Here is a 111,854-nt window from a genome sequence, read left to right as displayed (position 1 = left end):
GCGGCGGTCCTGCGCATGCGGCGATTCTGTCGCAGCCGCCAGGCTCGGTGGCCGGGCGTTTTCGCACCACCGAGCAGGGCGAGATGATCCGTTTCAAGTTCGGCCTGCCGGGCATTGCCGAACAGAACCTCAACCTTTATCTGGCCGCGGTGCTGGAAGCGACCCTGCTGCCGCCGCCGCTGCCGGAACCGGCCTGGCGGCAGATGATGGACCGCCTGGCCGGCGACGGGGTCAAGGCCTACCGCGCCGTGGTGCGTGAGCACCCCGAGTTCGTCGAGTATTTCCGCCAGGCCACGCCCGAGCAGGAGCTGGGGCGCCTGCCGCTGGGCAGCCGTCCGGCCAAGCGTCGCGAAGGCGGGGTCGAAAGCCTGCGAGCCATCCCGTGGATCTTCGCCTGGACCCAGACGCGCCTGATGCTGCCGGCCTGGCTGGGCTGGGAGGCGGCACTGAGCCAGGCGCTGGCGCGCGGTGAAGGGCCGTTGCTGGCGCAGATGCGTGAGCAGTGGCCATTCTTCCGCACCCGCATCGACATGCTGGAAATGGTCCTGGCCAAGGCCGACAGCGACATCGCCCGGCTCTACGACGAGCGTCTGGTCAGTCCGAAGTTGCAGCATTTGGGGTCGCATTTACGCGACCTATTGTCGCAGGCGTGCGAGGTGGTGCTGGGCCTGACCGGCCAGCAGCGGTTGCTGGCGCACAGTCCCGAGACGCTGGAGTTCATCAGCCTGCGCAATACCTACCTGGACCCGCTGCACCTGCTCCAGGCCGAGCTGCTGGCGCGTGCCCGCGAGCGTGAAGCCCGTCTGGACAGCCCGCTGGAGCGGGCCCTGCTGGTATCGGTGGCCGGTATCGCGGCCGGTTTGCGCAATACTGGTTGACGATCGACGCTGCCTGCGCAAGGCCTGCCGCCGTCACCTGGCGGCGGGCCTTGTCCATTCACTCAGCCCACCACTGTAAGGCTTGCCGGGCGCGGCGTAGCTGCGACCTTGGGCGGCTTGTGCGCCCTGTGTGGGCTGTGTATCTTGATCAACCTTTTGGCCTTTGGCCGTCTATTTAGTTTTCGATTGGCCCAAGAGGCGAATCCGATGATTTCCATATAAAAATTTGAGGAGCATGACGATGCGCGTGATTCTGCTGGGAGCTCCGGGCGCCGGAAAAGGTACTCAGGCAAAGTTCATCACTGAAAAGTTCGGCATTCCCCAGGTCTCTACCGGCGACATGCTGCGCGCGGCCGTCAAGGCGGGCACCGAGCTGGGCCTCAAGGCCAAGAGCGTCATGGACGCCGGCGGCCTGGTGTCCGATGACCTGATCATCGGCCTGATCAAGGACCGCCTGGCTCAGCCGGACTGCGAAGGCGGCGTGCTGTTCGACGGCTTCCCGCGCACCATCCCCCAGGCTGAAGCCCTGAAGGACGCCGGTGTCGAGATCGACCACGTGCTCGAGATTGCCGTGGACGACGAAGAAATCGTCCAGCGTATCTCCGGTCGTCGTGTGCACGAGGCCTCAGGGCGCGTGTATCACACGATCCACAATCCGCCCAAGGTCGAAGGCCTGGACGATGCCACCGGCGAGCCGCTGATCCAGCGCAAGGACGACACCGAAGACACCGTGCGTCATCGCCTGTCGGTCTACCACTCGCAGACCAAGCCGCTGGTCGAGTTCTACAGCACGCTGGGTGCCGAGCAGGGCAAGCCCAAGTGCAGCCACATTCCTGGTGTGGGTTCGGTCGACGAGATCACCACCAAGGTGCTGGCAGCTCTGAGCTGATCCACACTGTTTGACATGACAATGGCCCGCTTGCGGGCCATTTGTCATTTATACTGCGCCACTTTTATTTTGCGACGGATACCTCGATGACCACCTTGCTGGCCCTGGACACTGCCACTGAAGCCTGCTCGGTTGCCTTGCTGCATGACGGCAAGGTGCTGAGCCACTACGAGGTGATCCCGCGCCTGCACGCCCAGAAGCTGTTGCCGATGATTCAGGACCTGCTGGCCCAGGCCGGGATTGCCCGTTCGGCGCTGGATGCGATTGCCTTCGGTCGCGGGCCGGGGGCCTTTACCGGGGTGCGTATTGCCATCGGTGTGGTGCAGGGCCTGGCCTTTGCGCTGGACCGTCCGGTGCTGCCGGTGTCGAACCTGGCGGTGCTGGCCCAGCGTGCACAACGCGAACAGGGCGCGACCCAGGTAGCCGCCGCCATTGATGCGCGCATGGACGAGGTCTACTGGGGTTGCTACCGCGCCACGGCCGGTGAGATGCGCCTGGTGGGCGTCGAGGCGGTACTGCCGCCCGAGCAGGCGCTGTTGCCAGGCGATGCCAGCGGCGACTGGTTCGGGGCCGGCACCGGTTGGGGCTACGCGCCACGCCTGCCGGTCAGCCTGGTCGGGATGGATGCCAGCCTGCTGCCGCATGCCCAGGACCTGCTGAGCCTTGCCACCTTTGCCTGGCAACGCGGCGAAGCCCTGCCGGCCGATGATGCGCAACCGGTTTACCTGCGTGACAAGGTGGCCACGCCCAAGGGGCAGTAAGGCTCAAGATCGCTGCAGAACGGACGATACCCTCGTAACGGCCTTTTTCGAGTGTCTGGTCACGAGGCAGGTACCCTTCACTCAGGTCAGTGAACGGACATGTCTGACAATAAAGGATATCAATCGGCCATCTACCATTTATCGGCCAACGCTATCGAGGCGACTTATGGTTCAAATAAATGGCAATAAGTGTGGTCTGTTTGGCATTCGGATGTTTGCCAAAGCGCCTATCCGTGACGTTAAATTGCCACTACAAGACGCCGAGTAATCATCGATGCGCATAGACGGTCCTTCATCACGCTCGTACCCCATCAAGCGTCAGCCTCGCAAGAGTGCCGCCACGCTTGAGGGTTCGTTCGAGCAACTCGACAGCGAAGTCGAACTGCCCCCGCAGCCGGCCAGGACGGCCCGTAATGAGGCCAGCGACACGCCCACTGCCAATGTCCCTGCTCGCCCGCAAGACATCATTTTTCCGCGTTCCATGAGCTCCCGCGTAGCCAACGCCCTGGCCAGCTACCTGACCACCGCCACCTTTGTCGGCGATTGGGACATGGAAGGTGCAGAACTCGACCTTTACGTGTGATGGCCCGCCTGCCGTATTTTCTCGGTTGCCCGTCCTGGAGCGAAAACGCCTGGCGTGACGGGTTCTACCCTGACGACGCGCGCAGCACCGATTTTCTGGGGCTGTATACGCAGGTGTTCAATACGGTCGAAGGCAATACCACCTTCTATGCCCGCCCGGCGGCGGCCACGGTGCAGCGCTGGGCCGAGATCATGCCGGCGGACTTTCGCTTCACGGCCAAATTCCATCGTGACATCAGCCATGATGGCGACCTGCGCCTGCAGATCGACGCTGCGCAGGCGTTCGCCAGCCTGCTGGCGCCACTGGGCGAGCGGGTCACGCCGTTCTGGCTGCAACTGGCGGCCAGTTTCACCCCACAACGCCTGGCGGAACTGGCCACGTTCCTGGATGAGGTCAAGCTGCCCATCGCCGTAGAGGTCAGGCACCTGGCGTTTTTCCAGAAGGGCGATGAAGAGCGCGTGCTCAATCGCCTGTTGCTCGACCGTGGCATAGAGCGCATCTGCCTGGATTCGCGGGCGCTGTTCAGTTGCGTGTCCAGCGACCCTGCGGTGCTGCATGCACAATCGAAGAAACCCAAGGTGCCGGTGCGCCCGGCAGCGCTGACGCAAAGTCCGCAAGTGCGCTTTATCGGCCGCCCGGAGCTTGAGGCCAATGACCCGTTCATGGCCCAGTGGGTCGAAAAGGTCGCGGTGTGGATCGAAGAGGGCCGCACGCCCTATGTGTACCTGCACACGCCCGACAATCACAATGCGCCGCAACTGGCGCAGCGCTTTCATGAGCAATTGATGGCCCGCGTGCCGGGCCTGGCACCGTTGCCGCAGATTGATCGTGGCCCGCAGGTGGAGCAGTTGGGCCTGTTATGAGGTCAATGCTGTAACTGATCTCTGACAAGGGCTGCCTGATGCGTGTATTGCTGCTGATCCTGCTGGTGTGCGCCTTGCCGGTGCTGGGGGTGTGGCGTGGCTGGATCGACGTACCGCCGCGCTGGGATCCCTGGGCGCCGCTGGATGTGCGTGCCGAGCCCAACCTGCTGACCTCGTTCAAACTCTCGCGACTGGAGAATGACCCGGCGCTGTGTGACCAGGCGCTGGCTTCATCGACCCTGCGCTATAGCCGCCAGGCTGACAGCCCGGCGTCGGCGCGTTGTCCGCTGAGCAATACCTTGCGCATCCAGGGCGGTGACGTGGCGCTGAGCAGCAGTTTCCTGGCCAGTTGCCCGCTGGCCGTGGCTTACGCCCTGTTCGAATACCACAGCCTGCAACCCACCGCCGAGGCGGTGCTGGGCCAGCGCGTGACGCGCATCGATCATCTGGGCAGTTTTGCCTGCCGCAATATGTATAACCGCAGCGAAGGCCGTCTCAGCCAGCATGCCAGCGCCAATGCCCTGGACATCGCCGGCTTTCGCCTGGCCAATGGGCAGCGCATCGACCTGCTCAAGGACTGGAATGACCCGGGCGAAAAGGGGCGGTTTCTCAAGGCGGTGCAGCAGGCGGCCTGCAAGCATTTCAATACGGTGCTGGGACCGGAGTACAACGCCGCGCACCGCAATCACTTTCATCTGGACATGGGGTTGTGGCGGGTGTGTCGTTGATGCGCGGTGCTCAGGCGACCTGACGCAGGTTTTGCAGGATCAGCGGCCGGGCCCAGCCATTGTCGTAATCCAGCTGGCGCTGTTGGGCAGCCATCGTGGATTCGTCGAACGGCAGGGCAGGCTTGTCGGCCAGGTCCCATTCCAGCTCGGCGATAGGCAGGTTCAGCGGACGGGGTTGCGGGGCCTGGCCAGGTTCGGCGCGATCATCATAGGCGTGGAATACGGTAGGACGGACCCACTGGGTGTCGAATTCCAGGCCGCGTTGCTGCTCGATCAGTGCCAGGGCGTCGAAGGGTTCGGCCGCCGGTGGCAACAAATCGGTTTCGAACTCGGCAATGGGCAGGAACAGCGGCTCGGGCGGGCGCACGACGGTGTCGGTGACCGGCAGGTTGCGCTGTGCAACGATCTGGCCCAGGGTCTGGGCGCCGGCGATCGGCTCGCCTTCAGGGCTGTAGACTTCAGGCTGGGCGACGGTGGCCGGAAACTGAGTGCCATCGCCAATCTGTTCAGCCATCGCCCGGGCGAACGCATCGGACCAGAGCTGGGTGACACCACCCAATGCTCGGTTGTTGCGCAGGCTATAGTCGCCGGAATGCGACAAGTAGCCTATGGATTGAACATTCTCTGACATAGCGATCAGTACTGGCCGTGGCTCTGGCAAAATGCCGGATACCCAGCTTATCGGCTGTTCTGGCCGATCCTTAATTTATTTTTCAAGTGTGTGGACATCATGAGCGAGCAGCAAGCAGGCAGTCGTATCCGGGTTGAAGCCCTGGCGCCGAGCGAGCAGGAGCAGGCCGGTTACTGGGCGCAACGCCTCGGCTTGCCAGTGCAGGACATCGAGGCAGAGTTTGCCCTGCAAGTGACCGCCGATGGCCTGCAATTGCAGCAACTGGGCAAGGATGCACCGGGCGCGGTGCGGGTGGATTTCGTCGAAGGTGCCACGGCGCATCGGCGGCTGTTCGGCGGTGGCAGCGGGCAAATGATCGCCAAGGCGGTCGGTGTGCAGCCGGGCGTGCGTCCGCGGGTGCTGGATGCCACGGCAGGGCTGGGCAAGGACGCCTTCGTGCTGGCCAGCCTGGGCTGCGACATGCACCTGATCGAGCGCCAGCCGATCATCGCCGCCTTGCTTGAGGACGGGCTGGCGCGTGCCCGGCAGCATCTGGACGTCAGCGATATCGTCCAGCGCATGCAACTGCTGGCCGGCAACGCCATCGAGCTGATCCGCCAGTGGCAGGGCGAGCCGCCGCAGGTCATCTACCTGGACCCGATGTTCCCGCACCGTGACAAGAGTGCCCTGGTGAAAAAGGAAATGCGCCTGTTCCGCCCGCTGGTGGGCGACGACCTCGACGCCCCGGCCCTGCTGCAGGCGGCCCTGGCGCTGGCCAGCCACCGCGTGGTGGTCAAGCGCCCGCGCAAGGCGCCGTGTATCGATGCCACCAAGCCCGGTTATACGCTGGAGGGCAAGTCCAGCCGCTACGACATCTACCCGAAAAAGGCGCTCAAATAGGGGCGGCTGGAGAATGTTGTAGGAGCGCGCTTGCCCGCGACCGAGTGCGCAGCGCTCGCAAAATCTGCGAAACGCTACAAATTTACGGCTGTAAATCTGCGAAACGCTGAAAGTTTACGGCTGTAAATCTGCGAAACGCTACAAATTTACGGCTGTAAATCTGCGAAACGCCACAATTTTACGACTGCTACGCAGCCGGTCGCGGGCAGAGCGCGCTCCTACAGATCAGGCCGGATCAGGGGGCGTAGGCGCGCATGAACAGCCGTACCACGTCTTGCACATGCGCCTCGATTTCGGCCTCGTCCAGTGTCTCGCAACAGCCCACCAGCAAGCGGAAGTGGTCGACACCCTTGACCAGGCTGAAAAAATGCCCGGCCGCATGGGCCGGCGAGTCGATGCGCAACTGGCCACTGGCGTCGACCTGGGCCAGAAAGCGCTGCATGCTGTCGAGCAGCCGCTGAGGGCCGGCGGCAAAGAAGGTCTTCGACAGCTGCGGGTCCTGCAGGCCGAGGTCGGACATCAGGCGGTGCAGTTGCAAAGACTCCGGGCTGTTGACCAGATGCTCGAACGCCCGGCCGATGGCCAGCAGCACCGGCTCCAGCGGCTGCCGGGGGTCGAAGGCGAAATACAGGTCAGGCAACTGATCTTCGCAGCGCGCCATGACGGCGGCAGTGAACAGGGTTTCTTTGTCGGTGAAGTGGCTGTAGACCGTGAGCTTGGAAACCCCGGCTTCGCCGGCAATGGCATCCATGCTGGTGCCCGCATAGCCGTGGCGCACGAACAGGTTCTTGGCGGCCTCGAGAATGGCATTACGTTTTTCCAGGTCTTTAGGGCGACCCGGACCGCTGTTTGCAAGGAGATCAGGCATTTTGGTTCTAATAATGTACTGGTGAGTTTTATAATTTTTAATATACTCGCCAGTACAATTATTCCAAGCCTCCTGCATAGAAGACTCTTCACACCATGTTGCGCAAACTCCCGATTTTTTGCCTGATCGCGCTGCTGGCCGCCTGTGGCCAGGAGGCCCCGGCGCCCGTGACCGTCCGTCCGGTGATGGTGGTCCAGCCGCTGCCCTCATCGCAGGCACAGGACAATTTCCCCGGTGAGGTCCGTGCCCGTTTCGAGCCCGAGCTGGCCTTCCGGATTGCTGGCAAGGTCAGTCGTCGACTGGTCGAGGAGGGGCAACGGGTCAAGGCCAATCAGCCGCTGGCCGAACTGGATGCCCAGGATGTGCGCTTGCAGCGCGACGCCATGCGCGCCCAGGTGACGGCGGCCGAAGCCAATCTGCAGCTGGTCCGCCTGGAGCGTGAGCGCTACAAGACCCTGCTGGGCAAGCAGATGGTGAGTCAGTCGCAGTACGACACCTCGGATAACAATTACCGTGCCGCCGAGGCGCGCTTGAAGCAACTGCGTGCCGAACTGACGGTGGCCGACAATCAGGCCGACTACACCGTCTTGCGTGCGCCGCAGGATGGCGTGATCGCCCGGCGCTCGGTCGAGGTCGGACAAGTGGTTGCCGCCGGGCAGACGGTGTTCAGCCTGGCGGTCGAGGGTGAGCGTGAAGTCGCCATCAGCCTGCCCGAGCAGAACATTGCCCGCTTCAAGGTCGGCCAGCCGGTGACGGTGGAGCTGTGGACCCAGCGTGACCTGCGCTTGCCAGGGCGCATTCGTGAGCTGTCGCCGGCTGCTGATCCACGTTCGCGCACTTTTGCCGCCCGCATTGCGTTTGACGCCGGCAAGGTGCCGGCCGAACTGGGCCAGAGCGCCCGGGTGTACATCGCCACCGGACAGACCGTGTCACTGGCGCTGCCCTTGTCAGCTATCAGCGCCTATGACGGCGTCAGCTATGCCTGGCGGGTCGAGCCGGACAGCACCCTGAAGCGGGTGCCGGTGCAGCTAGGCGCCTGGGGGCAGGAAAGCGTGCCGGTGCTCGACGGGCTGCGCGCCAGCGACTGGGTGGTGGCCGCCGGCGTGCATGTGCTGCGCGAGGGCGAACGGGTGCGTCCCGTGGATCGCAGCAATCGGGTCGTCAAGCTGACCGGCCAGGAGTAGACCCGCATGCATTTCAACCTTTCCGAATGGGCGTTGCGCCATCGTCAGGTCGTGCTGTACCTGATGATCGTCCTGGCCGTGGTTGGCGCGTTGTCCTACAGCAAGCTGGGGCAAAGCGAAGACCCGCCGTTTACCTTCAAGGTCATGGTCATCCGCACGCTATGGCCGGGTGCCAGCGCCGAAGAAGTGGCGCGTCAGGTCACCGATCGCATCGAAAAGAAGCTGATGGAGACCGGCGAGTACGAGCGGCTGTCGTCGTTTTCGCGGCCGGGTGAGTCGACAGTGATTTTCGTGGCCCGTGACTCGCTGGTCTCGGCCTTGTTGCCCGAGCTGTGGTACCAGGTGCGCAAGAAGGTCGGCGACATCCGCCAGACCTTGCCAGCCGGCGTGCAAGGCCCGTTTTTCGACGACGAGTTTGGCACCACGTTCGGCAATATCTACGCGCTCACCGGCCCCGGCTTCGACTATGCAGTGCTCAAGGACTATGCCGAGCGGGTCCAGGTGCGCCTGCAGCGGGTCAAGGACGTCGGCAAGGTCGAGCTGATCGGCCTGCAGGCCGAGAAAGTCTGGATCGAGTTGTCCAACGTCAAGCTGGCGACCCTGGGCATTGCCCTGCCGGACGTGCAGCAGGCGCTGGAAGAACAGAACGTGGTGGCCTCGTCGAGTTTCTTTGAAACGTCCCAGGAGCGTATTCACCTGCGGGTCAGCGGCCGCTTTGTCTCGGTGGATGAAATCCGCAACTTCCCGATCCGTGTGCAGGGTCGCACCTTGCGCATCAGCGACCTGGCCGAGGTGCACCGCAGCTTCAACGAGCCGCCGGCACCGGGCATGCGCTTCATGGACCAGGACGCGATTGGCGTGGCGGTGGCGATGAAGGCCGGTGGCGACATCCTGATCCTGGGGCGCGCCCTGGAAGCCGAATTCATCCGTTTGCAGAACAACCTGCCGGCCGGCATGCAGCTGCGCAAGGTGTCCGATCAGCCGGCAGCGGTCAAGACCGGTGTCGGCGAGTTCGTCCAGGTGCTGGCCGAGGCCTTGATCATCGTCTTGCTGGTCAGCTTCTTCTCGCTGGGCATGCGCACCGGCATGGTGGTGGCATTGGCGATTCCACTGGTGCTGGCCATGACCTTTGCCAGCATGTATCTGCTCGGCATCGGCCTGCACAAGATCTCGCTCGGGGCACTGGTGCTGGCGCTGGGCCTTTTGGTGGATGACGCGATCATTGCCGTGGAGATGATGGCGATCAAGATGGAACAGGGTTATGACCGCCTGAAAGCGGCCAGTTTCGCCTGGACCAGCACGGCGTTTCCGATGCTCACCGGCACGCTGATCACGGCGGCGGGCTTCTTGCCGATTGCCACGGCGCAGTCGAGCACCGGCGAATACACCCGCTCGATCTTTCAGGTGGTCACCCTGGCGTTGCTCGCCTCATGGGTGGCGGCGGTGATGTTCGTGCCGTACCTGGGCGACCGCCTGTTGCCAGACCTGGCCAGGCGGCATGCACTCAAGCACGGCGACAGCCACGGCCCTGACCCTTATGCCACGCCGATGTACCAGCGGGTGCGCCGGGTGGTGGCCTGGTGCGTGCGGCGGCGCAAGACGGTGATCGTCGCCACCGTAGCGCTGTTCGTGCTGTCGGTGGTGATGTTCCGCTTTGTGCCCCAGCAGTTTTTCCCGGCTTCCGGGCGCCTGGAATTGATGGTCGACCTGAAACTGGCCGAAGGCGCCTCGCTGAGCAACACCACCGAGCAGGTCAAGCGCCTGGAGCAGATGCTCAAGGATCACACTGGCATCGACAATTATGTGGCTTACGTGGGCACCGGCTCGCCGCGTTTTTACCTGCCACTGGACCAGCAGTTACCGGCGGCCAGCTTTGCCCAGTTTGTGGTCCTGGCCAAGAGCATCGAAGATCGCGAGGCCCTGCGTACCTGGTTGATCACCGCGCTGAACGAAAACTTCCCGGCCCTGCGCTCGCGGGTGACCCGCCTGGAGAACGGGCCGCCTGTAGGCTACCCGGTGCAGTTTCGGGTCACCGGCGAGCACATCGAAGTGGTCAGGGCCCTGGCGCGTCAGGTGCAGGAAAAAGTGCGTGAGAATCCACACGTGGTCAACGTGCACCTGGACTGGGAAGAGCCGAGCAAGGTCGTGCACCTGAACATCGATCAGGATCGGGCCCGGGCCCTGGGGGTCAGCAGCCGCGATGTGGCGGCGTTCCTGCAGTCGTCGCTGACCGGCGCCAGCGTCAGCCAGTTTCGTGAAGACGACGAGTTGATCGACATCGTGTTGCGCGGCACCCGCAGCGAGCGCGAGCGCCTGCAGGACCTGTCGAGCCTGGCGGTGCCGACGAGCAACGGTGCCAGCATCGCGCTGGCGCAGATTGCGACGCTGGAATATGGTTTTGAAGAGGGCGTGATCTGGCATCGTAACCGTCTGCCCAGTGTGACTGTGCGTGCCGATATCTACGGGCGCGAGCAACCGGCGACCCTGGTCAATCAGATCCTGCCCAACCTGGAGGCGATCCGCGCCGAACTGCCCGATGGCTACCTGCTGGAAGTGGGCGGCACGGTGGAAGACTCGGCCCGCGGGCAGAACTCGGTGAACGCCGGGGTGCCGCTGTTCATCGTGGTGGTGCTGACCCTGCTGATGATCCAGCTGCGCAGTTTCTCGCTGATGTTCATGGTGTTCATCACCGCGCCTCTTGGGCTGATCGGCGTGACCCTGTTCCTGCTGCTGTTCAACCAGCCGTTCGGCTTTGTCGCCATGCTTGGCACCATCGCGCTGTCGGGGATGATCATGCGCAACTCGGTGATTCTGGTGGACCAGATCGAACAGGACATCGCTTCGGGGCTGGACACTTGGCAAGCGATCATCGAGGCCACGGTGAGGCGCTTCCGGCCCATCGTGCTCACCGCCCTGGCGGCGGTGCTGGCGATGATCCCGCTGTCACGCAGCCTGTTCTTCGGACCGATGGCGGTGGCGATCATGGGCGGGCTGATCGTGGCCACCGCGTTGACGCTGCTGTTCCTGCCGGCGCTGTATGCAGCGTGGTTCAGGGTCAAAAAGCCGATGTGAGGCTGAGCGGCTTCAGTCGCGAAGGGCCGCACCCTCAATTGGTGTGTCTGGTTCCCGGCTGAAACGGATCGCCGCCCGGCCGCCGCATTCGCCAGCAAGCTGCCTCCCACAGTCCGGTGTCAGGCCCGATATTCTGGGCGACATCAATCCTGTGGGAGGCGGCTTTGCTGCGGGTGGCGATCCGACGATGAAGCCAGGACAGCCGGCAGACAGGCAGCGCTTGTAAACCCGTCATTGCCAGACAGGTTCTGCCTCCCACAAGTCCGAGTCGAGGCCTGACGGATCTGCATGAGTCCTAGAGCGCGCCAAACACCTTCTTGGCCAGGCTGGTGGCGGCCGCTGCCGGGTTGGCGCGGATGCTTTCTTCCTGTTTGGCGATCATCTCGAACAGGCCGTTAAGTGCCTGTTCGGCGACATAGTTCTCGACGTTGGCGTTCTTGGTGTCCAGCACCCCCAAGGCCGCGGCCTGACCGGCAAAGGCGTTGTATTTCTGCGCCACGCCGACCTGATCAGTGGCCTGCTTGACGATCGGCAGGAATTTGGCGCGGATGGCTTCGCGGCTGCTCTTGTCCAGATACTGGGTGGCCGAGTCCTTGCCGCCGCTGAGGATCGACTTGGCATCGGCCACGGTCATTTTCTTCACAGCATCGACCAGCAGCGCCTGGGCTTGCGGCACGGCAGCCTCGGCGGCCTGGTTCATGCTGGTTTCCAGCTGGTCGACCTGGGCGCCCATGCCGAACTGGCGCATTTTCTTGGCGACCTTGCCCAGGTTGCCTGGCAGCTCGATGCGCACTGCTTCGTTATTGCTGAAGCCGCCCGGGGTGCCCAGTTGCTTGACCGCGATCTGTGCGCCCTGGGTCAGGGCATCCTTGAGCCCGCCGCTGGCGTCCGATTGCGACAGGTCGCTTAACGACAGAGCGAACACGTTGGCCGACAGCAGCAGGCCTGCACACAGGCCGGCAAGGGTAAACGAAGGGCGGAGCATGGCAGTTTCCTTTTGCAATGGAGGGCTGGACGCAGAGTATCAGGGATGCACCGGGTTGACCCGGATGCGCAGCGGTTGCGGGTCGCTGCCGTCAAGGCTGACGCTGTGCTGTTCGGTGTTGATGAACAACAGACGGCCTTCGGACTCGATACGGGCGCTGATGGCATAGCGATGGCCGGGTTGTAGCTGGTCCACCGGGTACCTGAGGGTGAACGGCAGGGGCACCTGGCCCTGGACCGGGCCGCTTTGTTGCGCCAGCACGACGGCCGGGGCATCGGCGCGCGAAACATCCTGGAGGCTGACATTCAGCGTGGCCGAGGGCGGCAGGGCCATGCGCTGCAGGTAGAACACTTCGCCGTCGAGGCGGCCCATCGGTGTCGGCAGGGTCGAGCAGGCGGCCAGCAGGCCGGCCAGGGCGATCACGGGAAGGGTTTTCATGCAGGAGTCTCCTGGGTGGGGGCGGCAGGCTCGTCGCCATTGCTCTGCAAGGTCACCTGGCGGATCGACAGGCGGATCTCGGCGGTCAGCACGCGCTTGGCCGCGCCTTCGGCCAGTTCGCCCAGCAGCGGGTGGTAGCTGAGCTTGCCGTTGCCATCCTTGCGCAGCACGCCAAGGTCGAGCAGGGTCTGGATGAAGTGGCGGAACAGGCTCTTGTCGAAAAACTCCGGGGCATTGAGGCCATGCAGGATCGACAGGCGCTGGGCCATGACGGTGCACAGGTCTTCCAGCTCTTCGGCGCTCAGGCTGTGCTGGCCGTTATTGAGCAGCAGGGCAATGGCCATGTAGAAGCGCTGCAGGGTCTGGGTAATGGCCTTGGACAGCAGGCTCAGTTGCACGAATTCGCGCGAGCTGGGCTCGGGGCGCAGGTAGACGTCGTTTTCCAGGCGCAGCAGGCCCTGGTCGACGAACGTGGCCAGCCACTGTTCGATGACCTCGTCCAGTGCTTCCAGCGGCCAGCGGATGAACAGCTCTGCCTGCAGGAACGGGTACAGGGCGCGCACGTAGCGGAAGATCAGTTCGCGGCTCATGCGCGACCAGCTCTGGAAAAAGCACGCCAGCAGCGAGGGCAGGGCAAAGATGTGCAGCACGTTGTTGCGGTAGTAGGTCATCAGGACGGCGTTCTGCTCGTCCAGATAATAAATGCGCCCCAGCGCGTCTTTCTGCTCGGCCAGCAGCTCCATGCCTTTGACATGGGCGATCAGTGCCTTGCCATCGCCTTCGGGCAGGGTGATGTGCGGCGAGTAGGGCACCTGGCGCAACAGGCTCAGGAACAGATCCAGCGTGCGTTCCAGCGCCAGGTCATCCAGGGCCAGGCGCGGGGTCGAGAGCAGCGCCAGGGCCACCAGGTTGACCGGGTTGATGGCGGCGGCCGCGTTGAGCCGCTGGGCCACCTGGTCGGCCAGGCGGTGGGTGGTTGCATTGAGCCATTCGGGGCGGTCCTGCGGCGCCAGCGCCTGGGCGCGCCAGTCGGGTTGTTCCTGGTCAAGGAAGGCGTCCAGGTGCAGCGGCTCGCCAAAGTTGACCGCGACCTCGCCGAAACGCTTTTTCAGGGCGCTGAACACCTTGAACAGGTCGAAGACCGACTCTTTTTTCTTGGTCGCGCCGCGCAGCTCGCCCAGGTAAGTACGGCCTTCGAGTACCCGCTCATAGCCGATGTACACCGGGATGAAGACAATGGGCATGCGCGAGTTGCGCAAAAAACTGCGCAGGGTGATGGCCAGCATGCCGGTCTTGGGTTGCAGCATGCGCCCGGTGCGCGAACGCCCGCCCTCGACGAAATACTCGACCGGGAAGCCTTTGCTGAACAGGGTGTGCATGTACTCGTTGAACACGGCGGTGTACAGCGGGTTGCCCTTGAACGTGCGACGCATGAAGAATGCTCCGCCACGGCGTAGCAGGCCGCCGACCACGGGCATGTTGAGGTTGATGCCGGCGGCGATGTGCGGCGGGGTCAGGCCGTTGCGAAACAGCAGGTACGACAGCAGCAGGTAGTCGATATGGCTGCGGTGGCAGGGCACGTAGACGACTTCGTGGCCCGGCGCGACCTTTTGCACGTTCTCGATGTGGCTGACCTTGATGCCGTCGTAGATCTTGTTCCAGAACCAGCTCAGCACCACTTCCATGAAGCGGATTACCGTGTAGGTGTAGTCCGAGGCGATCTCGTTGGCGTAGCTCAGCGCCTGCTCGCGGGCTTTATCCCTGGAAATGTTGTCGCGTTCGGCCGCTTCGTTGATGGCTTCGATGACCTGCGGTTCCTGCAGCAGGTCCTTGACCAGGTTGCGTCGGTGCGAGACGTCGGGACCGATGACGGCACTCTTGAGGTGGCGAAAGTGCACGCGCAACAGGCGCTGGGTCATGCGCAGGGTCAGGGCCGGGCCTTTGTCCTGCTTGAGCAGGTCGCGCAAATGGATCGGGGCGGAAAACTGCACCCGGGTCTTGCGGCCCAGGATCAGGATCGTGACCAGCCGGCGCAGGCGACCAGTGACGGCCCAGCTGTCGGCGAACAGCAGTTTCCAGGCGCTGGACTCACGGTCCGGCGACTGGCCCCAGAACACGCTGACCGGAATGATCTGGGCGTCGAGCCCCGGATGCTCGCCGAGTGTTGCCACCAGCCGCTCCAGGGTCGGCGGTGCACCGCGCTTGTCGTGCCGGCCCAGCCAGTCGGGCTCGGGGGTCAGGTAGAAAAACGCCGCCGGCTCCATGAGTTCGCCCACCGCCACCGACAGCACCGGGCGTGGTAGCCCGACCTTGGTGCATTCGCGATCGACCACCGCCAGGTCGCTCAGGGAGGGGGACTGCAAGGCGTAGAACACCGGCTTGCTGCGGTCCAGGTCCAGCCCCAGGGACGACTGATTGATGGTTTCGGAACGAACCCAGAGGTACAACAAGCGGCGCAGGGCGCCGAACACAAGGCGACGCAGGGGTGAACGAGTCATACGCTTCTGCTGAATAAAGGACGTGAGCGGCCGGGGCGCCAGTGTGCCGGATCTGCCAGAGAACGGCAAAAAGGCCGGTGTGGTCTATTGGTGTCGCGTTTTGTGGGAATGTTCCCCAGGCCCGGCCACTCCTGAACGGATTACGAGGTCCGCCAGACAATCTCCTGCTCGCCATCGGCACTGACACGGATCCAGCGGTCGGCGTCTTCTTCGCCTTCTTCTTCCACCCAGGTGCCCGGTGCGCAGCGCACCTCGACAGCCAGCGCAGCAAAGGCAGCGCGGGCGCAGGCAATGTCGTCGTCCCACGGCGTCTGCTCGCTTTCCAGGTACAGGCTGTTCCACTTGCCTACGGCCTTGGGCAGCCAGGTCACCGGCACGGCGCCTGCGGTGCATTTCCAGGTCTGGCCGCGTTGCGTCCACTCGCTGCACGGGCCCAGCGCCACGCTCAGCCAGGCGGTGATGGCCTTGTGGTCGACGTCTTCGTCCTTGAGGTAAATCTCGATATCGGGTTGGCGCATGGTGACCTCGAATAAGTGCTTAGCGCAGGACGAAATAATCGTAGCGCATGGAAACGGTGACCTTGAACGGTCCGGGGTACTCGATGACCGCTGCACGCCGCTCGGCGCTGGCGCGCCAGCCATGGGGTGTCATTGCCAGCAGGTCGGCGCGGGACTGGTTGTCGATCAGCTTGAGGCTGTACGTCAGGGTTTCACTGTGGGCCAGCGCCATGCCCGGCGGCACCAGGGCCAGGTGCTTATCGTCGGCATAATCGCGCACCTCGTCATACAGTTTCTCGCGCATTTCCATCAGGTGGCCGCGGGTCGGGCCGACCCGCATCAGGCCGCCGCCGGGTGTCAGCAGGCGCCTGGCTTCAAGCCAGTCCAGCGGGCTGAACACGCTGGCCAGAAACTGGCAACTGGCGTCGGGCAACGGAATGCGCGCCATACTGGCGACCAGCCAGGTCAGCGCCGGGTCGCGCTTGCAGGCGCGCTTGACGGCCTCGCGGGAGATGTCCAGGGCATAACCGTCGGCCCTGGGCAGCGCCTGGGCCAGTTGCGCGGTGTAGTAACCCTCGCCACAACCGATGTCCAGCCAGCGTGCCGGGGTGCGCTCGGCCGCCAGTTCCGCCAGGCGCCGGGCCACCGGGGCGTAGTGCCCGCCGTCGAGAAAGCGTCGCCGCGCCTCGACCATGGCCTGGTTGTCACCCGGGTCGCGGCTGTTCTTGTGCTGCACCGGCAGCAGGTTCAGGTAGCCCTGGCGTGCGCGGTCGAAGCGGTGATTGACCGGGCAGGCGACGCCATGCTCGACGGCGCTCAAGGGCGCCGAACAGATTGGACAGGTCAGCATCAGGCGAGCAACTTGACCAGGGTCTGGTAGTAGATCTCGGTCAGCACGTCCAGATCACTGGCCAGGATGCGTTCGTCGACCTGGTGGATGGTGGCGTTGACCGGCCCCAGCTCGACCACCTGGGTGCCGAGCGTGGCAATGAAACGCCCGTCGGAGGTGCCGCCGCTGGTCGAGGCCTGGGTTTCACGGCCGGTAACCTGGCGGATGCTGGCCGATACCGCGTCGAGCAGGGCGCCCGGCTCGGTGAGAAACGGCAGGCCCGACAGCGCCCAGTCGATGTGCCAGTCCAGGCCATGCTTGTCGAGAATGACCGCGACCCGCTGCTTGAGGCCTTCGACCGTCGACTCGGTAGAGAAGCGGAAATTGAACACCGCCACCAGGTCGCCGGGAATCACGTTGGTCGCGCCGGTGCCGGAGTTGAGGTTGGAAATCTGGAAGCTGGTCGGCGGGAAGAAGGCATTGCCTTCATCCCAGTGCTCGGCGGCCAGCTCGGCCAGGGCCGGGGCGGCCAGGTGGATCGGGTTGCGGGCCAGGTGCGGGTAGGCCACATGGCCTTGCTTGCCGCGCACCGTGAGGGTCGCGCCCAGCGAGCCGCGCCGACCGTTCTTGACCACATCCCCCACCAGCGTGGTGCTCGACGGCTCGCCGACGATGCACCAGTCCAGGCGCTCCTGGCGTGCGGCCAGGCGCTCGACCACCGCCTTGGTGCCGTGGTGCGCCGGGCCTTCTTCATCACTGGTGATCAGAAAGGCCACCGAGCCCTTGTGATCCGGGTAATCGCCGACAAAACGCTCGACCGCCACCACCATCGACGCCAGGCTGCCCTTCATGTCGGCCGCGCCGCGCCCGCAGAGCATGCCCTGTTCGTCGATCAAGGCGTCGAACGGGTCGTTCTGCCAGGCCTGTACAGGGCCGGTCGGCACCACGTCGGTGTGCCCGGCAAAACACAGCACCGGGCCGTCGCCGTTGCCATGGGTGGCCCAGAAGTTGTCCACGTCTTCGATGCGCATCGGCTCCAGCTTGAAGCCGGCCGCGCCCAGGCGACGCATCATCACGGCCTGGCAATCGGCGTCCAGCGGCGTGACCGACGGCCGGCGAATGAGGTCGCAGGCCAGTTGAAGAGTGGGCGAAAGGTCGGCTGGGGCCGTCATGAACAGGACTCCGGTACAGGGCGTGGGGCGAAAAGGCGGTTATCTTAAAGCAAAAAGCGCGGTGCGATGGTTGCCATCTTCCTGTACGCAGGTTTTGCCTGGCAGGATTTCCGACTGCCCGCACGGTGTGACAGGTGCCGTGTGGCTCGTCACGGCCTATACTGCGCGCCGGTTTTCGAGGTCAGGCCCAATGAGCGCAATAGATCCACGGTTCGCCGGTATCGCAAAGTTGTATGGCAATGAAGGGCTGGCACGCCTGCAAGCGGCCCATGTGGCGGTGGTCGGCATTGGCGGCGTGGGTTCGTGGGCCGTCGAGGCGCTGGCGCGTTCGGGGGTGGGCGAGATCTCTCTGTTCGACCTGGACGATGTCTGTGTCAGCAACGTCAATCGCCAGTTGCACGCGCTGGATGGCACTGTGGGCCGGGCCAAGGTCGAGGTCATGGCCGAGCGCATCCACGCCATCAATCCGGCGTGCGTGGTGCATGCAGTGGCTGACTTTGTCACGGTCGAGACCCTGGCCGAACACATTACGCCGGAACTGGATTTCGTCGTCGATTGCATCGACAGCGTCAAGTCCAAGGCCGCGCTGATCGCCTGGTGCAAGCGGCGCAAGATCCAGGTGGTGACCACCGGCGGTGCCGGCGGGCAGATCGATCCGACGCAGATCCAGGTCATTGATTTGAACCGCACCTTCAACGACCCGCTGGCCGCCAAGGTGCGCTCGACCCTGCGCCGTGATTACGGCTTTTCACGCACACCCAATCGCACCTACAGCGTGCCGTGCGTGTTTTCCAGTGAACAACTGCGCTATCCGATGCCCGACGGCAGCGTGTGCCAGAGCAAGACCTTTGTCGGCGACGGCGTGCGGCTGGACTGCGCCGGTGGCTTTGGCGCGGTGATGATGGTCACCGCGACCTTTGGCATGGTCGCGGCCAGTCGCGCGGTCGACAAACTGGTCGCTGGTGCGCGCAGGCCTTCGGAGCGGGTCAAGGCCGAGCCTGCGCCGGTTGATCCGGCTCAGGCCTGAGCCCGTTCACGCATGCGTTGCAGCACGGCGTTAAGGCCATTGCTGCGTGACGGCGAGAGCTGGCGACCCAGCCCCAGGCGGTCGAACCAGTGGTGCAGGTCGACCTGATGCAAGGCCTGCGCCGGCAGGTCGTTGACCCGCACCAGCAACACCGCCAGCAGGCCGCGTAACAGCCGCGCATCGCTGCCGGCACGAAACTGCCAGCGGCCGTCGCGTTCTTCGGCCACCAGCCAGACCTGGCTTTCGCAACCGTGCACTCGATACTCGTCGGATTTTTCCGCTTCACTCAACGGTGCCAGGCGCTCGCCCCACTGCATCAGCAGGCGGGCGCGTTGCTCCCAGCCCTGGGCCTGGGCGAAAGCCTCCAGTGCCGCCTGAGCCTCGACGGTCAAGTCGTCAGGCAGGCTCATGCCAGCAACTCCAGACCCTGGTCCAGGGCGCTGAAGAAGCGCAGCAAGTCGTCGGAATCGTTGTAAAGCCCCAGCGAAACACGGATGGCGCCCGGCAGGCCCAGGCTCTTGAGCAACGGCATGGCGCAATGGTGACCGGCGCGCACGGCGATGCCCTGTTCGGTCAGCAGGTGAGCGAGGTCGGCGTTGTGCACACCGTCGACGACAAAGCTGACCAGCGCCAGCTCCGGCGCCCCCAGCACACGTACCTGCTCGCGCTGCTGCAAACCTTCGAGCAGGCGCCGGTGCAGGCGTGCTTCGTGATCGACTACGGCCTTCTGGTCGAGGCCGTCGAGGTATTCAAGGGTCGCGCCCAGGCCGATGACGCTGGCAATGGGCGGCGTACCGGCTTCGAAACCCAAGGGGGCCGGGCGAAATTCGGCGCGGTGGTAATCGACGTCCAGGACCATTTCACCGCCAAACTGCCAGTGGTCGAGGTGCGCCAGCGCGGCATGGCGGCCATAGAGCACGCCCAGCCCTTCGGGGCCGTACAGCTTATGACTGGAAAATACATAGAAGTCGCAGCCCAGTGCCTGCACGTCGTGGCGGCCATGCACCACACCCTGGGCGCCATCGACCACGGTCAGCGCGCCTTGCGCCTGTGCCAGCGCCAGCAGGCGGGTCAGCGGCTGCCAGGCGCCGAGCACGTTGGAGAACTGGCTGACCGCCAGCAGGCGCGTGCGCGGGCCGATCAGCGTGGCGGCGGCCTCCAGGTCGATCAGGCCGTGGCCGTCCAGCGGCAGCACCACCAGGCGCAGGTTGCGTCGGCGGGCCAGTTGTTGCCAGGGCAGCAGGTTGGCGTGGTGCTCCAGGGCACTGATGACTATCTCGTCGCCTTCGGCAAAATGCGCTTGCAATCCATAGGCCAGCAGGTTGAGGGCCGAGGTTGCGCCGTGGGTGAAAATGATCTGCCCGGATTCGCCGGCATTGAGCCATTGCCCGACCTTGTGCCGCGAAGCTTCGAAGGCCTGGGTGGCGTGCGCGCCGGGCAAGTGCTGGGCACGGTGCACGTTGGCGGCGCCGCTGGTGTAGTAGTGGTTCAGGGCATCGAGCAATGCCTGGGGCTTTTGCGTGGTGGCGGCGCTGTCCAGGTAGGTCTGGCCTTGCCGTTGCAGGGCGTCGAGGGCTGGAAAGTCCGCGCGCCAGGGAGAAATGAGGGGCATTGGTCCATCCGGCTCGGTCGGTCGCGGCGACCCCTGCGGTAATGCCGCCGGGACCGCCGCGCCGATAACATCAGTTGTGAGCGTGCAGTGCTTCGTTCAGCTCGATGGCCGACTTGTGGGTCTTGCATTCCACGGCGCCGGTCTGCGAGTTGCGACGGAACAGCAGGTCGGCCTGGCCGGCCAGGTCACGGGCCTTGACCACTTTGACCAGTTCGTTGTGTTCGTCGAGCAGCGCAACCTTGGTGCCGGCGGTGATGTACAGGCCGGCCTCGACGGTGTTGCGGTCGCCCAGCGGAATGCCGATACCGGCGTTGGCGCCGATCAGGCAGCCTTCACCGACCTTGATGACGATATTGCCGCCGCCGGACAGGGTGCCCATGGTCGAGCAGCCGCCGCCCAGGTCCGAGCCCTTGCCGACGAACACACCGGCCGAAACACGGCCTTCGATCATGCCCGGGCCTTCGGTGCCGCCGTTGAAGTTGACGAAACCTTCGTGCATCACGGTGGTGCCTTCACCGATGTAGGCGCCCAGGCGCACACGGGCGCTGTCGGCGATGCGCACACCGCTCGGCACGACGTAGTCGGTCATTTTCGGGAATTTGTCGACCGAGAACACTTCCAGCAGCTCGCCTTTCAGGCGTGCTTCGAGCTGACGCTCGGCCAGTTCGGCCAGATCGATGGCGCCCTGGCTGGTCCAGGCCACGTTCGGCAGCAGCGGGAAGATGCCGGCCAGGCTCAGGCCGTGCGGCTTGGCCAGGCGGTGCGACAGCAGGTGCAGCTTCAGGTAGGCCTCAGGGGTCGAGGTCAGGGCGGCGTCTTCAGCCAGGACGGTGGCAACCAGCGGCTTGTGGCTTTCGGCCAGACGGGTCAGCAGTGCGGCCTGGGCGGCATCGACCGGCTTGAGCGCGTCGGCCAGTTTCGAGGCCAGGTCGGTGTTGAAGGTGATGGCCTGGTTGCCGCCGGTATAGCCCAGCAGCGGGGTGACGGCCGCGACCAGTTCGGCCGACGGATTGATCAGGGGTTGGGCGTAGAAGACTTCCAGCCAGGTGCCTTGACGGTTTTGAGTGCCGACGCCGAAGGCCAGGCTGAACAGGGTGGTGGACATGCACATTCCTCTTGAGTGATCGGGGGTTGTCAGCAGCGCTCGGGCTTACTGCAACGCCGCCGCATACAATTGCGGTTTGAAACCAATCAGGGTTCGGTTGCCGAGATCGAGCACGGGACGCTTGATCATCGACGGTTGTGCCAGCATCAGTTCAATTGCGCGGGCCTGGTCGAGGTCGTTCTTCTGCGCCTCGTCGAGCTTGCGAAACGTCGTGCCGGCACGGTTGAGGACCACTTGCCAACCGTGTTCGTCACACCACTGCGTCAGGTGTTCACGGTCGATGCCCTCTTTCTTGTAGTCATGAAAATCATGGCCCACGGCATGTTCTTCGAGCCAGGTACGGGCTTTTTTCATGGTGTCGCAGGCTTTAATGCCGTAGAGAGTGTAAGCCATTGATTCCTATAGGGTAGTCGGCCTTTCCCGAAACGTCCCCCATTGCCTCCGCAAAATTCAGCCCGTGATTATGCCACGTCGCTCGATTGCGCGCTCAGGCTGTCAGGGGGCAGATCGTGTCCGGACATCACGCAGGACGGCCCGGCCATGGCAGCAGGGTCCGGGCGTGGAGGGGCGTGATTTAGCCGGCGTGGCTCAAGGCTTCTATGAGCTGCGCCTTGGTCATGCGCGAGCGGCCACGAATGTCCTGGCTGCGTGCCTCTTTCATCAGGCTCTCGCGGGTCTGGCTTTGCAGTGACTCCGGGGAGGTGCGCGCATGCCCCTTGCGCGTCTGGGCGGCGCGTTTGGCCGAGTCCGAGCGGGCGGTCTGTTTTTCTCGGCCGGAGGTATCTGTGCCGGACCCGCCGGCCTTTTCACCACCGCCCGACTGTTTGTTCACCGTGGCCCAGGCCCGCGCCTGGGCCTGATCCTCCGGCATTCCCTTGTGCTCGTAGCTTTCTTCGATGTGTTGGGCCTTGCGCTTCTGCTTGGCCGTGTATTTATCCTTGCTTGCGACTGGCATGGCGATCACCTTGAGTCTGATTACAGGAAACAAGCCCTCTTGGGCCGTTCACGTGTGAAATGCCAGGCGCCTTGCAAGTGCAATCGGGCAGACGAATGGTTGCCGGTCATGCGCCGCCATATTTCGAACTGCTACGGTCCGGGTACACGGACCTCATCATCTGGATGTCGCCGGCGCTCAGGGTCTTGCCGATGTTGAGGACTTCAAAGTCGCCCAGGGTCAGGCCATTGGGGATGTCGAAGTGCATGACCGAGTCGCGGTCATAGGCGGCATGCTTGAAGTCGGCTGCCTCGTAGTGCTCGAGGAAATTCTTCTGGATCAAGGCTTCGCTGTAGCCCACCTGCTTGAGCAGGGCGGTGAGCAGCGGGATGTTCCAGGGAATGTTGGCCCTGGGGTGCTGGTGCTCATGGACGGCACCCAGCGCGTGGCCGAATTCGTGCAGCACGATGCGCGGCAGTTCCGGCAGGGGCTGGATTTTATCGTCGAACAGCTCCCGGACGTTGAGTTCCATGGTCGGCTGGTCCTGAGCAATCAACAATGCATCGGTGCCCAGTTCGCTCCAGTTCAAGTGTTCGTTAAAGCCGATGCGGATATCGCTAGGCCCGTGGGCTACGAAATCGAATTTCAGGTTGGCGTGCGCCAGCCATTGATTGGCTGCGGCAATGATCGGTCCGGTGATGAAGTCCGGCGGGTCTTGCAGGAAGCGGATGGTCAGGGTGCGCCCGCGAGCCCAGTATTTATTGAAGGCAATCAGCAGGCGAGGCTGGCCAGGCGCCTGGGTTGCGTCGGCTTCATCGGTGGGGTCAATGGCGCCATTGTCCGGGTTTTCCTTGATCGCTGTTGCATGGGAGGCGTGGTAATCCTCGGCTTCGCGCAGGGCGCAGCGCAGCAACAAACGGGGGTCGAGCGGTGGTGAGTCGGTCATGCAGGCCTCTTGAACCCTGGAGGGTTCCGCGTTGTGGTCAAGGGCGCGCTGCCCGGTGAAGAGGGCAGCGCGACGAACGACAACGGTAAGGCCGACCGGCCTGATGCCGGCGGTATATAAAGCTATGGCTCAGCGGTTATTGATGAAGGCGCGAATCCGCTCGGCGGCTTCGACGCACTCGGCCAGTGGCGCGACCAGGGCCAGGCGCACGCGGCCGGCGCCAGGGTTGAAGCCGTCGACGTCACGCGACAGGTATGAGCCCGGTACTACGGTCACATGCTGCTCCAGGTAAAGGTCGCGGCAGAAGGCGGCGTCATCGCCACCGACGTTCGGCCACAGGTAGAAGCTGCCGTCGGGCCGCTGCACGTCGAGCACCGGGCTGAGGATGTCCAGCACCGCATCGAACTTCTCGCGGTACAGGTCACGGTTGGCGAGCACATGGGCTTCGTCGTTCCAGGCGGCCACGCTGGCCAGTTGGGTCTGCACCGGCATGGCGCAGCCGTGGTAGGTGCGGTACAGCAAAAAGGCCTTGAGGATCTCGGCATCGCCGGCCACGAAGCCCGAACGCAGGCCCGGCAGGTTGGAGCGTTTGGACAGGCTGTGGAACACCACACACCGCTTGAAGTCCTGGCGGCCCAGCTCGGCGCAGGCGCTGAGCAGGCCTGGTGGCGGGGTGGCTTCGTCGAAGTACAGCTCGCTGTAGCACTCGTCGCTGGCGATCACGAAGTCGTACTGGTCGGCCAGGGCGATCAGCTTTTTCAGGGTGTCGACCGGAATCAAGGCGCCGGTCGGGTTGCCCGGCGAGCACAGGAACAGAATCTGGCAGCGCTGCCAGATCTCGGCCGGCACGGCGTCGAAATCAGGATTGAAGCCATGTTCGCTCAGGCAGGGCAGGTAGTGCGGCTGGGCACCGGCCAGCAGGGCGGCGCCCTCGTAGATCTGGTAGAACGGATTGGGGCTGACCACCAGGCCGTTGGCTTCGCGGTTGACTACGGTCTGGGTAAAGGCGAACAGCGCCTCGCGGGTGCCATTGACCGGCAGCACATGACGGGCCGGGTCGATCCAGCCCTCGGGTACGCCAAAGCGCCGCTCGCACCAGTGGCCTATCGCTTCGCGCAAGGCCGGGACGCCGAGTGTAGTGGGGTAGACGGCCATCTTGTCGAGGTTATCGACCAGGGCCTGGGCCACGAACGCCGGTGAGGTGTGCTTGGGTTCGCCAATGGACAGGGCGATCGGGCGCTTGTCCGGGTTGGGCGTCACGCTGCCGAGCAGGGCGCGCAGTTTCTCGAACGGGTAGGGCTGAAGCAGTTGCATGGCGTTGTTCATGTTTCGGCTCTCAAGGCGCAGAAAACTCAAGGTGCATGGCGCCCGGCAGGCGGGCGCCCTCGATCAGATGCTCAGGCGAAACCCCACTTCGGGCTCGCGGGTGACGCTCAGCTGTTCGGTAATGGCTTCCTGCAGGCGCAGGCACAACTGCGGGTCCGACAGTGGCTGGTTGTTGGCGTCGGTGATAAAGAACACGTCCTCGACCCGTTCGCCCAGCGTGGCAATCTTGGCGTTCTGCAGCGACAGGTCGAACTCCAGGAAGATCTTGCCGATCCGTGCCAGCAGGCCCGGGCGGTCGGGCGCCAGCAATTCCAGCACCGTGACCGGACGCTGGGCATCGTTGTGGATGGTGACTTGTGGGGCAAAGGCAAAGTGCTTGAGCTGGCGCGGCACCCGGCGCTTGATGATGGTCGGGTAGTCGTCGGGGTTGTGCAGGGCTTCGGTCAGGCCGTGGCGGATCTGTTCGATGCGCTCGGGGTTGTTGCCGATCGAGCCGCCGTCGCTGTCGAGCACCACGTAGGTGTCCAGGGTGAAGCGGCTGCTGGAGGTGATGATGCGTGCATCATGGATGTTGAGGTTCAACTGGTCCATGGCTGCCACGGTCACGGCGAAGAAGTCGTGCTGGTCCGGCGCATAGATGAAGATCTGCGTGGCCCCTTCGAATTCGCGCTGGGTGGTTTCCTTGATCAGCACCAGCGGGCCGCCGTCGGTCGGTTGCTGGAGGATCGCGTCGCTGTGCCAGGCCACGTCGCCTGCGGTGTGGCGCAGGAAATAGTCATCGCCCAGGCCCGACCACAATTGCTCGACATCGTCCGGGTCGGTGCCGTTGCGCACCAGGATGTCCAGCGCGGCCGTCTGGGTGCGTCGGATCTGCTCTTCGCGGTCGACCGGGTTTTCCAGGCCGCGACGCAGGGCGCGCTTGGTCTCGGTGTAAAGCTGGCGCAGCAGGCTGGCGCGCCAGGAGTTCCACAACGTCGGGTTGGTCGCGTTGATGTCGGCCACGGTCAGCACGTACAGGTAGTCCAGGTGCACTTCGTCGCCGACGAACAGGGCAAAATCGTGGATCACCTGCGGGTCGGAAAGGTCCTTGCGCTGCGCCGTGGTGGACATCACCAGGTGATGGCTGACCAGCCAGACGATGAGTCGCGTATCCCAGACCGGCAACTGGTGGCGCACGCCGAATGCCTCGGCATCCACCGCGCCCAGTTCCGAGTGGTCGCCGCCGCGGCCCTTGCCGATGTCGTGGTACAGCCCGGCCAGGTAGATCAGTTCGGGCTTGGGCAGTCGCCCCATGATCTTGCTGGCCAGCGGGAATTTCTCGGAAACCTCGGTGTACTGCAGCTTGCGCAGGTGCTTGATGAGGTTGAGGGTGTGGGCGTCCACCGTATAGATGTGGAACAGGTCATGCTGCATCTGCCCCACGATGTGCCCGAACTCCGGCAGGTACAGGCCCAGGATGCCATAGCGGTTCATGCGCCGCAGGTTGCGGTGGATGCCGGTCTCGCACTTGAACAGCTCGATGAACAGGCTGGTGTTGCGAATGTCGTTGCGGAAATCGTCGTTGATCAGGTGCCGGTGTTCGCGCAGCAGGCGGATGGTGTTGGCGCGCACGCCCTTGATGTCCGGACGCTGGGCCATCAATACAAAGATTTCGATGATGGCAAACGGGGTGCGCTTGAAGACGTTGGCGTGGGTGGCCTCGATGTAGCCATCATGCAACTGGAAGCGCGAGTTGACCGGCTGGGTGCTGCCGTCATCCTCGCTGAGGATCACTTCTTCGAAATGCTGGATGATCAGGTCGCTCAACTGGGCGATGCTCATGACCACCCGGTAGTACTTTTGCATGAAGCGTTCGATGGCACGCTTGCCGTCGTTGTCCTGATAGCCCAGCAAGGCGGCGATGGTGCGCTGGTGATCGAACAACAGGCGGTCTTCGGCGCGACCGGCCAGCATGTGCAGGGCATAGCGCACCTTCCAGATGAATTCCTGGGAAGAGGCCAGCAGGTTGTTTTCGCTTTCAAGCAAAAAGCCTTCGCCAGCCAGGGCGTGCAGGTTCAGGGTGCCGTACTGGCGCCGGGCGACCCAGAGGATGGTCTGGATATCGCGCAGGCCGCCCGGGGAGCCCTTGACGTTGGGCTCCAGGTTGTATTCGGTGTCGTTGTACTTGTGGTGCCGGGCGCGCTGTTCGGCGCGCTTGGCCAGGAAGAAGTCCTTGCTCGGCCACATGTGTGTGGTGCTGGTGACTTCGAGCATGCGCTGGCGCAGTGGCTCGGGGCCGGAAATGGTACGGCTTTCCATCAGGTTGGTGATTACCGTCAGATCGGCCCGGGCCTCGACGGCGCACTCATTGACCGAACGCACGCTTTGCCCGACTTCCAGGCCAATGTCCCACAGCAGGGTCAGAAAGCGCTCGATGGAGTCGCGAAACAGCTCGTGGTCATCGTTGTCCAGCAGGATCAGCAGGTCGATGTCCGAGTAGGGGTGCAGTTCGCCACGCCCGTAGCCGCCGACCGCCAGCAGGGCGATCTCGGCCTGCCGGCTCCAGTCGAACTGGCCCCAGGCCTGCTGCAGGATGTTGTCGACGAACCAGGCGCGGTCCTCGATCAGGCGGCGAATGTCCCGGCCGGAGCGAAAGCGCTCATCGAGCACCTCGCGTGCATGGCGGATGGCTTTCTTGAAGGCGGCGATGGGGCTGGCCTTCAGGGCCAGTTCGGCCTGGAACTGGCCGCGATCGAACAAATCAGGATCCACCTGCGGCATGGCAACTGCTTTCCTTCTGGGTTATCGGCAAATGCTGCAAGGCATCGAGCGGCCTGCCTTAGCGGGCGTTGGTGCGCGGAAAGGTTTCGTCGCTGCGCAACGTGAAGATTTCGTAGCCGTCGGCGGTGACCAGCAGGGTGTGCTCCCATTGGGCCGACAGCTTGTGGTCCTTGGTCACGGCGGTCCAGCCATCGGCCAGCAAGTGGGTATCGGCGCGGCCCTGGTTGATCATCGGCTCGATGGTGAAGGTCATGCCTTCAACCAGTTCAAGGCCGGTGCCGGCCTCGCCATAATGCATCACCTGCGGTTCCTCATGAAAGATCTTGCCGATGCCATGGCCGCAGTATTCCGTCACCACGGAAAAGCCGTTCTTCTCGGCATGCTGCTGGATCACCGCGCCAATGTCGCCCAGGTGTGCACCGGGCCGTACGACTTCGATGCCTTTATAGAGGCATTCCTGGGTGATGCGCGACAGGCGTTCGACCCATTGGGCAACCGGGCCGACGTGGAACATCTTGCTGGTGTCGCCGAAGTAGCCGTCCTTGATGACGGTGACGTCAATGTTCAGCGCATCGCCTTTCTTGAGTCGCTTGCTGCCGGGGATGCCGTGGCACACCACGTGGTTGATCGAGGTGCAGATCGACTTCGGGAAACCCTTGTAGTTGAGCGGCGCAGGGATGGCCTGCTGGACGTTGACGATGTAGTCGTGACACAGGGTGTTGAGCTCATCGGTGGTAACGCCCGGCTTTACGTAAGGCTCGATCATCTCCAGTACATCGGCGGCCAGGCGGCCGGCAATCCGCATCTTTTCGATGTCTTCGTGGTTTTTGATGCTGACAGTCATACACGCTCTCTCAGGAAGCCGCATGCGGCTTGAAAATACGGAAAACAGTGATTCTAACAGACCGTCGTGCGGGCAGTGGCGATGGGCTTGCGGTGGCGGCGCTGGCGCCGGCTGAAAGGCCGGAAAAATGTGCGGTTTTGTTTGTCAGGCTTTTGTGATATAAAGTGCGCCGCTTTGCAGGGGTCACCCGCAGGGCACTAACCCACACACGTATCGACACGATGACCTGGGTGCCTTGGGCAATGCCTCTGGTTGGTCATTGGGATGCGTGGAGGCCTAACCCGACTTATCAAGGAACTATCATGTCCCAAGTCAATATGCGCGATATGCTGAAGGCCGGTGTGCACTTCGGCCACCAGACCCGTTACTGGAACCCGAAAATGGGCAAGTACATTTTCGGCGCGCGCAACAAGATCCACATCATCAACCTCGAAAAAACCCTGCCACTGTTCAACGAAGCCCTGGCTTTCGTAGAGCGTCTGGCCTCGGGCAAGAACAAGATCCTGTTCGTCGGCACCAAGCGTTCCGTCGGCAAGATCGTTTCCGAGGAAGCAGCACGTTGCGGTTCGCCGTACGTCGACCATCGCTGGTTGGGCGGCATGCTGACCAACTTCAAGACCATCCGTCAGTCGATCAAGCGTCTGCGCGACCTGGAAATCCAGGCCGAAGATGGCACCTTCGCCAAGCTGACCAAGAAAGAAGCGCTGATGCGCACCCGTGATCTGGAAAAACTGGATCGCAGCCTGGGTGGTATCAAGGACATGGGCGGCCTGCCTGATGCCCTGTTCGTCATCGACGTTGATCACGAGCGCATCGCAATCACCGAAGCCAACAAGCTGGGCATTCCTGTTATCGGCATCGTCGATACCAACAGCAGCCCGGAAGGCGTTGATTTCGTGATTCCAGGTAACGACGACGCCATTCGCGCCGTTCAGCTGTACATGGGTTCGATGGCTGACGCCGTCATCCGTGGCCGCAACAACGTTGCCGGCGGCACCGAAGTCTACGTTGAAGAAGCGCAGACTGCTGCTGTAGAAGGCTGAGTAGCCAACGCCAGGCGTTGACTCAGTGCGCAAAAAGGGGGCTAGGCCCCCTTTTTGCCACCTCGGAAAACATCCAGTGACCAGGTCACGGTCTGCTTGTCATCTGTGACTGTCACGATGGTTTTCCAAGAATTTGAACACCCGCACGTTCGGGTGGTTTGGTTTAAGACCTTTCCAAGAGGATTTTGAAATGGCAGAGATTACTGCGGCGCTGGTCAAAGAACTGCGCGAGCGTACCGGCGAAGGCATGATGGATTGCAAAAAAGCCTTGACCAAGGCTGGCGGCGACATCGAGAAAGCAATCGACGACATGCGTGCTTCCGGCGCCATCAAGGCTGCCAAGAAAGCCGGCAACGTCGCTGCTGAAGGCGCGATCGCCATCAAGGACGACGGTAAAGCCGCTGTCCTGCTGGAAGTCAACTCGCAGACCGACTTCCTGGCCCTGCAAGACGACTTCAAGGCATTCGTTGCTGCCAGCGTCGAAAAAGCCTTTGCCGAGAAGCTGACCACTGTCGAGCCGCTGATCGCCGCACAGGAAGAAGCGCGTCTGGTCCTGGTCGGCAAGACTGGCGAGAACGTCAACATCCGCCGTCTGGCCCGTGTTGAAGGCGACGTGCTGGGTTCGTACCTGCACGGCAACAAGATCGGCGTGGTTGTCGTCCTCAAGGGCGGCGACAGCGAGCTGGCCAAGGACATCGCCATGCACGTGGCGGCGACCAACCCTGAGTTCCTGCTGCCGTCGGAAGTTTCGGCTGAAGCGATCGAGCGCGAGAAGGGCGTTTTCCTGCAGCTGAACGCTGACAAGATCGCCGGCAAGCCGGAAAACATCGTCGAGAACATGGTGAAGGGTCGTATCACCAAGTTCCTGGCCGAAGCCAGCCTGGTCGAGCAAGCGTTCGTCAAGAACCCGGAAATCAAGGTCGGTGAACTGGCCAAGAAAGCCGGCGCCGAAATCGTTTCCTTCACCTACTTCAAAGTGGGCGAAGGCATCGAGAAGCCAGTCGACAACTTCGCTGAAGAAGTGGCTGCTCAAGTCGCTGCCAGCAAGAAGTAAGACGGTTTCACACGTCGCAAGAGAGGCTGCCCGCACATGCGCGCGGCCTCTTTTTCAAAGAAGAAAAGGGAATTTTTTCTCGCAGAAACAGTCTGCAAGGCAGCATTTTCTGGCGCCTTCAGGGTGCCGGACTAGAGTTGACGCAGGCCCTGGTGCCTGCACGGATTTCATTATCAAGTAACGCCGCAGGAGAGATTCGCAATGGCTCAGCAGAGCAGTGGTCATCAGGCTCGCTATAAACGCATTCTACTCAAGCTTAGCGGCGAGGCCCTGATGGGCTCCGAGGAATTCGGAATCGACCCCAAAGTGCTTGATCGCATGGCGCTTGAAGTGGGTCAGCTGGTAGGTATCGGTGTACAGGTCGGGCTGGTCATCGGCGGTGGCAACCTGTTCCGTGGTGCGGCCCTCAGTGCGGCCGGCATGGACCGGGTCACCGGCGATCACATGGGCATGCTGGCCACCGTGATGAACGCACTGGCCATGCGCGATGCGCTGGAGCGTGCCAATATCACAGCCATCGTGATGTCCGCCATTTCCATGGTCGGGGTGACCGATCATTACGATCGTCGCAAGGCCATGCGCCACCTGAGCGCCAAGGAAGTGGTCATCTTCGCCGCCGGCACCGGCAACCCGTTCTTCACCACCGATTCGGCCGCCTGCCTGCGGGCCATCGAAATCGATGCCGACGTCGTGCTCAAGGCGACCAAGGTCGATGGTGTCTACACTGCCGATCCGTTCAAGGACCCCAATGCCGAGAAGTTCGATCATCTGACTTACGATGAAGTGCTGGATCGCAAGCTGGGTGTCATGGACCTGACCGCCATCTGCCTGTGCCGCGACCACAAGATGCCGTTGCGCGTCTTCAACATGAACAAACCTGGCGCCCTGCTCAATATTGTGCACGGTGGCGCTGAAGGCACCCTGATCGAGGAAGTTCAATAATGATCAACGAAATCAAGAAGGACGCCCAGGAGCGCATGCAGAAAAGCCTGGAGTCCCTGGGCCATGCATTCGGCCGTATCCGTACCGGCAAGGCTCACCCCAGCATCCTGGAAGGGGTAATGGTGCCTTACTACGGCAACGATACGCCAATCAAGCAGGTTGCCAATATCACGGTCAAGGATGCACGCACCCTGCAAGTGGTGGCGTTCGAGCGCAACATGCTGGGCGCGGTCGACAAGGCCATCGGCAGTGCCGGCTTGAACCTGAACCCGACCAACCTGGGTGAGCTGCTGCTGATTTCGATGCCGGCCCTGACCGAAGAAACCCGCAAGGGTTTCACCAAACAGGCGCGTGATGCGGCTGAAGATGCCCGTGTAGCGGTGCGCAACATTCGCCGTGATGCGTTGAGCCAGTACAAGGATCTGGTCAAGGAAAAGGAAATCAGCGAAGACGAAGAGCGTCGTGCGGCTGAAGAGATCCAGAAGCTGACTGACAAGTTCGTCGCCGAGATCGAAGTGGCCGTCAAGCAGAAAGAAGCCGACCTGATGGCCGTATAGGGCTCGGTGCGTTTTAATGGAAAAGACCAAGCAAGCGGCACTGTCTTCGGTGCCGCGACACGTCGCGATCATCATGGATGGTAACAATCGCTGGGCGAAGAAACGCCTGCTGCCCGGTGTCGCCGGGCACAAGGCCGGTGTGGATGCCGTGCGTGCGGTCATTGAGGTGTGTGCCGAGGCCAAGGTCGAGGTGCTCACCCTGTTTGCGTTCTCCAGCGAGAACTGGCAGCGGCCGGCCGATGAGGTCGGGGCATTGATGGAACTGTTTCTAACTGCCTTGAGGCGCGAAACGCGGCGCCTGAACGACAACGCCATCTCCTTGCGCATCATCGGTGACCGCTCGCGCTTTCATCCTGAATTGCAGGCGGCCATGCGCGATGCCGAGCAGGGTACCGCCGGCAATGACCGCTTTATCCTGCAGGTTGCGGCCAATTACGGTGGTCAGTGGGATATTGCCCAGGCTGCCCAGCGTCTGGCGCGCGAAGTACAGGCAGGGCATCTGCAGCCCGAGGACATTACGCCGGGGCTGTTGCAGGCCTGCCTGTCCACCGGTGATCTGCCGTTGCCTGACCTGTGCATTCGTACCGGCGGCGAGCGGCGCGTCAGCAATTTCCTGCTCTGGCAGCTGGCGTATGCCGAGCTGTATTTCTCCGACCTTTTCTGGCCGGACTTCAAACACGACGCCATGCGCGCAGCGCTGGCCGATTTCGCTTCACGCCAACGTCGCTTCGGTAAGACCAGCGAACAGGTTGAAGCCGGAGCCCGCGCCTGATGCTCAAACAACGGATTATCACTGCCCTCATCCTGTTGCCGATTGCCTTGTGCGGCTTCTTCCTGCTCAAGGGGGCAAGCTTTGCCCTGTTCATTGGCCTGGTCGTCGTGCTGGGTGGCTGGGAGTGGGCACGACTGGCCGGTTTTGCCAGCCAGTCGATGCGTATTGCCTACGCTGCAACCGTCGCGGTGCTGCTGTTTCTGTTGTACCTGCTGCCGGGGCTTGCGCCGTGGGTACTGACTGCTGCGGTCATCTGGTGGCTGCTGGCGACCTGGCTGGTGCTGACCTTTCCCGCGTCCAGCGATCATTGGGCCAGTGCGGTGTGCAAGCTGGCGATCGGCCTGCTGATCCTGCTGCCGGCCTGGCAAGGCCTGGTGCTGCTCAAGCAATGGCCGCTGGGCAACTGGCTGATCCTGTCGGTGATGGTGCTGGTCTGGGCCGCCGACATCGGGGCGTATTTCACCGGCAAGGCGCTGGGCAAGCGCAAGCTGGCGCCCAAGGTCAGTCCGGGCAAGAGCTGGGAAGGGGTGTATGGCGGGCTGGCGGTCACACTGGCGATCACCTTTGTGGTCGGTGTGATGCGCGACTGGTCGTTCGGCCAGTTCATCGCCGGGCTGTTGGCGACCGCCATCATCGTCCTGATTTCCGTGGTGGGCGACCTCACCGAAAGCATGTTCAAGCGCCAGTCCGGGGTCAAGGACAGCAGTAACTTGCTGCCCGGCCATGGCGGCGTGCTGGACCGTATCGACAGCCTGACGGCGGCGATTCCGGTGTTTGCCGTGCTGCTGTGGGCGGCTGACTGGGGTGTGATGTGAGCATGCCGCAACAGATTACCGTGCTGGGTGCGACCGGCTCCATCGGCTTGAGTACGCTGGATGTCATTGCGCGCCATCGCGATCGTTACCAGGTGTTTGCCCTGACCGGCTTTGCACGGCTCGATGAGCTGCTGCAGTTGTGTATCGTGCACCGGCCACGTTTTGCCGTGGTGCCGACGCCTGAGGCGGCCAGTCGCCTGCAGGCGCAGTTGCGTGATGCCGGCCTTGAAACCGGCGTGCTGGTGGGGGAGGGCGGTCTGTGCGACGTGGCCGCCCACCCTGATGTCGATGCGGTGATGGCCGCCATCGTGGGCGCGGCCGGGCTGCGTCCGACCCTGGCTGCGGTCGAGGCGGGCAAGAAGGTGTTGCTGGCCAACAAGGAGGCCCTGGTGATGTCCGGGGCGCTGTTCATGCAGGCGGTGCGGCGCAGTGGCGCTGTACTGCTGCCGATCGACAGCGAGCACAACGCGATCTTCCAGTGTCTGCCACAGGACTTTGCCCGTGGCCTGGGCGCGATCGGTGTGCGTCGTATTCTTCTGACCGCTTCCGGTGGGCCGTTTCGCCAGACGCCGCTGGAGCAGTTGCAGGCGGTCACGCCGGAGCAGGCCTGTGCGCATCCGGTCTGGTCGATGGGGCGCAAGATTTCCGTCGATTCGGCCACCATGATGAACAAGGGCCTGGAGCTGATCGAAGCCTGCTGGCTGTTCGATGCGCGCCCCGATCAGGTCGAGGTGGTCATCCATCCGCAAAGTGTGATCCACTCGCTGGTGGATTATGTCGATGGTTCGGTACTGGCCCAGCTCGGCAACCCCGACATGCGTACGCCCATTGCCAATGCCCTGGCGTGGCCGGCGCGTATCGATTCGGGCGTGGCACCGCTGGACCTGTTTCGTATCGGTCAACTGGATTTCCAGGCGCCGGACGAGCAGCGGTTCCCTTGCCTGCGCCTGGCGCGTCAGGCCGCAGAAGCGGGCGGCAGTGCGCCGGCCATGCTCAATGCGGCCAATGAGGTGGCGGTGGCGGCCTTTCTCGAGGGGCGCATCGGCTATCTGCAGATTGCCGGCGTCATCGAGTCGGTATTGTCATGCGAGCCGGTGGTCGCGCTCAATGAGCTGGAAACGGTATTCGCGATGGATGCGCGGGCGCGGGTGCTGGCCACGCAATGGCTCGAGCGCCATGCGCAATGAAGTCATGCGCGATCAATCCATGGACGGTCGGGTGATGCGTCAGGGGCGGCTTTACAGGCCTTCAATGATTGATGCCGGCTGGCAAGCCGGTCCCCGGAGAAACTGAATGAGTGCGTTATATATGATCCTCGGGACCCTGGTGGCCCTGGGTGTGCTGGTGACGTTCCATGAGTTCGGCCACTTCTGGGTGGCACGTCGCTGTGGCGTGAAGGTCTTGCGGTTTTCGGTGGGCTTCGGCATGCCGCTGGTGCGCTGGCATGACCGGCAGGGCACCGAGTTCGTCGTGGCGGCCATCCCGCTGGGTGGCTACGTCAAGATGCTCGACGAGCGCGAAGGGCATGTGCCGGCCGAGATGGCCGAACAGTCGTTCAATCGCAAGACGGTCTATCAGCGTATCGCCATTGTCGCGGCAGGTCCGATTGCCAATTTCCTGCTGGCCATCGTGTTCTTCTGGGCGCTGGCCATGCTGGGCAGTCAGCAGGTCAAGCCGGTCATCGGCACCGTGGCCCCTGACAGCATTGCGCAACTGGCCGGCCTGAATGCCGGCCAGGAAATCGTGGCCGTCGACGGCAAGCCGACCGTCGGCTGGTCGGCTGTCAACCTGCAGCTGGTTCGTCGTCTGGGTGAGAGCGGGACCATCAATGTCACGGTGCGCGAGCCAGGCGCGAGCAGCGACAGCGCACATCAACTGGTACTCAAGGACTGGCTCAAAGGCTCTGAAGAGCCTGATCCGATTCGCTCGCTGGGCATCCAGCCCTGGCGCCCGGCCTTGCCGCCGGTGCTTGCCGAGCTTGATGGCAAGGGCCCCGCGCAGGCCGCCGGCCTGAAGACCGGTGATCGACTGGTGGCGCTGGACGAGCAGCCGGTGAGCGAGTGGCAACAGGTGGTCGACTGGGTGCGCGAGCGGCCCGATGCGCGTATCGCCGTGACCGTCGAGCGTGATGGCGCCACGGTTGTCGTGCCCCTGACCCTGGCGGCGCGCGGCGAAGGCGAGGCGGCCACCGGTTACCTTGGGGCTGGCGTCAAGGGTGGCGAGTGGCCGGCCGAGATGCTGCGTGAAGTCAGCTATGGACCACTGGAAGCGGTGGCAGAAGGCTTCAGGCGCACCTGGACCATGAGCGTGCTGACGCTTGAATCGTTGAAGAAAATGTTGTTCGGGGAGCTGTCTGTAAAAAACTTGAGCGGACCGATAACCATTGCTAAAGTGGCGGGCGCTTCGGCCCAGTCGGGCGTGGGTGACTTCCTGAACTTCCTGGCTTATCTGAGCATAAGCCTGGGGGTTCTCAATTTGCTGCCTATTCCAGTACTGGATGGGGGGCATTTGCTGTTTTATCTGATCGAATGGGCCCGCGGGCGTCCTCTTTCGGAAAAGGTACAGGGTTGGGGTGTTCAGATTGGTATCAGTCTGGTAGTGGGCGTCATGTTGCTCGCACTGGTCAACGATCTGGGTCGACTCTGAAAGTTTCGCTCCATTGCGAATCTGCCGCCTGAGGCGGCAGTTTGTTTATTGCCAGTTGGAATAAAGGACTTCATGAAACGTCTGCTGCTAACTGCGGCTCTTGCCGCACTGATGATCGCTGAAGTTCACGCCGAGTCCTTCACCATCTCCGATATCCGTGTCAATGGCCTGCAGCGGGTTTCCGCCGGCAGCGTCTTTGGCGCCTTGCCGCTTAACGTGGGCGAGAATGCGGACGATGGCCGTCTGGTCGAAGCCACTCGTGCGCTGTTCAAAACCGGGTTCTTCCAGGACATCCAGCTGGGGCGTGAAGGTAACGTTCTGGTCATCACTGTCGTCGAGCGCCCGTCGGTCGCGAGCATCGAGATCGAAGGCAACAAGGCGATCTCCACCGAAGACCTGATGAAGGGGCTGAAACAGTCCGGTCTGGCCGAAGGCGAAATCTTCCAGCGCGCGACCCTCGAAGGCGTGCGCAACGAGCTGCAGCGCCAGTACGTGGCTCAGGGCCGCTACTCTGCCGAGGTCAAGGCCGAAGTCGTTCCCCAGCCACGCAACCGTGTCGGCCTGAAGATCGACATCAACGAAGGCACCGTGGCCGCCATCCAGCACATCAACGTGGTGGGCAACACCGTCTTCCCCGAGCAGGAACTGGTTGACCTGTTCGAGCTCAAGACCACCAACTGGCTATCGTTCTTCAAGAACGATGACAAGTACGCCCGGGAAAAACTCTCCGGCGACCTGGAACGCCTGCGCTCCTTCTACCTGGACCGCGGCTACATCAACATGGACATCGCCTCCACCCAGGTCTCGATCACCCCTGACAAGAAGAGCGTGTACATCACGGTCAACGTCAACGAGGGCGAGAAATACAGCGTCAAGTCGGTCAAGCTCAGTGGCGACCTGAAGGTGCCTGAAGACCAGGTCGATTCCCTGTTGCTGGTACAGCCCGGCCAGGTGTTCTCGCGCAAGGTCATGACCACCACGTCCGAACTGATCACCCGCCGCCTGGGCAACGAAGGCTATACCTTCGCCAACGTCAACGGCGTGCCGACCCCGAACAATGAAGACCGTACCGTCGACATCACCTTCGTGGTCGATCCGGGCAAGCGTGCCTACGTCAACCGCATCAATTTCCGTGGCAACACCAAGTCGGCCGATGAAGTGCTGCGCCGCGAAATGCGCCAGATGGAAGGCGGCTGGGCTTCGACCTACCTGATCGACCAGTCGAAGGTGCGCCTCGATCGCCTGGGCTTCTTCAAGGAAGTCAACGTCGAAACGCCGGCCGTGCCGGGTACCGACGACCAGGTCGACGTCAACTACGCCGTGGAAGAGCAGGCTTCGGGTTCGATCACCGCCAGTGTCGGTTTCGCCCAGAGCGCCGGTCTGATCCTGGGTGGTTCGATCAGCCAGAACAACTTCCTGGGTACAGGTAACAAGGTCAGCATCGGCCTGACCCGCAGCGAATACCAGACCCGCTACAACTTCAGCTATGTCGACCCGTACTACACGCCGGACGGCGTCAGCCTGGGCTACAACGCGTTCTACCGCACCACCGACTACGACGACCTTGACGTCGACGTGGCCAGCTACGCCGTGGACAGCATGGGCGCAGGCATCAGCCTGGGCTACCCGATCAGCGAGACGGCGCGCCTGACCTACGGTCTTAACGTGCAGCAGGACAAGATCAAGACCGGTACCTACACCGTCGAGGAGATCTTCGATTTCATCGACAAGGAAGGCGACAACTTCCTGAACTTCAAGGGCTCGATCGGCTGGTCCGAGTCGACCCTGAACAAAGGTGTGCTGGCGACCCGTGGTCACTCGCAAAGCCTGGTGGCCGAAGCGACCCTGCCGGGCAGCGACCTGTCGTTCTTCAAGGTTGACTACCGCGGGCAGTACTTCTATCCGATCAATGACACCTACACCTTGCGCCTGCACACCGAGCTGGGCTTTGGCGACGGCTACGGTTCGACCAGTGGCCTGCCGTTCTACGAGAACTACTATGCCGGTGGCTTCAACTCGGTACGTGGCTTCAAGGACAGCACGCTGGGCCCGCGCAGTACGCCTAGCAGGGGTGAAGCTGACGGTGGTCGACCAGGTACTATTGCCGACCCGGATCAGGATCCGCTGCCGTTTGGTGGCAACGCCCTGGTGCAAGGCGGTGTAGAACTGATGTTCCCGCTGCCGTTCATCAAGGACCAGCGTTCCCTGCGCACCTCCGTATTCTGGGATGTGGGTAACGTTTTCGACACTAATTGCGACAGCAGCAGAACCAAGAACGGTCAGAAGGTCGAATGTAATGGTGTCGACTTCTCCGGCATGGCCAGTTCTGTCGGTGTCGGCGTCACCTGGATCACTGCTCTGGGCCCGTTGAGCTTCGCGCTGGCCATGCCGATCAAGAAACCGGATGACGACTCGGAAACCCAAGTGTTCCAGTTCTCCCTGGGCCAGACCTTCTAAGGGTCTGACTCCAAGCAACGACCAACGAATTCTGTAGGAGTGTATTTGTGCGTAAGTTGACCCAATTGGTACTGCTGGCCACTGTTCTGGTCGCAACCCCGGCCTTCGCCGACCTGAAAATCGCCGTGCTGAACTATCAGATGGCTCTGCTGGAATCCGACGCTGCCAAGCGTTATGCCGTGGATGCCGAGAAAAAATTCGGCCCGCAAGTCACCAAGCTCAAGAGCCTGGAAACCAGCGCCAAGGGCATCCAGGACCGTCTGGTCAGTGGTGGCGACAAGATGGCCCAGCCAGAGCGCGAGCGTCTTGAGCTGGAATTCAAGCAGAAGGCCCGTGACTACCAGTTCCAGTCCAAGGAATTGAACGAAGCCAAGGCCACGGCCGACCGCGAAATGCTCAAGCAACTCAAGCCAAAGCTGGACCAGGCTGTTGAAGAAGTCATCAAGCGTGGTGCCTACGACCTGGTGTTCGAGCGTGGCGCAGTGATCGACGTCAAGCCTCAGTATGACGTCACTCGCCAGGTCATCGAGCGCATGAACCAGCTGAAGTAAATCATGAGCGCACCCATCAAGCTCGGCCAGTTGGCCGAGTTCCTGGGCGCCACCCTGCGTGGCGACAAGGACAAGGACATTACCGGGCTGGCCACCTTGCAAGAGGCGGGGCCCGGCCAGGTCAGTTTTCTGGCCAATCCGCAGTATCGAAAATTTCTCGCCGAAACCCATGCGGCTGCCGTCCTGCTCAAGCCGGCCGACATCGACAGCTATGACGGCGATGCGCTTCTGGTGCCCGATCCCTATCTGGCCTATGCGCGGGTGTCGCATCTGTTCGACCCCAAGCCCAAGGCGGCAACCGGCATTCATCCGACCGCTATCGTGGCCGACGATGCCCATGTCGACCCGAGCGCAAGCGTAGGTCCTTATGCGGTGATCGAAAGCGGTGCGCGCATCGCGGCCGGCGTCACCGTAGGCGCGCATTGCTTCATTGGTGCCCGCAGCGAAATCGGTGAGGGCGGCTGGCTGGCCTCGCGCGTCACGCTGTACCACGATGTGCGCATCGGTCAGCGGGTCGTGATTCAGTCGGGTGCCGTGCTGGGGGGCGAAGGATTCGGTTTTGCCAATGAAAAAGGCGTCTGGCAGAAAATCGCCCAGATCGGCGGTGTGATCATTGGTGATGATGTAGAAATCGGTGTCAACACGGCCATCGACCGCGGAGCACTGGCGGATACCCGGATCGGCAACGGTGTGAAACTGGACAACCAGATCCAGATTGCACACAACGTGCAGATCGGCGATCACACGGCCATGGCCGCCTGTGTCGGTATTTCCGGCAGTACCCGAATCGGCAAGCACTGCATGCTGGCCGGCGGCGTCGGGCTGGTGGGGCATATCGACATCTGCGACGGGGTGTTCATCACCGGCATGACCATGGTGACCCATTCGATCACCGAGCCGGGTTCCTATTCGTCCGGCACGGCCATGCAGCCTGCCGCCGAATGGCGCAAGAGCGCTGCACGGTTGCGCAAGATCGATGACATGGCCCGACGGCTGCAAAAGCTGGAAAAAGTCGTCGAGACCGTGACCCGCGCTCCCAATGATTCATCTGATGGCTGAAATCTCTTTCATATCGGGTCGGTAGGGTCGCCAGGCCGCCTGCCCGATTTGCAGAAGAGTGCGCGCAGTCGTTGCGCACTCTCATTCTTTACTACAGGCTTTCCCTCGAAATGATGGACATCAACGAAATACGCGAATACTTGCCTCATCGTTACCCTTTCCTGTTGGTGGATCGTGTCGTAGAGCTGGATATCGAGGGCAAGACAATTCGTGCCTACAAGAATGTCAGCGTCAACGAACCGTTCTTCAATGGCCATTTTCCCCAGCACCCGATCATGCCGGGCGTTCTGATCATCGAAGCGATGGCCCAGGCCGCCGGGATCCTGGGTTTCAAAATGCTTGACGCCAAGCCTGCCGATGGCACTCTCTATTACTTCGTCGGTTCGGACAAACTGCGTTTTCGTCAGCCCGTGGTGCCGGGCGACCAGTTGCTGCTTGAAGCCCGGTTCGTCAGCTGCAAGCGCCAGATCTGGAAGTTCGAGTGCAAGGCGTCGGTTGACGGCAAGTCGGTTTGTTCCGCTGAAATCATCTGTGCGGAACGCAAGCTATGAGTTTGATTGACCCTCGCGCAATCATCGATCCGACGGCCGTCCTGGCCGACAGCGTTGAGGTCGGCCCCTGGTCGATCATCGGAGCCGGTGTGGAAATTGGCGAGGGTACAGTGATAGGCCCCCATGTGATCGTGCGCGGGCCGACGTCCATCGGTCGTCATAACCGTATCTACCAGTTTTCCTCGGTGGGTGAAGACACCCCTGACCTCAAGTACAAGGGTGAAGAAACACGCCTGGTGATCGGTGATCACAATGTGATTCGCGAAGGGGTGACCATCCACCGCGGTACCGTCCAGGACCGCGCCGAAACCACGCTGGGCGATCATAATCTGATCATGGCCTATGCCCATATCGGTCATGACAGCGTGATCGGCAATCACTGCATTCTGGTCAACAACACCGCACTGGCCGGTCATGTGCATGTCGATGACTGGGCAATCCTGTCCGGCTACACCCTCGTGCACCAGCATTGCCATATCGGCGCCCACAGCTTTTCCGGCATGGGCACGGCGATCGGCAAGGACGTACCGGCCTTCGTTACCGTATTCGGCAACCCTGCCGAGGCGCGCAGCATGAATTTTGAAGGCATGCGCCGTCGCGGCTTTTCCGAAAAGGCGATTCAGGCCCTGCGCAGGGCCTACAAGACGGTCTATCGCCAGGGACTGACCGTTGATCAGGCCATTGTCGAGCTGGCCGAGCCGGCTTGCGCCTTTCCTGAAGTGGCCGTTTTCCTTCAGTCGATCCAGTCTTCGACCCGCGGCATTACCCGCTGATCATGGGCGGCTCATTGCGTATCGCTCTGGTGGCCGGCGAAGCGTCCGGCGATATTCTCGGCGCCGGCCTGATGCGCGCCATCAAGGCGCGTCATCCGGATGCCACGTTCATTGGTGTCGGCGGCCCGCTCATGGAGGCCGAAGGCATGGTCTCGTACTTCCCCATGGAGCGCCTGTCGGTCATGGGCCTGGTCGAAGTGCTGGGCCGCCTGCGTGAATTGCTGGGGCGACGCAAGGAATTGATTGCGACCCTGATTGCCGAGCGCCCGGATGTGTTCATTGGCATCGATGCGCCGGACTTTACCCTCAATATCGAACTGCAGCTGCGCCGTGCCGGGATCAAGACCGTGCACTACGTCAGCCCGTCGGTTTGGGCCTGGCGGCAGAAACGGGTATTGAAAATCCGCGAAGGCTGCGACCTGATGCTGACCCTGCTGCCCTTCGAAGCGCGTTTCTATGAAGAGAAGGGTGTTCCGGTGCGCTTCGTCGGTCATCCGTTGGCCGATACCATTGCACTGACATCCGACCGTGCAGCCGCTCGTGCCGAACTGGGCCTGGGCGAGGGACCGTTGGTCGCCTTGATGCCCGGTAGCCGCGGGGGTGAAGTCGGACGCCTGGGTGCGCTGTTTTTCGATGCTGCCCAACGCCTGCTGGCCGAACGGCCCGGATTGCGCTTCGTGTTGCCTTGCGCCAGCCCGCAACGGCGGGTGCAGATCGAACAACTGCTGCAAGGCCGCGACCTGCCGGTGACGTTGCTCGACGGTGGCTCGCACCTGGCCCTGGCGGCCTGTAATGCGGTATTGATCGCTTCCGGGACGGCTACACTGGAGGCGCTGTTGTACAAGCGCCCGATGGTGGTGGCTTACCGCATGGCACCGTTGACCTTCTGGATTCTCAGGCGGCTGGTCAAGAGCCCTTACGTGTCGTTGCCCAACCTGCTGGCCGGTCGCGCCTTGGTGCCCGAATTGCTTCAGGAGGCGGCGACACCCGAATCGCTGGCTGCCGAAATCGGGCCGCTGATCGATAGCGGCCAGGCGCAGACCGAAGGGTTCGATGCGATTCACCGCACGCTGCGTCGCGATGCCTCCAACCAGGCCGCTGATGCCGTGCTGGCCCTGATCGGCCGTCCTTCTTCACTGTGAGCGTAAAAACAATGCAAATGGGCCTGGATTTCACCCTCGTCGAAGAACTGGTGGCCGGTGTCGATGAGGTCGGGCGTGGCCCGTTGTGCGGTCCGGTGGTGACCGCTGCGGTGATTCTCGACCCGGCCCGGCCGATTCTTGGCCTGAACGACTCCAAGAAACTGACCGAGACGCGGCGCGAAAAGCTGTTCGATGAAATCCGTGAAAAAGCCCTGTGCTGGTGCATTGCCCGCGCTGAGGTCGACGAGATCGATCATCTGAACATCCTGCATGCCACCATGCTGGCCATGCAGCGGGCAGTCGAAGGCTTGAGTATCACGCCCAGGCTGGCCCTGATCGACGGCAATCGCTGCCCCAAACTGGCAGTGCCCTCGGCACCCGTGGTGCAGGGCGATGCCAAGGTGCCGGCCATTGCCGCCGCCTCCATTCTGGCCAAGGTCAGCCGTGACCGGGAAATGGCGGCGTTCGAGCTGATCTATCCAGGCTATGGCATGGGTGGACACAAGGGCTATCCGACGCCCGTTCATCTGGAAGCCTTGGCACGTCTTGGCCCCACGCCGATCCACCGGCGCTCCTTTGCCCCGGTGCGTGCGGCCTGGGAGGCACGTGCAGTGATCGCCCAGGCCGTGTCGGGCCGTCTGCTTCAGGACTGACGTTTCAGGTCTGGCTGGGTACAATCACGCTCTTCGTTTTTCGTGTTCCAGCGTTATAGGATCTTCATGTCGGCTTCTTTCGTTCATCTGCGCCTGCACACCGAGTACTCCCTGGTCGACGGGCTGGTCCGGGTCAAGCCACTGGTCAAGGCGCTGACAGCCATGAACATGCCTGCCGTGGCGGTCACCGACCAGGGCAACATGTGTTCGCTGGTCAAGTTCTACAAGGCGGCTCAAGGTGCGGGCATCAAGCCGATCTGCGGTGCCGACCTGTGGCTGGCCGGCAAGAATGCCGACGCGCCGCTGAGCCGCCTCAGCCTGCTGGTCATGAACCCGCAAGGCTATCGCAACCTGACCGAACTGATCTCCCGCGGCTTCACTGAAGGCCAGCGCAATGGCTTTGTCGTGATCCAGCGCGAGTGGGTGGCCCAGGCCAGTGAAGGCCTGATTGCATTATCGGCGGCCAAGGAGGGTGAGATCGGCGTGGCCCTGCTCGGCGGCAATGTCGATGAAGCCGGTCAGTTGCTGCGTGAATGGATGGCGGTGTTTCCCGACCGCTTCTACATCGAGCTGCAGCGCACCAACCGGGTCAATGATGAAGAGCATGTGCATGCGGCTGTAGCTCTGGCCGATCGCCACGGTGCGCCGCTGGTGGCCACCAACGATGTGCGCTTTATCCACGAAGAGGATTTTGCCGCCCACGAAACCCGGGTATGCATCGGTGAAGGCCGGGCACTGGACGATCCGCGTCGTTCGCGCAACTACAGTGACCAGCAGTACCTCAAGAGCCCGGCAGAAATGGCCGAGCTGTTCAGCGACCTGCCCGAGGCGCTGGAGAACACCGTCGAGATCGCCAAGCGCTGCAACATCGACGTCAAGCTGGGCACGCACTTTCTGCCCAACTTCCCGATTCCCGATGGCATGACCATTGACGAGTATTTCCGCAAGGTGTCCTTCGACGGGCTTGAAGAGCGTCTTGCGGTGCTGCTGCCCAAAAGCTCGGAAAACTATGAAGAACGCCGCCAGGTATACGTCGACCGGCTGAATTTCGAGCTGGATATCATCATCCAGATGGGCTTCCCCGGTTACTTCCTGATCGTGATGGACTTTATCCAGTGGGCCAAGAGCAACGGCGTGCCGGTGGGGCCGGGCCGGGGCTCGGGTGCCGGATCGCTGGTGGCCTATGTGCAGAAGATCACCGACCTGGACCCGCTGGAATACGACCTGCTGTTCGAGCGCTTCCTCAATCCCGAGCGGGTATCGATGCCCGACTTCGACGTCGACTTCTGCATGGACGGTCGTGACCGGGTCATCGAGTACGTGGCGGAAAAATACGGGCGCAACGCGGTCAGCCAGATCATCACCTTCGGTTCCATGGCGGCCAAGGCGGTGGTGCGCGACGTGGCGCGGGTGCAGGGCAAGTCCTACGGCCTGGCCGATCGCCTGTCGAAGATGATCCCCTTCGAAGTGGGCATGACCCTGGCGAAGGCCTACGAGCAGGAAGAGATCCTGCGCGACTTTCTCAAGAACGATGAAGAGGCTGCCGAAATCTGGGAAATGGCCCTCAAGCTCGAGGGCGTGGTGCGTAACGTTGGCAAGCACGCCGGTGGCGTGGTCATCGCACCGACCAAGCTCACCGACTTTTCCCCTATCTATTGCGATGAGGCCGGCGACGGCCTGGTGACCCAGTTCGACAAGGACGATGTCGAGGCGGCGGGCCTGGTGAAGTTCGACTTCCTCGGCCTGCGCACCCTGACCATCATCGACTGGGCGCTGGAGACCATCAACCGCGAGCGGGCCAAGGAAGACAAGGCGCCGCTGGACATCGCCTTCATTCCGCTGGACGACAAGCCGACCTACGAGCTGCTGCAGCGCGCCGAGACCACGGCGGTGTTCCAGCTTGAATCGCGCGGCATGAAAGAGCTGATCAAGAAGCTCAAGCCCGACTGCCTGGAAGACCTGATCGCACTGGTGGCGCTGTTTCGTCCAGGCCCTTTGCAGTCGGGCATGGTCGACGACTTCATCAACCGCAAGCACGGTCGTGCCGAACTGGCCTACCCGCACCCGGATTACCAGTACGAAGGTCTCAAACCGGTGCTGGCACCGACCTACGGCATCATCCTGTATCAGGAACAGGTGATGCAGATTGCCCAGGTCATGGCCGGCTATACCCTGGGCGGGGCCGACATGCTGCGCCGGGCCATGGGCAAGAAAAAACCCGAAGAAATGGCCAAGCAGCGCGGTGGTTTCATCGAAGGCTGCAAGAACAACAACATCGAGCCGGACCTGGCCGGTAACATTTTCGACCTGGTGGAAAAGTTCGCCGGCTACGGCTTCAACAAATCCCACTCGGCCGCCTACGGCCTGGTGTCCTACCAGACAGCCTGGCTGAAGATGCACTACCCGGCGCCGTTCATGGCTGCGGTGTTGTCGGCGGACATGCACAACACCGACAAGGTCGTGACCCTGATCGAGGAAGTGCGCAGCATGAAGCTGCGCCTGGACGCGCCGGATGTGAACATGTCCGAGTTCAAGTTCACGGTCAGCGACGACGGGCGGATCATTTACGGCCTGGGGGCGATCAAGGGCGTCGGTGAAGGCCCTGTAGAGGCGATTACCGAGGCGCGTCAGGCCGGGCCTTTCAAGGACCTGTTCGATTTCTGCGCGCGGGTCGACCTCAAGCGGGTCAACAAGCGCACGCTGGACGGCCTGATCCGCAGCGGCGCGCTGGACCGCCTGGGGCCGTATTTCGAGCTGGAACCCAAGGCTTACCAGGCCAATATCGACCGCAACCGTTCGGTGCTGCTGACGGCGCTGGAAGAGGCCATCCAGTCCGCCGAACAGACCGCCCGCAGCCGCGACAGCGGGCACAGCGACCTGTTTGGCGGACTGTTCGAGGCCGAAGATGCCGACGTCTATGCCAACCATCGCCAGACCCGGGAAATCACCCTCAAGGAACGCCTGCGCGGCGAGAAGGAAACCCTGGGCCTGTACCTGACCGGTCATCCGATCGACGAGTACGAGGGCGAAATCCGGCGTTTTGCCCGTCAGCGCATCATCGACCTCAAGCCGGCCCGTGATACCCAGACGGTAGCCGGGCTGGTGATCGCCCTGCGGGTGATGAAAAACAAGAAGGGCGACAAGATGGGCTTCATCACCCTGGACGACCGCTCGGCGCGCATCGAAGCCTCTTTGTTTGCCGAAGCGTTTCATGCCGCCCAGTCACTGTTGCAGACCGATGCTATCGTGGTGGTCGAGGGTGAAGTCAGCAACGACGACTTTTCCGGGGGGCTGCGCTTGCGTGCCAAGCGCGTCATGAGTATCGAGGATGCCCGTACCGGCCTTGCCGAAAGCCTGCGGGTAACGGTGGATGCTGCCGCACTCAAGGGCGACCGGCTGCGCTGGCTGGGCGACCTGTGCAAGCGCCATCGCGGTGCCTGCCCGGTCACGCTCGATTACACTGGCATGGACGCCAGGGCTATCCTGCAGTTTGGCGACAGCTGGCGAATCGATCCCGCGGACAACCTGATCCAGGCGTTGCGTGACCAGTTCGGAAAGCAGAACGTCTTCCTCCAGTACCGCTAGGCTCTCTTACGTAAAAAGTGGCTACGCTCGCTCGCCGACTTTTCGTAAAGGCCTGGAGCACTTAAAGTACCGAATTTTTAAACTCGACCTGAATGCGCCCCTTCCGTATGGTGGGGCGCTTTTACAGATCAACCGGCCGGCCTCTTGGCCGTCGACCCAAGACGGATGCCTATGAACCCGAATTTTCTCGATTTCGAACAGCCTATCGCTGACTTGCAAGCCAAGATCGAAGAGCTGCGCCTGGTAGGCAATGACAACTCGCTGAACATCAGCGACGAGATCTCCCGGTTGCAGGACAAGAGCAATACGCTTACCGAAAGCATCTTCGGCAACCTGACCAGTTGGCAGATCGCCCGGATGGCGCGTCACCCGCGTCGTCCCTACACCCTGGACTACATCGAACACATCTTTACCGAGTTCGACGAATTGCACGGCGACCGGCATTTTGCCGATGACGCCGCACTGGTCGGCGGTGTCGCACGTCTGGACGATCAGCCAGTGATGGTGATCGGTCACCAGAAAGGCCGTGAAGTGCGCGAAAAGGTCCGTCGCAATTTCGGCATGCCGCGCCCTGAAGGCTATCGCAAGGCGTGCCGCCTGATGGAGATGGCCGAGCGCTTCAAGATGCCGATCCTGACCTTCATCGACACCCCGGGTGCCTACCCTGGCATCGACGCCGAGGAGCGCAACCAGAGCGAGGCGATTGCCTGGAACCTGCGCGTCATGGCGCGCCTGAAAACCCCGATCATCGCCACTGTGATCGGTGAGGGCGGTTCCGGCGGCGCACTGGCCATCGGTGTCTGCGATCAACTGAACATGCTCCAGTATTCCACCTATGCGGTGATCTCGCCCGAGGGCTGTGCCTCGATCCTGTGGAAGACCGCCGAAAAGGCACCCGATGCCGCCGAAGCCATGGGCATCACGGCCGAGCGCCTCAAGGGCCTGGGTATCGTCGACAAGGTGATCAACGAGCCATTGGGCGGTGCGCATCGCGACCCGGCTGCAGCCGCGGCACTGATTCGCGAAGAGCTGCTCGGCCAACTGGCCTCGCTGAAGAAACTCGACAACGCCGCCCTGCTGGCGCGCCGTTATGAGCGCCTGATGAGCTACGGCGTCTGACATGACCTTGCCCGGCCATGGCGTCTTGTCCATGGCCGGGCACTGTTCAGGACCTGGTCATGAGCGATGAGGCGCTGTACACGGCGCTTGCCCGGGCGCTGTCCGGGGCAGGCGCGGTGCCTGCCTTGCACGTTGCGTTCTCCGGTGGCCTGGATTCCACCGTTCTGCTGCACCTGCTGATTGCGCTCTCCAGGCGCCAGCCCCTCCCGCCGATTCATGCCATTCACGTGCACCATGGCTTGCAAGCGACCGCCGACGCCTGGCCTGCGCATTGCCGTCAGGTCTGTGCGGCGCTGGGCGTGCCTCTGCGTATAGAGCGGGTGCGGGTGCGCAGCGGCGCCAGCCTCGAGGAAGCGGCACGTCAGGCTCGCTATGCCGCCTTTTCCCGGGCGCTGGGCCCGGGTGAATGGCTGCTGGTGGCCCAGCACCGTGACGATCAGGCCGAGACGCTGCTGTTTCGTTTGTTGCGTGGTGCCGGCGTGCGCGGTCTGGCGGCCATGGCGCCCTCTCGGGCGTTGGGCCGGGGCCGCTTGCTGCGCCCGTTATTGGACGTGTCGCGCACCGCCCTCGAAGATTACGCACGGCGGCATGGGTTGCGCTGGGTGGAAGACCCGAGCAATCAGGATGTGCATTATTCGCGCAACTTTCTGCGCCATCAGGTGCTGCCGCTGTTGCAGGCACGCTGGCCGCAGGCGCAGGCCAGCCTGGCGCGCAGTGCCGCGCACCTTGGCGACGCGCAGCAGTTGCTCGATGAGCTGGCGGTCGATGACCTGGCGCGTGCGCAGCGACACAGCGAGTTTGCCTGGCTGAATCTTCCGGCCCTGGCCCTGGCACCGTTGGCCAGTCTGTCCGAGGCGCGCCAGCGCAATGCCTTGCGCCATTGGCTGGCCCCGCTGACTCGCCTGCCGGACACCAATCATTGGGCCGGCTGGAAGGATCTGCGCGATGCACGACCCGCTGCGCATCCGCTCTGGCGCCTGGCCGATGGCGAGTTGCACCGGGCGGACGGGCACGTGTGGTGGCTGGCCGGTGACTGGCTGCATCCACCGTGTGGTGGATTGCACTGGTCGAATCCTGCGCATGCGCTGAGGCTGCCTGGCAACGGCACGCTGTCTTTTTCCGCGGGTGCGCCGCCAGGGCCGTTCGAGGTTCGCTACCGCCAGGGTGGTGAAGTCATGGGCGTGCCGGGGCGTGGGCAGCGCGACCTGAAGCGACTGCTGAATGAAACACGCTTGCCCGGTTTTGTCCGTGCCCGCTTGCCGTTGGTGTTCCAGGACGGTCGTTTACTGGCCGTGGCCAATCTGGCAGGGCTTGATCGAATGGGCGAAAACGGTGCCTGGCTGTGCTGGCATGCACCGACGAGCGACCAAAGTTTGAGGTGATAGGCCCTTTCCGGTAGACTACGCTCCCTTCTTGATACAGCTTGTGTCAGTGGTTTCCAATTGACCCAAGTTGCCGATTTCCAACCCGTGTTTACGGGGCAATCTTTAACGTGTGGCGCAATGGGCAGGCTTATGGCCGGTCGGTTTCAATACAGCAGTTTCGGGAATGCACTGTGAACCTTGTGGGTGATCGGGGGCTTCGGCCTTCCTTCGCTTTCCCCGGCGGCTCTGACCGCTTTAACGCAGACTTCTAGGGTTTTTCATGACGCGCTTCATCTTCGTCACGGGCGGTGTTGTTTCTTCATTGGGGAAAGGTATTGCCTCGGCTTCATTGGCGGCCATCCTGGAGGCGAGGGGACTTAAGGTCACCATGCTCAAGCTGGACCCCTACATTAACGTCGATCCGGGCACCATGAGCCCGTTCCAGCACGGTGAAGTGTTCGTCACGCATGACGGCGCCGAGACCGACCTGGACCTGGGTCACTACGAGCGGTTCATCCGCACGACCATGACCCAGAACAACAACTTCACCACCGGACGGGTGTACGAGCACGTACTGCGCAAGGAGCGCCGTGGTGATTACCTGGGCGCGACCATCCAGGTGATTCCGCACATTACCGACGAGATCAAGCGCCGGATCATCAAGGGTGCCGGCGATGCCGACGTGGCCCTGGTCGAGATCGGCGGCACGGTCGGCGACATCGAGTCGCAACCGTTCCTGGAAGCGATCCGCCAGTTGCGCTTCGAAGTGGGTGCCAAGCGCGCCATGCTGATGCACCTGACCCTGGTCCCGTACATCGCCACCGCAGGCGAAACCAAGACCAAGCCGACCCAGCATTCGGTCAAGGAGCTGCGCTCCATCGGCCTGCAGCCTGACGTGCTGATCTGCCGCTCCGATCACGCGATCGATGTTTCGTCGCGTCGCAAGATCGCGCAGTTCACCAACGTCGAAGAGCGTGCGGTGATCGGCCTGGAAGACGCCGACACCATCTACAAGATCCCGGGCATCCTGCACGCCCAGGGCCTGGACGATTTCGTCGTCGAGCGTTTCGGCCTGCAATGTGGCGGTGCCGACCTCTCCGAGTGGGACGCGGTGGTCGACGCCAAGCTCAACCCCGAACACGAAGTGACCATTGCCATGGTCGGCAAGTACATGGAGCTGCTCGACGCGTACAAGTCGCTGATCGAAGCCATGAGCCACGCCGGGATCACCAACCGCACCAAGGTCAACCTGCGCTACATCGATTCCGAAGACATCGAAAACCAGGGCACCGGCCTGCTCGAAGGCGTCGACGCGATCCTGGTACCGGGCGGCTTCGGCCTGCGCGGTGTCGAAGGCAAGATCACCGCCGTGCAGTACGCCCGTGAAAACAAGGTGCCGTACCTGGGCATCTGCCTGGGCATGCAAGTGGCGGTCATCGAGTTCGCCCGTAACGTGCTGGGCTGGAAGGATGCCAACTCCACCGAGTTCGACCGCACCGTCGCGCATCCGGTCGTGGGCCTGATCACCGAGTGGGAAGATGCCACCGGCGCGGTCGAAACCCGTACCGAAAGCTCCGACCTGGGCGGCACCATGCGTCTGGGTGCCCAGGAATGCCAGCTGCTGCCGGGCACCAAGGTGCACGATTGCTATGCCAAGGATGTGATTGTCGAGCGTCATCGTCATCGCTACGAGGTCAACAACAAGCTGCTGCCGCAACTGATCGAGGCCGGCCTGCAGATTTCCGGTCGCTCCGGTGACGGTGCGCTGGTCGAAGTGGTCGAGGCGGCTGATCATCCATGGTTCGTGGCCTGCCAGTTCCACCCCGAGTTCACCTCGACACCGCGTGACGGACATCCACTGTTCAGTGGCTTCGTCAAGGCCGCCCTGGCTCAACACCAGAAGAACGTCTGATTCGGGATACCAAGCACATGGCTCAGAAAATCATCCGCGTAGGCGCTATCGAGATTGCCAACGACAAGCCCATGGTCCTGTTCGGCGGCATGAACGTGCTGGAGTCCCGTGACCTGGCCATGCAGATCTGCGAGCACTACGTGCGGGTGACCGAAAAGCTCGGCATCCCGTACGTGTTCAAGGCCAGCTTCGACAAGGCCAATCGCTCGTCGATCAACTCCTATCGCGGCCCGGGGCTTGAAGAAGGCCTGCGCATCTTCGAAGAGATCAAGCGCACCTTCAACGTGCCGCTGATCACCGACGTGCATGAACCGCATCAGGCCGCATCGGTGGCCGAGGTGTGCGACATCATCCAGTTGCCGGCCTTCCTGTCGCGCCAGACCGATCTGGTGGTGGCGATGGCCAGGACCGGTGCGGTGATCAACATCAAGAAAGCCCAGTTTCTTGCGCCTCAGGAAATGAAGCACATCCTGACCAAGTGCGAAGAAGCGGGCAACGAACAGTTGATCCTCTGCGAGCGCGGTTCGAGCTTCGGCTATAACAACCTGGTGGTGGACATGCTTGGCTTCGGCATCATGAAGCAGTTCCAGTACCCGGTGTTCTTCGACGTGACTCACGCCCTGCAGATGCCGGGCGGTCGCGCCGATTCGGCCGGCGGTCGTCGCGCCCAGGTGCTGGAGCTGGCCAAGGCTGGTTTGTCCCAGGGCCTGGCCGGTCTGTTCCTTGAAGCCCATCCGGACCCTGACAACGCCCGCTGCGATGGTCCTTGCGCCCTGCGCCTGGACAAGCTGGAGCCGTTCCTGACCCAGCTCAAGGCCCTGGATGATCTGGTGAAAAGTTTTGCACCGGTAGAGACCGCGTAAGCCTGGTTCTCCGGTAAAGTGCGCGCCCGGCCCTGCCAATTTGCGGCCGGCCGCGCCTCGTTTTCCCTGCTGTGTCGTTTACGTCAATCTTGGAGTGTTCACAACAATGGCAAAAATCGTCGACATCAAAGGTCGTGAAGTTCTCGACTCCCGTGGTAACCCCACTGTGGAAGCAGACGTGCTTCTCGATAATGGCATCATCGGTTCGGCCTGCGCGCCTTCCGGTGCTTCGACCGGCTCGCGCGAAGCGCTCGAGCTGCGTGATGGCGACAAGAGCCGTTATATGGGCAAGGGCGTTCTGAAAGCCGTCGCCAATATCAATGGCCCGATCCGTGACCTGCTGCTGGGCAAGGATCCGGTGGACCAGAAGGCGCTGGACCGTGCCATGATCGAACTCGATGGCACCGAGAACAAGGCTTCGCTGGGCGCCAACGCCATTCTCGCGGTGTCACTGGCTGCGGCCAAGGCTGCAGCCCAGGATCAGGACCTGCCGCTGTACGCGCACATCGCCAACCTCAATGGCACCCCGGGCGTCTACTCGATGCCGGTTCCGATGATGAACATCATCAACGGTGGCGAGCATGCCGACAACAACGTCGACATCCAGGAATTCATGGTCCAGCCGGTTGGCGCCAAGAGCTTCTCCGATGCCCTGCGCATGGGCACCGAGATCTTTCATCACCTCAAGGCTGTGCTCAAGGCCCGTGGCCTGAACACTGCCGTGGGCGACGAAGGCGGTTTCGCACCTGACCTGGCCTCCAACGAAGACGCCCTGAGCGCCATCGCCGAAGCGGTCGCCAATGCCGGCTACACCCTGGGCACCGACGTGACCCTGGCCCTGGACTGCGCGGCCAGCGAATTCTTCGAGGAAGGCGGCCAGTACAACCTGTCCGGCGAAGGTAAATCCTTCGACGCGGCCGGTTTTGCCGATTACCTGGCCGGTCTGGCCAACCGTTACCCGATCATCTCGATCGAAGACGGCCTGGACGAGTCTGACTGGGCGGGCTGGAAAGTGCTGACCGACAAGCTGGGCGACAAGGTGCAACTGGTGGGCGACGACCTGTTCGTGACCAACACCAAGATCCTGAAAGAGGGCATCGACAAGAAGATCGCCAACTCGATCCTGATCAAGTTCAACCAGATCGGCACCCTGACCGAAACCCTGGAAGCGATCCAGATGGCCAAGGCCGCCGGCTACACGGCCGTGATCTCGCACCGCTCCGGTGAAACCGAAGATTCGACCATCGCCGACCTGGCCGTGGGGACCGCTGCGGGCCAGATCAAGACCGGTTCGCTGTGCCGTTCCGACCGCGTCTCGAAGTACAACCAGTTGCTGCGCATCGAAGAGCAATTGGGTGCCAAGGCAGTCTATCGCGGTCGCGCAGAGTTTCGCGGCTAAGCCATAGATGGTAAAACGGCAGGGCGTGCACGATAGGTGCAGGCTCATGCCGATGTTGCGTTGATTGGGCCTGGCATTTGTCAGGCCCAATGCCGTTGGTCACTATGCTTTGGCTCTGCCGCCTCATTACCGGGTAACTGATATTTACATGCGCAGTCCTTACTGGTTGTTTCTTGTCCTGTTGCTGTTACTGGCCGGTCTGCAATACCGGCTGTGGGTAGGCAACGGAAGCCTGGCGCAAGTGGCTAGCCTGACTCAGCAGATTGCCGATCAACACGCCGAAAACGCTAACCTGCTCGAACGTAACCGGGTGCTGGATGCCGAGGTCATGGAGCTGAAAAAGGGTCTGGAGACCGTCGAGGAGCGTGCCCGCCACGAGCTGGGCATGGTCAAGGACGGTGAAACGCTTTATCAGCTTGCGCGGTGACCTTGCCATGAACGACGTATTGCCGGCCTTCTGGGCTGTTATTCCCGCCGCGGGCGTTGGCGCTCGCATGGCCGCAGACCGTCCCAAGCAGTATCTGCCGTTGGGCGGCCTCACAATTCTCGAACACAGCCTGCTGTGTTTTCTCAATCATCCCAGGCTCAAGGGACTGGTGATCAGCCTGGCGGCGGATGATCCCTACTGGCCGGCCTTGCCGTGTGCCCTGGATTCGCGGATTCAGCGCGTCACCGGCGGCAAGGAGCGGGCCGATTCGGTCCTCAATGCCTTGTTGCACCTGCATGCGCAGGGCGCCAGCGATGACGACTGGGTGCTGGTGCACGATGCTGCGCGGCCCAACCTGGCGCGCAGTGACCTGGATCAGCTGTTGGGCGAACTGGCCGATGATCCGGTCGGTGGCCTGCTGGCCGTACCGGCCCGCGATACCCTCAAGCGCGCCGATGCCCAGGGGCGGGTGGCCGAGACCGTCGACCGCCGCCTGATCTGGCAGGCCTACACACCACAGATGTTTCGCCTGGGGGCCTTGCATCGGGCGCTGGCCGACAGCCTGGTGGCGCATGTGCCGATCACTGACGAGGCGTCGGCCATCGAGTGGGCCGGCGCAGCCCCGCGCCTGATCGAAGGGCGGGCCGATAACATCAAGGTCACCCGGCCCGAGGACCTTGAGTGGTTGCGCCGGCATCGGCAGAGCCGCTTCTAGCTGACGCCTGGGCCGCCGCATATTCCTTGCGTTGCGCCAGCCCCTGCTTGAGATAGTCGACCAGCTTGCGCACCTTGGGCGACAGGTGCCGCTGCTGTGGGTACAGCGCCCAGACCGCGGTGTTGGGCGGCTGATGGCCCTCGAGCAAGGACACCAGCGCGCCACTGTGCAAATGCTCCAGCACATAATAATCCGGCAACTGGCACAGTCCCGTGCCCTGCAAGGCGGCATCCAGTACCGCCTGGCCGCTGTTGCAGCGCCAGTTGCCCTGGACGCGCTGGGAAAACTCCCGCCCGTTCTGCTGCAGCAGCCAGGTGTCGCTGCCGCCGATCAGGCAGTTGTGGCGGCTCAGCTCCGACAGGCTGTGCGGCCGGCCATAACGCTCCAGATAGGACGGCGACGCGCACAGGTACATGCGCCGCGGTGCCAGGCGTGTGGCGACCAGGCGTGAATCCTGCAGGCGTCCCAGGCGAATCGCCAGATCCATGCCCTCATGCACCAGGTCCAGCGTGTCGTTGCTCAGCTCGATGTCGACCCGCAGTTGTGGGTAGCTTTCCATGAAGCGTGTCACCAGCGGTGCGATAAAGCGCTCCCCGTAGGCCACCGCGCAGGTCATGCGCAACAGCCCCTTGGGCTCGCTGTTCAGGTCGCCTATTGCCCGCAGTGCTTCTTCGCGTCCGTCCTGCAGGCGCTGGCAATGCTGCAGGAACGTCTGCCCGGCTTCGGTGAGCGTCACGCGGCGGGTGCTGCGATACAGCAGACGGGTTTGAAGGCGTTCTTCAAGGCGCATGATCTGCCGGCTGACGTGCGAGGACGACACGCCCAGGCGCAAAGCCGCCGCAGTGAACTGGCCACTTTCGGCCACGGCCACGAACTCGTCCAGACCTTCCCAGCGATTGGTGTACATCGATTGTCCCTGTGCAGCAATAATGTTTTGCTTTTGTCTGGATTACTCATCATTCGGCAGCGTACTACACTCCGGGTCTGTTTTAACCCTAACGGAGAGACCCCATGATCAAGTCACGCGCCGCTGTCGCCTTTGAAGCCAAGAAGCCACTGGAAATTGTCGAGATCGATGTGGCCATGCCCAAGGCTGGCGAAGTGCTGCTGCGGGTCGTTGCCTCGGGCGTTTGCCACACCGACGCCTACACGTTGTCTGGCGCTGACCCGGAGGGTATTTTCCCGGCGATCCTGGGCCATGAAGGCGGCGCCATCGTCGAGGCGATCGGCGAGGGCGTGACTTCGGTAGCGGTCGGCGACCACGTCATTCCGCTGTACACCCCCGAGTGCCGCCAGTGCAAATTCTGCCTGTCGGGCAAGACCAACCTGTGCCAGTCGATCCGCGCGACCCAGGGCAAGGGCCTGATGCCGGACGGCACAGCGCGCTTTTCCTATAAAGGCCAGCCGATTTTCCACTACATGGGCACCTCGACGTTCTCCGAGTACACCGTGCTGCCGGAAATCTCGGTGGCCAGGATCCAGAAGGACGCGCCGCTGGAGAAGGTCTGTCTGCTCGGCTGTGGCGTGACCACCGGCATCGGTGCGGTGCTCAACACCGCCAAGGTCAAGCCGGGTGACACCGTGGCGATCTTCGGCCTGGGCGGCATCGGTCTGTCGGCGATCATTGGTGCGGTCAAGGCCAAGGCCTCGCGCATCATCGCCATCGATATCAACCCGTCCAAGTTCGATATCGCCCGGCAACTGGGTGCTACCGATTTCATCAACCCGAAGGAATATGATCGTCCTATCCAGGAAGTGATTGTCGATCTGACCGATGGCGGCGTGGACTTCTCGTTCGAGTGCATCGGCAACGTGCAGTTGATGCGTGCAGCGCTTGAATGCTGCCACAAGGGCTGGGGTGAGTCGGTGATCATCGGCGTGGCCGGTGCCGGCCAGGAAATCGCTACCCGTCCGTTCCAGCTGGTCACCGGTCGCGTCTGGCGCGGCTCGGCCTTCGGCGGCGTGCGCGGGCGCACCGAGCTGCCAAGCTATGTCGACATGGCACAGACCGGCGAGATTCCGCTGGACAGCTTCATTACCCACACCATGGGCCTGGAAGACATCAACAAGGCGTTCGACCTGATGCACGAAGGCAAGAGCATTCGTTCGGTCATCCATTTCTGAATAAGCCTCAAGCGTTGAGCTTCAAGCGGCAAGCGGGCATTCGTTGCTGCTTGCCGCTTATGGTTGATCGCTTGTCGCTGGAGGTCGTATGAATCTGGAAAACATTTCTTGCCAGAAAAGCTTTGGTGGCTGGCACAAGCGGTACAAGCACACGTCCAGTGTACTGGGTTGCGACATGGTCTTTGCCGTGTACCTGCCGCCCCAGGCGGAGCAGGGCGGCAAGCTGCCGGTGCTGTACTGGCTGTCGGGACTGACCTGCACGGATGAAAACTTCATGCAGAAGGCCGGTGCCCATCGACTGGCCGCGCAGTTGGGAATCATCATCGTGGCGCCGGACACCAGCCCGCGCGGCCCCGATGTGCCAGGCGACCCGGACGGTGCCTGGGATTTCGGCCTGGGTGCGGGCTTCTATCTCAATGCCACCGAGCAGCCGTATGCCAAGCATTACCGGATGCATGACTATGTGGTCGATGAGTTGCCGGCACTGATCGAGGCGCACTTTCCGGCGTCCCAGGCGCGGGGCATCAGCGGCCACTCCATGGGCGGGCACGGTGCGCTGGTCTGCGCCTTGCGTAACCCGGGCCGCTATCAGTCGGTCTCGGCGTTCTCGCCCATCAGCAACCCGGTCGATTGCCCCTGGGGCCAGAAAGCCTTCTCTCGCTACCTGGGCGAGGACCGCTCGCGCTGGCGCGAGTGGGATGCCAGCCTGCTGCTGGCACAGGCCACGCAGAAGCTGCCGATCCTGGTCGATCAGGGTGATCGCGACGATTTTCTGGTCAACCAGCTCAAGCCCGAGGCACTGGTGCAAGCCGCCAAGGCCGCAGGTCACCCGCTGAATCTGCGGCTGCAGCCCGGTTATGATCACAGCTATTACTTCATTGCCAGCTTCATCGAGGAACACCTGCGTCATCATGCCACGGCCTTGAACGCTTATTGAGGCAAAGCACCCAGTTGTGCTGACCCTGCACCCTGCAAAGCAGGTAGAATCGCGCCCTGACTTTTTTCAGGGCGTTTTTCTATGCGTATTGGCCATGGCTACGATGTGCACCGTTTCGCCGAAGGCGATTTCATTACCTTGGGCGGTGTGCGCATTGCACACGGTTTCGGCCTGCTGGCCCATTCCGATGGCGATGTACTGTTGCATGCCTTGAGCGATGCCTTGCTGGGTGCCGCTGCGCTGGGCGATATCGGCAAGCACTTTCCGGACACCGATCCGCAATTCAAGGGTGCCGACAGCCGTGTGCTGCTGCGCCATGTCCTCACGCTGGTGCAGGGCAAGGGCTGGAAGATCGCCAATGTCGACGCCACTATCGTCGCCCAGGCACCGAAAATGGCGCCGCACATCCAGGCCATGCGCGAGCTGATCGCCCAGGACCTGCAGGTTGATCCCGACCAGGTCAACGTCAAGGCCACGACCACCGAGAAGCTCGGCTTCGTCGGCCGCGAAGAAGGCATCGCGGTGCATGCCGTCGCGCTGTTGTTGCGCGCATGAACGACCTTCAACTGTTGGGGCCGCGTGCCTACGGCGCGGCATTGGGCACCGCCGTCCTCAAGGCCTGCGCCGAGGATTTCCAGGTCGATGAGGTGCTGGACATTCCTTTGTCCGGCGATGGTGAGCATCTATGGCTGTGGGTCGAAAAACGCGGTCTCAATACCGAAGAAGCCGCTCGCCGGTTGGCCCGTGCCGCGGGCGTACCGCTGCGTACCATCAGTTACGCCGGCCTCAAGGATCGGCAGGCACTGACTCGCCAGTGGTTCAGCATTCAGTTGCCAGGCAAGGCCGACCCCGATCTGTCGGCAGCCGAGGATGCCACGCTCAAGATCCTTTCGTGCGGCCGGCACCGGCGCAAACTGCAGCGTGGCGCGCATGCCGCCAATGGCTTCACCTTGCGCCTGACAGGATTGAAGGCCGATACCCAGGCCCTGGAACGGCGCCTGGAAGCGATCGCCGCCCAAGGCGTGCCCAATTACTTCGGTGCCCAGCGTTTTGGCCATGACGGCGGCAACCTGGCCCAGGCGCGCGACTACGCCGGGCGTCAGGCCTTGCCCGAGCAGCGTGCTGTACGCTCGCGGCTGTTATCCACGGCCCGCAGTTACCTGTTCAACCAGGTGTTGGCAGCACGGGTGGCCGATGGCACCTGGAACACGGCCCAAGTGGGCGATCTGCTGGCCTTTACTGACAGTCGCAGCTTTTTTTCGGCCGGCCCCGAGGAGTGCAGTGACCCACGCCTGGCGATTCTCGACCTGCACCCTACGGGTCCGCAGTGGGGTAGTGGCGCTTCGCCAGCCACTGGCGTCACCGGCGAGCTGGAGGACCGTCTGGCTGCAAGCGAGGCGGCACTATGCGACTGGCTGGTGCGGGCGGGCATGGCGCACGAACGTCGTATCCTGCGACTGCCCATTGGGCGCTTGGCATGGCATTATCCCGAGCCTGACATTCTGCAACTGGAATTTGTCCTTCCGCCCGGATGTTTCGCCACCGTTCTGGTACGCGAACTCGTCGATCTGGTGCCGGTCGGGCTAACGGATAGCCCATGCGTATTCTGATTTCAAACGATGACGGGGTCACCGCACCCGGTCTGGCAGCGCTGTATGCGGCGCTGGCGGATTATGCCGAGTGCACGGTCATTGCCCCCGATCAAGACCGAAGCGGCGCCAGCAGTTCACTGACGCTGGATCGTCCCCTGCATCCACATGTCCTGGACAACGGTTTCATCAGCGTCAATGGCACGCCGACCGACTGCGTGCACCTGGGGCTCAACGGAATCTTGCCGTACACCTGCGACATGGTCGTCTCGGGCATCAACCTGGGCGCCAACCTGGGTGACGATGTGCTGTATTCCGGCACCGTTGCGGCGGCACTCGAAGGCCGTTTCCTGCAGCGTCCCGGCATGGCCTTCTCGTTCCTGTCGCGACAGCCGGACAACCTGGCCACCGCTGCCCATTACGCCCGTCTGCTGGTCGAGGCGCATGAGCAACTCGACCTGCCGCCGCGTACGGTCCTGAACGTGAACATTCCCAACCTGCCCCTGGATCGGGTGCGCGGCATCCAGTTGACCCGGCTGGGGCATCGCGCCCGGGCTGCAGCTCCGGTCAAGGTGGTCGACCCGCGTGGTCGTGCCGGCTACTGGATTGCGGCCGCCGGCGATGCCGAGGACGGCGGTGCCGGCACCGATTTCCATGCCGTGATGCAGGGATACGTCTCCATCACACCGCTGCAGCTTGACCGGACCTTTCAGGACGGTTTCAGCCGTCTGAACACCTGGCTTGAGGGGTTGCGCTGATGTCCCGTGACCATGATGACCTGCTGCGCCGCGGTATCGGCATGACGTCGCAGCGTACCCGCGAGCGCCTGATCCAGCGATTGTCCGAAGAAGGCGTGGCGGATGCGCGGGTGCTGAACGTCATTCGCAAGACCCCGCGCCACCTGTTTGTCGACGAGGCCCTGGCGCATCGGGCCTACGAAGACACCGCCTTGCCCATCGGCCATAACCAGACCATTTCCCAGCCCTACATGGTGGCGCGCATGAGCGAGCTGCTGCTGGAAGCGGGTCCTCTGGACAAGGTGATGGAGATCGGCACCGGTTCCGGCTATCAGACGGCGGTGCTGGCCCAATTGGTCGAGCGGGTGTTTTCCGTCGAGCGCATCAAGGTGCTGCAGGATCGTGCCAAGGAACGCCTGGTGGAGTTGAACGTGCGCAACGTGGTGTTTCGCTGGGGCGACGGTTGGGAAGGCTGGCCGGCGCTGGCGCCTTACAACGGCATCATCGTCACGGCAGTGGCCACCGACGTGCCCCAGGCGTTGCTCGATCAATTGGCGCCTGGCGGGCGGATGGTCATCCCGGTGGGCGCAGGCGAGGTTCAGCAGTTACTGATGATCGTACGTGAGGAACACGGGTTCTCCAGGCGCGTGCTGGGGGCTGTGCGTTTTGTCCCATTGCTCAACGGACCATTGGCCTGAGTCATTTTTTGCCGGGTACAGATGGGAATTCTTCACGCCGCCGCCGGTCTACCTCCTGCCCGCGTGTCCTCATATGGCTACCTGGCATTATCGAGAGAAGCCGCTTGTTACAGGCAAGCGTGCTTAACACCGGTTACACTCGCTGCCAGTCGCCTATGCGGTACAACAGGCAGCATTTCAAATCTATCACCGGGAAAGGGAGTGGCGGGTGAGTCACACAGTCATTGGGCAGCTCAGGTTTTTGACAGGTTTTCAGCGTCTGGTGATTGGCCTTGCCTTGAGCGTCCTTCTGGTCGGCTGCTCCAGTTCGCCTTCAGGCGGCGTGCGTGTGGTCGATCGCAACGGCAATGCTGTCGAGCAGCGTGCCCCCGTCACTTCCGGGCAATACGTGGTCAAGCGTGGTGACACGTTGTTTTCCATTGCCTTCCGTTATGGCTGGGACTGGAAAGCACTGGCCGTGAGCAATCGCATTCCCGAGCCTTATACCATTCGCCCCGGGCAGACGATTCGTTTCGACGGGCGTTCGGATGCCGCCTCGAGCGTCGTCAGTACCCCCACACGCTCGGGTCCGGTCACCACCTCCACGTCCACTACAAGCAGTGGTTCAGGCTCTGTAAAGACCACGGTCATCACCAAGCCGGTGGCTGTAACGCCAGTGGTCATTCCACCGGCAGCCACCAGTCCGCAGACGCCTGCAGGGCGCTCTCCAGGCGGCTGGACATGGCCGGCTAGTGGCGTTTTGATAGGGAAATTTTCTTCAAACGGAAGTTTGAATAAAGGCATTGATATTGCCGGAAATTTGGGACAGCCTGTTTTGGCAGCGTCTGATGGTTCAGTTGTTTACGCCGGGAGTGGATTGCGGGGCTACGGCGAATTGATCATCATCAAACACAGCGATACCTACGTCAGTGCCTACGGTCATAACCGCAGGCTGCTCGTACAGGAAGGGCAACAGGTCAAGGCAGGGCAGACAATTGCCGAGATGGGGTCAACGGGGACTGACCGGGTGAAGCTGCATTTCGAGATTCGCCGCCAGGGTAAGCCTGTAGATCCGCTGCAATTCTTGCCACGCCGTTGAACGTTGTCGGCCTGTTCCTGGCGTAATAGGAACAGGCTCAGGCGTTGCCATGGAAATCAGGCGACGCGGGGGCTTGAGGTCGAACTCACCAAAGGACTATAACAATGGCTCTTAGCAACGAGGCGCCGGAGTTTGACATCGATGATGAAGTGCTCCTTACGGAAGCAGGCATTGTCCTGGAGCAGGTGTCTGACGAAAAGCAGTCGTCAACCCCGGTCTCGGCTCGCGCCAAGGCTAAAACTTCTTCTTCGCTCAAACAGCACAAGTACATCGATTACACCCGGGCGCTAGACGCCACCCAGTTGTACCTCAATGAAATCGGTTTTTCGCCCTTGTTGTCTCCGGAAGAGGAAGTTCACTTTGCGCGTCTGTCGCAACGTGGCGATCCTGCGGGGCGTAAACGCATGATCGAAAGCAACCTGAGGCTGGTGGTCAAGATTGCCAGGCGCTATGTCAATCGCGGCCTGTCATTGCTGGACCTTATCGAAGAGGGCAATCTGGGGTTGATCCGGGCCGTCGAGAAATTCGACCCTGAACGGGGTTTCCGTTTTTCGACCTACGCGACCTGGTGGATTCGCCAGACCATCGAACGGGCGATCATGAACCAGACGCGGACCATCCGTCTGCCGATTCATGTCGTCAAGGAGCTCAACGTCTATTTGCGCGCTGCCCGTGAACTGACCCAGAAGCTCGATCATGAACCTTCCGCTGAAGAGATCGCCCACTTGCTGGAAAAGCCCGTGAGTGAGGTCAAGCGCATGCTTGGGCTCAATGAGCGGGTCTCCTCCGTGGATGTGTCGCTGGGGCCTGACTCGGACAAGACACTGCTTGATACCCTGACCGATGATCGACCCACCGACCCCTGCGAGTTGCTGCAGGATGATGATCTTTCGCAAAGCATCGACCAATGGCTTTCGGAGTTGACCGAAAAGCAGCGCGAGGTGGTCATTCGCCGCTTCGGTCTGCGGGGTCATGAAAGCAGCACGCTGGAGGATGTCGGTCTCGAGATCGGCCTGACGCGTGAGCGGGTCCGGCAGATCCAGGTCGAGGGCCTCAAGCGCCTGCGTGAAATCCTTGAAAAGAACGGCCTCTCCAGCGAGTCGCTCTTCCAGTAGTTCGCCTGCCAGACAAAAGGCCGATAGCAACATGCCTGTTGCTATCGGCCTTTTTGCTGCCTGCATGATTTCATGACAATATCGTGGCAATAGCATCTTTTAATAGTGCAGGGCTGGGTGCGGGGGCGGCTTTTTGACACTAACTAAGCGTCGTGTAAGTCATTGCTTACGCAGGCTGTAAGTGTTTGCAGGCTTAGTGTGTAAAATTATTCCAGTTGCGCATCATGAAAATACCCATCACTTTGATTTGAATAGATTTTTTCTGAATACTGTTCATTATTTTGACACTTTTGATGCTGTTGAGGGGGGTTGCCCTTAGTCTGAAAATCACTATGATCGGAACTGTACCAACGGATCGGTACAGGCACTCAAGGATGAGCGCTGACAAGGACATCGCAGGATGCGATTCATCAGGATGATGAAAGGGATCAAATGGACCAAGGAAAAATGTGGGCGGTTATACCGCCCCTTTTTTTGCCTGCAGAAAAGATAAGCAAAAGGCCCGCAAGGGGCCTTTTGGTCAACGCTCCAGATCGGCAATCTTGCCTTTCTTGCCGTCCCACTCCTCGGCGTCGGGGAGAGCATCCTTACGCTCGGTAATGTTCGGCCAGACCTCGGCAAGCTCGGCATTGAGTTCGATGAAGTTCTCCATGCCAGCCGGAATCTCGTCTTCCGAGAAAATGGCCTGGGCCGGGCATTCAGGCTCGCACAGGGCGCAGTCGATGCACTCATCCGGGTGGATCACCAGGAAATTCGGGCCTTCGTAAAAGCAGTCCACCGGACAGACTTCTACGCAGTCGGTGTACTTGCACTTGATGCAGTTGTCGGTGACGACGAAGGTCATTTCTAATTTTCTCCTCAGGCGGCGGCAGCATCGCACTGTCAGACAGCGATGCCAGGTTCGGGAGGTTATCGCCCGAGCCGTGTGAAAACATGGGCTTCAAGTGAGTGGTCTCAAGGCGGGTTGGCTGTATCCGCCTGCCGCTCGACCTGTGGTTCGCTAGGTCCTCACGCGGCCCGGATAGCGACTTGACCAGGCTAGGTGTCAAGAGCATTCCAAAACCGCGCGGGATTCTAACAGTATGTAACGCCCGGCGTCACAGGCGAGTTTGCAATGAGTACAACAAATCCAGCGCCTGACGAGGCGTCAGGTCATCGGGCTTGAGGCGTCCAAGCTCTTCGAGCACCGGATGCGGCAGGGCAGCAAACAGGTCGCTCTGTTGGGGGGCGGCCGGTTTTCCGGCCTTGGCCTTGAGCGGTGCATGCGTCTGCTCATGCGGCAGGCTGGTGGTCTCCAGGCGTTGCAGGTGCTCCTTGGCCCGGCTGATGACCCGGCCCGGAACCCCGGCCAGTTGCGCCACTGCCAGGCCATAGCTCTGGCTGGCCGGTCCTGGCAGCACCCGATGCAGAAACACGATGCGCTCATTGTGCTCGGTGGCATTGAGATGCACGTTGCTGACCAGCGGCTCGCTTTCGGGCAATACCGTCAGTTCGAAATAGTGCGTGGCAAACAGTGTGTAGGCGCGTAGCTGGGCCAGGCATTCTGCCGCCGCCCAGGCCAGCGACAGACCGTCGAACGTACTGGTGCCGCGTCCGACCTCATCCATCAGCACCAGGCTGCGGTCAGTGGCATTGTGCAGGATATTGGCCGTTTCGCTCATTTCCACCATGAAGGTCGAGCGTCCACCGGCCAGGTCGTCGCTGGAGCCGATGCGGGTAAAGATCCGGTCGACCAGTGACAGTTCGCAACGGGCCGCCGGCACGTAGCTGCCAATGTGGGCCAGCAGCACGATCAGGGCGGTCTGACGCATGTAGGTCGATTTACCGCCCATGTTCGGGCCAGTGATGACCAGCATGCGGGTGTTGTCGTCCAGCGCCAGGTCGTTGGCCACGAACGGGCTCGACAGCACCTGCTCGACCACCGGGTGACGGCCTTGCTCGATCTTCATGCACGGTTGTGCGACGAAGCGTGGGCAATTGAGGTCCAGGTTCAGGGCGCGTTCGGCCAGGTTGCTCAGCACGTCCAGTTCGGCCAGGGCCGCAGCGGTGTCCTGCAGCGGCGCCAGATGGCCGATCAGGTCTTCGAGGAGGGCTTCATAGAGTATTTTCTCGCGGGCCAGGGCGCGGCTCTTGGCCGACAGCGCCTTGTCTTCGAATTCCTTGAGCTCCGGGGTGATGAAGCGTTCGGCCCCCTTGAGGGTCTGGCGCCGGATGTAGTCGGCCGGCGCCTGCTCGGCCTGCTTGCTGGGCAGCTCGATGAAATACCCGTGCACCCGGTTATAGCCGACCTTGAGGTTGGCCAGGCCCGTGCGGGCCTTTTCCCGGGTTTCGAGATCGATGAGGAATTGCCCGGCGTTCTCGCTCAGCGATTGCAAGTCGTCCAGCTCGGCGTCGTAGCCGGTCTTGAGCACGCCACCCTCGCGGATGACCGCCGGCGGGTTGTCGATGATTGCCCGTTGCAGCAGCTCGGCCAGTTCCGGGTAGGTGCTGGTCGTCTGTGCCAGTTGCTGCAAGTGCGGCGCTTGCAGGTCGGCCATGGCGTGTTGCAGCGCGGGCAGGGCGCCGAGGGCGTCACGCAGGCGCGCCAGATCACGTGGGCGGGCATTACGCAAGCCGATGCGCGCCAGGATGCGCTCGATGTCGCCGATTTCCTTGAGCTGCGGCTGCAGGCCCTCGAAACGATACTGCTCCAGCAGGCAGTCGATACCGCTCTGGCGGGCCTGGATCACTGGCAGGTCGCGCAGGGGGCGATTCAGCCAGCGGATCAGCAGGCGTGTGCCCATCGCCGTCTGGCAGCGGTCAATGACCGACAGCAGAGTATTGTCACGGCCACCGGCCAGATTGGTATCCAGCTCCAGGTTGCGGCGGCTGGCTCCGTCCATGATGACCGTGTCGTCCAGACGCTCATGGCGCAGGCTGCGCAAGTGCGGCAGGGCGGTGCGCTGGGTTTCCTTGGCGTAGCCCAGCAGGCAGCCGGCCGCGCCAATGGCCAGGGTCAGGGTTTCACAGCCGAAACCTTTGAGGTCCTGGGTCGAAAACTGCTGGCACAGGCTCTTGTGGGCCGAGTCGCGCTCGAAATCCCAAGGGGCGCGGCGGCGTGCGCCTCGACGCTTTTCAGCGGGCAGGCCCTGGGGCCAGTCATCGGGAATCAGCAGTTCGACCGGATTGATCCGCTCCAGCTCGGCCAGCAGCGTTTCCCAGCCCTTGATTTCCTGCACGCTGAACAGGCCGCTGGTGATGTCCAGCACCGCCAGGCCGAACAGGCGCTCATCGCCCAGTACCGCGGCCAGGAGGTTGTCACGACGCTCATCAAGCAGTGCTTCATCGCTGACCGTACCCGGTGTGATGATGCGCACCACCTGGCGTTCGACCGGGCCTTTGCTGGTTGCCGGGTCGCCGATCTGTTCGCAAATCACCACCGACTCGCCCAGCTTGACCAGCTTGGCCAGGTAGCCTTCGGCGGCGTGGTAGGGAATGCCGCACATGGGAATGCTCTGGCCGGCCGACTGACCGCGAGCGGTCAGGGTGATGTCCAGCAACTTTGCGGCTTTTTTGGCGTCTTCATAGAAGATTTCATAGAAATCGCCCATGCGATAGAACATCAGCTGGTCCGGGTGCTGATTTTTCAGCCGCCAGTATTGCTGCATCATCGGTGTGTGGGAGGACAGGTCGGAAATGGCTTTATTCATCAGTGGGATCAGACAGAGTCGTAAAGAAAGGGGGCGGCGCCCGGGGCAGAAGCGGGTTTCGATTTGAAACAGGAGGTGTCTGCTGGCGGCTCGGCGATGGGCGCAAGGTTACCACGCGCGCCGGGTCGGCGCAGGTGCGCACCGGACCGCTGTGAAGGATGCCTATACATTTGGCTGGGTGCGCGCAGGCGGTGAATGTGTAGACTTCCCCCGCTGTCCGTTCGACGGACCTGTCACTTTCTTCATTGCCAGGAATTGCACCATGGATGACATCACCCGGCTTGCCGACACGCTTGGCAGGCACCTTGTATCGCTCAAGGCTCAGGTCAGTACGGCCGAGTCATGCACCGGTGGTGGCATCGCCGAGGCCATCACCCGTATCAGCGGCAGTTCAGCCTGGTTCGAGGCGGGCTATGTGACCTATTCCAACGCGCAGAAAGTGCGTCAGTTGCAAGTGTCCGAGACGTTGTTCGACACAGTTGGGGCGGTCAGTGAAGAGGTGGTGCGAGCCATGGTGCTTGGTGCGCAACGCCATAGCGGTGCGCGCTTTGCCGTTGCGGTCAGCGGGGTGGCCGGTCCTTCAGGTGGCTCACCGCAAAAGCCGGTGGGAACGGTCTGGATCGGCTGGGCCGACGGTGCGCAGGTTGTGGCTCAGGGCCATCACTTTGCCGGCGATCGCGATGAAGTACGCCGACAAACGGTCAGGGCCGCTCTAGAGGGGCTCATTCACCTTTGTGCAGGTGAAAAACCGAAACAGGGGTAGGCGAGCGCTCGGGGCTGTGGAATAATACTGGCTACTTATACAGTTGTCGTGGCCGCAAGGCCTTTAATGAATTTGATTACGTGAGGACTTCAATGGACGAGAACAAGAAGAAAGCCTTGGCTGCGGCCTTGGGTCAGATCGAGCGTCAGTTCGGCAAAGGTGCCGTAATGCGCATGGGTGACCAGGACCGCCAGGCTATTCCTTCCATCTCCACCGGCTCGCTGGGCCTGGACATCGCGCTGGGTATCGGCGGTCTGCCACGCGGCCGTATCGTCGAGATCTATGGCCCGGAATCATCCGGTAAAACCACCCTGACCCTGTCGGTGATCGCCCAGGCACAGAAGCTGGGGGCCACCTGCGCCTTCGTCGACGCCGAGCACGCCCTGGACCCTGAGTACGCCGGCAAGCTGGGCGTCAATGTCGACGACCTGCTGGTTTCCCAGCCGGACACCGGCGAGCAGGCACTGGAAATCACCGACATGCTGGTGCGCTCCAATGCCGTCGACGTGATCGTGGTCGACTCCGTGGCCGCCCTGGTGCCCAAGGCTGAAATCGAAGGCGAAATGGGCGACATGCACGTGGGCCTGCAGGCTCGCCTGATGTCCCAGGCGCTGCGCAAGATCACCGGTAACATCAAGAACGCCAACTGCCTGGTGATCTTCATCAACCAGATCCGCATGAAGATCGGTGTAATGTTCGGCAGCCCGGAAACCACCACCGGTGGTAATGCCCTGAAGTTCTACGCTTCGGTGCGCCTGGACATTCGCCGTACCGGCGCCGTGAAAGAAGGCGACGAAGTGGTCGGCAGCGAAACCCGCGTCAAGATCGTCAAGAACAAGGTGGCACCGCCGTTCCGTCAGGCCGAGTTCCAGATCCTGTACGGCAAGGGCATCTACCTGAACGGCGAGATCATCGACCTGGCCGTGGCGCATGGCTTTCTCGAGAAATCCGGTGCCTGGTACAGCTACAAGGGCAGCAAGATCGGTCAGGGCAAGGCCAACTCGGCCAAGTTCCTGGCGGAAAACCAGGACATCGCCGGCGCGCTCGAGAAACAGATTCGCGACAAGCTGCTCAATGGTGGTGCCGCAGCGGCTGACGCGCTTCCTGTAAGTGCCGATGAGTCTGCTGACGACATGGCCGAAATCGACGCCGATAGCTGATAGTCGACCATGACCACCGTGCTCGATACCCTCGTCGCTGTACGGCGCACTGCAATGGACCTGCTCGCACGTCGCGAGCACGGTCGTGTCGAACTGGCGCGCAAACTGCGCCAGCGCGGCGCCTCTTCCGAAATGATCGACGCCGCCCTTGACCGCCTGGTCGAGGACGGCCTCCTGTCTGAAACCCGTTACCTTGAAAGCTTCATCGCCTCGCGTGCCCGTGGCGGGCAAGGCCCTTTGCGTATTCGTGAAGAGCTGAGCCAGCGTGGTCTGGCGCGTGCTGATATCGAGCAGGCGTTAAGTGAATGTGATGTTGACTGGCGAGCGCGGCTGGAAGAAACCTGGCAGCGCAAGTTTGCCGGCAAGTTGCCTGCTGATATGCGTGAGCGTGCCCAGCAGACCCGTTTCCTGAGCTATCGGGGTTACCCGATAGACCTGATCGGCCGCCTGTTGAGCGGCCGGGGTGGCGATTTCGACTGAGCCTATTGAGCGGTGCCTGAGCCCGCCAGCCAGCCCTCAATCGATATTCAGCGGTTCGCGTGAAGCATCCTCGCTGCAAGGCGAGGCCTCGACCCAGTTTTCCGGCTGGTTGATACAGTCGATCAACTCGCGCAAGCGCCCTTGCTGTCGTCCGGTAAAGGCGAAGGTCAACCGTGTCAGATGACTGAACGGTGAGTCTTCACGTTCAGGCGATTCAACACCAAGTTGCTCGAACCCCCCGCTCAGGCACAGATCGGCAAAGGTGTTGCGCACATGCGCCAACGCTGTCTCGTTGAGGGGGTGGTGCATGCGCAGCACGAATGTCTTTTTCAGCCAACGGCTTGAATGGAAGTTGCTGTAAAAACGATCGATTTCCTCGACGGCCTGCTCAGGGCTGTGCACCAGGCGCAGCAGCTGCATGTCGCTGGGCAGGATGTAGTGATTGTCCTGCAACTGGGCCTTGAAAAAATCCAGTGCACCTTGCCAGAAGCCACCCCCGGGCACGTCGAGCAGGACGATGGGCACCAGTGGACTCTTGCCGGTCTGGATCAGGGTCAGCACTTCAAGTGCTTCATCCAGCGTGCCGAAGCCGCCCGGGCAAAGCACCAGGGCATCGGCCTCCTTGACAAAGAACAACTTGCGCGTGAAAAAGAAGTGGAAAGACAGCAAATGCTCGCTGCCTTCTACAGTGGCATTGGCGTGCTGTTCGAAGGGCAGGGTGATATTGAGCCCCAGGCTGTGTTCAAGCCCGGCCCCTTCATGGGCGGCGGCCATGATGCCGCCGCCACCACCGGTAATGACCATGATGCCGGCCTTGGCCAAGCGCTCTCCCAGTTCACGCGCCTGCACATAGAGCGGGTGTTCGAGCGGGGTGCGGGCCGAGCCGAATACCGTGACCTTGCGGCGTCCCTTGAACTGCTCCAGGGCGCGAAAGGCGTTATCCAGCTCGCGCAGTGTCTGCAGAACGATCTTGGCATCCCAGCGGTTGCGGTCATCCTCGGCCATGCGCAAGACGGTAAGGATCATGTCGCGGTACAGCGGCAGGTTGGCGCTGCCAGGCGCCAGCAAATCAAGGTGTTTCTGGACCTGGTCGGTGATATCCAGGCCTTTGTCCTGAAAGTGCCGGGACAGAACATCGTTGGGTACATACGGCATTTAGGTGTTCTCCTCCTGCAGAATCGATACAACAGCCCGCTGCATGTCGGGTCTGCACTTGAACCGGAGCCGATCCTGCCTGTGTCCTTGGGTTGGCGAAATACGTGGGTATTCGGTGATGGGCAATTTCCTGTCGCCATCAGGGCTGCAAGCCTGCATAAAGGTTATCAAGGTTTGTGCTGTGGCCGCTTGTCGATATCGGTTGCGACTTGTCAGCGCCCGTCCGTCGGTCAGCCGGATGCGCGTCCGTTGCTCTGATTTACTGCATTCAGGACGGGGCCCGATCGCAATGCTCAGGCTGTTTGCACAGCAGCGGAACCTGGCCGGTAGCCAGTGATGATGGACGTGCAGGGAGGCTGCAGATGGTAATCATCAGGATTGAAATGGATCAGTGGCTGTACGACGCGATCGAGCAGTCTGCACAGACGGAGGGCCTGACAGTGCAGCAGGAATGCCTGCGCCGACTGCGCGGTGAGGAAACCCGCTCGCGGTATGTCCAGGCATTGATTGCCGAGTTACGCGCCGACGATGAGCAACGGCGCGCTGCAAGACGCATGCACGCCGCCAAATCGTAGCGCTTACTTCTTGGCTGCAGGTTTGGTGGTGCAATCGGTATTGATGAACGACTGGCTGATGACAGGGCGGTTGGTCTTGTACTCGGTGAACTGATACTTGAGCACGGCCCCCTTGGTCATCAACTGGCGATAGCCGTTGTTGTGACAGACACTGTTGGCCAGTTGGGCGCGCACGGTGTCGGGATTGGCACGCATCTGCCGGGCCTGGCCTTCACGCACGCTCAGGTGATTGATCAACTCGTTGCCGTTGACCGTGTAGCCCTGGTCAAGAATGTCTTCGTTGATGGCGCGCGGCGTGCCCACACTGCTTTCCCTGGCGACTTGTTCCAGCATTTTGCTCAATTCGTACTCTTGCTTCGAAGCGGCCTGGGCAACCAGGGGGGCTGCGAGCACAAGCATGAGGGTGGGGGCGATAAGGCGCAGCATTGAACTCTCCTGATACGGTGGCTGGCGCTTTGACCAGCAACTAGGGTGGGCGTTCACAACGAGGCGCGGCAGTATAGAGTCTATGGGCCACGAATCACATCGTGCCGAAAACGCGGGCCGACCGCGCTCTGGTAAACTGCGCGCACTTTTCAGTCCTGTCGGGTTATCTGCTGTGCCGATGCTTTTTCCCTGCGAGTGTGTCTCGCCATGAGCCACGCCGTCTCCCGCCTGCGCGAAGAGCGTCTGGCGCGCAGTACCAAACCGTTTATTGCCCGGGGTTCGCGAGCGCCGCGTTGCCCCGGTTGCCGGGTGATTTTCAGCTATTGCTTGTGTGCCTGGCGCTCGCACGCAACGGCTGTTTCGGCGATGTGCCTGTTGATGCATGATACCGAGCCCTTGAAGCCGACCAATACCGGCTGGCTGATCGCTGATGTGATCGAGGATACCCATGCCTTCGGCTGGTCGCGCCTGGACGTCGACCAAAGGCTGCTGGCTTTGCTCGATGACCCACAATGGCAGCCTTATCTGGTGTTTCCCGGCGAGTTCGTCGCCCAGGAGCGCGTGGTCAATCAGGTCGCTAAAGGATCAGGCAAGCGTCCGCTGTTCATCCTGCTGGATGCCACCTGGACAGAAGCACGCAAGATGTTTCGTAAAAGCCCATACCTTGAGCGCTTTCCGGTGTTGAGCCTGGCCCCGGAGCAGATCTCGCGCTATCGCTTGCGCCGTTCCAGGCGTGACGATCACTTCTGCACCGCCGAGGTGGCGGCGTTGTGCCTGGAGCTGGCGGGCGACACCGAGGCCAGCCAGCAACTGGATGCTTATCTGGATGTGTTCACTGCCCATTATCTGGGCGCCAAGTACCAGAATCCGATCGATCCGGATGACGCTGTGCATGAGCGGCTCAAGGCCTTGCTCTGACACGGATGACTTACAGGCCAACTGCCACCCTCTACCCGGATCGCGCTTGACCACCACGGCCCGGCTGGGCATGCTTGGCGCCGCCCCGAGTCGCGCAGGCACGCTGAGCATTGGCCGACATTCGCAGTGGCTGGATCGGGTATTCGTACTCAGTATAAAAAGGATCAAATAATGACCTACGATATCCTGATCGCCGACGATCACCCGCTGTTTCGCAGTGCCCTGCATCAGGCGCTGAGCCTGGGGCTCGGTCCGCAGGCACGGCTGGTCGAGGCCGACAGCATTGCGCAGATCGAAGCGCAGCTGGCCCACAAGACCGATTGGGACCTGGTGCTGCTGGACCTCAACATGCCAGGTGCCTATGGCTTCTCGGGCCTTGTGTTGCTGCGTGGTCAGTATCCGCAGATTCCGGTGGTCATGGTGTCGGCGCAGGAGGAGGCGGCCATCGTGGTCCGTTCTCGCGAATTTGGTGCCAGCGGGTTTATTCCCAAGTCCAGCCCCCTGGAAACCATCCAGCAGGCTGTGCGTACCGTGCTTGAAGGTGATGCCTGGTGGCCGCCACAGGCCGACGAAGCCGTCAGTGTCTCGGCCGAGGCCAAGGCGGCCAGTGCCGGCCTGGCCAGCCTGACGCCGCAACAGTTCCGGGTGCTGACCATGGTCTGCGAAGGGTTGTTGAACAAGCAGATTGCCTATGAACTGAGTGTGTCGGAAGCCACCATCAAGGCGCATGTCACGGCGATCTTCCGCAAGCTCGGCGTGCGCACCCGCACTCAGGCCGCACTGCTGTTGCAACAGCTGGAATCGATTCCGGCGCAATAATTCGGCGGGTTCACATTTTTTTGACCAGGCCGGCCTTAATTTCCCTCCTCCTTATTGCATGGCAGTTCTCTGTATGTCGCCTTTCAAGGGCCAGACCGGCCTCAAACGTATTTTCAATGCTGCCGGGTATTCGTTCGATGGCCTGAGTGCCGCCTTCAAGGGCGAAGCTGCCTTTCGCCAGCTGGTGTTGCTCAATGTCGTCCTGATTCCGCTGTCGTTCTTTGTCGACGTCAGCCGTGGCGAACACGCGCTGTTGATTGCCGTATGCCTGCTGGCGCTGATCGTCGAGTTGCTCAACTCGGCGGTGGAAGCAGCCATCGACCGGATTTCCCTGGACCTGCACCCCTTGTCCAAGAACGCCAAGGACATGGGCAGCGCCGCGCAACTGATTGCCCTGAGCATGATTACCGTGGTCTGGGCTGTGATCCTGCTTGGCTGACAGGCCCGTTCAATAAAGACTGGGCAACACAATCTGGTCGCTGCGCTGCACGCCGGCGGTAAAGGCCCGGCACAGCTCCAGGAACTCGCGCATCGCCGAGGTCTGGTACTTCTGTTTGTGCCAGATGAAGTAGAACTGCCTCGACAGGTCCAGTTGCGGCGTGTCCAGCGCCACCAGGCTGCCGCGGCGAAAGGCATCGCGCAGGGCCAGCCTGGAAATGCAGCCGATCCCCAGTCCTGATTCCACCGCCCGCTTGATGGCTTCGGTGTGCTCCAGTTCCAGCCGCACGTTCAGGCCGTTGCGATGATGACGCAAGGCCTGGTCGAAAGTCAGGCGGGTGCCGGAGCCCTGTTCGCGCAGAATCCAGGCTTCACGGGTAAGCTCTTCCAGCGACGCCTGGCCCTTGATGGCCAGCGGGTGTTGTGGCGCGCAGAACACCACCAGTTCGTCCTCGACCCAGGACTGCACTTCAATGTCCGGGTGGCTGCAATCACCCTCGATCAGGCCCAGGTCGATTTCGTAGTGCGCGACCTGTTGCACGATGTGGGCGGTATTTTGCACATGCAGCTTCACCTGGCTTTCCGGGTGGCGCTGCATGAAGCTGCCGATCAGCAGGGTGGCCAGGTAATTGCCGATGGTCAGCGTCGCCCCGACCGCCAGCGAGCCGAAACCGGACTTGCCGTTGAGCAGGTCTTCGATTTCCTTGGCCTGGTCGAGCAGGGCCACAGCCTGGGGCAGCAGTTGGCGGCCGGTCGCATTGAGGCTCAGGCGCTTGCCGGCACGGTCGAATAGCTGACAGCTCGACTGGCGCTCCAGCTCGGTGATCGAGGTGCTGGCCGCCGATTGCGACAGTGACAGCAGAATCGCGGCCTTGGAGACGCTTTCCTGCTGGGCGACGGCCACGAAGACCTGGAGTTGACGCAGAGTAAATCGCATATCTATATAACCGATAACCCATATCTTGATAATTCAGTTAACAGATATTGTGTCTGCCACTAGAATGGCGCGCAATAGCGCCTGTGCCGGCGCGAGCAGATTTCTTCAGGAGTTTTCACGTACATGAGCAACATGTATCACGAGCGTGTCCTTAGTGTTCATCATTGGAATGACACTCTCTTCAGCTTCAAGTGCACCCGTGACCCAGGCCTGCGCTTCGAGAACGGTCAATTCGTCATGATCGGTCTGCAGCAGCCCACTGGCCGTCCGCTCATGCGCGCCTATTCGATTGCCAGCCCGAACTGGGAAGAGCATCTGGAGTTTTTCAGCATCAAGGTGCCGGATGGCCCGCTGACCTCCCAGTTGCAGCACCTCAAGGAAGGCGATGAGATCATCATCAGCAAAAAGCCTACCGGCACCCTGGTGCTCGACGACCTCAAGCCCGGCAGGCACCTGTACCTGCTGAGCACCGGCACGGGTCTTGCGCCGTTCATGAGCGTCATTCAGGATCCGGAAACCTACGAGCGTTTCGAGAAGGTCGTGCTGGTGCACGGCGTGCGTCACGTCAACGAGGTGGCTTACCACGAGTTCATCACCGAGGTCCTGCCGCAGAACGAGTTCTTCGGTGAAGCGCTGCAGGAAAAGCTGATCTACTACCCCACTGTGACCCGCGAGCCGTACCGCAACCAGGGGCGTCTGACCGACCTGATGCGCAGTGGCAAGCTGTTCAGCGACATCGGCCTGCCGCCGATCAACCCGCAGGACGATCGTGCCATGCTGTGCGGCAGCCCGAGCATGCTGGATGAAACCAGTGAGGTGCTCAACGAATTCGGCCTGACCGTTTCGCCGCGCATGCGCGAGCCGGGTGACTACCTGATCGAGCGCGCCTTCGTCGAGAAGTGATCGGCGCCTGAAGAAAAAACCCGCCGGCTCCCACAAGGGGGCGGCGGGTTTTTTTATGGGCCGCTGGCCGGCACCACTTCCAGTACCCGGATCAGCCCGGGCTCTGGATAGTGCCAGCGAACATCCAGGTCCCAGAACTGCGCACCATAGCGCCGCTCAGGCGCCGGCACCTGGTATGCCGGTCGCGGGTCCTGGGCCAGGCACTGTTCGATCAGCTCGATCAGCGGCTCGCCCAGGCGCACGGCCTGCGCGTGAGCCTGTTGCAGGGCATCGTCGTGCCAGCGCACCGGGATCAGCACCGGTGCGGCGCTGGCCATGTCGTTGCGCGCCCCGGCCACGCTGTCGGCGTAGGGCACATAGGGCTTGATGTCCAGCACCGGCGTGCCGTCGAGCAGGTCGATGCCCGACAGCCACAGACGGCCTGCTTCGACCTTGTCCAGGCGCACCACCGACTGGCCGATGCCGTTCGGGCGGTGCGTGGCGCGGGTGGCGAACACGCCCATGCTCTGGTTGCCGCCCAGGCGCGGCGGCCGTACCTTCAGGCGAGGCGTGGTTTCCAGGGCCTGATGAAACAGGAACAACAGCCAGATATGGCTGACCTGCTCCAGGCCCTGCACGGCATCGCCCTGGTCGAACGGTGCCACCAGCTCCAGCACGCCGCGTGCCGCCGGCGCCAGGTGTGGCTGGCGCGGGATGGCGAACTTCTCCTTGAAGCAGGAGCGCACGAAACCCACGGGTGACACGCTATGGTTCATGGCTGGGCAGGGCGCACGCGCAGGGTCAGGCCCTTGAGGAAGTTGCGCAGCAACTGGTCGCCGCATTCGCGGTAGTTGTTGTGGCCGACCTTGCGAAACAGCGCACTGAGCTCGGGCTTGGACACCGGAAAATCAACCGAGGCGAGGATCGCGTGCAGGTCTTCTTCCTTGAGCTCGAACGCCACGCGCAGTTTTTTCATCACGATGTTATTGGTGATCGGCAGCTCGAGCGGTTGCGGTGCACGGCTTTCGTCCTTGCCACGCTTGAAATACACCAGGCCATCGAGAAAGTGCGCCATCAACTCGTCGGACAGCACGACATAGCCCTCGTCCTCTTCCTTTTTCAGGAAGGCGGCCACTTCTTCACGGCTCAGTTCGCAGCCGGCCAGCTTGAGGATGTCGACGATCTTGAAATCGCTGATGTCGAGCATGTAGCGCACGCTGCGCAGAATATCGTTGTTGATCATGGAAGCAGGAGTCCTTTCAGGTCTTGAGCCTGGAAAACGGTCATCAGAATTTTTCTTGGGCAGTCATGTAGCGCCATTGCCCTTCAGGCAACTTGCCCATGGACACGCCGCCAATGCGGATACGACGCATGGCGACGATTTTCAGGCCCACAGCGCTGCACAGCTGGGCGATGACGTCGGGTTGCGGGTTCTTCAAGGCAAAGCGCAGGCGGTTCTCGCTTTGCCAGCTGGCCTTGACCTTAGGCAGTTCCTTGCCCTTGTGCATCATGCCGTGGTTCAGGCGGTTGAGGCCGTGGGCGATCATCTCGCCGCTGACTTCAACCACGTATTCCTGTTCGATGCGGCTGCGATCGTCGGTGAGCTTGCGCAGGATTTTCCAGTCCTGGCTGAACACCACCAGGCCGCTGGCGTTGGCCTGCAGGCTCGACACCGCCTCCTGACGCAGGAAGTGGCCCTTGAGCACACGCTTGCTGTAACTGTGCTCGACCGACAAGGTACCCGGGGTGATCGAGCCAAGCGCGGCGTCCAGGCTCTGGCTGGCCGGCTTGTGCAGGATCAGGGTGACCGGGTCCGGCGCGTTGGCGACCGCTTGCGGGTTGAGTTCGACCTTCTGCTTGTCGACCTTGAATTGCGGCTCTTCGATCACTTCGCCATCGACGGTCACCCAGCCGCCTTCGATATACAGCTCGGCTTCGCGACGCGAGCAGCCGGTCAGCTCGATGAGGCGTTTGGAAAGACGTAGGGGTTCAGACATGAAAGGCAGCCGTCGTTAAAGAGTAGAAAGGCGCCATTGTACGCATGCGCGCCCGGTTAATCTGTTTGCTGCTCAGCTTCGAGCAAGCCTGTCCGGTTCAAGGATCAGGCGCAGCATGGGGTAGGGTTGGCCGAGGCCGTCCACCGGGCTGCGGCTGCTTTGCCTGAAACCATGGCTGAGGTAAAACCCCAGCGCCTGTGGATTCTGTTCGTTGACGTCCAGCTCGTGGATGCCGAAATGCTCGATGGCATGGTTGAGCAGGTGCGTGCCCAGCCCCTGGCCGCGGTACTGGGCGCCGACAAACAGCATCTGCAGTTTGCCCAGGCTCACACCCGCAAACCCTGTGATCAGCCCTTGGGCGTCGCGGGTGCAGAACAGGGTCACGGTGTCCAGATACTGGTCCAGCAGCAAGCCCTTGAGACGTTGCAGGTAAGGCTCGGGCAAAAAGTCATGCGTGGCGCGCACGGCGCTTTCCCAGAGCTCGATCAGCCGTGGGTAGTCGTGCCTGTCAGGGCAATGGAAGTCCATCTCGCCTCACTCCTGCGCCAATGAAAAGCCCCGCGACGGCGGGGCTGGGGAAGCACCGTCCCGGGGACTACAGCGGTTCGGCCCACAGGTCGTACTCGTCGGCGTCTGTCACCCGGCACATGATCTTGTCGCCCGGCTTGACGGGACTGTCGTCCTCAAGACCAATGTAGACGTTGCCGTCGATTTCCGGAGCGTCGAAGAAGCAACGTCCGACCGCGCCGCGCTCGTCGACCTCATCGATCAGCACTTCGATGTCCTTGCCGATCTTCATTTGCAGGCGGGCGGCACTGATGGCTTGTTGATGGGCCATGAAGCGGTCCCAGCGGTCCTGCTTGATGTCATCGGGCACCACGGCGGCGTCCAGCAGGTTGGCCGGTGCGCCTTCGACCGGCGAGTACTGGAAGCAGCCGACGCGGTCGAGCTGGGCTTCGGTCAGCCAGTCGAGCAGGTACTGGAAGTCTTCTTCGGTCTCGCCCGGGAAGCCCACGATGAAGGTCGAGCGGATGATCAGGTCCGGGCACTGTTCGCGCCAGTTCTTGATCCGCGCCAGGGTCTTGTCTTCGAAGGCCGGGCGCTTCATCAGCTTGAGCACTTTGGGGCTGGCGTGCTGGAAGGGAATGTCCAGGTACGGCAGGATCTTGCCGGCGGCCATCAGCGGAATCAGCTCGTCGACGTGCGGGTACGGGTAGACGTAATGCAGGCGCACCCAGACGCCCAGCGAGCTGAGCGCCTGGCACAGTTCGGTCATGCGCGTTTTCACTGGCTGGCCGTCCCAGAAACCGGTGCGGTACTTGACGTCTACGCCGTAGGCGCTGGTGTCCTGGGAGATCACCAGCAGTTCCTTGACGCCGGACTTGACCAGGCGCTTGGCTTCATCGAGGACGTCGCCCACGGGACGGCTGACCAGCTTGCCGCGCATCGACGGGATAATGCAGAAACTGCAACTGTGGTTGCAGCCTTCGGAAATCTTCAGGTACGCGTAGTGGCGCGGGGTCAGCTTGATGCCTTGCGGCGGCACCAGGTCGATCAGCGGGTTGTGATCGATGTTGGGTGGCACGACCGAATGCACGGCATTGACCACTTGTTCGTACTGCTGGGGACCGGTGACCGACAGCACGCTGGGGTGCACGTTGCGGATCACGCTTTCATCGACGCCCATGCAGCCGGTGACGATCACCTTGCCATTTTCGGCAATCGCTTCACCGATCACTTCCAGCGATTCGGCCTTGGCCGAGTCGATGAAGCCACAGGTGTTGACGACCACCACATCGGCGTCCTCGTAGGTCGACACGACTTCGTAACCTTCCATGCGCAGCTGGGTCAGGATGCGCTCGGAGTCTACAAGCGCCTTCGGGCAGCCGAGGCTGACGAATCCGACTTTGGGCGCGGATGCGGGGGTGTTGACGGTGGACATGGCAAACCTCGGCGTGAAGGGGGAGGCCTCAACGCACTGCGCGGGCTCCGACGTGGGCGCTGGGTGCGCCTCTGGTCAAAAAGTGCGCAATTCTAGCGATCAGCCGGCGACATGACCAGTGCCTGACGGAGAAATAAGACGAGTGCTGCGCTATGCTTCGCGCCGTTGCGCGCGGAATCTGTCAAGAAACCGTGCAAACTCAATTGTTTCCTGTTGTTAAGCTCAAACACGATTCAGCCCGGGCGCAGCGTGCCCGAGCCTCAGGTTCCGGCTTCTGGAGTTTTCGATGAGTCATACAAGTAGTCAGGCCGGAACAGGAAGTGCCGCCAAGCCGTTGGGATTGCTGGTGGCGGCAGTGGGCGTAGTGTACGGCGATATCGGCACCAGCCCGCTGTACACCCTCAAGGAGGTGTTTCAGGGCGGTTATGGGGTTGAAGTGACCCACGATGCCATTCTCGGCGTGTTGTCGCTGATTTTCTGGTCGTTGATCTGGGTGGTCTCGTTCAAGTACATGGTGTTTGTCCTGCGTGCCGACAATCAGGGCGAAGGCGGCATCATGGCCTTGACGGCGCTGGCGCGGCGGGCGACGGTGCGCTTTCCACGGTTGCAGGCGGTGATGATCGCCTTCGGGTTGTTCGGGGCGGCCCTGTTCTATGGCGACAGCATGATTACGCCGGCAGTGTCGGTGCTGTCGGCCATGGAAGGGCTGGAGCTGGCTTTCGAGGGGCTGGAGCGCTGGATCGTGCCGATGGCGCTGGTGGTGCTGGTGGGCCTGTTCCTGATCCAGAAGCACGGCACCGCGCGTATCGGTGTGCTGTTCGGGCCGGTCATGGTCCTCTGGTTTCTGGTGCTGGGAGCGCTTGGGGTGTACGGCATCCTGCACAGCCCGGAGGTCTTGCAGGCGGTGAATCCGGTGTGGGCGGTGCGCTTTTTCATCGTGCATCCCGGCATTGGCGTGGCCATTCTCGGCGCGGTGGTGCTGGCCCTGACCGGTGCGGAAGCCTTGTATGCCGACATGGGGCATTTCGGTCGCAAGCCGATTTCCCGGGCCTGGTTCATCCTGGTCCTGCCGGCCTTGCTGCTCAACTACTTCGGCCAGGGCGCACTGGTGCTGGAACACCCTGAAGCGGTGCGCAACCCGTTCTACCTGCTGGCGCCGGGCTGGGCCTTGCTGCCGTTGATTGCATTGTCCACGCTGGCGACCATCATTGCCTCGCAGGCGGTGATTTCCGGCGCCTTCTCCATGACCTTGCAGGCCATTCAGCTTGGTTACATCCCGCGCATGTACATCCAGCACACCTCCAGTGACGCCCAGGGGCAGATCTACATCGGTGCCGTGAACTGGGCGCTGATGGTAGGGGTGATCCTGCTGGTGATCGGGTTCGAATCTTCAGGCGCGTTGGCATCGGCCTACGGTGTCGCGGTGACCGGCACCATGCTGTGCACCACGATTCTGGTGTCGGCGGTCATGCTGCTGTTGTGGAAGTGGCCGCCGTTGCTGGCCGTGCCGCTGCTGATCGGACTGTTGCTGGTCGACGGTCTGTTCTTCGCCGCCAACGTACCCAAGGTGGTGCAGGGCGGGGCCTTTCCGGTGCTGGCGGGGGCGGCGTTGTTTATCCTGATGACCACCTGGAAGCGTGGCCGGCAACTATTGGCCGAGCGCATCGACGAGGGGGGGCTGCCATTGCCGATCTTCATCGGCAGCATTCGTGTGCAGCCCCCACACCGTGTGCAGGGCACGGCCGTATTCCTGACCGCCCGCTCGGACGCGGTGCCGCATGCCTTGCTGCACAACATGCTGCACAACCAGGTATTGCACGAGCAGGTGGTGTTACTGACCGTGATGTATGAGGATCAGCCACGGGTACCTGCCCATGAGCGCTTTGAAGTAGAGGCTCATGGCGAAGGCTTTTACCGGGTGATCCTGCATTTCGGCTTCATCGACGAGCCGGATGTGCCTCAGGCACTGAGCCTGTGCCCGCTCGATGAGCTGGACTTCAGCCCGATGCGTACCACGTATTTCCTGAGCCGCGAGACCGTGATTCCTTCGAAGATGGTCGGCATGGCGCGCTGGCGCGAGGCGTTGTTCGCCTTCATGCTCAAGAATGCCAACGGCAACCTGCGCTTCTTCAAGCTGCCGTTCAATCGCGTGATCGAGTTGGGTACGCAGGTCGAGATGTAAATGAAAAAGCCCCGGTCACCTTGTGGTGCCGGGGCTTGTGTTCATTCGCGGCTGAAGCGGATCACCCAGGGGATTGTGACATTTGCGGTCATGGCTTGCCCTGCCACTGGTTGATGGCCTTGATCAGGCGCTTGGCCAGGGCCGGGTAGTCTTCGTCGAAGTGATGGCCGCCCGGCAATTGCAGCTTTTCACCCACAGCAGTGGTGTCGGTGCAGCCGCTGTCTTTCTGTTCTTCGACGCCGTATACGCACAAGACCTTGGCGGCTGGCAGTCTGGCCATCTCCGGGCCGGTCTGCGCTTCGGTGCCCTTGTTGCCCAGCCAGCCGTCGACGTGAATCTCGAAGTTGCCGCTGCGGGCGAAGGCCAGCAGGATGATGCCGTCGACACGGGCCTGATCCTCGGGCGCCATGCGGTTGTAGACCGCCGGCAGTACATCGGCACCGAACGAATAACCGGCCAGGATAAAGCGCTTGGCGCCCCACTTCTGCCGGTAATGGTTCATCAGGTCGGTCAGGTCGGCGGCGGTCTGCTCGGGGGATTTTCGCTCCCAGTAGTAGCGCAGCACATCGATGCCTACCACCGGATAACCCATGCCTGCCATATCGCCGGCCACGACCTTGTCCAGGTCGCGCCAGCCTCCGTCACCCGAGAGAAACAAGGTCACGGTGTCACTGGCCTGCTTTGACGGCACCTCGACGGTCGGTACGCCCAAGCCGCCTGCGTCGTTCTCACCGAGCAGCAAATGACGCAATTCTGTGGTCAGCACCTGTGGCAGCGGAATGTCGTAGTCGCTGATGCTGGTGTCGGCATTGGGCTGATCACGCACGAAGGCTGCGCTTGGGTCATCTGGTGCGTCGTTGAAGGCGGCCAGCCAATGCCCGTGCGGGGCCTTCTGGGGCAGTGGTTCGTCGCAGAGTTGTGGCGGTGTATCGCCTTCTTCGACTTCCGGCGGCGGGTTGGAGACATGCTGCAGGGCAAAGCCCACCGAGATGGCCTGGGCCTTGTCGTCGGTCTGTGCGGCCAGCCAGCGCCAGGCCAGGGTGCCGCCATGGCCGATACCGCCGACCACCTGGGCCGGCCCGTCGAGCTGCTGCAGGGCGGCTTCAAAGGTCTTGCGCTGCAGCACGCAGTCATCGGCGGGCAACACGACCTGCACAATGCGCGCACTGGCGTCGGTGCCCAGCGCCTGCAATTGCTTGTCGCTGAGTTTGTCCTGGGCCGAGACCGCCAGGGCGATACGGGTCTTGACCCGGCCGGCCGGGGTCACGCGGGTCACGGGCGCGCCGTCGGCCAGGGTCAGTTGTTCCAGCGTGGCCGGGGTGGCAGGACGCTGCCAGAACCACACCCCCACGCCTGCAATCAGCACAATCGCCAGTACCACCAGCGCGTAGCGCCATAAGCGTCGAATCATCAGCGTTTCACCAATCCAGTCAGGCCGCCCGCGATCAGGGCGGCGGTATCTGCCAGGGCCACCAGCGGATCGAGTCCGGCCGGTACAGCCATGTAGCGAGGTTCCCAGTCAGGCTGGAACTTGTCCTTGAAGCGCCGCAGCCCCTGAAAGTTATAGAGTTGTTCGCCGCGGCGGAACACCATCGAGCCCAGGCGCTGGGTCAGGGGCGCTCCACGCCGTGGCTGCAGGCCCGACAGCGGCACCATGCCGAGGCTGAAGCGGCTGTAACCCTGGGCTTTGTAGTATTGAATCAGGCCGATCATCATGAATTCCATGGTCGACTTGGGTGCGTCCGGGTGGGCGCGCATCAGGTCCAGGCTCGACAGATCCAGGCGGCTGGTCTCCAGCAGGTTGGCAAAGGCCACCGGCTTGTCCTGGAAACGGATGATGGCAATGCGGAAATGCTGCAGGTAATCCGCGGTGAAACGCCCCAGCGAGAAGCCTTTTTCCCGCACATTCTTGCCACTCAGCCAGGCATCGGAAATGACCTTCAATTCATCCAGCGGAGCCTGGCCGGCTTCATGGATTTCCAGCGACAGGCCGTCACGGCTGCCACGGTTCCAGGTGTAGCGCAGGTCTTTCATCTCCTTGCCCTTGGCGTCGATGTCGAAGCGGCGCAGGTCGACACGGGCTTCCTCGCCCAGCTTGATCGCAGTCAGGCCGATGTCCATGTAGTAGGGCAGGTTTTCCGCACGTACCTGGTAGAACACCGGGCGGGCGTGGTGCACATCGCACAGGTCACGGAATTGCCAGATCATCTCGGCGCGTTGTTGCGCCGGTCCGATCGGATCGTACAGGGCGACCAGGCTGCGACCGCGATGCGAGTACATCAGAAACGCATTGTTGTCGGGGTGGAACAGGATCGCCTTGTCGCCGGTCAGTGCCAATCCGCCATCGGGCTGGCTGGAGGCTTTGAGAATCCCGGCCGCCTTGGCCAGTTCGGTGCTGTCGGGCAGCTTGATGACCGGACGCGCGGTGCGCAGCAGCCAGGTCAGGCCGACCACCAGCAGCAGTACCGCACTGCCCAGCGCCGAGCGCAGGCCGCGCGGTGCGTCGGCATCCAGGGTGAACTGCCACCACAACTGGTGGCTGTAAGGCACATCCTGATAGGCAAACAGCAGCAGCCAGATCGACGCGCCGACCACGCAGAAGCTGGCGATCAGGTACAGCGGCGAGAACGGCAGCTCCAGCAGGCGGCTGGGGCGGTAGAACGAGCGGCGAAAGGTGGCCAGCAGGGCGGCGGTCAATAGCAGCAGGCTGGCTTCTTCCCAGTCAAATCCCTTGAGAATCGACAGCACGGCGCCGACCAGCAACAAGATGACTGTCAGCATCCAGGCCGCAGACAGTCGGCGGCGCAAGCCTTGGGCCAGTAGCAGGCACAACACACCCACCAGGCTGGCGACAAAGTGCGAAGCGTCGATCAGCCGGTGCGGCAGCATGAAGCCGACGTTTTCCAGGCGTGTATCGATTTCCGGCGTAGCCCCGGAAAACAGCAGCACCACCCCGGAAAGAAACACCAGCAACGCAAGGATCGGTGCCGCCAGGCCCGAGGCCACGCGCATGGCCTGGCGGGTCGGCAGCAGGCGCTGGGCTTCGGTAAACAACAGCGTCAGACACGCCAGTAGCAGTGGCAATACCACATAGATCAGCCGGTAGAGCAGCAGGGCGGCCGCCAGAGGGGCTGCCCCCAGCTCGTTGGCAAAGGCGGCCAGCAGTACGGCTTCGAACACGCCGACGCCACCGGGCACATGGCTGAGTACACCGGCGGCCAGGGCCAGCAGGTAAATGAGCATGAATGCGCCCAGTGGCGGCGCCTGTGGTAACAACAGGTACAGCACCAGGGCGGCGGCGGCCACGTCCAGCGCCGTGATCAGCAATTGCACCAGGGTCAGGCGCAGGTCGGGCAGGCGCAGCGAGCGACGACCGGCCCGGACCAGCAGGACGTGAGGAATGTCCTGCTCCGGCAGGCGCCTGCGGTACACCGCATACGCAATCAGCAGGCTGCCGGCCAGGACCACAATGGCGATGCCCGCCAGCAGATCGACCGGCAGTTTCAGTGCCAGCGAGGCGCCGGACAGGTTGCTCAAGGTAGCAATCGCGGCCAGTGGTGGCAGGGCGCAGCCCAGCGACAGGCTGGCAAACACGGTCATCCGGGCGATTTCCACCGCGCCGATGCCATGCCGAGAGTACAGCCTGTAGCGCACCGAGCCACCCGAGAGCATCGACAGGCCGACGGCATTGCCAATGGCAAACGAGGTGAAGCCGCCCAGCAGCAGTGTACGGGTGGGCAGGTCGACCCCGGCATAGCGGCTGGCCGAAAGCTCGTAACCCATCAGGATCACATAGCCGATCACCGCTGCCAGCAGTGCGCCGCCCAATGAAGGCAGGGGCACGGCATACAGCGCATCGCGCAGGGCATAGAAGTCCATTTCGATCAGCATGTGCCGGCAGGCGATCAAGGCCATGCCGAACAGCACCAGCATGACCGCCAGGCCAATCGGCTGGCGATATTTGCTCAGGCGTTCCAGCCACCGGAGGCGCGCAGGTTGGATCGGTTGAGTCGCCGTGACGGCTTCGGGCGTTTCTGACGAAGTATCACGCATCATTCACTTCCTGAAAGGTGCGCGACAGGGTTGAGGTCTACAGCCAAGTTACCGATCCCTACGCAAAAATATGTCGAGATGTTAGCGCGTCAGCGGCTAACGAGCGAATAGCCAGTGGAGCAGGGTAGAGCTGTTCAGCTGTGATTCAGCCTAGCCACAAAGGTATCGGCAGTGCAGGAAAAAACTGTCGGACAGGACACATACAGTTACCTCGCCGATGATAGGGTTTTCCACGCAGCGACGCTAAACAGTTTTTTGCTCGGGTATTTATTCGGTTGGCAGGCTTTTCTGGCGCACAACAAAAAAGGCCACTTTTTCAAGTGGCCTTTCTTTTGTATCTGGTTGCGGGAGCCGGATTTGAACCGACGACCTTCGGGTTATGAGCCCGACGAGCTACCAAACTGCTCCATCCCGCGTCTGTGTGGGCGCATTCTACAGCTAAAAGAAATCTTGTCAACGATATATGTAAAAAATGAAAGATACATTCTGGCCCCGACAGGGCATAAAATCGAGGCCAAAAAAAAGCCACTTTTTCAAGTGGCCTTCTTTCTGTATTTGGTTGCGGGAGCCGGATTTGAACCGACGACCTTCGGGTTATGAGCCCGACGAGCTACCAGACTGCTCCATCCCGCGTCTGTGTTGGCCATTCTACGGATTATCGACCGGGTGTCAAGCCTGTATTTGGGAAAAGTGCTTTTTCTTCAATTGTTTACTGTAGGCGCTCAACAGTATGCAGGCTTACCGTCAGCCTGTCGGCAGTCAGGCATCTGCCTGCATTGGATTTTCGGGTCTTGTCTTGGACGTGTCAGCGTCAGGTAGCGGTGAGATACTACGTCCCCCTGCAACCTATGAACGGACGGCATGACCCAGCGCAAGATTATCCATATCGACTGTGACTGCTTTTATGCTGCCATCGAAATGCGCGACAACCCGAAGCTGGCTGGTATTCCCTTGGCTGTGGGCGGCTCGGCAGACCGGCGTGGTGTGATCGCCACGTGTAATTACGAGGCGCGGGCATTCGGGGTGCGTTCGGCCATGTCCTCGCACCATGCCTTGAAGCTGTGCCCGGACCTGACCATCGTCAAGCCACGCATGGACGCCTATAAGGAAGCGTCTCGGGAAATCCAGAGCATTTTTCGCGACTACACCGACCTGATCGAGCCTTTGTCGCTGGATGAGGCCTACCTGGATGTGTCCGAGTCGAACCGTTTCGACGGCAGTGCCACAAGAATTGCCCAGGATATTCGTCGACGAGTGTCCAATCAGTTGCACATCACCGTTTCAGCCGGCGTGGCGCCTAACAAGTTTCTGGCCAAGATTGCCAGCGACTGGAAAAAGCCCAACGGTCTGTTTGTCATCACCCCTGCGCAAATCGAAGACTTTGTGGCGGCCTTGCCGGTCAGCAAGTTGCATGGCGTCGGCAAGGTCACGGCCGACAAGCTGGCGCGCCTGGGTATTGTTTATTGCCATGACCTGCTGGCCTGGAACAAGCTGGCGCTGGTGCGCGAGTTCGGCAGTTTCGGTGAGCGGCTCTGGAGCCTGGCGCGGGGGATCGATGAGCGACTGGTGCATAACGACAATCGGCGGCAGTCAATCAGTGTGGAAAACACCTATGACACCGACCTGCCTGATCTGAACAGTTGTCTTGAGCGGTTACCCGAGTTGATCCAGACCCTGGAAACCCGTATGCAGCGGCTGGACGGTCAGTATCGACCGGGCAAGCCGTTCGTGAAGGTCAAGTTTCATGATTTTACCCAGACCACGCTTGAGCAGGCCGGCGCCGGGCGTGACCTTGGCAGCTATCAACTGCTGCTGGCCCAGGCGTTTGCCCGGGGCGGCAAGCCGGTGCGCCTATTGGGGATCGGGGTGCGCCTGCAGGATCTGCGTGGCGCACATGAACAGCTGGAGCTGTTCGAACGCTGACGAGTCAATCGTCGGCAGGCGCCGGTGCCACCAGGCGTCCGGCATCACGCGCCAGAAGCTTGAGGAAGTCGCCCTGCAATTGCGGGTCATTGCGGGTCAGCTCGATCAGGCTCTGTTCCAGTTCGACGGCCTGCTCTTCCAGGCCCAGCTCCGCCAGGCGCTTGACCCGGTAGACCCACTGGCTGACTTCGTCATCTTCCAGGTCGCCGTAGATCAGGTCGTGCGCTTCCAGCAGTTTGCCGCGCAGGCTGCGGCTGACGGGCAGGCTGTCGCTGGCGTGCGTATTGTCCTGTTCGTCTTCTACATTGATATAGAGCCGGGTGATCTGGCGCAGGTCTTGTTCGGCGAATGGACTTTCCAGCAGGTTCAGGCGCAGCACGCCATTGCGGTCGGTGCTCAGTTCATGGGTTGTATTGCCTGCCTTTACCAGCACCGGGCGTTCGTTCCAGGGCAGGGCCGTGCGCTCGATGCGTTTGTCCTGCTGGGCTTCATCGATGCTGGCCAGGTTCTGTTCGGCCCGGCCATGCGAGGGCGCGTTCATGAAAGGGTTGAGTCCGGCCAGGCCGTAATCGAGCCAGTCATGGGTCACGCTCTCAGGCAGATTGCCCAGGGCAAAGACGTTGACGACATTGGCACCCAGCCCTGCCACCACCGCCACGGCACCCAGCGGCATCTCATAGATTTCGCGCCAGGGCTGATAGGGCGTATAGCGATCATAGTGACGGGTCACTTCGAACTCGGTGACTTCGAAGGCCTTGTGCTCATGAATGCGGATGCGACGTTGCGGCAACTCCAGGGTCTTGGGGTCACCCACATCGATCTGCAGGGTGTGTTCGAGAAGTTTGCGCTCGACGCGTTCTTCATGCTCGCTGCGTTGTGACAAATGATTGGCACAGCCGCTCACCAGCAAGGCGCCGCACAAGGTGGCGCTGCCGAGGCTCAGGTTATGTCGCTTGAACATGGGGGCTCTGAATTCGGATAGCCGCGCAGGTGTGGGCCTGGCGCACCCGCTTGAGCGGGTGCGCCGAAGGCTCAGCGACGCAGGCGGTTCTGGATGAACGACAGCACGTCGGCGAGGGCGACAGCTTGTGGCTGCGCTTCGGTGCGGCTCTTGTACTCGATGTTGCCGTCGGCCAGGCCGCGATCGCTGACCACGATGCGGTGCGGGATGCCGATCAGTTCCATGTCGGCAAACTTGTTGCCGGGGCTGGTTTTCTTGTCGCGGTCGTCGAGCAGAACCTCGAAGCCGGCGGCAGTCAGGTCGGCATACAGCTTGTCGGTGGCTTCGCGGACCGCGTCGGTTTCATAGCGCAGCGGCACCAGGGCAATGTGGAACGGCGCCAGGGTGTCGTTCCAGATAATGCCGTTTTCGTCGCTGTTCTGCTCGATGGCGGCGGCGACCACGCGGGACACGCCGATACCGTAGCAGCCCATGATCAGGTCGATCGGCTTGCCGTTCTCGCCCAGTACCTGGCATTTCAATGCCTGGCTGTACTTGGTACCCAGCTGGAAGATGTGCCCGACTTCGATGCCGCGCTTGATTTCCAGAGTGCCCTGGCCGTCCGGGCTTGGATCGCCGCTGACCACGTTGCGCAGATCGGCCACTTGTGGCACCGGCAGGTCGCGCTCCCAGTTGACGCCGAAGTAGTGCTTGTCGTCGATATTGGCGCCGACGCCGAAGTCGCTCATCAGCTCTACCGAGCGATCGATGATGCAGGGCAGTGGCAGGTTCAATGGGCCCAAGGAGCCGGCGCCGGCGCCAATGGCGTCGCGCAGCTCGGCTTCGGTGGCCATGGTCAGCGGACTGGCGACCTGCTCCAGCCTGGCCGCCTTGATCTCGTTGAGTTCGTGGTCGCCACGGATGATCAGGGCGATCAGCTTGCCTTCTTCGGCTGCGTGCACCACCAGGGTCTTGACGGTCTTCTCGATCGGCAGGTTGAAGCCTTCGACCAGTTGCGCAATGGTCTTGGCATTCGGGGTGTCGACCAGGCGCAGTTCTTCAGTGGGCGCCGGGCGGCTCTTTTCCTGTGGCAGGGCTTCGGCTTTCTCGATGTTGGCAGCGTACCCGGAGCCATTGCTGAAGACGATGTCGTCTTCACCGGACTCGGCCAGTACGTGGAACTCGTGGGAGCCGGCGCCACCGATCGAGCCATTGTCGGCTTCAACCGGGCGGAATTTCAGGCCCAGGCGGCTGAATACATTGCTGTAGGCCTGGTGCATGCGGTCGTAGGTCTGTTGCAGGGATGCCTGATCGGCGTGGAACGAGTAGGCATCCTTCATGATGAACTCGCGACCACGCATCAGCCCGAAGCGCGGACGAATCTCGTCACGGAACTTGGTCTGGATCTGGTACATGTTGATCGGCAGCTGTTTATAGCTGTTGAGTTCGTTGCGGGCCAGGTCGGTGATGACTTCTTCGTGGGTCGGGCCCAGGCAGAAGTCACGCGCATGGCGATCGACCAGGCGCATCAGCTCCGGACCATACTGCTCCCAGCGACCCGATTCCTGCCACAGTTCGGCAGGCTGGATGCCAGGCATGAGAATTTCGAGGGCGCCGGCGGCGTTCATCTCTTCGCGGACAATGGCCTCGACCTTGCGCAATACGCGCAGGCCCATCGGCAGCCAGGTGTAAAGGCCCGAAGCCAGTTTGCGAATCATGCCGGCACGCAGCATCAGCTGATGGCTGACCACGACCGCATCGGAAGGGGTTTCTTTCTGTGTGGCGAGCAAAAATTGACTGGTGCGCATGGTTGGCCGTTGTCGGTTGCTTGAGACTGAAAATGACCCGGCATTGTACGGCGCTGTGCCTGTCGAGTACAGGGCAGGGCGGCTGCGGATCGGTCGGGCCATGAACGAACAAGCCCGGCATGAGCCGGGCTTGTGGTGCTGCAGACAGCCTGATTGCGATTACAGAACCGAAATCGGGTAGTCGATGATCAGGCGGAACTCGTCGATGTTGCCTTCGGCCTGGTCGGCGTTGCCGCGGTGCCAGGCTTGACGGATGCGGAAGGACAAATCTTTCGCAGGGCCCGATTGCAGCACGTATTTGGCTTCGACGTTGGTCTCGCGGTGTTCACCGTCTGAACCGTAGAGGCCGGCGTAGGCGCTGTTGACAGGCGTGTTGCTGCCGTCGATGTCCCAGCCCTTGACGTAGCGAGCCATGAAGCTCAGGCCTGGAACGCCGTAAGGTGTCATGTTCAGGTCGTAACGCACCTGGGCGGACTTCTCGTTCGGACCGTTGAAGTCGGAGTACTGAATGGAGTTATTCAGGAAGATCGAGTCGCCACCACGGTTGTTGTCGCCGATACCGATGTAGTCGAACGGCGTGTCACCGTTGATCTTCTGCAGGGCCAGGGTGACGGTGTGTGCCGCCAGGAACGAGTAGGCGACCGAGCCGGAGAAGGCGGTGTTGCTGATCGAGCCGGCCTTGGCGCTGCCTTCGTCGACGGTGCGGTACAGGTTGGCGTCGAACGCCAGGGACTGATCGCCGCCCAGTGGCAGGGCGTAGTTGATGTTGGCGTAGTACTGGTTCCAGACATCCTCGAGGTTGGCAGCATAGAAGGCTACGCCCAGGCTGTCGGTGATCGAGTATTTGCCGCCTGCGAAATCGGCGGTCTTGGCGGTCACGCCAGCGTAGTTGGCCCAGATGCTGCCGTTACGATTGGTCTCATCCTGGCTGGTGCCGGAGTAGAAGTGACCGGCTTCCAGATCCAGGCCTGCGAACTCGCTGCTCTGCAGGCTGATGCCGCTGGCAGACTGGGAGACCAGGCGCGAGCCGCCTACGGCGAAGACCGGGCTGGTCGGCATCATGTCGCCGATTTTCAGTTCAGTCTTGGAAATGCGGAATTTGACGGCGCCACCGGCCTTGCCGAAGCTGTCTTCGTTACGGCCGCGGCTGTCGACTACCAGGTTGCCGGAGCCCGAATACTTGTCTTCGCCGTCCAGTTTCAGGCCGAAGAAGCCGAAAGCGTCAACGCCGACACCGACGGTGCCCTGGGTGTAGCCAGAGCTGTACATCGCGGAGAAACCCTGGGTCCAGTCTTTATCATCAACCGCGCCGTCTTTCTTGTTGCGGTTGTAATAGTAGTTACGGGCCTTGAGGTTCAACGAGCTGCCTTCGACAAAACCCTTGGCCTCAGCCTGGTCGCTGACGAACGGCGCTGCCGTGGCCAATTGGGTGCTGGCTGCTGCTGCAACGGCCAGTGCGATTGCGCTCCACTTCATCACTCTCATCGTGATTGCTCCTTTGGTTTTTAGAAGACTCTTGCCGCTCACCTGTATTTTTATCTGGGCGGCTCTTTCTTTTTATGCTGGCGCAATGTACATCACGCCGGCCGGGGTTGCGAGAGTCGCAAACCCATTATTTTCGGTTTTTTTCCGGCTTTATCGTCGAAAAAGTCCCTTATGTCGTCGAAAATGTCGCTATTGGGTAAAATGCTTCGACGGTGGTGTCAGGGTTTTAGCAAAAGTCTTGCCAGGTTCAGTCGATCAGGATTGAAGCGACCGTTTCCGACGTGAGACATGCCAGTAGTAAAGCAACAAGCGTGCTCAAAGTTCCTGAAAATGAAAAAATTTTGTGAAAAACTCAGGTTCGACTTTCAATTATCAATGTAACTTCATGTTTTATATGTAAAAAAGTAAATATTGAGTGACCTGTGCTCTGTGCGCAGTCTTGGCGGCTTTCAGCGACGGGTAGCAGGCAAAGCGTTACCTCAAGTGCAACGGTTTGGGTAAATTCCGCAATATTGGTATGCCAGGTACACACTTGTGTTTCGTTTTGGTGCGTTTTGACGCAGGGCTGCCTGAATACGAGCGCTCCGGTCGCTGTTGGCGGATGAACAATCTGTGACCGCTCTGTGCGCAGGGGTACAGCGTGCAGTGTCATTGCTGCCAACAGATGACAGTGGCTTCGAATCGGTGCGCAACAGGCCCCATGCGCCAAGGAAGGGTGCAGGCCGGGGCGTCGGGTTTTTGATATTCTTGTGCGCCGCGTGGCGTCACTGCATGGCGGCGTCTTTTTTCTTTCGATCAGGAGTACGGTTGTGTTCGTTCTCGATTCGCGCCTGCAACAAGACACCTTGCCCATAGGCAATTTCCCTTTGTGCAGGCTGTTGCTGTCCAACGATGCGCAATACCCCTGGTTCATCCTGGTGCCGCGCCGCGCTGGCATTGTTGAGGTCTTTGACCTTGCCGAGCATGAGCAGGCGCTGCTGTGGCAGGAAACCACGTTGTTGGCGAGCGTGCTCAAAGAGGTGTTTGCGGCTGACAAGCTCAACGTGGCGACCCTGGGTAACGTCGTCAGTCAGTTGCACATGCATGTCATCGTCCGCCTGCGCGATGACATCGCATGGCCTGCCCCGGTGTGGGGCAAACATCCGGCGGTGCCTTATACGGCCGGGCAATATGCCGCTGTCATCGAGCGCCTCAAGCCTGGATTGGCCAGTGCCTTTGAGTTTGAGGCGTTGTTATGAGTCTTGAATTGCGCGTCGTCGAGCTTGAAACCCGCCTGGCCTTTCAGGACGACACCATCCAGGCACTCAATGATGCGCTGGTTGCCCAGCAGCGCAGCCTGGACCGCCTGCAGCTGCAACTGGCAATGGTGATCAAGCGTCAGGAAGAAATGAGTCATCGCGGTGACGGTTTTGAGGATGAAGCGCCTCCACCGCATTATTGAAAGAAGAAAAAAGCCGCGATCGATTCGCGGCTTTTTTATGTTGCTTGAGGGTGGGCTTAGCGACGCGGCAGTGCGGCAATCACGTCTTCGGCCTGCAGGCCCTTGTCGCGGTTCATCACGGAAAACTCCACGCGCTGGCCTTCGACCAGGACGCGATGGCCTTCACCGCGAATGGCGCGAAAGTGTACGAAGATATCGTCACCCGAATCCCGGGAAATAAAGCCGAAGCCCTTGGAGGCGTTAAACCATTTCACGGTGCCGGTATCGCGGTTGCCTACGTCATGGCTTTGGGCAATGGGTGTCGGTGAGCGCTTGTGCAAGGTGGTTGCCAGGTGCAGGGCCACGGCCAGCAGAGCGATGGTCAGCGCAACGGCGATGGCTGGCTGGTCGGCAATGCTTTGCAGGGGTACCAGCAGTGCCAGGGTCTGGACGATGACTGCAACGACCAGCAGGGCACTGGCCAGATTCTGCAAGGTGCGACGCGGACCTTTTTTCCACTGCGGAACGACGGGCGCCAGCAGCAGGTTGAGCAGGCCGAAGAAGACCAGGTACAGCGCCTCGGGTGCAAACAGGTGGGGAAAGAGCGCTTCGCTGCGCAGGCTGGGGATGAACGAAAGCAGCAGGGCAGCCGCTCCCGTTACCAGGTGGACGATTTTCAACATGATAAAAAGCTCGCATTAAGATGGATCGCAAGGAAATAGCGGGTAACGCCCGGTACGCTTCTAAAGATGAAGGAGGCGTGCTGCACGAGCGTTGGTCCTGCCTATGCACTACAAACCAGGTGGAGTTGTTCGGTGGCCGGTCTGTAGCGACACGCGGTGTATTTAACAGCAAAGCCATGTGCTACTCAAATCAGTTGCCTGGCAATGGGCTGTCGCTTGCGGGCGTGGCGGCAGGTCATGCCGGAACTGCGCGGGCACCCTTTGCGTCATAGTCGTGGGAGAGGCGTTGCACAGGTGCATGCAGCGGCTCTATCGCCTCTATAGTGCTGCGCGGCAGGGCATGTCTTGATAGAGTGGCCCTTGTCGTTTTTTTATCGTCATTCAAGGAGCTTGAGCATGGCAATCGATATCGGTATCAGTGAAGAAGATCGCAAGTCGATCGTCGACGGGCTTTCCCGTCTGCTGGCAGACACCTATGTGCTGTACCTGAAGACGCATAACTTTCACTGGAACGTCAGCGGTCCGATGTTTCGCACCCTGCACCTGATGTTTGAAGAGCAGTACAACGAGCTGGCACTGGCGGTCGATGCCATTGCCGAGCGTATTCGTGCGCTGGGCTTTCCGGCGCCCGGCACCTATTCAACCTACGCCCGTCTGTCTTCCATACAGGAAGAAGAGGGTGTGCCAGCCGCCACTGACATGATCAAGAGCCTGGTTCAGGGGCAGGAAGCCGTGACGCGTACTGCGCGCAGCATTTTTCCCTTGCTGGACAAGGTCAGTGACGAGCCGACCGCCGACCTGTTGACCCAGCGCATGCAAGTGCACGAGAAGACCGCCTGGATGCTGCGCTCAATGCTTGAGGGCCAGTAACCCTGCCAGCGGGTGGCGTACCTGCGCTGCCCGCTGTTGTTGCGTGCCAGGTGTGGCACCCTGTTGAAATACATATCTAACACCCGTCTGATTGTCTTCTGATATTGCATTTCTCGAATCCCCGATTCCTCATGTTGGTGTGGTTATGTCCTACAGCTTTTGAGTGTTGGGCCTGCTGGATTAGTTCTCATGTTTCGGGCTTTATAAGGACGCATTTATTTATTTTTAAATGTTTCTTTTCAAGGTTCCTTGAGTTGACTATTCGGAGGTCATCATTGCCATGATTCGAGGTGTTGAACGTGAGGTAAAAGATTCAATTCGCCATGTGGCAATTCCCGACGATCCCTTCGTCGAGGGTTTCAACATGACGCTGGCCCAGCCCCACTCCAAGTCGGTCAGGCTCAATGGCCTGGCGACCTGCCTGCGGCTGGAAAATGTCTACTGGAACATTCTTTCGGCCATTGCCCGGTCCAATAATTGCTCGGTCAATGCCGTCCTGTCCTATGTCGACAGGGAGGTTCACCTGCGTTACGGCGGTGTCAAGAATTTCAGCGGCCTGATCCGGGTCGTTTGCGTGGCACATCTGCTCAAGGCCCAGCATCAGGCCTGACGGCAGCGCTCAGATTTTTCATGCGCGATTGCCGTCGGGTGATCGCGTTCCGGTCCTGGTGCCTTGTCGTGCTGCCAGGGCTGCTCCAGTCGGCACGAACCTGTCTCCCGTCGGATGGGTTCGTGCGGCTGCAACATATCGATTAACTCTATATAATCCTCCGTCTTGCCAATGGCATGGCTCTGCGCGGACACCGCTGCTTGAACTGCACCTCGTGGCTCTTGCACTATTGGACGCTCGCCAGGGGCCAAAGCCGCCACTGAATCTCGAATTACGGAAGTGAATACAACATCATGATGCGCAGCCACTATTGCGGCCAACTGAACGAGAGTCTGGAAGGTCAGGAAGTTACCCTTTGCGGATGGGTCCATCGTCGTCGTGACCACGGTGGCGTGATTTTCCTCGACATCCGTGACCGTGAAGGGATGGCTCAGGTGGTCTTCGATCCGGATCGCGCCGACTCCTTCGCGGCAGCCGACCGTGTGCGCAGCGAATATGTCGTCAAGATCGTCGGCAAGGTGCGTGCCCGTCCGGCCGGCGCCGTCAACCCGAACATGGCCTCCGGTGGCATCGAGGTCCTCGGTTACGAGCTCGAAGTGCTGAACGAGTCGGAAACCCCGCCGTTCCCGCTCAACGAATACTCCGACGTGGGCGAGGAAACCCGCCTGCGTTACCGCTTCATCGACCTGCGTCGTCCGGAAATGGCTGAAAAGCTGCGCCTGCGTTCGCGCATTACCACCAGCATCCGCCGCTACCTGGATGACAACGGTTTCCTGGACGTCGAGACGCCGATCCTGACCCGTGCCACCCCTGAAGGTGCCCGTGACTACCTGGTGCCGAGCCGCACCCACCCCGGCAGCTTCTTCGCCTTGCCGCAATCGCCGCAGTTGTTCAAGCAGTTGCTGATGGTGGCCGGCTTCGACCGTTACTACCAGATTGCCAAGTGCTTCCGCGACGAAGACCTGCGCGCCGACCGCCAGCCGGAATTCACCCAGATCGACATCGAGACCAGCTTCCTGGACGAAGACGACATCATCGGCCTGACCGAGAAAATGGTGCGCCAGCTGTTCAAGGAAGTGCTGGACGTCGAGTTTGGCGAGTTCCCGCACATGCCGTTCGAAGAAGCCATGCGTCGCTATGGCTCGGACAAGCCCGACCTGCGCAACCCGCTGGAACTGGTCGACGTCGCCGACCAGCTGACCGGTGTGGAATTCAAGGTGTTCAGCGGCCCGGCCAACGATCCGAAGGGGCGCGTTGCCGCCTTGCGTGTGCCAGGCGCCGCCAACATGCCACGCAGCCAGATCGACGACTACACCAAGTTCGTCAGCATCTACGGCGCCAGGGGCCTGGCCTACATCAAGGTCAACGAGCGTGCCAAGGGCGTCGAAGGCCTGCAGTCGCCGATCGTCAAGTTCATCCCTGAAGAAAACCTCAAGGTCATCCTGGATCGCGTAGGCGCGGTCGACGGCGACATCGTGTTCTTCGGTGCCGACAAGTTCAAGATCGTCAGCGAGGCTTTGGGCGCGCTGCGCATCAAGCTGGGCAACGACCTCAAGCTGCACACCTGCGAGTGGGCGCCGATGTGGGTCGTCGACTTCCCGATGTTCGAAGAAAACGACGACGGTTCGTTCTCGGCGTTGCACCACCCGTTCACGGCGCCAAAGTGCAGCCCTGAAGAGCTGGAAGCCAACCCGGGCAAGGCGCTGTCGCGGGCCTACGACATGGTGCTCAACGGCACCGAGCTGGGCGGCGGTTCGATCCGTATCCATCGCAAGGAAATGCAGCAGGCGGTCTTCCGTCTTCTGGGCATCAACGAAGACGAGCAGCAGGAGAAGTTCGGCTTCCTGCTCGACGCACTGAAGTTTGGCGCACCGCCGCATGGTGGCCTGGCATTCGGCCTCGATCGCCTGGTGATGCTGATGACCGGCGCGCAGTCGATTCGTGAAGTCATTGCCTTCCCGAAAACCCAGAGCGCTGCCGATGTCATGACCCAGGCGCCAGGTGTCGTCGACGCCAAGGCACTGCGCGAACTGCACATCCGCCTGCGCGAGCAGCAAAAGGCCGAGTAAGGCAGAGGCAGGGCAGGGCGCACCCGGTGTGCGTCCTGTGCCCATGCCTTGGATCAGGTGTTCGAGCCTTTCGCTTGTGACAACGGGCGAGAGGCGAGCGTGTTTGTGAAAGAATCTGGAGCGAGAAATGGCAGGTCATTCTAAGTGGGCGAACATCAAGCACCGCAAAGAGCGTCAGGATGCCAAGAAAGGCAAGGTTTTCACCAAGTGGATTCGTGAGCTGACCGTGGCAGCCCGTCAGGGCGGCGGCGATCCAGGCTCCAACCCGCGTCTGCGCCTGGCGCTGGACAAGGCGCTGAGTGCCAACATGACCCGTGACACCATCGACCGTGCGGTCGCCCGTGGTGCCGGCGCCACCGATGCTGACGACATGGTCGAGCTGGGCTATGAGGGCTATGGCCCGGGCGGCGTGGCGGTGATGGTCGAGGCCATGACCGACAACCGCAATCGTACGGCAGCGGCTGTACGACATGCCTTCAGCAAGTGTGGCGGCAATCTGGGCACCGACGGTTCGGTGGCCTACCTGTTCGACCGCAAGGGGCAGATCTCCTTTGCGGCCGGCGTCGATGAAGACGCCTTGATCGAAGCGGCCATGGAGGCCGATGCCGACGATGTGGTGACCAACGAAGATGGCTCCATCGACGTGTTCACCTCCTTTGCCGGTTTCTACGCGGTGCGTAATGCCCTGGAGGCTGCCGGTTTCAAGGGTACGGATGCCGAGATCGTCCTGCTGCCCACCACCAGTGCAGTGCTTGACCTGGAACATGCCGAGAAGGTCCTCAAGCTGATCGACATGCTCGAAGACCTCGACGATGTGCAGAACGTCTATTCGAACGCTGAAATTCCCGATGAGATCATGGAACAGCTGGGCTGATCCGGTCTCGAGCAATACCAGAGTGCCGTCGATCTGTCGTAAACGGACAGGTCGTCGGCTTCTGCATTTATAGGGCGCCGGTCACGGCGTCGGACTGCTGGCATTATGACTCTTATACTTGGTATTGACCCGGGTTCACGCATTACCGGTTATGGTGTGGTGCATGACAGTGGTCGTGGCTGTACCTATGTGGCTTCCGGGTGTATCCGCACCGGTGATGGCGAATTGCATGAGCGCCTGCAGATTGTGTTTCGCGGCGTGCGTGAGGTGATTCGTGCCTATGGTCCGGTCACCATGGGCATCGAGCGGGTGTTCATGGCACGTAATGCCGATTCGGCACTCAAACTGGGTCAGGCGCGGGGTGCTGCCATCGTCGCCGGGGCCGAAGAGGGGCTGGAGATCGCCGAATACAGCGCGACCCAGGTCAAGCAGGCGGTGGCTGGCACCGGTGCGGCCAACAAGGAACAGGTGATGATGATGGTCATGCACCTGCTCAAGCTCACCAGCAAGCCCCAGATCGATGCCTCCGATGCGCTGGCCATTGCCTTGTGCCATGCCCATACCCGTTCCAGCCTGGCGCCTCATGGGTTGAGTGCGGCGCGCAGTCGACGCGGGCGGTTGCGGCTCTGATTGCAGCATCCGCTCGCATTTTTTCACTTGCTTGCAGCCATGATTGTGTCCATTTTTTCAGTGGGCCAAGGGCAATATAGGATCTGACGGTGATTGGACGTTTACGCGGTGCACTGGTCGAAAAGCAGCCGCCCCACCTGGTGCTGGATGTCAATGGGGTCGGTTACGAGCTCGAGGTGCCGATGACCACGCTGTACCGGCTGCCGCATGTCGGTGAAAGCGTGACGCTGCACACTCACCTGGTGGTGCGTGAAGACGCGCACCTGCTTTATGGCTTTTTCGAGAAGCGCGAGCGCGAGCTGTTTCGCGAACTGATCCGCCTCAATGGCGTGGGCCCCAAGCTGGCCCTGGCCTTGATGTCGGGGCTCGAGGTCGATGAGCTGGTGCGCTGCGTGCAGGCCCAGGACACCTCGGCGCTGACCCGTATTCCAGGTGTCGGCAAGAAGACCGCCGAGCGGCTGCTGGTCGAGCTCAAGGATCGCTTCAAGGCCTGGGAGTCCTTGCCAGGGACATTCGCCCTGGTTTCCAGCGGGCCTGGCGTACTTGAGCCCGCCGCCTCGGAAGAGGCTGATGCCGTCAGCGCGCTGATTGCCTTGGGCTACAAGCCCCAGGAGGCGAGCAAAGCCGTCTCCGCCATCAAGGATAAAGACTTGAGCAGTGCCGACCTGATTCGCCGTGCCTTGAAGGGGATGGGTTAAGTGATAGAAGCCGACCGTCTGATAAGCACCGCTGGCAGCCGTGATCGCGAAGAGCAGATCGACCGCGCCATCCGCCCCCTGAGCCTGGCCGACTACATCGGCCAGCCGACCGTGCGCGAGCAGATGGAGCTGTTCATCCAGGCGGCGCGCGGACGCAACGAATCGCTGGACCACACCCTGATCTTCGGCCCGCCAGGGCTTGGCAAGACCACCCTGGCCAATATCATCGCCCAGGAAATGGGTGTGTCGATCAAGAGCACCTCCGGGCCGGTGCTGGAGCGCCCGGGCGACCTGGCAGCGATCCTGACCAACCTCGAACCCAACGATGTGCTGTTCATCGACGAGATCCACAGGCTTTCGCCCATCGTCGAGGAGGTGCTGTATCCGGCCATGGAGGATTTTCAGCTCGACATCATGATCGGCGAGGGGCCTGCTGCCCGTTCGATCAAGCTCGACCTGCCGCCGTTCACCCTGGTCGGAGCGACGACGCGCGCCGGGATGCTCACCAATCCGCTGCGTGACCGCTTCGGGATCGTACAGCGCCTGGAGTTCTACAACATTGCCGACCTGTCGACCATCGTGTCGCGCTCGGCCGGCATCCTGGGACTGACCATCGAGCCTGAAGGCGCCTTCGAGGTCGCCCGTCGCGCGCGTGGCACGCCGCGTATCGCCAACCGCTTGCTGCGCCGGGTACGCGACTTCGCCGAAGTCCGCGGCAACGGCCAGATCACCCGGCAGACAGCTGACAAGGCCTTGAACCTGCTGGATGTCGACGAACACGGTTTCGACCATCAGGACCGCCGCCTGCTGTTGACCATGATCGAGAAGTTCGACGGTGGCCCGGTCGGGGTCGACAACCTGGCGGCGGCCATCAGCGAAGAGCGTCATACCATCGAGGACGTGCTGGAGCCGTACCTGATCCAGCAGGGCTACATCATGCGTACGCCACGTGGACGCGTGGTGACCCGGCATGCCTATTTGCATTTCGGGCTGAACATTCCATCAAGAATGGGCGATATGCCAGTTATTGGGGAACCAGTCGATGATCCTGTCGACTAATGGCATCGGGGCAGGGTTCAAGCGCTTCCCGTCAGGATTGAAGGCCGGGTTGCGCGATGCCATCGGGCCTGTTTTGCGAAACGTTGAAAAACAGTTGTATCACCTGATTGGCAACCCGAGGAGTAAGCACTAGAGTATGCGCGCGCAAAACGGGGTTCAGTCGTTCGCCCATCTGTGTCGTGTCTATTACGAGGACACGGATGCCGGCGGCGTCGTCTACTACGTCAACTACCTGAAATTCATGGAGCGGGCTCGCACCGAGCGGCTGCGGCAACTGGGCTTTCTCCAGTCCCGGCTGGCCGATGAGAACCTGTTGTTCGTCGTGCATTCAAGCGAGGCGCGTTACCACAAGCCTGCACGGCTGGACGATGAATTATCGGTCACCGCGCAAGTCATCGAATTGAACCGCGCCAGCCTGCGTTTTCGTCAGCAGGTCAGGCGGGTAACGGATGCAACGCTGCTCTGTGAAGGGCAGTTTCTGGTGGCGTGTGTAAGCGCCGATAGTTTCAAACCCCGGGCCATTCCCCAAGCGCTGCGCACGGCCTTTGCCGATGATCAGCGCGACACGGGCACCTATTCGGATTCAGAGCAGGAGATACAGCGTGGAAGCTAACGTCGTCGACCATACCTCCATGTGGAGTTTGGTCAGCAATGCCAGCATTGTCGTTCAGTTGGTGATGCTGAGCCTGGTGGCGGCCTCGGTCGCCTCCTGGGTCATGATTTTTCAGCGTAGCAACATGATTCGTGCCGGCCGCCGTGCACTGGACAGTTTCGAGGAGCGGTTCTGGTCGGGCATCGACCTGTCCAAGCTCTACCGCCAGGCCGGCAGCAGCCCGGACCCGGATTCGGGGGTCGAGCAGATCTTCCGTGCCGGCTTCAAGGAGTTTTCCCGCCTGCGCCAGCAGTCGGGTGTCGATCCGGATGCGGTGATGGAGGGCGTGGCCCGTGCCATGCGCGTAGCCATCTCGCGTGAAGAAGAGAAGCTCGAGACCGGGCTGTCGTTCCTGGCCACTGTCGGTTCGACCAGTCCGTACGTCGGCCTGTTCGGGACCGTATGGGGCATCATGAACTCCTTCCGTGGCCTGGCCACCGCCCAGCAGGCCACCCTGGCGACCGTCGCCCCCGGCATTGCCGAGGCCCTGATCGCAACAGCCATCGGCCTGTTCGCCGCGATCCCGGCCGTCATGGCCTACAACCGCTTCGCAGCGCGCACCGAGACCCTGATCAATCGCTACTACACCTTTGCCGATGAGTTCCAGGCCATCCTGCACCGCAAAGTGCACACCAGCGAAGAATGAGGTACTGATTCCCCATGGCTCTGATCGCTCGAGATCGTCGCAAAAAACGCAGGCCGGTCGCCGAAATGAACGTGGTCCCCTACATCGACGTGATGTTGGTGCTGCTGGTCATTTTCATGGTGACAGCCCCCATGATCAATCAGGGTGTGAAGGTCGATCTGCCCAAGGTCTCCAGCGAGGCCTTGCCGCAGGACAACAACAATCAGGTCCTGACCATTTCGATCAAGGCCGACAAGACCTACTACTGGAACCTCGGCAGCGAAGTCGACACCGACAAGCAGATGGACAAGGCCATGACCTTGCCGCAACTGACCAGTGCCGTGACCAAGATCGTTGCTTCCGGACGTGACGCCGGCAAGCAGACACAGGTGTTCATCCGCGGTGACAAGGCGGTCGACTACGGTTCGGTCATGGTGACCATGGGCGGGCTGCAGAAAGCCGGGATTGCCAACGTCGGCTTGATTACCGAGGCGCCCTGATGCAACCAATTCGAGAGCCGTCCGCCTCGGAGAATTACTTCTGGCCTACTGTCTGGGCCGTGGGTCTGCACATCCTGATTTTTGGCACGCTCTTCGTCAGTTTTGCCATGACCCCCGAGCTGCCTGAGGCCAAACCGGTGGTTCAGGCGACGCTGTACCAGCTCAAGTCCAAGAGCCAGGCGACCACCCAGACCAACCAGAAGATCGCAGGCGAGGCGAAGAAAACCGCTGCCCGGCAGAGCGAGGCCGAACAGCTGGAGCAGAAAAAGATCGAACAGGAAGCTGTAAAGGCGGCGGAACAAAAGAAAGCCGACGCCGCTCAAAAAGCCCAGGAACAAAAGGCTGCCGAAGAGGCGCGCAAGGCCGCCGAGCAGAAGGAAGCCCAGGAAAAGGCGGCCGAGGAAAAAGCCGAGCAAAAGGCTGAAGAAGCCAAGAAAGCGGCCGATGAAGCCAAGAAGGCCGCCGCAGACGATGCCAAGAAGGCCGCTGACGCCAAAAAGGCAGAAGAGAAACAATTGGCTGATATAGCCAAGAAGAAGGCTGAAGAAGAGGCGAAGAAAAAAGCCGAGGAAGAGGCCAAGAAGGCCGCTGCCGAGGACGCCAAGAAAGCCGCTGCCGAAGAGGCCAAGAAGAAAGCGGCCGACGATGCAAAGAAAAAAGCGGCTGAAGACGCCAAGAAGCAGGCTGCCGAAGACGCCAAGAAGAAAGCCGCCGAAGACGCGAAGAAGAAAGCCACTGCCGATGCTGCTGCCAAGAAGGCTCAGGATGCTGCACGCAAGGCTGCCGAAGACAAGAAGGCGCAAGCACTGGCCGACCTGCTCTCCGACAAGACCGAACGTCAACAGGCCCTGGCCGACGAAGTCGGTAATGAAACGGCCGGCAGCTTCGACGACCTGATTCGCATGCGTGCATCCGAAGGCTGGGCACGTCCGCCATCGGCGCGCAAGGGTATGGCCGTGGTGCTGCAGATCGGTATGTTGCCTGACGGTACTGTGACGTCGGTCAGTATTTCCCGCTCCAGCGGCGATGGTCCGTTCGACAGTTCGGCGGTAGCAGCGGTCAAGAACATTGGTCGTTTGACAGAGATGCAGGGGCTCAAACCAGCTGAGTTCGCGCCCTATCGTTCATTCAAGATGACATTCACACCTGAGGATCTAGCCTTGTGATTAACCTTCTTCGAGGACTGCTTGTGGTTCTTTGCTGTGCGGCAGGATTGGCTGTCGCAGAGGAAAAGAACATTATGGTCACCAGCGGAAGTGACCGTGCTACCCCGATTGCCGTCGTGCCGTTCGGTTGGCAGGGCGGTAACGTCCTGCCTGACGACATGGCCGAAATCATCGGCAACGACCTGCGCAACTCCGGCTATTACACGCCGGTTCCACGTCAGAACATGATCAGCTTGCCGGTTCAGGCCAGCGAAGTGGTGTTCCGTGACTGGAAAGCGCTGGGTACACAGTACGTGATGGTGGGTAACATCACCCCGTCCGGCGGTCGCCTGCAGGTGCAATATGCCCTGTTCAACGTCGCCACCGAGCAGCAGGTGTATGCCGGCAACGTGTCGGGCACCACCGACCAGTTGCGCGACATGTCGCACTATATTGCCGACCAGTCGTTCGAAAAGCTGACCGGCATCAAGGGCGCCTTTTCGACTCGCATGCTGTACGTGACGGCCGAACGTTTCTCCGAAGCCAACACCCGCTACACCCTGCAGCGTTCCGACTATGACGGCGCGCGTGCGGTGACCTTGTTGCAATCGCGCGAGCCGATCCTGTCGCCGCGTTTTGCGCCTGATGGCAAGCGTATCGCCTATGTGTCGTTCGAGCAGAAGCGTCCGCGCATCTTCGTTCAGCACATCGACACCGGTCGCCGTGAGCAGATCACCAACTTCGAAGGCCTCAACGGTGCGCCGGCCTGGTCACCGGACGGCAGCCGCCTGGCATTTGTGCTGTCCAAGGACGGCAACCCGGAAATTTATGTCATGAATCTGGCCAGCCGCCAGATCAGCCGGGTGACCAATGATTCCTCGATCGACACCGAGCCGTTCTTCGGCAAGGACGGCTCGACGATCTACTTCACGTCCGACCGTGGCGGCAAGCCACAGATCTACAAGACCAGCGTTTCCGGTGGTGGCGCCCAGCGCGTGACCTTCACAGGCAACTACAATGCCAACCCGAAACTGTCGGCCGACGAGAAGACCCTGGTGATGATCCATCGTCAGGAAGGCTTCACTAACTTCAAGGTGGCGGCTCAGGATCTGGCGCGTGGGAGTGTAAAAATCCTCACAGACAGTAACCTTGATGAGTCACCCACTGTCGCGCCCAACGGCACCATGGTAATCTACGCCACCCGCCAGCAGGGCCGGGGAGTCTTGATGCTCGTGTCCATCAATGGACGCGTAAGGCTCCCGCTTCCTACCGCTCAAGGCGAAGTCAGAGAACCGTCCTGGTCCCCTTACCTGAACTGACGCGGCGCTACACAAGTTTTTGCTTAACACACTGGGGTTCATTAGGAGTTTCAAGATGGAAATGCTGAAGTTTGGTAAGTTTGCTGCGCTGGCTCTGGCCATGGCCGTAGCAGTAGGTTGCTCCTCCAAGGGCGGCGACAATGCCGGTGCCGGTACTGGTGCTGTCGATCCTAACGCTGGTTACGGCTCCAACACTGGTGCTGTCGACGGCAGCCTGAGCGAAGAAGCTGCTCTGCGCGCAATCACCACCTTCTACTTCGAATACGACAGCTCGGACCTGAAGCCAGAAGCCCTGCGCGCTCTGGACGTTCATGCCAAGGACCTGAAAGGCAACGGCGCTCGCGTCGTTCTGGAAGGTAACACCGACGAGCGCGGCACTCGCGAGTACAACCTGGCTCTGGGCGAGCGTCGTGCGAAAGCCGTTCAGCGCTACCTGGTGCTGCAAGGCGTTTCCCCAGCTCAGCTGGAACTGGTTTCCTATGGTGAAGAGCGTCCAGTTGCCACCGGCAACGACGAGCAATCCTGGGCTCAAAACCGTCGCGTCGAACTGCGTAAGTAATTTGACATGCGAACGTGCCGTCGTGCTCTAACCGTTTTGGCTCTCACCCTTCCGCTTGCGGCGTGGGGTGCGGTACCTGTAGTCGGTGACAATTCTGGCTCTGGCAGCAGCTACCCGCCAGCGGGATATGGCACGTCCGGCGCCTATGCGGGGGGCGGGGTTGCGGCCCAGCCCTCCGCACAGGGTCAACTGTTTCTACAGTTGCAGCAGATGCAGGAAGAAATCGCGCGTTTGCGCGGTATCGTCGAAGTCCAGCAAAATGACATCCAGCGCATCAAGCAGGAAGCCCTGGAGCGTTATCAGGAACTCGACCAGCGTATCGTCAGTGGCGCTGCCACGGCGAACAACAATTCTCAACCCGCTGGCAATGCAGTAAACGCCAGCGGGACGCCTTCGGCCCCGGTCAGCAATGCTGCACCGGTTGCGGGGGGCGAGCCGCCTGATCCGGCGAAGGAAAAGCTTTATTACGAAGCAGCCTTCGACCTGGTCAAGGCCAAGGATTTCGACAAGGCCAGCCAGGCTTTTGCCGCTTTCCTGCGCAAGTATCCCAACAGCAGCTACGCGGGCAACGCCCAGTACTGGCTGGGTGAAGTCAACCTGGCCAAAGGCGACTTGCAAGGTGCAGGCCAGGCGTTTGCCAAAGTCAGCCAGGCCTATCCCAAGCATGCCAAGGTGCCGGATTCGCTCTACAAGCTGGCTGATGTCGAGCGTCGCCTGGGCCATACCGACAAGGTCAAGGGGATTCTCCAGCAGGTGATTGCCCAGTATCCGGGCACCTCGGCTGCGCAATTGGCGCAGCGTGACCTGCAACGCCTCTGATCGACCGTACAGCTGTTCAAGAAAGCCGCGCTTGTCGCGGCTTTTTTCGTTAGACTTCGCACCCGAAATTTTTTGCTCATTACGCTTCCTGGTATTACGCGAGCGCGGATACCCTGAAGTGCCTGACGGAGGCGGACAGCCTGTTTAGCTGTTACGCCCGTGGCCCCTATGCAAGACACCCTACGCATCACCGAAATATTTCACTCGCTGCAGGGTGAAACCCGAACCGCCGGGTTGCCCACCGTATTCGTGCGCCTCACCGGCTGCCCGTTGCGCTGCCAATATTGCGACAGCGCCTACGCCTTTACCGGCGGCACCATCACCACGCTGGATGCCATCGTCGAGCAGGTCGCGACCTGGAAGCCGCGCTATGTCTGCGTGACCGGTGGTGAGCCGCTGGCGCAGCCCAATGCCATTCCCTTGCTCAAGCGCCTGTGTGACGCCGGCTATGAGGTGTCGCTGGAGACCAGTGGTGCCCTGGACATCTCGGCAGTTGACCCACGGGTCAGTCGCGTGGTCGATCTCAAGACGCCGGGGTCACTGGAAGTGGCGCGCAACCGCTACGAAAACATGGAGTGGCTGACGACCAATGACCAGGTCAAGTTCGTGATCTGCTCGCGCGAAGACTACGACTGGGCGGTGTCCAAGCTGATCCAGTACCGGCTTGACGAGCGTGCCGGCGAAGTCTTGTTCTCGGCCAGCCATCACCAGCTCAAGGGTCGTGATCTGGCCGACTGGATCGTGGCGGACAATCTGCCGGTACGCCTGCAGATGCAATTGCACAAACTGCTTTGGGACGATGAGCCAGGGCGCTGAGGGGAAATGAACATGAGCGACAAAAAAGCAGTCATCCTGTTGTCCGGTGGCCTGGACTCCGCCACCGTGGTGGCCATGGCCCGTGCCGAAGGTTACGCCTGCTACACCATGAGCTTCGATTATGGCCAGCGGCACCGTGCCGAACTGCAGGCCGCCGCACGTGTGGCTCGTGATCTGGGCGCCATCGAGCACAAGGTCATCGGCCTGAACCTGGACGGCATGGGCGGCTCGGCGCTGACCGACAGCAGCATCGACGTACCCGAAGCGCCGACCGAAGGTATTCCGGTCACCTATGTGCCGGCCCGCAACACGGTGTTCCTGTCGCTGGCGCTGGGCTGGGCCGAAGTGCTTGGGGCGCGGGATATCTTCATTGGCGTCAATGCCGTGGACTATTCCGGGTATCCCGATTGCCGCCCCGAGTTCGTCGAGGCTTTCGAGCGCCTGGCCAACCTGGCGACCAAGGCCGGAGTCGAAGGGCAGGGCTTTACCATTCAGGCGCCCCTGCAGAACCTCAGCAAGGCGGATATCGTCGCGGCTGGCATGAAGCTGGGTGTGGATTATTCACTGACGGTGTCGTGCTATCAGGCCGATGATCAGGGACGTGCCTGCCGCAAATGCGACAGTTGCCGCCTGCGTGCCGAAGGCTTCGCGGCAGCCGGTGTTGCAGACCCGACGAACTATTTTTAGTTTTTTTGCGCAAGGGTGTTGAATTACTGATAAAAATCAGTAATATACGCCCCACGCAACGGGTCGTTAGCTCAGTTGGTAGAGCAGTTGGCTTTTAACCAATTGGTCGTAGGTTCGAATCCTACACGACCCACCATCTTCAAAGGCAGCTGCAAGAAGGTTCAGGACACTCTTGGTGTCAGGGCCGCAGATGTCAGTAGCGAGTCAGTGGCTCAGCCTACAGAAACACCTTGAAACCCACCTTATCAGGTGGGTTTTTGCGTTGGGGTGTTCCATTCCTTACAGCGGGCATGGCGCTGGCCTGTTCTCTTTCGTGAAAACACGTCATTCTTGAAATACCTTGAAACAATTGTGACAGTCTGATGGTCAACAGCTCATCCTGTCCATTGTCTGGTTTCGCATGAAAACACCCGATCCTGCCCGTCGCCTGCCCTGTCTCGACCAGATGCGTAACCTGAAGATGGCGCGCTCTGCCCATGCCTACGTGCGCGGCAGTACCGTGCAATTCTACGAGTGGCTGCAAAGCCTGCCTGGTCGCCGCCTGCCCGGTGGACCGGCCGTGTGGATCTGTGGAGATTGTCACGCCGGTAACCTAGGGCCGACCGGAAACCTCAAGGGCGAGACCGATGTGCATATTCGCGACCTTGATCAGACAGTGGTGGGTAACCCCGCCCATGATCTGGTCCGTCTCGCCTTGTCGCTGGCCACCGCTGCCCGTGGGTCCGATCTTCCGGGTGTGACCAGCGCGCGTATGCTCGAAGAAATGATGCGCGGCTACGAACTGGCCTTTGAAGCCAGCCTTGACCAGGAACCGCTGCGCCCGCAGCAGGTCAAGGCTGGCTTGCGCAGCGCGGTGCGGCGCACCTGGAAGCATCTGGCCAAGGAGCGCATGGCTGGCAGTCGTCTGACCTTGCCCCTGGGCAAGCATTTCTGGCGACTGAGCAAGGCCGAGCGCCAGGCCATCGAGGTGCTGTGCCTGACCCCGGAAATTCATGCGCTGGTGACTTCGCTCAAGGGCCGCAGTCATGACAGCGACGTGCAACTGTTGGACTGCGCGTATTGGGTCAAGGGCTGCAGCTCACTGGGCTTGCGCCGCTATGCGGTGCTGCTGAGTGTAAGCGATGGCGACGATGAAGATTATTGCCTGCTGGACGTCAAGCAGGCAGTGGCGGCCGCTGCCCCTCGCGCCGCCCGCGCCGGCATGCCTCGGGACAACGGCAGGCGTGTGGTCGAGGGCGCACGACAGTTATCACCGGGGCTGGGCAATCGCATGCTCGCCGTGCGCTTGCTGGAGCATTCGTTCTTCATCCGCGAACTGTTGCCACAGGACCTCAAGCTGGAGCTTGACCAGCTTGATCCGCGTCAGGCCATGGAGGCTGCCGGTTACCTGGCCCGGGTCGTCGGTCAGGCTCATGCACGGCAGATGGATCTGGAAGATCGCCTGGCCTGGATGACTGACCTGCAGAGAAATCGTACCCGTACGCTCGATGCGCCGTCATGGCTGTGGAGCAGCGTGGTGCAATTGGTGGGCGACCATGAAATGGGTTATCTGGCGCATTGCCGTCGCTATGCACTGGCGCAGGCAATCGCTTGAGCGACAAGCCAGTAGCGTGTCATGCCGTGTGAACGAAAAACAGGCCTGCTGCCTGGGCCTGACTGCTTGCCTTGCGCAGGTAAAGATGCGCCACAGCATCGGTCAGGTAGAAGACATCGGTAAAGGGCGCCGGGAAGTCAGCCGAGTAAAACTGGCAGAAGAATTCGTAATCGTCATCAATCGGCGGGTTGGTGGGCGCCCAGTGGGGTGGCGTCATACTGATCAGTGAGTCGGCTGGAATATCCTGCGGACCCAGTGTCCGCTCGCCAAGCGTGGCCAGGCGTTGCTCGATGCTCGCCACAGGGCTGTATTGCAGTTCATGGTCGCCCGCAGCTAATACGGCCGTATAACCACTGGGGCGTGTCGGGCGGTGAAGCACGGCAGCGTCGAAGGTGATGCTGTCCAGAAAGTAGCCGTCAGGGCTGTAGGTGGAGAACACATACAGAATCCCTTGTGCCGGCAGGCTGTCAGTCTGGACAGTCTGGCGCAGCTGTCCGCAGTCGAGGGTTGCAACCAAGGTCAGGGGCTCGCCGTCGGGGTTGTGCGGCCAGTGTTCGACCCGGGCCGCGTTGCCACCCAGCGTGATGCCACACCCGGCTGTGCTGCCGGGCGTTGAAAACGACATGCCCAGCACTGTCATGGCTGCGCTCAAATGATGTACTCCGGGCGTCCTGCCTCGTCCCACGCCTTGAAGCGGGTATCGATCAGGCCTGAGAGCTTGTCATAGTTGGCCCAGGTGTCATCGACCCGGTACAGCGATTGCTCATCCACGCCGAAGGTCTGAAAATAGTCATCGATATAGCGGCTGTCGTTCTCCTGTCCCTGGTAATACGCCAAGGCAAAGGCATTGCCGGTCTTGTCGAATTCCTGGTCGGTGATTCTTTCGTCCAGCATGCTCAGCACGAACTGTGCGCCGGTGATCGAGCGCTCTTTGAGGTCATCCAGTTCATCTTCGGCGTCTTCCAGTAACTCTTCGCTGACCCGGTCGTTGATCACCATCCAGCTCAGGAACATGCCGATATGCGTAGCGCTTGCAGCATCAGGCAGGTCCTTGGGGTAAGTGCCTTCGTAGTGCCAGGAGGCATCGTCGTACTTCATGGTGATTTCCTTGGGCCGCCTTTGGCGAATGAAGGGGAGGGCGGATCGATCGCCCGGCTTGAAGCATAGACCGCGACTGCTACAGGAGTTCCGGATACAGGGTTTTATATAAATGATAATCAGTCATGTTTTGGCGTTCTAAAAACTTGCTCCGTTAATTGTTCTTTGAGGTTAGAATCGGCCCGCTTTCGGCCACGCAACGCTGACGGCGCTCTCCCTGCAAAGGCCTGGTTTTATGTCAGGCGGCCTTTGAGGTGTAAACTTGTATTACGCGCCACCGCGCACTCAGGTCCAGCCAACATGACGCAGATTTCCGAACGCTTTCTGGTGCAGGCGCATCTCGCTGCCAAACAGCCGAAAGAGTTGAGCCTTGAAGAACAGGCCCAGTACCGTGAACAGATTGCCGCCGAACTCAAGGCGCGAGATGCGGTGCTGGTTGCTCACTATTATTGCGATCCGGTGATCCAGGCCCTGGCCGAGGAGACCGGTGGTTGCGTGGCCGACTCGCTGGAGATGGCGCGTTTCAGCAATAACCACGCTGCCAGTACCGTGCTGGTGGCCGGCGTGCGCTTCATGGGCGAGACCGCCAAGATTCTCAACCCGGAAAAGCGCGTGTTCATGCCGACCCTGGAGGCCACCTGCTCACTGGATGTCGGTTGCCCGGTCGATGAGTTCTCGGCGTTTTGCGACCAGCATCCCGAGCGCACGGTGGTGGTCTATGCCAATACCTCGGCGGCGGTCAAGGCACGGGCCGACTGGGTCGTGACCTCGGGCTGTGCGCTGGAGATCGTCGAAAGCCTGATGGATAACGGCGAAAAGATCATCTGGGCCCCGGACAAGCACCTGGGGCGCTGGATCCAGCGGCAGACCGGCGCTGACATGCTGTTGTGGGACGGGGCGTGCATCGTGCATGAAGAGTTCAAGTCCAAGCAGCTCGAAGACATGAAGGCCTTGTACCCGGAAGCAGCCGTGCTGGTGCACCCCGAGTCGCCGGAAGCCGTGATTGCCCTGGCCGATGCCGTGGGCTCGACCAGCCAGATGATTGCCGCCGCCCAGCGCCTGCCCAATAAGATGTTCATCGTGGCGACCGATCGCGGCATTTTCTACAAGATGCAGCAGCTGTGCCCGGACAAGATTTTCATCGAAGCCCCCACTGCCGGTAACGGCGCGGCTTGCCGAAGCTGCGCGCATTGTCCGTGGATGGCGATGAACACCCTGGAGCGCACCCTGCAATGCCTGCGCGATGGCAGCAACGAGATCTTCGTCGACCCGGCCCTGATCCCGCAGGCCGTACGGCCCTTGCAGCGCATGCTCGACTTCACCCAGGCCGCCCGCCTCAGGCAGGCCGGCAACGCCTGAATCTGCATGCGTTAGTTAAAGGCCCGTCCTGGCCTCATCGCCGGCAAGCCGCCTCCCACAGGACTGATGTCGCCCAAGGTCTCGGGCCTGGCACCGGACTGATCTGACCCCAAAAAGTTGGACAGTCTATTGCCATACGCCTACAGAGCGAGTCCTGAACTCCACAGGACTCAATCCACCAAGCTTTACTTTTATCCGGTCATGATTGTA

The 111,854-nt window shown here is 61.5% G+C and carries 108 protein-coding genes, 3 tRNA genes and 1 pseudogene (1 of these 112 running past the window's edge); 72 read left to right on the top strand and 40 right to left on the bottom strand.

What is annotated here, in order from left to right:
• The 6 genes from ppc to DGA31_RS00535 form a co-directional block, all read left to right on the top strand.
• Positions 1 to 878: the 3' end of a phosphoenolpyruvate carboxylase gene (gene ppc, locus DGA31_RS00560; protein WP_056834883.1), read on the top strand. 1,759 nt of this gene lie to the left of the window's left edge; 878 of the gene's 2,637 nt are visible here — the last part of the coding sequence; the start codon falls outside the window, past its left edge; it ends in the stop codon at positions 876 to 878.
• Between the two features lie 241 nt (positions 879 to 1,119).
• Positions 1,120 to 1,767: an adenylate kinase gene (adk, locus tag DGA31_RS00555; RefSeq protein WP_056834885.1), complete on the top strand. Its 648-nt coding sequence runs from the start codon at positions 1,120 to 1,122 to the stop codon at positions 1,765 to 1,767.
• Positions 1,768 to 1,853: 86 nt separating this feature from the next.
• Positions 1,854 to 2,528, top strand: coding sequence for a tRNA (adenosine(37)-N6)-threonylcarbamoyltransferase complex dimerization subunit type 1 TsaB (tsaB, locus tag DGA31_RS00550; protein ID WP_056834887.1), 675 nt, complete (start codon positions 1,854 to 1,856; stop codon positions 2,526 to 2,528).
• A gap of 274 nt (positions 2,529 to 2,802) precedes the next feature.
• A complete protein-coding gene (locus tag DGA31_RS00545; RefSeq protein ID WP_056834889.1) occupies positions 2,803 to 3,111 on the top strand; it encodes a hypothetical protein in 309 nt (102 codons plus the stop codon).
• Positions 3,111 to 3,974: a DUF72 domain-containing protein gene (locus DGA31_RS00540; RefSeq protein WP_109511200.1), complete on the top strand. Its 864-nt coding sequence runs from the start codon at positions 3,111 to 3,113 to the stop codon at positions 3,972 to 3,974. The genes DGA31_RS00545 and DGA31_RS00540 overlap by 1 nt, the downstream gene beginning before the upstream one ends.
• 38 nt (positions 3,975 to 4,012) lie before the next feature.
• A complete protein-coding gene (locus DGA31_RS00535) occupies positions 4,013 to 4,702 on the top strand; it encodes an extensin-like domain-containing protein (protein ID WP_109511199.1) in 690 nt (229 codons plus the stop codon).
• A 10-nt stretch (positions 4,703 to 4,712) separates the two neighbouring features.
• On the opposite strand, the gene DGA31_RS00530 is transcribed toward DGA31_RS00535, so the two are convergent.
• On the bottom strand, positions 4,713 to 5,333 hold the full coding sequence (locus DGA31_RS00530; RefSeq protein WP_109511198.1) for an energy transducer TonB: 621 nt from the start codon (positions 5,331 to 5,333) through the stop codon (positions 4,713 to 4,715).
• 99 nt (positions 5,334 to 5,432) lie between these two features.
• Between DGA31_RS00530 and DGA31_RS00525 the strand changes: the two genes are divergently transcribed.
• Positions 5,433 to 6,212 carry a class I SAM-dependent methyltransferase gene (locus DGA31_RS00525; protein WP_056834897.1) on the top strand — a complete coding sequence of 260 codons (780 nt, stop codon included), beginning with the start codon at positions 5,433 to 5,435 and terminating at the stop codon, positions 6,210 to 6,212.
• Positions 6,213 to 6,447: 235 nt separating this feature from the next.
• On the opposite strand, the gene DGA31_RS00520 is transcribed toward DGA31_RS00525, so the two are convergent.
• On the bottom strand, positions 6,448 to 7,080 hold the full coding sequence (locus DGA31_RS00520; protein WP_056834899.1) for a TetR/AcrR family transcriptional regulator: 633 nt from the start codon (positions 7,078 to 7,080) through the stop codon (positions 6,448 to 6,450).
• 95 nt (positions 7,081 to 7,175) lie between these two features.
• On the opposite strand from DGA31_RS00520, the gene DGA31_RS00515 reads away from it, so the two are divergent.
• Positions 7,176 to 8,264: an efflux RND transporter periplasmic adaptor subunit gene (locus tag DGA31_RS00515; protein ID WP_109511197.1), complete on the top strand. Its 1,089-nt coding sequence runs from the start codon at positions 7,176 to 7,178 to the stop codon at positions 8,262 to 8,264.
• 6 nt (positions 8,265 to 8,270) lie between these two features.
• A complete protein-coding gene (locus tag DGA31_RS00510; protein WP_109511196.1) occupies positions 8,271 to 11,336 on the top strand; it encodes an efflux RND transporter permease subunit in 3,066 nt (1,021 codons plus the stop codon).
• Between the two features lie 295 nt (positions 11,337 to 11,631).
• On the opposite strand, the gene DGA31_RS00505 is transcribed toward DGA31_RS00510, so the two are convergent.
• From DGA31_RS00505 to dapE, 6 genes are all read right to left on the bottom strand, one after another.
• Entirely contained in the window at positions 11,632 to 12,321 is a 690-nt protein-coding gene (locus DGA31_RS00505; protein WP_056834905.1) for a DUF4197 domain-containing protein, read from the bottom strand.
• 39 nt (positions 12,322 to 12,360) lie between these two features.
• Positions 12,361 to 12,759 carry a YbaY family lipoprotein gene (locus tag DGA31_RS00500; protein WP_109511195.1) on the bottom strand — a complete coding sequence of 133 codons (399 nt, stop codon included), beginning with the start codon at positions 12,757 to 12,759 and terminating at the stop codon, positions 12,361 to 12,363.
• Positions 12,756 to 15,257 (bottom strand): glycerol-3-phosphate 1-O-acyltransferase PlsB, encoded by a 2,502-nt coding sequence (gene plsB / locus DGA31_RS00495; RefSeq protein WP_109511194.1) that lies wholly within the window; start codon positions 15,255 to 15,257, stop codon positions 12,756 to 12,758. Before plsB ends, DGA31_RS00500 begins: the two co-directional genes overlap by 4 nt.
• Positions 15,258 to 15,397: 140 nt before the next feature.
• The gene (locus tag DGA31_RS00490; RefSeq protein ID WP_056834911.1) at positions 15,398 to 15,775 is read right to left on the bottom strand and encodes a hypothetical protein; all 378 of its coding nucleotides are present in this window, start codon (positions 15,773 to 15,775) and stop codon (positions 15,398 to 15,400) included.
• A gap of 19 nt (positions 15,776 to 15,794) precedes the next feature.
• On the bottom strand, positions 15,795 to 16,604 hold the full coding sequence (locus tag DGA31_RS00485; RefSeq protein ID WP_109511193.1) for a putative RNA methyltransferase: 810 nt from the start codon (positions 16,602 to 16,604) through the stop codon (positions 15,795 to 15,797).
• Positions 16,604 to 17,755, bottom strand: a complete 1,152-nt coding sequence (dapE, locus tag DGA31_RS00480) for a succinyl-diaminopimelate desuccinylase (protein ID WP_056834915.1) — start codon at positions 17,753 to 17,755, stop codon at positions 16,604 to 16,606. Before dapE ends, DGA31_RS00485 begins: the two co-directional genes overlap by 1 nt.
• Positions 17,756 to 17,945: 190 nt before the next feature.
• On the opposite strand from dapE, the gene tcdA reads away from it, so the two are divergent.
• Positions 17,946 to 18,782, top strand: coding sequence for a tRNA cyclic N6-threonylcarbamoyladenosine(37) synthase TcdA (tcdA, locus tag DGA31_RS00475; protein ID WP_109511192.1), 837 nt, complete (start codon positions 17,946 to 17,948; stop codon positions 18,780 to 18,782).
• Here the strand turns inward: tcdA and DGA31_RS00470 are convergent.
• From DGA31_RS00470 to map, 9 genes are all read right to left on the bottom strand, one after another.
• The gene (locus DGA31_RS00470; RefSeq protein ID WP_109511191.1) at positions 18,773 to 19,192 is read right to left on the bottom strand and encodes a SufE family protein; all 420 of its coding nucleotides are present in this window, start codon (positions 19,190 to 19,192) and stop codon (positions 18,773 to 18,775) included. The two genes, tcdA and DGA31_RS00470, sit on opposite strands and share 10 nt — an antisense overlap.
• Entirely contained in the window at positions 19,189 to 20,394 is a 1,206-nt protein-coding gene (locus tag DGA31_RS00465; RefSeq protein ID WP_109511190.1) for an aminotransferase class V-fold PLP-dependent enzyme, read from the bottom strand. Before DGA31_RS00465 ends, DGA31_RS00470 begins: the two co-directional genes overlap by 4 nt.
• 70 nt (positions 20,395 to 20,464) lie before the next feature.
• Positions 20,465 to 21,499 (bottom strand): 2,3,4,5-tetrahydropyridine-2,6-dicarboxylate N-succinyltransferase, encoded by a 1,035-nt coding sequence (gene dapD, locus DGA31_RS00460; protein ID WP_056834926.1) that lies wholly within the window; start codon positions 21,497 to 21,499, stop codon positions 20,465 to 20,467.
• Positions 21,500 to 21,544: 45 nt separating this feature from the next.
• Entirely contained in the window at positions 21,545 to 21,892 is a 348-nt protein-coding gene (locus tag DGA31_RS00455) for an ArsC family reductase (protein ID WP_056834928.1), read from the bottom strand.
• Positions 21,893 to 22,073: 181 nt separating this feature from the next.
• On the bottom strand, positions 22,074 to 22,454 hold the full coding sequence (locus DGA31_RS00450) for a termination factor Rho (RefSeq protein WP_109511491.1): 381 nt from the start codon (positions 22,452 to 22,454) through the stop codon (positions 22,074 to 22,076).
• Between the two features lie 106 nt (positions 22,455 to 22,560).
• Positions 22,561 to 23,379, bottom strand: coding sequence for a matrixin family metalloprotease (locus DGA31_RS00445; RefSeq protein ID WP_109511189.1), 819 nt, complete (start codon positions 23,377 to 23,379; stop codon positions 22,561 to 22,563).
• Between the two features lie 129 nt (positions 23,380 to 23,508).
• Complete coding sequence (gene dapC, locus DGA31_RS00440; protein ID WP_056834931.1) at positions 23,509 to 24,705, bottom strand: succinyldiaminopimelate transaminase; 1,197 nt, start codon at positions 24,703 to 24,705, stop codon at positions 23,509 to 23,511.
• A gap of 63 nt (positions 24,706 to 24,768) precedes the next feature.
• A complete protein-coding gene (locus tag DGA31_RS00435) occupies positions 24,769 to 27,465 on the bottom strand; it encodes a [protein-PII] uridylyltransferase (protein ID WP_109511188.1) in 2,697 nt (898 codons plus the stop codon).
• Positions 27,466 to 27,523: 58 nt separating this feature from the next.
• Positions 27,524 to 28,309: a type I methionyl aminopeptidase gene (gene map / locus DGA31_RS00430; protein ID WP_056834935.1), complete on the bottom strand. Its 786-nt coding sequence runs from the start codon at positions 28,307 to 28,309 to the stop codon at positions 27,524 to 27,526.
• Between the two features lie 302 nt (positions 28,310 to 28,611).
• On the opposite strand from map, the gene rpsB reads away from it, so the two are divergent.
• From rpsB to ispD, 23 genes are all read left to right on the top strand, one after another.
• On the top strand, positions 28,612 to 29,352 hold the full coding sequence (gene rpsB / locus DGA31_RS00425; RefSeq protein ID WP_056834936.1) for a 30S ribosomal protein S2: 741 nt from the start codon (positions 28,612 to 28,614) through the stop codon (positions 29,350 to 29,352).
• 190 nt (positions 29,353 to 29,542) lie between these two features.
• Complete coding sequence (tsf, locus tag DGA31_RS00420; protein ID WP_056834938.1) at positions 29,543 to 30,406, top strand: translation elongation factor Ts; 864 nt, start codon at positions 29,543 to 29,545, stop codon at positions 30,404 to 30,406.
• A 201-nt stretch (positions 30,407 to 30,607) separates the two neighbouring features.
• Positions 30,608 to 31,348 carry a UMP kinase gene (pyrH, locus tag DGA31_RS00415; protein ID WP_056834940.1) on the top strand — a complete coding sequence of 247 codons (741 nt, stop codon included), beginning with the start codon at positions 30,608 to 30,610 and terminating at the stop codon, positions 31,346 to 31,348.
• Positions 31,348 to 31,905 carry a ribosome recycling factor gene (gene frr, locus DGA31_RS00410; protein WP_056834942.1) on the top strand — a complete coding sequence of 186 codons (558 nt, stop codon included), beginning with the start codon at positions 31,348 to 31,350 and terminating at the stop codon, positions 31,903 to 31,905. Before pyrH ends, frr begins: the two co-directional genes overlap by 1 nt.
• 16 nt (positions 31,906 to 31,921) lie before the next feature.
• Entirely contained in the window at positions 31,922 to 32,677 is a 756-nt protein-coding gene (gene uppS / locus DGA31_RS00405) for a polyprenyl diphosphate synthase (protein WP_056834944.1), read from the top strand.
• Positions 32,677 to 33,492, top strand: coding sequence for a phosphatidate cytidylyltransferase (locus DGA31_RS00400; RefSeq protein ID WP_109511187.1), 816 nt, complete (start codon positions 32,677 to 32,679; stop codon positions 33,490 to 33,492). Before uppS ends, DGA31_RS00400 begins: the two co-directional genes overlap by 1 nt.
• On the top strand, positions 33,489 to 34,679 hold the full coding sequence (gene ispC, locus DGA31_RS00395; protein ID WP_109511186.1) for a 1-deoxy-D-xylulose-5-phosphate reductoisomerase: 1,191 nt from the start codon (positions 33,489 to 33,491) through the stop codon (positions 34,677 to 34,679). Before DGA31_RS00400 ends, ispC begins: the two co-directional genes overlap by 4 nt.
• Before the next feature lie 106 nt (positions 34,680 to 34,785).
• Positions 34,786 to 36,138, top strand: a complete 1,353-nt coding sequence (rseP, locus tag DGA31_RS00390; RefSeq protein WP_109511185.1) for a sigma E protease regulator RseP — start codon at positions 34,786 to 34,788, stop codon at positions 36,136 to 36,138.
• Between the two features lie 72 nt (positions 36,139 to 36,210).
• Positions 36,211 to 38,595 carry an outer membrane protein assembly factor BamA gene (gene bamA, locus DGA31_RS00385; RefSeq protein WP_056834952.1) on the top strand — a complete coding sequence of 795 codons (2,385 nt, stop codon included), beginning with the start codon at positions 36,211 to 36,213 and terminating at the stop codon, positions 38,593 to 38,595.
• A gap of 47 nt (positions 38,596 to 38,642) precedes the next feature.
• A complete protein-coding gene (locus DGA31_RS00380) occupies positions 38,643 to 39,146 on the top strand; it encodes an OmpH/Skp family outer membrane protein (protein ID WP_056834954.1) in 504 nt (167 codons plus the stop codon).
• Between the two features lie 3 nt (positions 39,147 to 39,149).
• Positions 39,150 to 40,205: a UDP-3-O-(3-hydroxymyristoyl)glucosamine N-acyltransferase gene (gene lpxD / locus DGA31_RS00375; RefSeq protein ID WP_109511184.1), complete on the top strand. Its 1,056-nt coding sequence runs from the start codon at positions 39,150 to 39,152 to the stop codon at positions 40,203 to 40,205.
• Positions 40,206 to 40,315: 110 nt separating this feature from the next.
• Entirely contained in the window at positions 40,316 to 40,756 is a 441-nt protein-coding gene (gene fabZ / locus DGA31_RS00370; RefSeq protein ID WP_056834957.1) for a 3-hydroxyacyl-ACP dehydratase FabZ, read from the top strand.
• On the top strand, positions 40,753 to 41,529 hold the full coding sequence (gene lpxA, locus DGA31_RS00365) for an acyl-ACP--UDP-N-acetylglucosamine O-acyltransferase (RefSeq protein WP_056834959.1): 777 nt from the start codon (positions 40,753 to 40,755) through the stop codon (positions 41,527 to 41,529). Before fabZ ends, lpxA begins: the two co-directional genes overlap by 4 nt.
• Positions 41,530 to 41,531: 2 nt before the next feature.
• A complete protein-coding gene (gene lpxB / locus DGA31_RS00360) occupies positions 41,532 to 42,671 on the top strand; it encodes a lipid-A-disaccharide synthase (protein ID WP_109511183.1) in 1,140 nt (379 codons plus the stop codon).
• Positions 42,672 to 42,682: 11 nt separating this feature from the next.
• A complete protein-coding gene (rnhB, locus tag DGA31_RS00355; RefSeq protein WP_109511182.1) occupies positions 42,683 to 43,324 on the top strand; it encodes a ribonuclease HII in 642 nt (213 codons plus the stop codon).
• Between the two features lie 66 nt (positions 43,325 to 43,390).
• On the top strand, positions 43,391 to 46,909 hold the full coding sequence (dnaE, locus tag DGA31_RS00350; protein ID WP_056834965.1) for a DNA polymerase III subunit alpha: 3,519 nt from the start codon (positions 43,391 to 43,393) through the stop codon (positions 46,907 to 46,909).
• 171 nt (positions 46,910 to 47,080) lie between these two features.
• On the top strand, positions 47,081 to 48,028 hold the full coding sequence (accA, locus tag DGA31_RS00345) for an acetyl-CoA carboxylase carboxyl transferase subunit alpha (RefSeq protein ID WP_056834966.1): 948 nt from the start codon (positions 47,081 to 47,083) through the stop codon (positions 48,026 to 48,028).
• A 59-nt stretch (positions 48,029 to 48,087) separates the two neighbouring features.
• Positions 48,088 to 49,410: a tRNA lysidine(34) synthetase TilS gene (tilS, locus tag DGA31_RS00340; protein WP_109511181.1), complete on the top strand. Its 1,323-nt coding sequence runs from the start codon at positions 48,088 to 48,090 to the stop codon at positions 49,408 to 49,410.
• A gap of 262 nt (positions 49,411 to 49,672) precedes the next feature.
• On the top strand, positions 49,673 to 51,304 hold the full coding sequence (locus DGA31_RS00335) for a CTP synthase (RefSeq protein WP_056834969.1): 1,632 nt from the start codon (positions 49,673 to 49,675) through the stop codon (positions 51,302 to 51,304).
• Between the two features lie 17 nt (positions 51,305 to 51,321).
• Positions 51,322 to 52,167 (top strand): 3-deoxy-8-phosphooctulonate synthase, encoded by an 846-nt coding sequence (gene kdsA / locus DGA31_RS00330; RefSeq protein ID WP_109511180.1) that lies wholly within the window; start codon positions 51,322 to 51,324, stop codon positions 52,165 to 52,167.
• 106 nt (positions 52,168 to 52,273) lie between these two features.
• Positions 52,274 to 53,566 carry a phosphopyruvate hydratase gene (eno, locus tag DGA31_RS00325; RefSeq protein WP_056834973.1) on the top strand — a complete coding sequence of 431 codons (1,293 nt, stop codon included), beginning with the start codon at positions 52,274 to 52,276 and terminating at the stop codon, positions 53,564 to 53,566.
• A gap of 148 nt (positions 53,567 to 53,714) precedes the next feature.
• Complete coding sequence (gene ftsB / locus DGA31_RS00320) at positions 53,715 to 53,993, top strand: cell division protein FtsB (RefSeq protein ID WP_056834975.1); 279 nt, start codon at positions 53,715 to 53,717, stop codon at positions 53,991 to 53,993.
• Positions 53,994 to 54,000: 7 nt separating this feature from the next.
• Positions 54,001 to 54,708, top strand: coding sequence for a 2-C-methyl-D-erythritol 4-phosphate cytidylyltransferase (gene ispD, locus DGA31_RS00315; RefSeq protein WP_109511490.1), 708 nt, complete (start codon positions 54,001 to 54,003; stop codon positions 54,706 to 54,708).
• Here the strand turns inward: ispD and DGA31_RS00310 are convergent.
• On the bottom strand, positions 54,653 to 55,615 hold the full coding sequence (locus DGA31_RS00310; protein WP_109511179.1) for a LysR family transcriptional regulator: 963 nt from the start codon (positions 55,613 to 55,615) through the stop codon (positions 54,653 to 54,655). The genes ispD and DGA31_RS00310 overlap by 56 nt on opposite strands.
• 104 nt (positions 55,616 to 55,719) lie before the next feature.
• Here DGA31_RS00310 and DGA31_RS00305 point away from each other — a divergent pair, with 104 nt between their 5' ends.
• From DGA31_RS00305 to rpoS, 8 genes are all read left to right on the top strand, one after another.
• Positions 55,720 to 56,832, top strand: a complete 1,113-nt coding sequence (locus DGA31_RS00305) for an S-(hydroxymethyl)glutathione dehydrogenase/class III alcohol dehydrogenase (RefSeq protein ID WP_056834978.1) — start codon at positions 55,720 to 55,722, stop codon at positions 56,830 to 56,832.
• Between the two features lie 88 nt (positions 56,833 to 56,920).
• The gene (gene fghA / locus DGA31_RS00300; RefSeq protein WP_109511178.1) at positions 56,921 to 57,769 is read left to right on the top strand and encodes an S-formylglutathione hydrolase; all 849 of its coding nucleotides are present in this window, start codon (positions 56,921 to 56,923) and stop codon (positions 57,767 to 57,769) included.
• A gap of 81 nt (positions 57,770 to 57,850) precedes the next feature.
• Entirely contained in the window at positions 57,851 to 58,324 is a 474-nt protein-coding gene (gene ispF / locus DGA31_RS00295; RefSeq protein WP_056834982.1) for a 2-C-methyl-D-erythritol 2,4-cyclodiphosphate synthase, read from the top strand.
• Positions 58,321 to 59,379: a tRNA pseudouridine(13) synthase TruD gene (truD, locus tag DGA31_RS00290; RefSeq protein ID WP_109511177.1), complete on the top strand. Its 1,059-nt coding sequence runs from the start codon at positions 58,321 to 58,323 to the stop codon at positions 59,377 to 59,379. The genes ispF and truD overlap by 4 nt, the downstream gene beginning before the upstream one ends.
• Positions 59,367 to 60,116, top strand: a complete 750-nt coding sequence (gene surE / locus DGA31_RS00285; protein WP_056834986.1) for a 5'/3'-nucleotidase SurE — start codon at positions 59,367 to 59,369, stop codon at positions 60,114 to 60,116. The genes truD and surE overlap by 13 nt, the downstream gene beginning before the upstream one ends.
• A gap of 41 nt (positions 60,117 to 60,157) precedes the next feature.
• Positions 60,158 to 60,793 (top strand): protein-L-isoaspartate(D-aspartate) O-methyltransferase, encoded by a 636-nt coding sequence (locus DGA31_RS00280; protein WP_177339444.1) that lies wholly within the window; start codon positions 60,158 to 60,160, stop codon positions 60,791 to 60,793.
• Between the two features lie 208 nt (positions 60,794 to 61,001).
• Complete coding sequence (locus tag DGA31_RS00275) at positions 61,002 to 61,871, top strand: peptidoglycan DD-metalloendopeptidase family protein (protein WP_109511176.1); 870 nt, start codon at positions 61,002 to 61,004, stop codon at positions 61,869 to 61,871.
• A 104-nt stretch (positions 61,872 to 61,975) separates the two neighbouring features.
• On the top strand, positions 61,976 to 62,986 hold the full coding sequence (rpoS, locus tag DGA31_RS00270) for an RNA polymerase sigma factor RpoS (RefSeq protein ID WP_109511175.1): 1,011 nt from the start codon (positions 61,976 to 61,978) through the stop codon (positions 62,984 to 62,986).
• A gap of 520 nt (positions 62,987 to 63,506) precedes the next feature.
• Here the strand turns inward: rpoS and fdxA are convergent.
• Together fdxA and mutS are read right to left on the bottom strand one after the other, a co-directional pair.
• On the bottom strand, positions 63,507 to 63,830 hold the full coding sequence (gene fdxA, locus DGA31_RS00260) for a ferredoxin FdxA (RefSeq protein WP_056834991.1): 324 nt from the start codon (positions 63,828 to 63,830) through the stop codon (positions 63,507 to 63,509).
• Between the two features lie 253 nt (positions 63,831 to 64,083).
• Entirely contained in the window at positions 64,084 to 66,663 is a 2,580-nt protein-coding gene (gene mutS / locus DGA31_RS00255; RefSeq protein ID WP_161959133.1) for a DNA mismatch repair protein MutS, read from the bottom strand.
• Between the two features lie 274 nt (positions 66,664 to 66,937).
• Here mutS and DGA31_RS00250 point away from each other — a divergent pair, with 274 nt between their 5' ends.
• The 3 genes from DGA31_RS00250 (at position 66,938) to recX (ending at position 69,078) form a co-directional block, all read left to right on the top strand.
• Positions 66,938 to 67,438 (top strand): CinA family protein, encoded by a 501-nt coding sequence (locus DGA31_RS00250; RefSeq protein ID WP_109511172.1) that lies wholly within the window; start codon positions 66,938 to 66,940, stop codon positions 67,436 to 67,438.
• A 92-nt stretch (positions 67,439 to 67,530) separates the two neighbouring features.
• The gene (recA, locus tag DGA31_RS00245; protein ID WP_056834997.1) at positions 67,531 to 68,598 is read left to right on the top strand and encodes a recombinase RecA; all 1,068 of its coding nucleotides are present in this window, start codon (positions 67,531 to 67,533) and stop codon (positions 68,596 to 68,598) included.
• 9 nt (positions 68,599 to 68,607) lie between these two features.
• Positions 68,608 to 69,078, top strand: coding sequence for a recombination regulator RecX (gene recX / locus DGA31_RS00240; RefSeq protein ID WP_109511171.1), 471 nt, complete (start codon positions 68,608 to 68,610; stop codon positions 69,076 to 69,078).
• Positions 69,079 to 69,114: 36 nt separating this feature from the next.
• On the opposite strand, the gene DGA31_RS00235 is transcribed toward recX, so the two are convergent.
• The gene (locus DGA31_RS00235) at positions 69,115 to 70,233 is read right to left on the bottom strand and encodes an LOG family protein (protein ID WP_109511170.1); all 1,119 of its coding nucleotides are present in this window, start codon (positions 70,231 to 70,233) and stop codon (positions 69,115 to 69,117) included.
• A gap of 383 nt (positions 70,234 to 70,616) precedes the next feature.
• Between DGA31_RS00235 and DGA31_RS00230 the strand changes: the two genes are divergently transcribed.
• The gene (locus DGA31_RS00230) at positions 70,617 to 70,808 is read left to right on the top strand and encodes a hypothetical protein (RefSeq protein WP_421957942.1); all 192 of its coding nucleotides are present in this window, start codon (positions 70,617 to 70,619) and stop codon (positions 70,806 to 70,808) included.
• Between the two features lie 3 nt (positions 70,809 to 70,811).
• Here DGA31_RS00230 and DGA31_RS00225 read toward each other — a convergent pair whose 3' ends face one another.
• Positions 70,812 to 71,234 carry a quorum-sensing-regulated virulence factor family protein gene (locus DGA31_RS00225; protein WP_056835004.1) on the bottom strand — a complete coding sequence of 141 codons (423 nt, stop codon included), beginning with the start codon at positions 71,232 to 71,234 and terminating at the stop codon, positions 70,812 to 70,814.
• Between the two features lie 207 nt (positions 71,235 to 71,441).
• Between DGA31_RS00225 and DGA31_RS00220 the strand changes: the two genes are divergently transcribed.
• From DGA31_RS00220 to DGA31_RS00210, 3 genes are all read left to right on the top strand, one after another.
• A complete protein-coding gene (locus tag DGA31_RS00220) occupies positions 71,442 to 72,152 on the top strand; it encodes a tRNA-uridine aminocarboxypropyltransferase (protein ID WP_109511168.1) in 711 nt (236 codons plus the stop codon).
• Positions 72,153 to 72,320: 168 nt separating this feature from the next.
• Complete coding sequence (erdR, locus tag DGA31_RS00215) at positions 72,321 to 72,971, top strand: response regulator transcription factor ErdR (protein ID WP_161959132.1); 651 nt, start codon at positions 72,321 to 72,323, stop codon at positions 72,969 to 72,971.
• Between the two features lie 73 nt (positions 72,972 to 73,044).
• Positions 73,045 to 73,410: a diacylglycerol kinase gene (locus DGA31_RS00210; protein WP_056835009.1), complete on the top strand. Its 366-nt coding sequence runs from the start codon at positions 73,045 to 73,047 to the stop codon at positions 73,408 to 73,410.
• Between the two features lie 9 nt (positions 73,411 to 73,419).
• Here the strand turns inward: DGA31_RS00210 and DGA31_RS00205 are convergent, their stop codons facing one another.
• On the bottom strand, positions 73,420 to 74,346 hold the full coding sequence (locus tag DGA31_RS00205; RefSeq protein ID WP_056835012.1) for a LysR family transcriptional regulator: 927 nt from the start codon (positions 74,344 to 74,346) through the stop codon (positions 73,420 to 73,422).
• A 123-nt stretch (positions 74,347 to 74,469) separates the two neighbouring features.
• On the opposite strand from DGA31_RS00205, the gene fpr reads away from it, so the two are divergent.
• Complete coding sequence (fpr, locus tag DGA31_RS00200; protein ID WP_056835014.1) at positions 74,470 to 75,249, top strand: ferredoxin-NADP reductase; 780 nt, start codon at positions 74,470 to 74,472, stop codon at positions 75,247 to 75,249.
• Between the two features lie 53 nt (positions 75,250 to 75,302).
• Here the strand turns inward: fpr and tsaA are convergent, their stop codons facing one another.
• The 5 genes from tsaA to rimO form a co-directional block, all read right to left on the bottom strand.
• On the bottom strand, positions 75,303 to 76,004 hold the full coding sequence (gene tsaA, locus DGA31_RS00195; RefSeq protein WP_109511167.1) for a tRNA (N6-threonylcarbamoyladenosine(37)-N6)-methyltransferase TrmO: 702 nt from the start codon (positions 76,002 to 76,004) through the stop codon (positions 75,303 to 75,305).
• Positions 76,001 to 76,471 carry a YehS family protein gene (locus tag DGA31_RS00190; protein WP_056835019.1) on the bottom strand — a complete coding sequence of 157 codons (471 nt, stop codon included), beginning with the start codon at positions 76,469 to 76,471 and terminating at the stop codon, positions 76,001 to 76,003. Before DGA31_RS00190 ends, tsaA begins: the two co-directional genes overlap by 4 nt.
• A gap of 43 nt (positions 76,472 to 76,514) precedes the next feature.
• The gene (locus DGA31_RS00185; protein ID WP_056835021.1) at positions 76,515 to 77,225 is read right to left on the bottom strand and encodes an rRNA pseudouridine synthase; all 711 of its coding nucleotides are present in this window, start codon (positions 77,223 to 77,225) and stop codon (positions 76,515 to 76,517) included.
• A 72-nt stretch (positions 77,226 to 77,297) separates the two neighbouring features.
• Positions 77,298 to 77,753 (bottom strand): GNAT family N-acetyltransferase, encoded by a 456-nt coding sequence (locus DGA31_RS00180; RefSeq protein ID WP_109511166.1) that lies wholly within the window; start codon positions 77,751 to 77,753, stop codon positions 77,298 to 77,300.
• A 67-nt stretch (positions 77,754 to 77,820) separates the two neighbouring features.
• Complete coding sequence (rimO, locus tag DGA31_RS00175) at positions 77,821 to 79,167, bottom strand: 30S ribosomal protein S12 methylthiotransferase RimO (protein ID WP_109511165.1); 1,347 nt, start codon at positions 79,165 to 79,167, stop codon at positions 77,821 to 77,823.
• Between the two features lie 286 nt (positions 79,168 to 79,453).
• Here rimO and DGA31_RS00170 point away from each other — a divergent pair, with 286 nt between their 5' ends.
• Positions 79,454 to 81,349, top strand: coding sequence for a potassium transporter Kup (locus DGA31_RS00170; RefSeq protein WP_056835027.1), 1,896 nt, complete (start codon positions 79,454 to 79,456; stop codon positions 81,347 to 81,349).
• Between the two features lie 88 nt (positions 81,350 to 81,437).
• Here DGA31_RS00170 and DGA31_RS00165 read toward each other — a convergent pair whose 3' ends face one another.
• From DGA31_RS00165 to DGA31_RS00150, 4 genes are all read right to left on the bottom strand, one after another.
• Positions 81,438 to 82,760 carry a virulence factor family protein gene (locus tag DGA31_RS00165; RefSeq protein ID WP_109511164.1) on the bottom strand — a complete coding sequence of 441 codons (1,323 nt, stop codon included), beginning with the start codon at positions 82,758 to 82,760 and terminating at the stop codon, positions 81,438 to 81,440.
• Complete coding sequence (gene mprF, locus DGA31_RS00160) at positions 82,760 to 85,402, bottom strand: bifunctional lysylphosphatidylglycerol flippase/synthetase MprF (RefSeq protein WP_056835032.1); 2,643 nt, start codon at positions 85,400 to 85,402, stop codon at positions 82,760 to 82,762. The genes DGA31_RS00165 and mprF overlap by 1 nt, the downstream gene beginning before the upstream one ends.
• A gap of 339 nt (positions 85,403 to 85,741) precedes the next feature.
• Positions 85,742 to 85,818 (bottom strand) — tRNA-Met (locus DGA31_RS00155).
• 140 nt (positions 85,819 to 85,958) lie between these two features.
• A tRNA-Met gene (locus DGA31_RS00150) sits at positions 85,959 to 86,035 on the bottom strand.
• Between the two features lie 228 nt (positions 86,036 to 86,263).
• Here DGA31_RS00150 and dinB point away from each other — a divergent pair.
• Positions 86,264 to 87,325: a DNA polymerase IV gene (dinB, locus tag DGA31_RS00145; RefSeq protein WP_109511163.1), complete on the top strand. Its 1,062-nt coding sequence runs from the start codon at positions 86,264 to 86,266 to the stop codon at positions 87,323 to 87,325.
• A gap of 4 nt (positions 87,326 to 87,329) precedes the next feature.
• Here dinB and DGA31_RS00140 read toward each other — a convergent pair whose 3' ends face one another.
• The 3 genes from DGA31_RS00140 to DGA31_RS00130 all read right to left on the bottom strand — a co-directional run bounded on the left by DGA31_RS00140 (position 87,330) and on the right by DGA31_RS00130 (position 91,558).
• Entirely contained in the window at positions 87,330 to 88,286 is a 957-nt protein-coding gene (locus tag DGA31_RS00140; RefSeq protein WP_109511162.1) for a hypothetical protein, read from the bottom strand.
• A 71-nt stretch (positions 88,287 to 88,357) separates the two neighbouring features.
• Positions 88,358 to 90,073: a proline--tRNA ligase gene (locus DGA31_RS00135; RefSeq protein WP_056835038.1), complete on the bottom strand. Its 1,716-nt coding sequence runs from the start codon at positions 90,071 to 90,073 to the stop codon at positions 88,358 to 88,360.
• 159 nt (positions 90,074 to 90,232) lie between these two features.
• On the bottom strand, positions 90,233 to 91,558 hold the full coding sequence (locus tag DGA31_RS00130) for an OprD family porin (protein WP_109511161.1): 1,326 nt from the start codon (positions 91,556 to 91,558) through the stop codon (positions 90,233 to 90,235).
• An 809-nt stretch (positions 91,559 to 92,367) separates the two neighbouring features.
• Here DGA31_RS00130 and DGA31_RS00125 point away from each other — a divergent pair.
• Both DGA31_RS00125 and DGA31_RS00120 read left to right on the top strand, forming a co-directional pair.
• Positions 92,368 to 92,796 (top strand): HIT domain-containing protein, encoded by a 429-nt coding sequence (locus DGA31_RS00125; protein ID WP_109511160.1) that lies wholly within the window; start codon positions 92,368 to 92,370, stop codon positions 92,794 to 92,796.
• Positions 92,793 to 92,999 carry a SlyX family protein gene (locus tag DGA31_RS00120; RefSeq protein ID WP_056835044.1) on the top strand — a complete coding sequence of 69 codons (207 nt, stop codon included), beginning with the start codon at positions 92,793 to 92,795 and terminating at the stop codon, positions 92,997 to 92,999. The genes DGA31_RS00125 and DGA31_RS00120 overlap by 4 nt, the downstream gene beginning before the upstream one ends.
• Positions 93,000 to 93,055: 56 nt before the next feature.
• Here DGA31_RS00120 and DGA31_RS30615 read toward each other — a convergent pair whose 3' ends face one another.
• Both DGA31_RS30615 and DGA31_RS30610 read right to left on the bottom strand, forming a co-directional pair.
• Entirely contained in the window at positions 93,056 to 93,295 is a 240-nt protein-coding gene (locus DGA31_RS30615) for a cold-shock protein (protein WP_236709353.1), read from the bottom strand.
• Positions 93,296 to 93,385: 90 nt separating this feature from the next.
• Positions 93,386 to 93,661 (bottom strand): annotated as a pseudogene (locus DGA31_RS30610) (cold shock domain-containing protein membrane protein); the annotation flags it as partial.
• A gap of 396 nt (positions 93,662 to 94,057) precedes the next feature.
• On the opposite strand from DGA31_RS30610, the gene DGA31_RS00110 reads away from it, so the two are divergent.
• The 18 genes from DGA31_RS00110 to DGA31_RS00025 all read left to right on the top strand — a co-directional run bounded on the left by DGA31_RS00110 (position 94,058) and on the right by DGA31_RS00025 (position 109,187).
• Positions 94,058 to 94,531 carry a Dps family protein gene (locus DGA31_RS00110; RefSeq protein WP_056835048.1) on the top strand — a complete coding sequence of 158 codons (474 nt, stop codon included), beginning with the start codon at positions 94,058 to 94,060 and terminating at the stop codon, positions 94,529 to 94,531.
• 274 nt (positions 94,532 to 94,805) lie between these two features.
• On the top strand, positions 94,806 to 95,141 hold the full coding sequence (locus tag DGA31_RS00105) for a ribbon-helix-helix domain-containing protein (protein WP_177339445.1): 336 nt from the start codon (positions 94,806 to 94,808) through the stop codon (positions 95,139 to 95,141).
• Between the two features lie 293 nt (positions 95,142 to 95,434).
• Positions 95,435 to 97,210: an aspartate--tRNA ligase gene (gene aspS / locus DGA31_RS00100; RefSeq protein ID WP_056835052.1), complete on the top strand. Its 1,776-nt coding sequence runs from the start codon at positions 95,435 to 95,437 to the stop codon at positions 97,208 to 97,210.
• A 127-nt stretch (positions 97,211 to 97,337) separates the two neighbouring features.
• A complete protein-coding gene (locus tag DGA31_RS00095; protein ID WP_056835054.1) occupies positions 97,338 to 98,084 on the top strand; it encodes a YebC/PmpR family DNA-binding transcriptional regulator in 747 nt (248 codons plus the stop codon).
• 105 nt (positions 98,085 to 98,189) lie between these two features.
• A complete protein-coding gene (gene ruvC / locus DGA31_RS00090) occupies positions 98,190 to 98,714 on the top strand; it encodes a crossover junction endodeoxyribonuclease RuvC (protein ID WP_056835055.1) in 525 nt (174 codons plus the stop codon).
• Positions 98,715 to 98,803: 89 nt separating this feature from the next.
• Positions 98,804 to 99,412: a Holliday junction branch migration protein RuvA gene (gene ruvA / locus DGA31_RS00085; protein ID WP_056835057.1), complete on the top strand. Its 609-nt coding sequence runs from the start codon at positions 98,804 to 98,806 to the stop codon at positions 99,410 to 99,412.
• Positions 99,413 to 100,471, top strand: coding sequence for a Holliday junction branch migration DNA helicase RuvB (gene ruvB, locus DGA31_RS00080; RefSeq protein WP_109511159.1), 1,059 nt, complete (start codon positions 99,413 to 99,415; stop codon positions 100,469 to 100,471). It abuts the gene before it with no gap.
• 136 nt (positions 100,472 to 100,607) lie between these two features.
• Positions 100,608 to 101,084, top strand: coding sequence for a tol-pal system-associated acyl-CoA thioesterase (gene ybgC, locus DGA31_RS00075; protein WP_056835060.1), 477 nt, complete (start codon positions 100,608 to 100,610; stop codon positions 101,082 to 101,084).
• Complete coding sequence (gene tolQ / locus DGA31_RS00070; RefSeq protein ID WP_056835063.1) at positions 101,074 to 101,769, top strand: protein TolQ; 696 nt, start codon at positions 101,074 to 101,076, stop codon at positions 101,767 to 101,769. Before ybgC ends, tolQ begins: the two co-directional genes overlap by 11 nt.
• Positions 101,770 to 101,783: 14 nt before the next feature.
• Positions 101,784 to 102,248, top strand: a complete 465-nt coding sequence (tolR, locus tag DGA31_RS00065; protein WP_056835064.1) for a protein TolR — start codon at positions 101,784 to 101,786, stop codon at positions 102,246 to 102,248.
• Positions 102,248 to 103,414, top strand: a complete 1,167-nt coding sequence (gene tolA / locus DGA31_RS00060; RefSeq protein ID WP_109511158.1) for a cell envelope integrity protein TolA — start codon at positions 102,248 to 102,250, stop codon at positions 103,412 to 103,414. The genes tolR and tolA overlap by 1 nt, the downstream gene beginning before the upstream one ends.
• Positions 103,411 to 104,712, top strand: coding sequence for a Tol-Pal system beta propeller repeat protein TolB (tolB, locus tag DGA31_RS00055; protein ID WP_109511157.1), 1,302 nt, complete (start codon positions 103,411 to 103,413; stop codon positions 104,710 to 104,712). Before tolA ends, tolB begins: the two co-directional genes overlap by 4 nt.
• Before the next feature lie 55 nt (positions 104,713 to 104,767).
• Positions 104,768 to 105,271, top strand: coding sequence for a peptidoglycan-associated lipoprotein Pal (gene pal / locus DGA31_RS00050; RefSeq protein ID WP_056835071.1), 504 nt, complete (start codon positions 104,768 to 104,770; stop codon positions 105,269 to 105,271).
• 6 nt (positions 105,272 to 105,277) lie between these two features.
• On the top strand, positions 105,278 to 106,090 hold the full coding sequence (ybgF, locus tag DGA31_RS00045; RefSeq protein ID WP_082481280.1) for a tol-pal system protein YbgF: 813 nt from the start codon (positions 105,278 to 105,280) through the stop codon (positions 106,088 to 106,090).
• 168 nt (positions 106,091 to 106,258) lie between these two features.
• A complete protein-coding gene (gene queE / locus DGA31_RS00040; protein WP_109511156.1) occupies positions 106,259 to 106,906 on the top strand; it encodes a 7-carboxy-7-deazaguanine synthase QueE in 648 nt (215 codons plus the stop codon).
• 12 nt (positions 106,907 to 106,918) lie between these two features.
• On the top strand, positions 106,919 to 107,593 hold the full coding sequence (gene queC, locus DGA31_RS00035; RefSeq protein ID WP_056835078.1) for a 7-cyano-7-deazaguanine synthase QueC: 675 nt from the start codon (positions 106,919 to 106,921) through the stop codon (positions 107,591 to 107,593).
• 60 nt (positions 107,594 to 107,653) lie between these two features.
• Positions 107,654 to 107,729, top strand: a tRNA-Lys gene (locus tag DGA31_RS00030).
• A gap of 264 nt (positions 107,730 to 107,993) precedes the next feature.
• On the top strand, positions 107,994 to 109,187 hold the full coding sequence (locus DGA31_RS00025; protein ID WP_109511154.1) for a DUF2252 family protein: 1,194 nt from the start codon (positions 107,994 to 107,996) through the stop codon (positions 109,185 to 109,187).
• 19 nt (positions 109,188 to 109,206) lie between these two features.
• Here DGA31_RS00025 and DGA31_RS00020 read toward each other — a convergent pair whose 3' ends face one another.
• Together DGA31_RS00020 and DGA31_RS00015 are read right to left on the bottom strand one after the other, a co-directional pair.
• A complete protein-coding gene (locus tag DGA31_RS00020; protein WP_152034981.1) occupies positions 109,207 to 109,839 on the bottom strand; it encodes a DUF1963 domain-containing protein in 633 nt (210 codons plus the stop codon).
• On the bottom strand, positions 109,836 to 110,285 hold the full coding sequence (locus DGA31_RS00015; RefSeq protein WP_109511152.1) for a DUF7832 domain-containing protein: 450 nt from the start codon (positions 110,283 to 110,285) through the stop codon (positions 109,836 to 109,838). The genes DGA31_RS00020 and DGA31_RS00015 overlap by 4 nt, the downstream gene beginning before the upstream one ends.
• A gap of 300 nt (positions 110,286 to 110,585) precedes the next feature.
• On the opposite strand from DGA31_RS00015, the gene nadA reads away from it, so the two are divergent.
• Positions 110,586 to 111,644 carry a quinolinate synthase NadA gene (nadA, locus tag DGA31_RS00010; RefSeq protein WP_056835086.1) on the top strand — a complete coding sequence of 353 codons (1,059 nt, stop codon included), beginning with the start codon at positions 110,586 to 110,588 and terminating at the stop codon, positions 111,642 to 111,644.
• 126 nt (positions 111,645 to 111,770) lie between these two features.
• Here the strand turns inward: nadA and DGA31_RS30605 are convergent.
• Positions 111,771 to 111,854, bottom strand: an 84-nt coding sequence (locus DGA31_RS30605; RefSeq protein WP_152034988.1) for an IS3 family transposase, incomplete at its 5' end; no start/stop codon positions are given.

Source organism: Pseudomonas ovata, assembly GCF_003131185.1.
Classification (GTDB): domain Bacteria; phylum Pseudomonadota; class Gammaproteobacteria; order Pseudomonadales; family Pseudomonadaceae; genus Aquipseudomonas; species Aquipseudomonas ovata.
This window is presented reverse-complemented; position numbering and strand designations above follow the sequence as displayed.

Excerpts from the sequence above, each read along its gene's own strand:
- DGA31_RS00025 (WP_109511154.1), top strand. The coding sequence starts at position 107,994 with ATGAAAACACCCGATCCTGCCCGTCGCCTGCCCTGTCTCGACCAGATG.
- bamA (WP_056834952.1), top strand. The coding sequence starts at position 36,211 with ATGAAACGTCTGCTGCTAACTGCGGCTCTTGCCGCACTGATGATCGCT.
- eno (WP_056834973.1), top strand. The coding sequence starts at position 52,274 with ATGGCAAAAATCGTCGACATCAAAGGTCGTGAAGTTCTCGACTCCCGT.
- ybgC (WP_056835060.1), top strand. The coding sequence starts at position 100,608 with ATGCGCGCGCAAAACGGGGTTCAGTCGTTCGCCCATCTGTGTCGTGTC.
- ftsB (WP_056834975.1), top strand. The coding sequence starts at position 53,715 with ATGCGCAGTCCTTACTGGTTGTTTCTTGTCCTGTTGCTGTTACTGGCC.
- DGA31_RS00250 (WP_109511172.1), top strand. The coding sequence starts at position 66,938 with ATGGATGACATCACCCGGCTTGCCGACACGCTTGGCAGGCACCTTGTA.
- DGA31_RS00500 (WP_109511195.1), bottom strand. The coding sequence starts at position 12,759 with ATGAAAACCCTTCCCGTGATCGCCCTGGCCGGCCTGCTGGCCGCCTGC.
- DGA31_RS00180 (WP_109511166.1), bottom strand. The coding sequence starts at position 77,753 with ATGGACTTCCATTGCCCTGACAGGCACGACTACCCACGGCTGATCGAG.
- DGA31_RS00335 (WP_056834969.1), top strand. The coding sequence starts at position 49,673 with ATGACGCGCTTCATCTTCGTCACGGGCGGTGTTGTTTCTTCATTGGGG.
- rimO (WP_109511165.1), bottom strand. The coding sequence starts at position 79,167 with ATGTCCACCGTCAACACCCCCGCATCCGCGCCCAAAGTCGGATTCGTC.
- DGA31_RS00015 (WP_109511152.1), bottom strand. The coding sequence starts at position 110,285 with ATGAAGTACGACGATGCCTCCTGGCACTACGAAGGCACTTACCCCAAG.
- nadA (WP_056835086.1), top strand. The coding sequence starts at position 110,586 with ATGACGCAGATTTCCGAACGCTTTCTGGTGCAGGCGCATCTCGCTGCC.
- dinB (WP_109511163.1), top strand. The coding sequence starts at position 86,264 with ATGACCCAGCGCAAGATTATCCATATCGACTGTGACTGCTTTTATGCT.
- DGA31_RS00305 (WP_056834978.1), top strand. The coding sequence starts at position 55,720 with ATGATCAAGTCACGCGCCGCTGTCGCCTTTGAAGCCAAGAAGCCACTG.
- tsf (WP_056834938.1), top strand. The coding sequence starts at position 29,543 with ATGGCAGAGATTACTGCGGCGCTGGTCAAAGAACTGCGCGAGCGTACC.
- fabZ (WP_056834957.1), top strand. The coding sequence starts at position 40,316 with ATGATGGACATCAACGAAATACGCGAATACTTGCCTCATCGTTACCCT.
- DGA31_RS00485 (WP_109511193.1), bottom strand. The coding sequence starts at position 16,604 with ATGCTGACCTGTCCAATCTGTTCGGCGCCCTTGAGCGCCGTCGAGCAT.
- uppS (WP_056834944.1), top strand. The coding sequence starts at position 31,922 with ATGGAAAAGACCAAGCAAGCGGCACTGTCTTCGGTGCCGCGACACGTC.
- dapE (WP_056834915.1), bottom strand. The coding sequence starts at position 17,755 with ATGACGGCCCCAGCCGACCTTTCGCCCACTCTTCAACTGGCCTGCGAC.
- DGA31_RS00130 (WP_109511161.1), bottom strand. The coding sequence starts at position 91,558 with ATGAGAGTGATGAAGTGGAGCGCAATCGCACTGGCCGTTGCAGCAGCA.
- DGA31_RS00135 (WP_056835038.1), bottom strand. The coding sequence starts at position 90,073 with ATGCGCACCAGTCAATTTTTGCTCGCCACACAGAAAGAAACCCCTTCC.
- ybgF (WP_082481280.1), top strand. The coding sequence starts at position 105,278 with ATGCGAACGTGCCGTCGTGCTCTAACCGTTTTGGCTCTCACCCTTCCG.
- accA (WP_056834966.1), top strand. The coding sequence starts at position 47,081 with ATGAACCCGAATTTTCTCGATTTCGAACAGCCTATCGCTGACTTGCAA.
- tsaB (WP_056834887.1), top strand. The coding sequence starts at position 1,854 with ATGACCACCTTGCTGGCCCTGGACACTGCCACTGAAGCCTGCTCGGTT.
- DGA31_RS00535 (WP_109511199.1), top strand. The coding sequence starts at position 4,013 with ATGCGTGTATTGCTGCTGATCCTGCTGGTGTGCGCCTTGCCGGTGCTG.
- DGA31_RS00095 (WP_056835054.1), top strand. The coding sequence starts at position 97,338 with ATGGCAGGTCATTCTAAGTGGGCGAACATCAAGCACCGCAAAGAGCGT.
- DGA31_RS00210 (WP_056835009.1), top strand. The coding sequence starts at position 73,045 with ATGTCGCCTTTCAAGGGCCAGACCGGCCTCAAACGTATTTTCAATGCT.
- queC (WP_056835078.1), top strand. The coding sequence starts at position 106,919 with ATGAGCGACAAAAAAGCAGTCATCCTGTTGTCCGGTGGCCTGGACTCC.
- DGA31_RS00220 (WP_109511168.1), top strand. The coding sequence starts at position 71,442 with ATGAGCCACGCCGTCTCCCGCCTGCGCGAAGAGCGTCTGGCGCGCAGT.
- queE (WP_109511156.1), top strand. The coding sequence starts at position 106,259 with ATGCAAGACACCCTACGCATCACCGAAATATTTCACTCGCTGCAGGGT.
- lpxA (WP_056834959.1), top strand. The coding sequence starts at position 40,753 with ATGAGTTTGATTGACCCTCGCGCAATCATCGATCCGACGGCCGTCCTG.
- DGA31_RS00470 (WP_109511191.1), bottom strand. The coding sequence starts at position 19,192 with ATGAGCCTGCCTGACGACTTGACCGTCGAGGCTCAGGCGGCACTGGAG.
- DGA31_RS00525 (WP_056834897.1), top strand. The coding sequence starts at position 5,433 with ATGAGCGAGCAGCAAGCAGGCAGTCGTATCCGGGTTGAAGCCCTGGCG.
- tolR (WP_056835064.1), top strand. The coding sequence starts at position 101,784 with ATGGCTCTGATCGCTCGAGATCGTCGCAAAAAACGCAGGCCGGTCGCC.
- DGA31_RS00530 (WP_109511198.1), bottom strand. The coding sequence starts at position 5,333 with ATGTCAGAGAATGTTCAATCCATAGGCTACTTGTCGCATTCCGGCGAC.
- fdxA (WP_056834991.1), bottom strand. The coding sequence starts at position 63,830 with ATGACCTTCGTCGTCACCGACAACTGCATCAAGTGCAAGTACACCGAC.
- rnhB (WP_109511182.1), top strand. The coding sequence starts at position 42,683 with ATGCAAATGGGCCTGGATTTCACCCTCGTCGAAGAACTGGTGGCCGGT.
- ruvC (WP_056835055.1), top strand. The coding sequence starts at position 98,190 with ATGACTCTTATACTTGGTATTGACCCGGGTTCACGCATTACCGGTTAT.
- tcdA (WP_109511192.1), top strand. The coding sequence starts at position 17,946 with ATGAGCGCAATAGATCCACGGTTCGCCGGTATCGCAAAGTTGTATGGC.
- DGA31_RS00310 (WP_109511179.1), bottom strand. The coding sequence starts at position 55,615 with ATGTACACCAATCGCTGGGAAGGTCTGGACGAGTTCGTGGCCGTGGCC.
- DGA31_RS00455 (WP_056834928.1), bottom strand. The coding sequence starts at position 21,892 with ATGGCTTACACTCTCTACGGCATTAAAGCCTGCGACACCATGAAAAAA.
- ispD (WP_109511490.1), top strand. The coding sequence starts at position 54,001 with ATGAACGACGTATTGCCGGCCTTCTGGGCTGTTATTCCCGCCGCGGGC.
- kdsA (WP_109511180.1), top strand. The coding sequence starts at position 51,322 with ATGGCTCAGAAAATCATCCGCGTAGGCGCTATCGAGATTGCCAACGAC.
- mprF (WP_056835032.1), bottom strand. The coding sequence starts at position 85,402 with ATGCGTGATACTTCGTCAGAAACGCCCGAAGCCGTCACGGCGACTCAA.
- DGA31_RS00170 (WP_056835027.1), top strand. The coding sequence starts at position 79,454 with ATGAGTCATACAAGTAGTCAGGCCGGAACAGGAAGTGCCGCCAAGCCG.
- DGA31_RS00190 (WP_056835019.1), bottom strand. The coding sequence starts at position 76,471 with ATGATCAACAACGATATTCTGCGCAGCGTGCGCTACATGCTCGACATC.
- DGA31_RS00465 (WP_109511190.1), bottom strand. The coding sequence starts at position 20,394 with ATGCCCCTCATTTCTCCCTGGCGCGCGGACTTTCCAGCCCTCGACGCC.
- rseP (WP_109511185.1), top strand. The coding sequence starts at position 34,786 with ATGAGTGCGTTATATATGATCCTCGGGACCCTGGTGGCCCTGGGTGTG.
- dnaE (WP_056834965.1), top strand. The coding sequence starts at position 43,391 with ATGTCGGCTTCTTTCGTTCATCTGCGCCTGCACACCGAGTACTCCCTG.
- DGA31_RS00450 (WP_109511491.1), bottom strand. The coding sequence starts at position 22,454 with ATGCCAGTCGCAAGCAAGGATAAATACACGGCCAAGCAGAAGCGCAAG.
- rpoS (WP_109511175.1), top strand. The coding sequence starts at position 61,976 with ATGGCTCTTAGCAACGAGGCGCCGGAGTTTGACATCGATGATGAAGTG.
- DGA31_RS00510 (WP_109511196.1), top strand. The coding sequence starts at position 8,271 with ATGCATTTCAACCTTTCCGAATGGGCGTTGCGCCATCGTCAGGTCGTG.
- DGA31_RS00490 (WP_056834911.1), bottom strand. The coding sequence starts at position 15,775 with ATGCGCCAACCCGATATCGAGATTTACCTCAAGGACGAAGACGTCGAC.
- DGA31_RS00235 (WP_109511170.1), bottom strand. The coding sequence starts at position 70,233 with ATGCCGTATGTACCCAACGATGTTCTGTCCCGGCACTTTCAGGACAAA.
- pal (WP_056835071.1), top strand. The coding sequence starts at position 104,768 with ATGGAAATGCTGAAGTTTGGTAAGTTTGCTGCGCTGGCTCTGGCCATG.
- fpr (WP_056835014.1), top strand. The coding sequence starts at position 74,470 with ATGAGCAACATGTATCACGAGCGTGTCCTTAGTGTTCATCATTGGAAT.
- truD (WP_109511177.1), top strand. The coding sequence starts at position 58,321 with ATGAACGACCTTCAACTGTTGGGGCCGCGTGCCTACGGCGCGGCATTG.
- fghA (WP_109511178.1), top strand. The coding sequence starts at position 56,921 with ATGAATCTGGAAAACATTTCTTGCCAGAAAAGCTTTGGTGGCTGGCAC.
- DGA31_RS00540 (WP_109511200.1), top strand. The coding sequence starts at position 3,111 with ATGGCCCGCCTGCCGTATTTTCTCGGTTGCCCGTCCTGGAGCGAAAAC.
- surE (WP_056834986.1), top strand. The coding sequence starts at position 59,367 with ATGCGTATTCTGATTTCAAACGATGACGGGGTCACCGCACCCGGTCTG.
- recA (WP_056834997.1), top strand. The coding sequence starts at position 67,531 with ATGGACGAGAACAAGAAGAAAGCCTTGGCTGCGGCCTTGGGTCAGATC.
- DGA31_RS00165 (WP_109511164.1), bottom strand. The coding sequence starts at position 82,760 with ATGATTCGACGCTTATGGCGCTACGCGCTGGTGGTACTGGCGATTGTG.
- aspS (WP_056835052.1), top strand. The coding sequence starts at position 95,435 with ATGATGCGCAGCCACTATTGCGGCCAACTGAACGAGAGTCTGGAAGGT.
- DGA31_RS00520 (WP_056834899.1), bottom strand. The coding sequence starts at position 7,080 with ATGCCTGATCTCCTTGCAAACAGCGGTCCGGGTCGCCCTAAAGACCTG.
- DGA31_RS00505 (WP_056834905.1), bottom strand. The coding sequence starts at position 12,321 with ATGCTCCGCCCTTCGTTTACCCTTGCCGGCCTGTGTGCAGGCCTGCTG.
- lpxD (WP_109511184.1), top strand. The coding sequence starts at position 39,150 with ATGAGCGCACCCATCAAGCTCGGCCAGTTGGCCGAGTTCCTGGGCGCC.
- frr (WP_056834942.1), top strand. The coding sequence starts at position 31,348 with ATGATCAACGAAATCAAGAAGGACGCCCAGGAGCGCATGCAGAAAAGC.
- DGA31_RS00205 (WP_056835012.1), bottom strand. The coding sequence starts at position 74,346 with ATGCGATTTACTCTGCGTCAACTCCAGGTCTTCGTGGCCGTCGCCCAG.
- DGA31_RS00435 (WP_109511188.1), bottom strand. The coding sequence starts at position 27,465 with ATGCCGCAGGTGGATCCTGATTTGTTCGATCGCGGCCAGTTCCAGGCC.
- DGA31_RS00120 (WP_056835044.1), top strand. The coding sequence starts at position 92,793 with ATGAGTCTTGAATTGCGCGTCGTCGAGCTTGAAACCCGCCTGGCCTTT.
- recX (WP_109511171.1), top strand. The coding sequence starts at position 68,608 with ATGACCACCGTGCTCGATACCCTCGTCGCTGTACGGCGCACTGCAATG.
- plsB (WP_109511194.1), bottom strand. The coding sequence starts at position 15,257 with ATGACTCGTTCACCCCTGCGTCGCCTTGTGTTCGGCGCCCTGCGCCGC.
- dapD (WP_056834926.1), bottom strand. The coding sequence starts at position 21,499 with ATGTCCACCACCCTGTTCAGCCTGGCCTTCGGCGTCGGCACTCAAAAC.
- pyrH (WP_056834940.1), top strand. The coding sequence starts at position 30,608 with ATGGCTCAGCAGAGCAGTGGTCATCAGGCTCGCTATAAACGCATTCTA.
- DGA31_RS00545 (WP_056834889.1), top strand. The coding sequence starts at position 2,803 with ATGCGCATAGACGGTCCTTCATCACGCTCGTACCCCATCAAGCGTCAG.
- tolA (WP_109511158.1), top strand. The coding sequence starts at position 102,248 with ATGCAACCAATTCGAGAGCCGTCCGCCTCGGAGAATTACTTCTGGCCT.
- DGA31_RS00185 (WP_056835021.1), bottom strand. The coding sequence starts at position 77,225 with ATGTCTGAACCCCTACGTCTTTCCAAACGCCTCATCGAGCTGACCGGC.
- DGA31_RS00445 (WP_109511189.1), bottom strand. The coding sequence starts at position 23,379 with ATGACCGACTCACCACCGCTCGACCCCCGTTTGTTGCTGCGCTGCGCC.
- DGA31_RS00515 (WP_109511197.1), top strand. The coding sequence starts at position 7,176 with ATGTTGCGCAAACTCCCGATTTTTTGCCTGATCGCGCTGCTGGCCGCC.
- DGA31_RS00280 (WP_177339444.1), top strand. The coding sequence starts at position 60,158 with ATGACGTCGCAGCGTACCCGCGAGCGCCTGATCCAGCGATTGTCCGAA.
- DGA31_RS00110 (WP_056835048.1), top strand. The coding sequence starts at position 94,058 with ATGGCAATCGATATCGGTATCAGTGAAGAAGATCGCAAGTCGATCGTC.
- ispF (WP_056834982.1), top strand. The coding sequence starts at position 57,851 with ATGCGTATTGGCCATGGCTACGATGTGCACCGTTTCGCCGAAGGCGAT.
- DGA31_RS00230 (WP_421957942.1), top strand. The coding sequence starts at position 70,617 with ATGGATCAGTGGCTGTACGACGCGATCGAGCAGTCTGCACAGACGGAG.
- adk (WP_056834885.1), top strand. The coding sequence starts at position 1,120 with ATGCGCGTGATTCTGCTGGGAGCTCCGGGCGCCGGAAAAGGTACTCAG.
- DGA31_RS00140 (WP_109511162.1), bottom strand. The coding sequence starts at position 88,286 with ATGTTCAAGCGACATAACCTGAGCCTCGGCAGCGCCACCTTGTGCGGC.
- tilS (WP_109511181.1), top strand. The coding sequence starts at position 48,088 with ATGAGCGATGAGGCGCTGTACACGGCGCTTGCCCGGGCGCTGTCCGGG.
- lpxB (WP_109511183.1), top strand. The coding sequence starts at position 41,532 with ATGGGCGGCTCATTGCGTATCGCTCTGGTGGCCGGCGAAGCGTCCGGC.
- dapC (WP_056834931.1), bottom strand. The coding sequence starts at position 24,705 with ATGAACAACGCCATGCAACTGCTTCAGCCCTACCCGTTCGAGAAACTG.
- DGA31_RS00225 (WP_056835004.1), bottom strand. The coding sequence starts at position 71,234 with ATGCTGCGCCTTATCGCCCCCACCCTCATGCTTGTGCTCGCAGCCCCC.
- rpsB (WP_056834936.1), top strand. The coding sequence starts at position 28,612 with ATGTCCCAAGTCAATATGCGCGATATGCTGAAGGCCGGTGTGCACTTC.
- map (WP_056834935.1), bottom strand. The coding sequence starts at position 28,309 with ATGACTGTCAGCATCAAAAACCACGAAGACATCGAAAAGATGCGGATT.
- tsaA (WP_109511167.1), bottom strand. The coding sequence starts at position 76,004 with ATGAACCATAGCGTGTCACCCGTGGGTTTCGTGCGCTCCTGCTTCAAG.
- DGA31_RS00400 (WP_109511187.1), top strand. The coding sequence starts at position 32,677 with ATGCTCAAACAACGGATTATCACTGCCCTCATCCTGTTGCCGATTGCC.